Source organism: Streptomyces sp. NPDC051963 (assembly GCF_044593495.1).
Classification (GTDB): Bacteria; Actinomycetota; Actinomycetes; order Streptomycetales; family Streptomycetaceae; genus Streptomyces.
On the sequence record NZ_JBIUCC010000005.1, the window covers coordinates 324586 to 437611 of the forward strand.

At 71.2% G+C, this 113026-nt stretch carries 104 protein-coding genes and 2 pseudogenes (1 of these 106 cut by a window edge); 69 read left to right on the top strand and 37 right to left on the bottom strand.

Annotated elements, in window-relative coordinates; genetic code table 11:
* The 3 genes from ACIHFB_RS22200 to ACIHFB_RS22210 form a co-directional block, all read right to left on the bottom strand.
* On the bottom strand, positions 1-37 hold the start of the coding sequence (locus ACIHFB_RS22200) for a DEAD/DEAH box helicase (RefSeq protein WP_365272114.1). 1448 nt of this gene lie to the left of the window's left edge; 37 of the gene's 1485 nt are visible here — the first part of the coding sequence; its start codon is at positions 35-37; its stop codon lies beyond the left edge, outside the window.
* Positions 38-223: 186 nt separating this feature from the next.
* Positions 224-427 carry a cold-shock protein gene (locus ACIHFB_RS22205; protein WP_365272116.1) on the bottom strand — a complete coding sequence of 68 codons (204 nt, stop codon included), beginning with the start codon at positions 425-427 and terminating at the stop codon, positions 224-226.
* A gap of 329 nt (positions 428-756) precedes the next feature.
* Positions 757-1647, bottom strand: coding sequence for a DUF4394 domain-containing protein (locus ACIHFB_RS22210; RefSeq protein ID WP_400127679.1), 891 nt, complete (start codon positions 1645-1647; stop codon positions 757-759).
* A gap of 289 nt (positions 1648-1936) precedes the next feature.
* Here ACIHFB_RS22210 and ACIHFB_RS22215 point away from each other — a divergent pair, with 289 nt between their 5' ends.
* The 5 genes from ACIHFB_RS22215 (at position 1937) to ACIHFB_RS22235 (ending at position 5328) form a co-directional block, all read left to right on the top strand.
* Positions 1937-3136 carry a PucR family transcriptional regulator gene (locus ACIHFB_RS22215; RefSeq protein WP_400127680.1) on the top strand — a complete coding sequence of 400 codons (1200 nt, stop codon included), beginning with the start codon at positions 1937-1939 and terminating at the stop codon, positions 3134-3136.
* A 173-nt stretch (positions 3137-3309) separates the two neighbouring features.
* The gene (locus ACIHFB_RS22220; RefSeq protein WP_400127681.1) at positions 3310-3684 is read left to right on the top strand and encodes a sortase-dependent protein; all 375 of its coding nucleotides are present in this window, start codon (positions 3310-3312) and stop codon (positions 3682-3684) included.
* Positions 3681-4310 (top strand): class F sortase, encoded by a 630-nt coding sequence (locus tag ACIHFB_RS22225; RefSeq protein ID WP_400127682.1) that lies wholly within the window; start codon positions 3681-3683, stop codon positions 4308-4310. Before ACIHFB_RS22220 ends, ACIHFB_RS22225 begins: the two co-directional genes overlap by 4 nt.
* A 78-nt stretch (positions 4311-4388) precedes the next feature.
* Positions 4389-4880 (top strand): RNA polymerase sigma factor, encoded by a 492-nt coding sequence (locus ACIHFB_RS22230; RefSeq protein ID WP_365272130.1) that lies wholly within the window; start codon positions 4389-4391, stop codon positions 4878-4880.
* Complete coding sequence (locus ACIHFB_RS22235; protein WP_400127683.1) at positions 4864-5328, top strand: hypothetical protein; 465 nt, start codon at positions 4864-4866, stop codon at positions 5326-5328. The genes ACIHFB_RS22230 and ACIHFB_RS22235 overlap by 17 nt, the downstream gene beginning before the upstream one ends.
* A 19-nt stretch (positions 5329-5347) precedes the next feature.
* On the opposite strand, the gene ACIHFB_RS22240 is transcribed toward ACIHFB_RS22235, so the two are convergent.
* A complete protein-coding gene (locus tag ACIHFB_RS22240) occupies positions 5348-5899 on the bottom strand; it encodes a TerB family tellurite resistance protein (RefSeq protein WP_365272136.1) in 552 nt (183 codons plus the stop codon).
* A 592-nt stretch (positions 5900-6491) separates the two neighbouring features.
* Here ACIHFB_RS22240 and ACIHFB_RS22245 point away from each other — a divergent pair.
* Positions 6492-7724, top strand: coding sequence for an acyl-CoA dehydrogenase family protein (locus ACIHFB_RS22245; protein WP_365272139.1), 1233 nt, complete (start codon positions 6492-6494; stop codon positions 7722-7724).
* Between the two features lie 84 nt (positions 7725-7808).
* Here ACIHFB_RS22245 and ACIHFB_RS22250 read toward each other — a convergent pair whose 3' ends face one another.
* From ACIHFB_RS22250 to ACIHFB_RS22270, 5 genes are read right to left on the bottom strand one after another with little or no spacing between them, the layout of a single operon-like run.
* Positions 7809-8405 carry a GAF domain-containing protein gene (locus ACIHFB_RS22250; RefSeq protein WP_365272141.1) on the bottom strand — a complete coding sequence of 199 codons (597 nt, stop codon included), beginning with the start codon at positions 8403-8405 and terminating at the stop codon, positions 7809-7811.
* Between the two features lie 31 nt (positions 8406-8436).
* Positions 8437-9075, bottom strand: a complete 639-nt coding sequence (locus ACIHFB_RS22255) for an ATP/GTP-binding protein (protein WP_365272144.1) — start codon at positions 9073-9075, stop codon at positions 8437-8439.
* Positions 9053-9430, bottom strand: a complete 378-nt coding sequence (locus tag ACIHFB_RS22260; protein ID WP_365272147.1) for a DUF742 domain-containing protein — start codon at positions 9428-9430, stop codon at positions 9053-9055. The genes ACIHFB_RS22255 and ACIHFB_RS22260 overlap by 23 nt, the downstream gene beginning before the upstream one ends.
* A 2-nt stretch (positions 9431-9432) precedes the next feature.
* Positions 9433-9861: a roadblock/LC7 domain-containing protein gene (locus tag ACIHFB_RS22265; protein ID WP_365273389.1), complete on the bottom strand. Its 429-nt coding sequence runs from the start codon at positions 9859-9861 to the stop codon at positions 9433-9435.
* Between the two features lie 47 nt (positions 9862-9908).
* Positions 9909-11540, bottom strand: coding sequence for an ATP-binding protein (locus tag ACIHFB_RS22270; RefSeq protein WP_400127684.1), 1632 nt, complete (start codon positions 11538-11540; stop codon positions 9909-9911).
* A gap of 505 nt (positions 11541-12045) precedes the next feature.
* Between ACIHFB_RS22270 and ACIHFB_RS22275 the strand changes: the two genes are divergently transcribed.
* From ACIHFB_RS22275 to ACIHFB_RS22310, 8 genes are all read left to right on the top strand, one after another.
* On the top strand, positions 12046-12669 hold the full coding sequence (locus tag ACIHFB_RS22275) for an HAD family phosphatase (RefSeq protein WP_365272153.1): 624 nt from the start codon (positions 12046-12048) through the stop codon (positions 12667-12669).
* Entirely contained in the window at positions 12662-13678 is a 1017-nt protein-coding gene (locus tag ACIHFB_RS22280) for a LacI family DNA-binding transcriptional regulator (protein WP_365272156.1), read from the top strand. Before ACIHFB_RS22275 ends, ACIHFB_RS22280 begins: the two co-directional genes overlap by 8 nt.
* A 112-nt stretch (positions 13679-13790) precedes the next feature.
* Positions 13791-14696 carry a carbohydrate ABC transporter permease gene (locus ACIHFB_RS22285; protein WP_400127685.1) on the top strand — a complete coding sequence of 302 codons (906 nt, stop codon included), beginning with the start codon at positions 13791-13793 and terminating at the stop codon, positions 14694-14696.
* Positions 14693-15505, top strand: coding sequence for a carbohydrate ABC transporter permease (locus ACIHFB_RS22290; protein WP_365272162.1), 813 nt, complete (start codon positions 14693-14695; stop codon positions 15503-15505). The genes ACIHFB_RS22285 and ACIHFB_RS22290 overlap by 4 nt, the downstream gene beginning before the upstream one ends.
* A gap of 102 nt (positions 15506-15607) precedes the next feature.
* Complete coding sequence (locus tag ACIHFB_RS22295; protein WP_400127686.1) at positions 15608-16999, top strand: extracellular solute-binding protein; 1392 nt, start codon at positions 15608-15610, stop codon at positions 16997-16999.
* Positions 16996-17694, top strand: a complete 699-nt coding sequence (locus ACIHFB_RS22300) for a 2'-5' RNA ligase family protein (RefSeq protein ID WP_365272166.1) — start codon at positions 16996-16998, stop codon at positions 17692-17694. Before ACIHFB_RS22295 ends, ACIHFB_RS22300 begins: the two co-directional genes overlap by 4 nt.
* A gap of 319 nt (positions 17695-18013) precedes the next feature.
* Positions 18014-18709 (top strand): TetR family transcriptional regulator, encoded by a 696-nt coding sequence (locus ACIHFB_RS22305; protein WP_365272169.1) that lies wholly within the window; start codon positions 18014-18016, stop codon positions 18707-18709.
* Between the two features lie 89 nt (positions 18710-18798).
* Entirely contained in the window at positions 18799-19455 is a 657-nt protein-coding gene (locus ACIHFB_RS22310) for a TetR/AcrR family transcriptional regulator (RefSeq protein WP_400127687.1), read from the top strand.
* Positions 19456-19622: 167 nt separating this feature from the next.
* Here ACIHFB_RS22310 and ACIHFB_RS22315 read toward each other — a convergent pair whose 3' ends face one another.
* Positions 19623-20957 (bottom strand): hydrolytic protein, encoded by a 1335-nt coding sequence (locus ACIHFB_RS22315; RefSeq protein WP_365272175.1) that lies wholly within the window; start codon positions 20955-20957, stop codon positions 19623-19625.
* A 232-nt stretch (positions 20958-21189) separates the two neighbouring features.
* Between ACIHFB_RS22315 and ACIHFB_RS22320 the strand changes: the two genes are divergently transcribed.
* The 4 genes from ACIHFB_RS22320 (at position 21190) to ACIHFB_RS22335 (ending at position 28086) form a co-directional block, all read left to right on the top strand.
* On the top strand, positions 21190-21885 hold the full coding sequence (locus ACIHFB_RS22320) for a LuxR C-terminal-related transcriptional regulator (protein WP_365272178.1): 696 nt from the start codon (positions 21190-21192) through the stop codon (positions 21883-21885).
* A 146-nt stretch (positions 21886-22031) separates the two neighbouring features.
* Complete coding sequence (locus tag ACIHFB_RS22325; RefSeq protein ID WP_400127688.1) at positions 22032-25232, top strand: hypothetical protein; 3201 nt, start codon at positions 22032-22034, stop codon at positions 25230-25232.
* Positions 25229-25933: a DUF4255 domain-containing protein gene (locus ACIHFB_RS22330; RefSeq protein ID WP_365272184.1), complete on the top strand. Its 705-nt coding sequence runs from the start codon at positions 25229-25231 to the stop codon at positions 25931-25933. The genes ACIHFB_RS22325 and ACIHFB_RS22330 overlap by 4 nt, the downstream gene beginning before the upstream one ends.
* Positions 25934-26037: 104 nt before the next feature.
* Positions 26038-28086 carry an ATP-binding protein gene (locus tag ACIHFB_RS22335; RefSeq protein ID WP_365273391.1) on the top strand — a complete coding sequence of 683 codons (2049 nt, stop codon included), beginning with the start codon at positions 26038-26040 and terminating at the stop codon, positions 28084-28086.
* 13 nt (positions 28087-28099) lie between these two features.
* On the opposite strand, the gene ACIHFB_RS22340 is transcribed toward ACIHFB_RS22335, so the two are convergent.
* A complete protein-coding gene (locus ACIHFB_RS22340) occupies positions 28100-29638 on the bottom strand; it encodes a DUF4157 domain-containing protein (RefSeq protein ID WP_400127689.1) in 1539 nt (512 codons plus the stop codon).
* A gap of 376 nt (positions 29639-30014) precedes the next feature.
* Here ACIHFB_RS22340 and ACIHFB_RS22345 point away from each other — a divergent pair, with 376 nt between their 5' ends.
* From ACIHFB_RS22345 to ACIHFB_RS22405, 13 genes are all read left to right on the top strand, one after another.
* Complete coding sequence (locus ACIHFB_RS22345) at positions 30015-31577, top strand: phage tail sheath family protein (RefSeq protein WP_365272188.1); 1563 nt, start codon at positions 30015-30017, stop codon at positions 31575-31577.
* A 34-nt stretch (positions 31578-31611) separates the two neighbouring features.
* Complete coding sequence (locus ACIHFB_RS22350; protein WP_210585236.1) at positions 31612-32052, top strand: phage tail protein; 441 nt, start codon at positions 31612-31614, stop codon at positions 32050-32052.
* The gene (locus ACIHFB_RS22355; RefSeq protein WP_365272191.1) at positions 32049-32549 is read left to right on the top strand and encodes a hypothetical protein; all 501 of its coding nucleotides are present in this window, start codon (positions 32049-32051) and stop codon (positions 32547-32549) included. The genes ACIHFB_RS22350 and ACIHFB_RS22355 overlap by 4 nt, the downstream gene beginning before the upstream one ends.
* Positions 32546-32704, top strand: a complete 159-nt coding sequence (locus tag ACIHFB_RS22360) for a DUF6760 family protein (RefSeq protein ID WP_164992666.1) — start codon at positions 32546-32548, stop codon at positions 32702-32704. Before ACIHFB_RS22355 ends, ACIHFB_RS22360 begins: the two co-directional genes overlap by 4 nt.
* A 4-nt stretch (positions 32705-32708) precedes the next feature.
* Entirely contained in the window at positions 32709-35621 is a 2913-nt protein-coding gene (locus ACIHFB_RS22365; protein ID WP_400127690.1) for a hypothetical protein, read from the top strand.
* A gap of 29 nt (positions 35622-35650) precedes the next feature.
* Positions 35651-36076, top strand: a complete 426-nt coding sequence (locus tag ACIHFB_RS22370) for a phage tail protein (RefSeq protein ID WP_210585232.1) — start codon at positions 35651-35653, stop codon at positions 36074-36076.
* Positions 36077-36133: 57 nt separating this feature from the next.
* Positions 36134-36856, top strand: a complete 723-nt coding sequence (locus ACIHFB_RS22375) for a LysM peptidoglycan-binding domain-containing protein (protein WP_365272197.1) — start codon at positions 36134-36136, stop codon at positions 36854-36856.
* A complete protein-coding gene (locus ACIHFB_RS22380; RefSeq protein ID WP_365272200.1) occupies positions 36853-38679 on the top strand; it encodes a VgrG-related protein in 1827 nt (608 codons plus the stop codon). The genes ACIHFB_RS22375 and ACIHFB_RS22380 overlap by 4 nt, the downstream gene beginning before the upstream one ends.
* Before the next feature lie 62 nt (positions 38680-38741).
* Entirely contained in the window at positions 38742-39059 is a 318-nt protein-coding gene (locus ACIHFB_RS22385) for a PAAR domain-containing protein (protein ID WP_365272202.1), read from the top strand.
* Positions 39059-39481 carry a GPW/gp25 family protein gene (locus ACIHFB_RS22390; RefSeq protein WP_365272205.1) on the top strand — a complete coding sequence of 141 codons (423 nt, stop codon included), beginning with the start codon at positions 39059-39061 and terminating at the stop codon, positions 39479-39481. The genes ACIHFB_RS22385 and ACIHFB_RS22390 overlap by 1 nt, the downstream gene beginning before the upstream one ends.
* Positions 39481-41442, top strand: coding sequence for a putative baseplate assembly protein (locus ACIHFB_RS22395; protein WP_365272208.1), 1962 nt, complete (start codon positions 39481-39483; stop codon positions 41440-41442). The genes ACIHFB_RS22390 and ACIHFB_RS22395 overlap by 1 nt, the downstream gene beginning before the upstream one ends.
* Positions 41439-42002: a phage tail protein gene (locus ACIHFB_RS22400; RefSeq protein ID WP_400127691.1), complete on the top strand. Its 564-nt coding sequence runs from the start codon at positions 41439-41441 to the stop codon at positions 42000-42002. Before ACIHFB_RS22395 ends, ACIHFB_RS22400 begins: the two co-directional genes overlap by 4 nt.
* 4 nt (positions 42003-42006) lie before the next feature.
* Positions 42007-43533, top strand: a complete 1527-nt coding sequence (locus tag ACIHFB_RS22405) for an NADase-type glycan-binding domain-containing protein (RefSeq protein ID WP_400127692.1) — start codon at positions 42007-42009, stop codon at positions 43531-43533.
* 33 nt (positions 43534-43566) lie between these two features.
* On the opposite strand, the gene ACIHFB_RS22410 is transcribed toward ACIHFB_RS22405, so the two are convergent.
* From ACIHFB_RS22410 to ACIHFB_RS22435, 6 genes are all read right to left on the bottom strand, one after another.
* Complete coding sequence (locus ACIHFB_RS22410; RefSeq protein WP_365272221.1) at positions 43567-44271, bottom strand: DUF2637 domain-containing protein; 705 nt, start codon at positions 44269-44271, stop codon at positions 43567-43569.
* Between the two features lie 332 nt (positions 44272-44603).
* Positions 44604-45842: a cytochrome P450 gene (locus ACIHFB_RS22415; protein WP_400127693.1), complete on the bottom strand. Its 1239-nt coding sequence runs from the start codon at positions 45840-45842 to the stop codon at positions 44604-44606.
* Positions 45843-46018: 176 nt separating this feature from the next.
* Positions 46019-47107, bottom strand: coding sequence for an ABC transporter ATP-binding protein (locus tag ACIHFB_RS22420; protein ID WP_400127694.1), 1089 nt, complete (start codon positions 47105-47107; stop codon positions 46019-46021).
* Positions 47104-47955 (bottom strand): molybdate ABC transporter permease subunit, encoded by an 852-nt coding sequence (gene modB / locus ACIHFB_RS22425; RefSeq protein ID WP_365272229.1) that lies wholly within the window; start codon positions 47953-47955, stop codon positions 47104-47106. Before modB ends, ACIHFB_RS22420 begins: the two co-directional genes overlap by 4 nt.
* Positions 47952-48779, bottom strand: a complete 828-nt coding sequence (gene modA, locus ACIHFB_RS22430) for a molybdate ABC transporter substrate-binding protein (RefSeq protein WP_365273393.1) — start codon at positions 48777-48779, stop codon at positions 47952-47954. Before modA ends, modB begins: the two co-directional genes overlap by 4 nt.
* 46 nt (positions 48780-48825) lie before the next feature.
* Entirely contained in the window at positions 48826-49212 is a 387-nt protein-coding gene (locus tag ACIHFB_RS22435) for a TOBE domain-containing protein (RefSeq protein ID WP_365272232.1), read from the bottom strand.
* 138 nt (positions 49213-49350) lie between these two features.
* Between ACIHFB_RS22435 and ACIHFB_RS22440 the strand changes: the two genes are divergently transcribed.
* The 3 genes from ACIHFB_RS22440 to ACIHFB_RS22450 all read left to right on the top strand — a co-directional run bounded on the left by ACIHFB_RS22440 (position 49351) and on the right by ACIHFB_RS22450 (position 52036).
* Positions 49351-49878, top strand: a complete 528-nt coding sequence (locus ACIHFB_RS22440; protein ID WP_365272235.1) for a molybdopterin-dependent oxidoreductase — start codon at positions 49351-49353, stop codon at positions 49876-49878.
* A complete protein-coding gene (locus ACIHFB_RS22445; RefSeq protein WP_400127695.1) occupies positions 49835-50770 on the top strand; it encodes a LysR family transcriptional regulator in 936 nt (311 codons plus the stop codon). The genes ACIHFB_RS22440 and ACIHFB_RS22445 overlap by 44 nt, the downstream gene beginning before the upstream one ends.
* A 105-nt stretch (positions 50771-50875) precedes the next feature.
* Entirely contained in the window at positions 50876-52036 is a 1161-nt protein-coding gene (locus ACIHFB_RS22450; RefSeq protein ID WP_365272240.1) for an NAD-dependent formate dehydrogenase, read from the top strand.
* A 16-nt stretch (positions 52037-52052) separates the two neighbouring features.
* On the opposite strand, the gene ACIHFB_RS22455 is transcribed toward ACIHFB_RS22450, so the two are convergent.
* The 7 genes from ACIHFB_RS22455 to ACIHFB_RS22485 all read right to left on the bottom strand — a co-directional run bounded on the left by ACIHFB_RS22455 (position 52053) and on the right by ACIHFB_RS22485 (position 61428).
* Positions 52053-52445: a helix-turn-helix transcriptional regulator gene (locus ACIHFB_RS22455; protein WP_365272243.1), complete on the bottom strand. Its 393-nt coding sequence runs from the start codon at positions 52443-52445 to the stop codon at positions 52053-52055.
* A 217-nt stretch (positions 52446-52662) separates the two neighbouring features.
* Complete coding sequence (locus tag ACIHFB_RS22460; protein WP_365272246.1) at positions 52663-52884, bottom strand: hypothetical protein; 222 nt, start codon at positions 52882-52884, stop codon at positions 52663-52665.
* 107 nt (positions 52885-52991) lie between these two features.
* The gene (locus tag ACIHFB_RS22465; protein ID WP_400127696.1) at positions 52992-53813 is read right to left on the bottom strand and encodes a hypothetical protein; all 822 of its coding nucleotides are present in this window, start codon (positions 53811-53813) and stop codon (positions 52992-52994) included.
* An 89-nt stretch (positions 53814-53902) separates the two neighbouring features.
* A complete protein-coding gene (locus tag ACIHFB_RS22470; RefSeq protein WP_400127697.1) occupies positions 53903-55630 on the bottom strand; it encodes a sulfite reductase flavoprotein subunit alpha in 1728 nt (575 codons plus the stop codon).
* Entirely contained in the window at positions 55627-58347 is a 2721-nt protein-coding gene (locus tag ACIHFB_RS22475; RefSeq protein ID WP_400127698.1) for a glutamate synthase-related protein, read from the bottom strand. The genes ACIHFB_RS22470 and ACIHFB_RS22475 overlap by 4 nt, the downstream gene beginning before the upstream one ends.
* Positions 58348-61143 (bottom strand): glutamate synthase central domain-containing protein, encoded by a 2796-nt coding sequence (locus ACIHFB_RS22480; protein WP_400127699.1) that lies wholly within the window; start codon positions 61141-61143, stop codon positions 58348-58350.
* 120 nt (positions 61144-61263) lie between these two features.
* Positions 61264-61428: a hypothetical protein gene (locus ACIHFB_RS22485; RefSeq protein WP_400127883.1), complete on the bottom strand. Its 165-nt coding sequence runs from the start codon at positions 61426-61428 to the stop codon at positions 61264-61266.
* Here ACIHFB_RS22485 and ACIHFB_RS22490 point away from each other — a divergent pair.
* A pseudogene (locus tag ACIHFB_RS22490) lies at positions 61423-61806 on the top strand (LuxR C-terminal-related transcriptional regulator); the annotation flags it as partial. The gene ACIHFB_RS22485 and the pseudogene ACIHFB_RS22490 overlap by 6 nt on opposite strands.
* A gap of 48 nt (positions 61807-61854) precedes the next feature.
* On the opposite strand, the gene ACIHFB_RS22495 reads toward ACIHFB_RS22490, so the two are convergent.
* Both ACIHFB_RS22495 and ACIHFB_RS22500 read right to left on the bottom strand, forming a co-directional pair.
* Entirely contained in the window at positions 61855-63609 is a 1755-nt protein-coding gene (locus tag ACIHFB_RS22495) for a transglycosylase domain-containing protein (protein ID WP_400127700.1), read from the bottom strand.
* Between the two features lie 62 nt (positions 63610-63671).
* Entirely contained in the window at positions 63672-64736 is a 1065-nt protein-coding gene (locus tag ACIHFB_RS22500; protein WP_400127701.1) for a sigma factor-like helix-turn-helix DNA-binding protein, read from the bottom strand.
* Positions 64737-64917: 181 nt separating this feature from the next.
* Between ACIHFB_RS22500 and ACIHFB_RS22505 the strand changes: the two genes are divergently transcribed.
* The 4 genes from ACIHFB_RS22505 to ACIHFB_RS22520 all read left to right on the top strand — a co-directional run bounded on the left by ACIHFB_RS22505 (position 64918) and on the right by ACIHFB_RS22520 (position 67754).
* Positions 64918-65442 (top strand): SigE family RNA polymerase sigma factor, encoded by a 525-nt coding sequence (locus ACIHFB_RS22505; RefSeq protein WP_365272262.1) that lies wholly within the window; start codon positions 64918-64920, stop codon positions 65440-65442.
* Positions 65432-66115, top strand: coding sequence for a hypothetical protein (locus tag ACIHFB_RS22510; RefSeq protein WP_365272265.1), 684 nt, complete (start codon positions 65432-65434; stop codon positions 66113-66115). Before ACIHFB_RS22505 ends, ACIHFB_RS22510 begins: the two co-directional genes overlap by 11 nt.
* Positions 66116-66186: 71 nt before the next feature.
* Positions 66187-67263 carry a dihydrodipicolinate reductase gene (locus ACIHFB_RS22515; RefSeq protein ID WP_400127702.1) on the top strand — a complete coding sequence of 359 codons (1077 nt, stop codon included), beginning with the start codon at positions 66187-66189 and terminating at the stop codon, positions 67261-67263.
* A 2-nt stretch (positions 67264-67265) separates the two neighbouring features.
* Positions 67266-67754 carry a carboxymuconolactone decarboxylase family protein gene (locus ACIHFB_RS22520; RefSeq protein WP_400127704.1) on the top strand — a complete coding sequence of 163 codons (489 nt, stop codon included), beginning with the start codon at positions 67266-67268 and terminating at the stop codon, positions 67752-67754.
* 81 nt (positions 67755-67835) lie between these two features.
* Here ACIHFB_RS22520 and ACIHFB_RS22525 read toward each other — a convergent pair whose 3' ends face one another.
* Positions 67836-69476: a GMC oxidoreductase gene (locus tag ACIHFB_RS22525; RefSeq protein ID WP_400127705.1), complete on the bottom strand. Its 1641-nt coding sequence runs from the start codon at positions 69474-69476 to the stop codon at positions 67836-67838.
* A 315-nt stretch (positions 69477-69791) separates the two neighbouring features.
* Between ACIHFB_RS22525 and ACIHFB_RS22530 the strand changes: the two genes are divergently transcribed.
* The 3 genes from ACIHFB_RS22530 to ACIHFB_RS22540 all read left to right on the top strand — a co-directional run bounded on the left by ACIHFB_RS22530 (position 69792) and on the right by ACIHFB_RS22540 (position 72443).
* Positions 69792-70496, top strand: coding sequence for a DUF4232 domain-containing protein (locus ACIHFB_RS22530; protein WP_400127706.1), 705 nt, complete (start codon positions 69792-69794; stop codon positions 70494-70496).
* Positions 70497-70647: 151 nt separating this feature from the next.
* On the top strand, positions 70648-71787 hold the full coding sequence (locus tag ACIHFB_RS22535) for a histidine kinase (protein ID WP_365272277.1): 1140 nt from the start codon (positions 70648-70650) through the stop codon (positions 71785-71787).
* Positions 71784-72443: a response regulator transcription factor gene (locus ACIHFB_RS22540; protein ID WP_365272280.1), complete on the top strand. Its 660-nt coding sequence runs from the start codon at positions 71784-71786 to the stop codon at positions 72441-72443. The genes ACIHFB_RS22535 and ACIHFB_RS22540 overlap by 4 nt, the downstream gene beginning before the upstream one ends.
* A 27-nt stretch (positions 72444-72470) precedes the next feature.
* Here ACIHFB_RS22540 and ACIHFB_RS22545 read toward each other — a convergent pair whose 3' ends face one another.
* The gene (locus ACIHFB_RS22545) at positions 72471-73340 is read right to left on the bottom strand and encodes an alpha/beta fold hydrolase (protein WP_400127707.1); all 870 of its coding nucleotides are present in this window, start codon (positions 73338-73340) and stop codon (positions 72471-72473) included.
* A 346-nt stretch (positions 73341-73686) separates the two neighbouring features.
* Between ACIHFB_RS22545 and ACIHFB_RS22550 the strand changes: the two genes are divergently transcribed.
* The 4 genes from ACIHFB_RS22550 to ACIHFB_RS22565 all read left to right on the top strand — a co-directional run bounded on the left by ACIHFB_RS22550 (position 73687) and on the right by ACIHFB_RS22565 (position 79290).
* Positions 73687-75027 carry an extracellular solute-binding protein gene (locus ACIHFB_RS22550; RefSeq protein WP_365272285.1) on the top strand — a complete coding sequence of 447 codons (1341 nt, stop codon included), beginning with the start codon at positions 73687-73689 and terminating at the stop codon, positions 75025-75027.
* Positions 75028-75074: 47 nt separating this feature from the next.
* Entirely contained in the window at positions 75075-75926 is an 852-nt protein-coding gene (locus ACIHFB_RS22555; protein WP_365272287.1) for a sugar ABC transporter permease, read from the top strand.
* Positions 75923-76846 carry a carbohydrate ABC transporter permease gene (locus tag ACIHFB_RS22560; RefSeq protein WP_365272290.1) on the top strand — a complete coding sequence of 308 codons (924 nt, stop codon included), beginning with the start codon at positions 75923-75925 and terminating at the stop codon, positions 76844-76846. The genes ACIHFB_RS22555 and ACIHFB_RS22560 overlap by 4 nt, the downstream gene beginning before the upstream one ends.
* 89 nt (positions 76847-76935) lie before the next feature.
* Positions 76936-79290 (top strand): glycoside hydrolase family 3 N-terminal domain-containing protein, encoded by a 2355-nt coding sequence (locus ACIHFB_RS22565; protein ID WP_400127708.1) that lies wholly within the window; start codon positions 76936-76938, stop codon positions 79288-79290.
* Positions 79291-79394: 104 nt separating this feature from the next.
* On the opposite strand, the gene ACIHFB_RS22570 is transcribed toward ACIHFB_RS22565, so the two are convergent.
* Both ACIHFB_RS22570 and ACIHFB_RS22575 read right to left on the bottom strand, forming a co-directional pair.
* On the bottom strand, positions 79395-81530 hold the full coding sequence (locus ACIHFB_RS22570) for an RICIN domain-containing protein (RefSeq protein ID WP_400127709.1): 2136 nt from the start codon (positions 81528-81530) through the stop codon (positions 79395-79397).
* Between the two features lie 169 nt (positions 81531-81699).
* Positions 81700-82740: a LacI family DNA-binding transcriptional regulator gene (locus tag ACIHFB_RS22575; RefSeq protein ID WP_365272298.1), complete on the bottom strand. Its 1041-nt coding sequence runs from the start codon at positions 82738-82740 to the stop codon at positions 81700-81702.
* A 193-nt stretch (positions 82741-82933) separates the two neighbouring features.
* Between ACIHFB_RS22575 and ACIHFB_RS22580 the strand changes: the two genes are divergently transcribed.
* The 6 genes from ACIHFB_RS22580 (at position 82934) to ACIHFB_RS22605 (ending at position 88084) form a co-directional block, all read left to right on the top strand.
* On the top strand, positions 82934-84112 hold the full coding sequence (locus ACIHFB_RS22580) for a histidine kinase (RefSeq protein WP_365272301.1): 1179 nt from the start codon (positions 82934-82936) through the stop codon (positions 84110-84112).
* Positions 84109-84774: a response regulator transcription factor gene (locus ACIHFB_RS22585; RefSeq protein ID WP_365272304.1), complete on the top strand. Its 666-nt coding sequence runs from the start codon at positions 84109-84111 to the stop codon at positions 84772-84774. Before ACIHFB_RS22580 ends, ACIHFB_RS22585 begins: the two co-directional genes overlap by 4 nt.
* A gap of 75 nt (positions 84775-84849) precedes the next feature.
* Positions 84850-85779 carry an ATP-binding cassette domain-containing protein gene (locus tag ACIHFB_RS22590; protein WP_365272307.1) on the top strand — a complete coding sequence of 310 codons (930 nt, stop codon included), beginning with the start codon at positions 84850-84852 and terminating at the stop codon, positions 85777-85779.
* The gene (locus ACIHFB_RS22595) at positions 85776-86540 is read left to right on the top strand and encodes an ABC transporter permease (RefSeq protein ID WP_365272310.1); all 765 of its coding nucleotides are present in this window, start codon (positions 85776-85778) and stop codon (positions 86538-86540) included. The genes ACIHFB_RS22590 and ACIHFB_RS22595 overlap by 4 nt, the downstream gene beginning before the upstream one ends.
* A complete protein-coding gene (locus tag ACIHFB_RS22600; RefSeq protein WP_365272313.1) occupies positions 86533-87573 on the top strand; it encodes an alpha/beta hydrolase family protein in 1041 nt (346 codons plus the stop codon). Before ACIHFB_RS22595 ends, ACIHFB_RS22600 begins: the two co-directional genes overlap by 8 nt.
* 124 nt (positions 87574-87697) lie before the next feature.
* The gene (locus ACIHFB_RS22605) at positions 87698-88084 is read left to right on the top strand and encodes a hypothetical protein (RefSeq protein WP_365272316.1); all 387 of its coding nucleotides are present in this window, start codon (positions 87698-87700) and stop codon (positions 88082-88084) included.
* A gap of 33 nt (positions 88085-88117) precedes the next feature.
* On the opposite strand, the gene ACIHFB_RS22610 is transcribed toward ACIHFB_RS22605, so the two are convergent.
* Both ACIHFB_RS22610 and ACIHFB_RS22615 read right to left on the bottom strand, forming a co-directional pair.
* On the bottom strand, positions 88118-88882 hold the full coding sequence (locus ACIHFB_RS22610) for a polysaccharide deacetylase family protein (RefSeq protein ID WP_365272319.1): 765 nt from the start codon (positions 88880-88882) through the stop codon (positions 88118-88120).
* 143 nt (positions 88883-89025) lie between these two features.
* Positions 89026-89487: an Lrp/AsnC family transcriptional regulator gene (locus ACIHFB_RS22615; protein ID WP_365272322.1), complete on the bottom strand. Its 462-nt coding sequence runs from the start codon at positions 89485-89487 to the stop codon at positions 89026-89028.
* Between ACIHFB_RS22615 and ACIHFB_RS22620 the strand changes: the two are divergent.
* Positions 89426-89554: pseudogene (locus ACIHFB_RS22620) on the top strand (amidohydrolase); the annotation flags it as partial. The gene ACIHFB_RS22615 and the pseudogene ACIHFB_RS22620 sit on opposite strands and share 62 nt — an antisense overlap.
* A 2-nt stretch (positions 89555-89556) precedes the next feature.
* Here ACIHFB_RS22620 and ACIHFB_RS22625 read toward each other — a convergent pair.
* Both ACIHFB_RS22625 and ACIHFB_RS22630 read right to left on the bottom strand, forming a co-directional pair.
* The gene (locus ACIHFB_RS22625) at positions 89557-90036 is read right to left on the bottom strand and encodes a DUF5990 family protein (protein WP_400127710.1); all 480 of its coding nucleotides are present in this window, start codon (positions 90034-90036) and stop codon (positions 89557-89559) included.
* A 76-nt stretch (positions 90037-90112) separates the two neighbouring features.
* Complete coding sequence (locus ACIHFB_RS22630) at positions 90113-91006, bottom strand: phosphorothioated DNA-binding restriction endonuclease (protein ID WP_400127711.1); 894 nt, start codon at positions 91004-91006, stop codon at positions 90113-90115.
* Positions 91007-91108: 102 nt separating this feature from the next.
* Here ACIHFB_RS22630 and ACIHFB_RS22635 point away from each other — a divergent pair, with 102 nt between their 5' ends.
* The 14 genes from ACIHFB_RS22635 to ACIHFB_RS22700 all read left to right on the top strand — a co-directional run bounded on the left by ACIHFB_RS22635 (position 91109) and on the right by ACIHFB_RS22700 (position 108239).
* On the top strand, positions 91109-93799 hold the full coding sequence (locus tag ACIHFB_RS22635; protein WP_400127712.1) for an AAA family ATPase: 2691 nt from the start codon (positions 91109-91111) through the stop codon (positions 93797-93799).
* Positions 93800-93854: 55 nt separating this feature from the next.
* Positions 93855-94223, top strand: a complete 369-nt coding sequence (locus ACIHFB_RS22640; RefSeq protein WP_400127713.1) for a 6-pyruvoyl trahydropterin synthase family protein — start codon at positions 93855-93857, stop codon at positions 94221-94223.
* A gap of 345 nt (positions 94224-94568) precedes the next feature.
* On the top strand, positions 94569-96518 hold the full coding sequence (locus ACIHFB_RS22645; RefSeq protein ID WP_400127714.1) for a fatty acyl-AMP ligase: 1950 nt from the start codon (positions 94569-94571) through the stop codon (positions 96516-96518).
* Entirely contained in the window at positions 96515-98233 is a 1719-nt protein-coding gene (locus ACIHFB_RS22650) for an acyl-CoA dehydrogenase family protein (RefSeq protein WP_400127715.1), read from the top strand. The genes ACIHFB_RS22645 and ACIHFB_RS22650 overlap by 4 nt, the downstream gene beginning before the upstream one ends.
* A complete protein-coding gene (locus tag ACIHFB_RS22655) occupies positions 98230-100386 on the top strand; it encodes an acyl-CoA dehydrogenase (RefSeq protein WP_400127716.1) in 2157 nt (718 codons plus the stop codon). The genes ACIHFB_RS22650 and ACIHFB_RS22655 overlap by 4 nt, the downstream gene beginning before the upstream one ends.
* Before the next feature lie 38 nt (positions 100387-100424).
* Positions 100425-100739, top strand: coding sequence for an acyl carrier protein (locus ACIHFB_RS22660; protein WP_400127717.1), 315 nt, complete (start codon positions 100425-100427; stop codon positions 100737-100739).
* Positions 100736-101668: a 3-oxoacyl-[acyl-carrier-protein] synthase III C-terminal domain-containing protein gene (locus ACIHFB_RS22665; protein ID WP_365272345.1), complete on the top strand. Its 933-nt coding sequence runs from the start codon at positions 100736-100738 to the stop codon at positions 101666-101668. Before ACIHFB_RS22660 ends, ACIHFB_RS22665 begins: the two co-directional genes overlap by 4 nt.
* Before the next feature lie 15 nt (positions 101669-101683).
* Positions 101684-103081 carry an ATP-grasp domain-containing protein gene (locus ACIHFB_RS22670; protein ID WP_400127875.1) on the top strand — a complete coding sequence of 466 codons (1398 nt, stop codon included), beginning with the start codon at positions 101684-101686 and terminating at the stop codon, positions 103079-103081.
* On the top strand, positions 103078-104364 hold the full coding sequence (locus ACIHFB_RS22675) for a type III PLP-dependent enzyme (protein WP_400127719.1): 1287 nt from the start codon (positions 103078-103080) through the stop codon (positions 104362-104364). The genes ACIHFB_RS22670 and ACIHFB_RS22675 overlap by 4 nt, the downstream gene beginning before the upstream one ends.
* Positions 104365-104416: 52 nt before the next feature.
* On the top strand, positions 104417-104725 hold the full coding sequence (locus ACIHFB_RS22680; protein WP_365272350.1) for an acyl carrier protein: 309 nt from the start codon (positions 104417-104419) through the stop codon (positions 104723-104725).
* A gap of 6 nt (positions 104726-104731) precedes the next feature.
* Complete coding sequence (locus ACIHFB_RS22685; RefSeq protein ID WP_400127720.1) at positions 104732-105634, top strand: hypothetical protein; 903 nt, start codon at positions 104732-104734, stop codon at positions 105632-105634.
* On the top strand, positions 105631-106284 hold the full coding sequence (locus ACIHFB_RS22690) for a hypothetical protein (RefSeq protein WP_365272355.1): 654 nt from the start codon (positions 105631-105633) through the stop codon (positions 106282-106284). Before ACIHFB_RS22685 ends, ACIHFB_RS22690 begins: the two co-directional genes overlap by 4 nt.
* Positions 106281-107441 carry an acyl-CoA dehydrogenase family protein gene (locus tag ACIHFB_RS22695; protein WP_400127721.1) on the top strand — a complete coding sequence of 387 codons (1161 nt, stop codon included), beginning with the start codon at positions 106281-106283 and terminating at the stop codon, positions 107439-107441. Before ACIHFB_RS22690 ends, ACIHFB_RS22695 begins: the two co-directional genes overlap by 4 nt.
* A 102-nt stretch (positions 107442-107543) precedes the next feature.
* Complete coding sequence (locus ACIHFB_RS22700) at positions 107544-108239, top strand: 4'-phosphopantetheinyl transferase family protein (RefSeq protein ID WP_400127722.1); 696 nt, start codon at positions 107544-107546, stop codon at positions 108237-108239.
* Between the two features lie 117 nt (positions 108240-108356).
* Here the strand turns inward: ACIHFB_RS22700 and ACIHFB_RS22705 are convergent, their stop codons facing one another.
* Both ACIHFB_RS22705 and ACIHFB_RS22710 read right to left on the bottom strand, forming a co-directional pair.
* The gene (locus tag ACIHFB_RS22705; RefSeq protein ID WP_400127723.1) at positions 108357-109088 is read right to left on the bottom strand and encodes a cation transporter; all 732 of its coding nucleotides are present in this window, start codon (positions 109086-109088) and stop codon (positions 108357-108359) included.
* Positions 109088-109423, bottom strand: coding sequence for a metalloregulator ArsR/SmtB family transcription factor (locus ACIHFB_RS22710; protein WP_365272366.1), 336 nt, complete (start codon positions 109421-109423; stop codon positions 109088-109090). Before ACIHFB_RS22710 ends, ACIHFB_RS22705 begins: the two co-directional genes overlap by 1 nt.
* Positions 109424-109574: 151 nt before the next feature.
* Between ACIHFB_RS22710 and ACIHFB_RS22715 the strand changes: the two genes are divergently transcribed.
* Together ACIHFB_RS22715 and ACIHFB_RS22720 are read left to right on the top strand one after the other, a co-directional pair.
* Positions 109575-111014, top strand: coding sequence for an MFS transporter (locus tag ACIHFB_RS22715; protein ID WP_400127724.1), 1440 nt, complete (start codon positions 109575-109577; stop codon positions 111012-111014).
* Between the two features lie 128 nt (positions 111015-111142).
* Positions 111143-112003, top strand: a complete 861-nt coding sequence (locus tag ACIHFB_RS22720) for a helix-turn-helix transcriptional regulator (RefSeq protein WP_365272372.1) — start codon at positions 111143-111145, stop codon at positions 112001-112003.
* A gap of 61 nt (positions 112004-112064) precedes the next feature.
* Here the strand turns inward: ACIHFB_RS22720 and ACIHFB_RS22725 are convergent, their stop codons facing one another.
* Entirely contained in the window at positions 112065-113021 is a 957-nt protein-coding gene (locus tag ACIHFB_RS22725) for a ketoacyl-ACP synthase III family protein (protein WP_365272374.1), read from the bottom strand.
* Positions 113022-113026 lie beyond the last annotated feature (5 nt).

The window sequence follows — 113026 nt, forward strand, 5'->3', positions numbered from 1 at the left end:
ACACACGGTCGTTCGTACGCGTGCGGTTTCGATTCATGCGAAATCTTCCTTGACGTGGCACGCATCAAGGAATTCCCGCAGCGAATGACCAGCGCGGTGAATTGCGAGAACGAGCCTGAGTGAATTGTGAATGAGCTGTGCGAGTCCGCGCCCCGAAGTTCGGAACGCGAGCTGGGGCCCGCACCCCAAGGTGCGGGCCCCAGCTGCGAAGCAGGTGTCGGCGTCAGGCAGGAACGATGTTCTCGGCCGTCGGGCCCTTCTGGCCCTGCGCGATGTCGAAGGTCACCTTCTGGCCTTCCAGCAGCTCACGGAAGCCCTGGGTGGCGATGTTCGAGTAGTGGGCGAAGACGTCGGGGCCGCCGCCGTCCTGCGCGATGAAGCCGAAGCCCTTTTCCGCGTTGAACCACTTCACGGTGCCAGCAGCCATGTCATATCTCCTTAGGGGTGGTGCGTCGGAGCCCGCACTGTGCGGACTCCGTGTCGTCGCGATGATTACCCCGCCGGAAATACAACCGGTAAGACAAAGCGCCGCCGCCGCTGCGATGGAGCGGCGGCGGCGCTGAAGTTTTGGGAACCACAACTACAACTGGCTCGACGGTATCACGACGCGATCGGCCGTGCGCAGCACGTGATTTTTGTCCCTCTTGCTCGGGAGATGAAAATGGTCATCACACACCCAGGAATCCGGACCGACGCCGGACCGCAGAGCGGTCTGCCGGACAGGTGAGTGTCCGGCAGACCGCCCTGGGAGCCCGCTCAGCTTCCCGTGAGGGAGATGGCCAGGTCCGTGATGTTGATGGGGAACTTGGACGTGACGGCGTCGGACACGAGCGTGGCCTCGCCGGTGAAGATGTTGATGCTGTAGAGGGAGGGCCTGTTGGCGCCGGGGACGGTGAGCGCGGCGAAGACGGCGTTGCTGACCGTCTTGCCGCCCGACAGGGTGCTGAAGATGTCCATGCCCGCGTTGATCTGCGCGTCGATGCCGAGGCTGCCGGTCGCTGACAGCGTGCCGTTGTTGGCCGGGGACTGGATGACGACCTGGTCGCTGGTCGTGTTGATGTCGAACAGCGTGGTCGCGGTGGCCCCGTTGAGGTCGTTGTTCGTGTAGGCGGCGGCGGAGACGCCCTTGGTCGTGCCCTCGATCGGCGGGGTGGTGAGGTTCAGGTCCTGGATGGTCGTGTGGTCGTTGAGGTTGTGCCGCAGGTTCTGGCCGTTGTCGCTGATCACGCGCAGTCGGTCGGCGGCCGGGTTGAAGTCGACGCCGAAGTTCGTGCCGTTCAGCGTGTACTGGAGCTGGGACACCTTGGTGATCTGGACGTCCGTGGTGGCCGGCGGGGTCTTGATCGTGTAGATGCCGCCCTGGTTGCCGACGCCGTACATCAGCCCGTTCTGCACCCGGAAGTCGATGCCGATCAGAGCCGTGTCGCCACTGAGCCCGATGATGTCCCTGACCCAGTCGTTCACGTTCGGCCTGTCGGTGGTGAACGTGGCCATCTGGGTGCCGTCACCGGTGATCCCGAAGGCCCGCAGACTGGGGGTGGCGGCGGGGGCGGCCGAGCCGGCGCCGGGTGCGCTCACCAGGAGCGCCGCTGAAATGGACAGGACCGCGGCCGCCGCCGCGAGTCTCTTCCTGATTCCTGCATTCATCGCTGTTTCCCTCCCGTTTGATCGAACGCCAACGAATGTCATCGAATGCAATCGCAGGCGCAACGCGAATCTCTGCGAGTGCGAATTTCGAAGTGATGGCGGCTCCCATTTAGCCGCCTTCACGGCAGCTCCACAACCGGATCGGCCCACAACGCCCGCCTGGTCAGCGAACTTTGCGCACCGTGACAAATGCTCCGGTGAACCGACGCTCTTCGAATCACGCGAAGTGATAAACCGCGTCCGGATTTCGTCTGTCGAGCCGCTCACCTGCGATGAGAGGCTCCCGCCCATGGGGAGCCTTTTCGCCGAACTGGCCCGGCAGGCGTCGACCAACGCCCGCCGCGAGGTCGAGACGTATGCACGTGAGATTCCGGAGTTCCGTTTTCTGGATGCGAACCCGCGGGCCAGGTCCGAGACCATGGAGTACTCGGTGTGGCTCCGGCGCCGGACGATCGAACTGTCCCCGGACAACAGTGAGCTGTCCGCCGACGACCTCGGCTACATCGCGCGCATCGGCGAGGTCCGGGCCGGTGCCGGAATGTCCTCGGATTCACGGCAGCGGGTGCTGCGGCTGCACACCGCGCTCATGCTGCGCGACATCCACGAGGCGACCGAGAGCCGGCGCGGTGGCGATGTCGAGGAACTCATGCAGGTGATGACCTGGTTCGCCCCTCAGGGCGACCGCGGCATCGTCGCCTACCGTCAGGGGTTCGTGACGGTGCTGCGCCGCCGGCTGCCGTACGTCGAACAGGTCGCCCTGCTGGCCAGGTCGCTGCTGACCGGCGACCCCATGGCCACGGACCTCGCCCCCGCCCTCGACCTGGAACTCCCCGACTTCTGCGCCGTGACGGTGATCCGGGTCCCGGACCGCCCCGCCGGTGACCGCGAACTCGACGACGAGATCGAGACGTTGGTGAAGACCCACCGGGCGCCGGTCGTGTGGTGCCCGGCGGCCGGGACGCGGGGTGGTGAGCTGATCGCCGTGACTCCGTGTCCGGACGAGGAGTTACGACCGTCCCCCGCGCCCGTGGCGGATCTCGTCCGGGACTTCGCCGAGGCCCTCGGCCGCCCCTGCGCCGCGGGCACCGCCACCGCACCCCTCGCCGAACTCCCCGACGCCCTCGAACGGGCCCGCCGGATCAGCAGGGCGGCCCCTCTGGGGAAGCCGTCCCCCCGACTGCGGCCGCACACCATGGCGGACGTCTTCGTCGAACTCGCCGTCGCGGACGTGCCGTTCATCGACACCTGGCTCCACTCCGTGGCCCGACGCCTCACCCCCGGCCCGGACCTCGTCATCACCCTCGACGCCTACTACACCCACGACATGAACCGCGGCACAGCATCCGCCGCCCTCAACATCCACCCCCGCACCCTGGACTACCGCCTGCGCCGGGTGCGGGAACTCACCGGCATCGATCCGGGTTCGGCGCATGGCGTACGCACGCTCAGTGTGGTCGTCCGGCGGCGGTTGTCGGGGGCGTGGGGCTGAGGGGGTCGCGGCGCGTGGCGGCTGGTCTCTTGGGCTACGGAGCCTGGCGGTCGCCCCCTTCGGCGGCTTTGCCATCTCTTTACAACCCGGTCCGCTGCTCCCTCGTCTCTTCGCTCGATCCGTCACTCAGCCCGCCGGTTACACGGGCGGTCCGACGAAAGAGAGCGAATTTCATGCGCCGAACTGTCCTCAGCGTCCTGGCACTTGCGTGCACCGCCGTACTGGCGGGCACCGGGCCCGCGCTCGCCGACGAGACGTCCCCGGCCCCCAGGTCGGCGGCCCCGAGTGCCGCACCGACCCGGGACGCGAGGGAGAGCGCCGAGCCGACCCAGGCTCCGTCGCCCGTTCCCTCGGATCCTGGCACCGAGCCGACCAGGGCGCCGTCGGGTCAGGTCCCCGTCGTGCCCAGCGGTGCGCCCGACACCGGGGTGGCGGCGGAGGACTCGGGGCCCGGGGCCGGGGTGATCGGCGGCGGCACCGCCGCGGCGATCGGTCTGGGCGGCGCGGCGGTCTTCGTCGTGCGGCGCCGGCGGGCGACCGGGGTATGACCTCGCCGCTCTCCAGGCGCGCGTTCGCGACCGCGGCGGGTGTGCTGACCGCCTCGCTGGTCGCGGGCTGCGGTGGAGGCGAGACCGAGCCGAGCGAAGGGGCCAAGGGGGCCGAGGGGGCCGACCAGGGTGCCGGCAGTGCGCCTCGGTCCTCGTCCGCCCCCGCGAAGGCGGCGGGCCGCTCGGTTCCGGTTCGGCTGCGGATCCCGGTGATCGGCGTCGACACCCCGGTCATACGGCTCGGGCTGGCCGCGGACGGCACGGTGGAGGTGCCGCCGATCACCGCGGACGACCGGGCGGGCTGGTACGGGCACTCCCCGGTGCCGGGCGAGGTCGGCCCCTCGGTGCTCCTCGGCCATGTCACGGTCGGCGAGTACGGCGACGGAGTCTTCCGGCACCTCGACGAGCTGAACCGCGGCGACCGGATCGAGGCGCGCCTGGGGAACGGAACGAACGCGGAGTTCGCCGTGACCGCCGTACGGACCGTCGCCAAGGCCGACTTCCCGACGAACGACGTCTACGGCGACGTGGACCGCCCGGAGCTGCGGCTGATCACCTGCGGCGGCCCCAAGGACGGCACCGAGTACCGCGACAACGTGATCGTCTTCGCCGCGCTGAGCACCTGAGAAGGAACCGGGCCGACGGAACGTACGCCGGCGGCCCGGCATCTTCCCTACGACCCCCCCCCACGACGATGGAGCGCGTTGAAACCCTCCCGTGACCAGGCAGCATCCGAGCTGTTCGCGGCCCTGTACCCGCGGCTGGCCGGCTGGTGCCGCCGTCTCGTGGACGACGACGAGACGGCGCACGAGATCGCGTCGGAGGCGTTCGCCCGGCTGTGGGCCCGCTGGACGAAGGTGGAGGAGCCCCGCGGGTTCCTCTATGTCACGGCGGCCAACCTCGTCCGGGACCACTGGCGCAAGCTGGAACGCGAGCGCAGGGCCGTGCGCCGCGTCACCAACGAAGCGGCGGTCCGTCCCCACGAAGAACAGGCGGACCCGTCCGTACGGCTGCTGGTGCAGTCCCTGCCGGAACGGCTGCGCGTGCCGATCCTTCTCCACTACTACGCTGACATGCCGATCCGGGAGGTGTCCGCGCTGACCGGACGCAAGGAAGGAACCGTCAAGGCCGACCTGCACGCGGCCCGCGAACTGCTCCGCGTCCATCTGAGGAGAAGCCTTGACCACACGCCTTGACGAGGACCCGGAGTTCGGACCGGACGACCCCCTCGCGGTGATCCTCCGCCCCGCCGCCGAGCATCTCGCCCCGCCGCCGGGGCGCTACGAGTCGATCCGCCGCACCGCGTCCCGCCGCCGGCTGTTCCGCGCCGCGGCCGGGGCGGGCCTGACCTGCGCGGTCGCCGTCCTCATCGCGCTGCCGGTCCACCTCACGTCGTCCGAGACGCACGGGTCCCCGACGGCGCCCCTCGCACCGCCGCCGCCCACGAGCGGTCGTACGACACCCTCGCCCCCGCCGGCGTCACCCACTCCCGTCCCGTCGGCGATCCCCGAGAGCCTGCCTCCCACCCAGGCGCCCGGCACGGATGTGCCCCGGGACCCGAGCAGGACCGCGGTGGCCACACCGGGCTCCGTACGGGAGTCGGCGAACCGGGACGCCACGTCGGAGGCGAGCCCGCGGCGATAGGGGTGGCGCGGGGGTGGGCTCAGAGGCCGAACTCCTGGGGGGACAGGCCGAGTGCCGCGCACGCCTCGCGCAGGACCTGTTCCTCGGCCGGTGCGATGTATCCGTCCGCGCCCGCGACGACGAAGCCGGTCTGTACGACGGCCCTGGCCTCCGTCGGCTTCTTCGCGGCCTTGGCGATCTCCTGCATGGCCTCCGTCTTGCCCTGCTGGAAGTTGACCGCCATCTGGTCGACGTGCTTGTTGAACCGCGTCCGGAGCTGGTCCGGCGGGAAGTTCTGGAGGACGTCGTTGCTCATGATCAGCGACTCGACGTGCTGTCGCTCGGCCGGGTCGACATTTCCGTCGGCGGCGGCGACCAGGGCGCACATGGCCATGCTCGCGTCCCGGTAGGCGCCGCTCTTCAACTCGGTCTTGAGAGAGGTGAGCTGGTTCTTGAGCGTGCCCACCAGCTGTGCCTTCGATCCCCCGCGGGACCCCGCACCCGGCCGCCCGTGTCCGCCGGAGCCGCGCATCCCCTGCGACTGCTGCTGGAGACCCTTGGCCTGGTCCTTGATCCGATCCCACATCGCCATGCGTGCCACCTCGGCTTGAGCTCACGTCGTCCGGTCGCCCACAACCATGCCCGGGCGTCCTCCTGCCAACGACTCCCCACGCCCCGAAGTTCCAAGCACGGCATGTACATGGGCACCCTCGCTCCCTCCTTCCCTCCGTAACCAGTGAGGCGCAAGTGACTGGAGTTGCAGTTGTGACGGTTGATCGCTGCTGTGGATGTGGCTGATCTACAGCTGTCGAACGGAGTATCGATCCAACATGTGGGCCCCGTATCAGCCACACAGGAAGTGACTGATTGTCCATGTGCTCCCCCTTCGACCTGTCTGGCAATTGCCTGATGGGTGAGCGCATGTCCGTATCGGTTGAACCTTGTTCAATAGTGAACGGTTTCTCTCCGTAACATGCCTGGCCGGGATCAAGTACTGTTCCGTATCGCACAGTTGGCGCGGAATGCAAGGTACCGTTTTTCGGTCAACCCTCCATGGTGATCTTGGCTGGGATGGATCGATAAGTAGACACTCTTTTGGGCGGTCGGCCCTGGGGCGAGGAGCCACTGCCCGACGAATGACCGTCGGTTCCGCTCGGATCCGGCGGCAGCGTGCAGGAGGGTTTGTGGAACGCTACTTTTTCACCAGTGAGTGGCACGAGGACCTGCGACGAACGGTGCGCGAGTTTGCCGAGCGCGAAGTACGGCCCCGGATAGCGGAGATGGAGTCTTCGCGTGCGGTGGCACACGAGCTGTCCCGGCTCATCGCCCGGCAGGGCTGGATCGGCGTCACCATCGACAAGGTGCACGGCGGCATGGGCGCCGGGCACCTGGCCAAGACCATCATCATCGAGGAACTCGCCCGCGTCAGCGGCGCCATGGGAGCCATGGTGCAGGCCTCCCAGCTGGGCGTCGCCAAGATCATTCACTTCGGCGACGAACTGCAGAAGCGCACCTGGCTGCCGCGTATCGCCGCCGGCGACTGTCTGCCGACGATCGCGGTCACGGAACTGGAGTCGGGCGGCCATGTTCTGGGGATGAGCAGCACCGCCGTCCGCGACGGCGACGACTACATCCTGAACGGGCACAAGGTCTTCGTCGGCAACAGCCATGTCGGCGATGTGCACGGAGTGGTCGTCCGCACCGGCGAGGGGACCAAGGGACTGTCGGCCTTCCTCGTCGAGTCGGACCGCCCCGGCTTCTCGCTCGCCGAACACCAGCCGGCCATGGGCCTGCACGGCTTCAGTTTCGGCAAGCTGATCTTCGACAACCTCCGGATACCCGCGGCGAACCGGCTCGGCGCGGAGGGCCAGGGCCTGTCCGTCGCCTACTCCTCGAGCATCCTCTACGGCCGCCCCAACCTCACCGCCGTATCCCTCGGTATCCACCAGGCCGTCCTGGAGGAGACCACCGCGCTGTGCATCGAGCGCGAGCGGTACGGCGCACCACTCGGCGCACTCAACAGCATCAAGCTCAAGCTGGGCAGGATGAAGTCCCGGCTGATGACCGCCCGGTTGGCCGCGTACCACGCCGTGCACCTGCTCGACCGAGGGCTGGCGTGCGACGCGGAGCTGATGAACGCCAAGTTCCTCAACCACGAGTCAGCCGTCGAGTCGGCCACCGAGGCGATGGAGATCCATGCCGCGGCAGGCCTGTTCACGGACCGCCCTGTGGAGCGCTATCTGCGCGACGCCCACCACATCTACGCCCCTGCCGGCACCTCCGACATCCAGCTGCTGCGCCTGGGCGAGGTAGCCCTGGGCACCTCGAAGGGCCAGTGGTCCGAGCGCCTCGCCGACCTGGTCCGCACGGTCGGACCGCACTCCAGGGAAGGCCAGTTGCAGCCGGCCGTAGGCTGAACCGAACACAAGGGAGCCACGGGACACAACGAGGTGCCCGCGGCTCCCACATCCATGCCGGGTGCAGCGCCCCGAAGAACCGCCCTACCTGCGGACCTCCATCGCATGGAGCCGCTCTACCAACTCCTGGGCGAGCGACTTGATGGTCGCCAGCCCCTCCCGGCCCCACGGATGGGTGTCCGTGTCGACCACACAGATCGTCCCCAGTGCCATCCCGGTCTTCCAGTCGATCAGCGGCGCACCCATGTAGGAGCGGATGCCGATCTCGTCGACGACACGGTTGCCGGCGAACCGGGGATAGTCGCAGACGTCCTCGAGCACTAGCGCCTTCTTGCGCACGACGACATGCGGGCAGTACCCCTGGTCCCGCGTCATCGTGCGCCCGACCTCCTGCGGCGCCGTGTCCAGTTGGACGCCGGGCCGGCCGGCGGCGTAGAGCCCGGCGAAGTACTGGCGGTTCTCGTCGATGAAGTTGACCATCGAGAAGGGCGCGCCGGTGACCTGGGCCAGATTGCGCGCGAACTCGTCGAACTCCGGGATCGGAGTGTCCCCGATGCCCAACTCGCGCAGCCGGGCCACGCGGGCGGGCGCGTCCCGGTCCTCGGGCGTCAGGAGCAGGTGGCTGGTCGGGTCAAACGTCGACGAGGGAGTCGGGGGAGTGTAGGGAACCGGGGCTGACATGCAGGCTCCATTCGGCCGCGCTGAGCGTGGCTCAGCGCAACGGGTTGAGTTCCGCGGGCGGTGTGCCGGGATTCGAGGCGAGCAGGTGCTGTACGAGTGCGATCAGTACGCGGGTTGCGGAGTTGCACTGCCGTGCGTCGCACATCACGACGGGTATGTCCGGCTTGAGGGCGAGGGCGGCGCGAACCTCCTCGGACTCGTAGCGATAGCCGTTGTCGAACTCGTTGACGGCCACGATGAAGCCGATGCCGCGCCGTTCGAAGAAGTCGACGGCGGCGAAGCAGTGGTCCAGCCTGCGGGTGTCCGCGAGGACCACCGCGCCCAGCGCCCCGTTGGACAGCTCGTCCCACATGAACCAGAACCGTTCCTGCCCGGGCGTACCGAACAGATACAGCACATGGTCCTTGTCCAGGGCCAGCCGGCCGAAGTCCATCGCCACGGTGGTGGTCGTCTTGTCCTCGATGCCCACCAGGCTGTCCGTGCGGGCGCTGACCTGGGTCAGCAGTTCCTCCGTGGAGAGCGGCTCGATCTCGCTGACCGCTCCGACGAAGGTGGTCTTGCCGACCCCGAAGCCTCCCGCAATGAGGATCTTCAGGGCGGTGGGAAAGGGATCGGAGCCGCCATAGGGGTCAGAGCCGCTATAGGGGTCAGAGCCGCTTTCGAAGGCCATGCAGCACCGCCTCCAGGATGTTTCGGTCGGTCGGGGAGGCTGCCTCGACGGGACGCGGCGACCGCATGGCGAGCGCCTGGTGCGTCACGAGGTCGGACAGCAGGACTTTGGTGATGACGGCCGGCAGCCGCAGATGCGCGGCCACCTCGGCGACCGACACGGGTGCGTCGCACAGGGCGAGGACCTGGTCGTAGTCGGGGCCGAGGTAGGTCTGGGGTTGGACCCCGGTGGCGATGACGAGCGTGAGCAGGTCGAAATGGGCCGAGGGGCGGGTGCGGCCGTTGCTGACGGTGTACGGCCGGACTAAGCGTCCGGCCTCGTCATCGAGCCACGATCCGTCCTCGGCGTCGGACATCCTCAACGCCCCGTGTCCGGCGAGGCGCCGGACGCCTGCTGTCTGGCCGGGGTGGCGAGATACGGGCGCACGCTCTTGACCAGCATGGCCATCTCGTAGCCGAGGACGGCCGCATCGGCGTCCCGCTCGGCCAGCACGGCCAGACAGGCGCCCGAGCCCGCCGCGCAGACGAACAGCAGGGCGGTGTCCAACTCCACGACCACCTGCCGTACGTCCGCTCCCTGGGCGAACTGCACGCCCGCGCTGCGCGCCAGGGAGTGCAGACCGGACGCCAGGGCGGCCAGGTGTTCCGCTTCGGTCGGTGTGTCGAACCCGTCGAAGGCCTTCGCCAGTCCGTCGGAGGACAGCAGCAAAGCGCTGCGGGTGTAGGGGACCCTCTGGACGAGGCCGGCCAGAAGCCAGTCCAAGTTCTTCTGCTGGCCGGCATACATGTCGCTCACGGGGGGTTCTTCTCCTTGTGCGAAAACGGAGCCTGTGGTCATCGGGAGCCGTCGGGGCGCGACTCGTCGGGTTCGTTGGCGGCCAGGTTGACTCCGCGTCGGAACATGGCCATCAGTCCGGGATCGTGCTCCACCTCGTGGTCGTCGGCCCTGCGCGGGGCCGGACCGTTGCGGAGCTCCGGCACCAGGTGCTCCTGCGCCTGGCGCTGGGGCAGCGGCGGCCGCCCGTCCTGGGAGTCCGAGCCGAGCGCGGGGCCGCGGTCGTACGGCGACGGCGCTCCGGTGGCCCGCGCATGCTGCTGCACCTGGGCGTACGCCGACGGCGCGTGCTGCTGCGCCATGGGGCCGGGTGCGGGTGCGGGTGCGGCAGGTGGGGCGGCCTGGGCCTGTGCCTGGGCCGGCGGCAGCGGCTGCCGCAGGGCCGGCGGCGCCATCACGGGCCGGGCGGCGGGCGCCTGCCCGGCGTGCTGCGCACCGGCGATCGGCTGCTGCGCCGGCGGGACCGGACGCCCGGCCGGGGGCACCTGACCGGCCTGGTGGTGAGCGGCGGCGACCGGCTGGGGCGGTCTGTGCATCTCGGCGCCCGCCTGGACGGGTGCGTCGCCGCTCTCCTCGCCGAGCAGCCCGGGCGGGATGATCAGGACCGCCTGGATACCGCCGTAGATGTTGCTCTGGAGCCGGACCGCGATGCCGTGGCGGCGGGCCAGCGCCGAGACCACGTACAGACCGATACGGCCGTCGGCGAGCAGCTTGCTGAGGTCGATGTGGTCCGGCTCGGCGAGCAGCATGTTGATCCGCTGCTGCTCCTGAAGGGCCATGCCCAGACCGCGGTCCTCGACCTCGATGGCCAGCCCGGAGGTCACCCGCTGGGCGCGCAGCAGGACTTGGGCGTGGGGTTCGGAGAACATCGTGGCGTTCTCGACGAGTTCGGCCAGCAGGTGGATGACGTCGGCGACGGCGTGGCCGCGCAGCGTCCCCTCGATCGGCGGCACCAGCTTGACCCGGGAGTAGTGCTCGACCTCGGCGATCGAGGAACGCAGCACCTCGGTCAGGGTCACCGGGCGGGTCCACTGGCGGCGGGAGACCGAGCCGCCGAGCACGGCGACGTTCTCCGCGTGGCGGCGGATACGGGTGGCCAGGTGGTCGACGTGGAAGAGGCCCTTGAGCAGTTCCGGGTCCTCGACCTCGTTCTCCAGCTGGTCGAGCATGTTGATCGCGCGGTGCACCAGCGACTGGAGCCGCCGGGCGAGGTTGACGAAGACCTCGACCCGCTCCTCGCTGTCCGGCGCGGAGCTCCGGGGGAGCTGGGCCGACTGGGCCAGGACGGTCCGGGCCTGCCAGGTCCCGACCCTGATCTCGTAGGCGAGCCGGTCGATCGGGTCGGCCGGCGGCGCGGAGTGGGCGAACGGGATCTGCTCCAGCTGCTCGCCCCGCTCCAACTGCTGCATCAGGCCCTGGAGTTCGGCCTGGCCGTCGGCGACGGCGCGGCGCAGCGGGGCGTACTGCCGTGAGGTGTCCCGGGCCTGGGCGCGGCCGGCCCGTACGGCACCGGCCAGCACACCGCAGCCGAGGACGCCGCCGACGCCGAGCACGGTCCAGGTGGACGCGTCCGCGGTGCCGTCCTGGAGGAGCAGGACGGAGACGATCAGGGCGGCCGAGAGAACCGCCATGAGGGCCGCGGGAACGACGGCCAGTCGGACCGTTCGCGACAGTGTGGCCGAATCACTCGGCGTGTCCTGAGCCGGAGGCCTGGCATGCCTGTTCCGTGCCGAGCCCATGCCGGCCGCCCCGCCGGGCTCCGAACGCACTGCATAGGTCGGGGATTCGGGCATCGGAGTCCTCTCGATCAACCAGCTGGACATACGGCGCGCAGCGCGAAGTAGCCGTCAACTCGGGCGCAAGATTGGACAGTTAATAGGACAGCCACACTAGACCACCCCCCTCACGGTGGCGTAATCGGATCACCACAGAAACGGAATCCCGGACTGTCACAACGTTTTCTCGACACTCTCGACAAGATTCGGACACACTGCGTTGACGCGACGGCAGTTGACGGTGGCCGGAAAGTTGTGGTGCCGTCCGCCGCCCCGGTAAGCGGAATGCCCTTCCGGGCCGGCCCGTGGCGAGGCCGTCGTCCACCCCCGCGAGCGGCGAAAGCCGCTATCATCCCGGCCTGTGGAACGTTCCCAAAATGCCTCGCCGACCGTTGTCGTCTGGGACCTCGGCGGCGTCCTGGCGCCCTCGGGCCGGGCGCTGAGCGCCCTCGCCGAGGCCCTCGGCATACCCCGGTCCGAACTGGCCGACCCGTACTGGGCCCACCGGGACGCCTACGACCTGGGCGCGTCCCCGGACACGTACTGGCGCGGTGTCGCCGAGGCGCTGGGGCGCACGCTCGACGGGTCCTGGATCGAGCGCCTCGACCGGATCGACAGCGACTGCTGGGCGACCCTCGCCTCCGAGGCCGAGGCGCTGCTCGCGCGGCTGGCGGAGCGGGGAACGCCGCTGGGGGTCCTCTCCAACGCTCCGGGCTCGCTGGCACGGGCGGTCCGCCGGGCGCCGTGGAGCGCTCGCTTCGAGACCCTGGTCTTCTCGTCGGACGTCGGCCTGATGAAACCGGACCCGCTGGTCTACCGGGCCGCCGACGAACGGCTGGGCCGCTCACCTGCTCAGGTGGTGTTCTTCGACGACCGGCCGCAGAACGTCGCGGCGGCCCGCGCGCACGGCTGGCGCGCACATGTGTGGACCGGAGGCGAGGCGGCCGCGGCGGTGCTCGCCCAGGAGGGCGTGCTCGATGACTGACCGGCCGAGAAACCCGACGATCATCGACGTGGCCGAGCGGGCCGGGGTGTCCAAGTCGGTGGTGTCCCGTGTCGTCTCCGGGCGCGGCAGCGTCGGGGAGGCCACCCGGAAGCGGGTCCTGGCGGCCGCGCAGGAACTCGGCTACGTCGTCAACGCCTCCGCGCGGGCGATGGTGGCCCGTCGGACGTACACCTTCGGGGCGTTCGTGCGGGACGCCGCGACCCCCTTCTACGGCCATCTGCTCACCGCGTTGCAGGAGCGCGCCGCCTTCCACGGCTATCGGGTGGTCACCGCGACCGGGGCGGGCGGCTTCGACGTGACGGACGAGTACCGGGCCCTGGAGACCCTCGCGATGCTGCGGGTCGAGGCGCTGATCGTGTGCAGCGGGCTGCTGCCGAGCGAGCGGATCGTGCCCTTCGCCGCGCGGTTGCCGACCGTGGTGGCGGGGCGCCCGGAGACCCATCCGAGCATCACCAGCGTCTACTGCGACGAGGTCGAGGGCGGCGCCGCGGTGGCCGACCACCTCCTGGCGCTCGGGCACCGTGAGGTCGCGGTCGTGACCGTGCCGACGAGCCGTTCCGTGACGCTGGGGCCGCGTTCGGCGGCCATGGTGCGGCGGCTGCGGGAGCACGGGGCGCGGGTGCTGGAGATCGCCGAGCGACCCGGGGAGCCGGCCGGCGCGCTGGTGGCCGAGGTGCTGCGGCGTCCCGGGATCACCGCGGTGATGGCACCGAGCGACCGGATCGCCGTCGCCATCCTGGAGCAACTGCTGATGCGGGGTGTGGACGTGCCGGCAGACATCTCCGTCACCGGCTACGACGGCATCGGTGAGCTGACGACCTCACTGATCGGGCTGACGACCTGGCGCCAGCCGATCGGCCTGATCGGCAGCGGGGCCGTGGACGCGCTGGTGCAGCTGCTCGACGGCGAGCGGCCGCCGGACCACCACCGGGCGCTGCCGGGTTCGCTGGTGACCGGCCGCACGACGGCACCGCCGGCCGCCGTCTGACCGGCCTCCACCCACCCCGCCCCACCGCGAATCCGCCACCTGGCCGGATTTTGCCGAGAGTTCACCCAACCGGTGCTGCCTTCGTCCCATCGGGAATGGGAACGTTCCACACATGCTTGGGAACGTTCCACTTCGCATCGGCCGCCGCCTCCGCGGCCGACTGGCAGGGCCCCTCATGGTGCTGCCGTGCGTCGCACTGCTGCTCGTCTTCGCGTACTGGCCGGTCGTCCGCGGTGTCGTCCTGAGCCTGTACGACACCGATCTCCTCGGCGATCCGACCGTCTTCGTCGGCGCCGCCCACTACCTCGATCTGTTCACCAACCCCGACCTGCGCAGGGCCCTGTTCGCCACGGGTGTCATCGCCGGGCTCAGCGTGGTGCTCTCGGTGGGCGGCGCGCTCGCCGCGGCGCTGCCGCTGCGCAGGGCGGCGGCCAAGCCACGGGCCGTGGTGTCGGTGGTGCTGTCGATACCGTTCGCCTACTCCGCGGCGGCGTCTGCGGCCGTCTTCGCCGGTCTGTTCGCCCCGGCCGTCGGCACCCTCAACGAAGTACTGGCCCACCTCGGAGTCAACGGCCCGGAGTGGCTGCGCTCCCCGGGCTGGGCCGTCCTCGCGATCTCGGTCGCCACCGCCTGGTACGAGTTCGGCTTCGCCTTCCTCGTCCTGCTGGCCGCGCTGACCCAGCTCGACGAGTCGGTGATCGAGGCGGCCGCCCTCGACGGCGCCTCGGGGCTGCGGATGGCCCGGTCGGTGATCATCCCGATGCTCCGGCCGAGCCTGGTGTTCCTGCTGGTCACCCAGACCATCAGCGGGTTGCAGGTCTTCACCCAGGTGCAGGTGCTGACCCGCGGCGGGCCGGCCGGGTCCACGTCGACGCTCGTGTACGAGCTGTACAAACGGGCGTTCGGCGAGGCGCTGCCCCAGGTCGGCACGGCCTCCACGCTCGCCGTGGTGCTGCTGCTCCTCGTCCTCGCGATCACCGCGCTCCAGTTCCGGGCGCTGCGGAGGTGGGCCGCGTGAAACCCGCTTCCGTACTGCGGTGGTTGTGGCTCGGCGCGATCGTCGTGGTGGTCGCCTTCCCGGTGTACGTCACCGTCGTCACGGCGCTGCTGCCGCCGGCCGATGTCGTCGCGGGCCGGCTGGTGCCGGTGCCCGGCAGGCTGACGCTGGACAACGTGCGTGCGGCGCTGGACTCGGCGCCGCTCGGCCGCCAGTACGGCGTCAGCGTGGCCGTCACGGTGCTCCAGTCGGCGGCGCAACTGGTCACGGCCGCGCTGGCCGCGTACGCGCTGGTGTTCCCGCGCTGGCGCGGGCGGGGACTGGTGTTCGCGCTGGTGCTGGCCACGCTCGCGTTCCCGGGGGAGAGCGTCGTCATCCCCAACTTCGAGACGGTCAACGGGATGGGGCTGCGGGACACGCTGGCCGGGATCGTCGTGCCGTATCTGGCCGCCGGGTACGCGGTCTTCCTGCTCCGGCAGGCGTTCCTCGCCCTGCCCCGGGAGGTGTGGGAGGCGGCCCGCCTCGACGGGTGCGGGGAGATGCGGACGCTGCTCCACGTCGTCCTGCCCATGGCCCGGCCGCAGGTGATCACGGCGGGGATGTGGTGCGCGCTGTCCGCGTGGAACGGGTACTTCTGGCCGCTGCTCATCACCGATTCGCCATCTCGGCGGACTGTGCAGGTGGGGCTGGCCCAACTCGTCGTCGATCAGGCGACATCGCCGGCCGTGATCTACGCCGGAACCCTTGTCGTGCTGCTGCCGACGCTGCTGCTGGTGCTGTTCGGGCAGCGGTTCCTCGTGCGAGGGCTGGCGGCTCGGGTGAGTGCGTAAACGCTTCGTCGCGCGGCCGGCCGCGGATTCACCGTGGCTGATCGCGCGGTTCCCCGCGCCCGTTGAGGGGCGCTTCACCTCCCCGGAAAGGAAACAGTCCCCATGTCCTCACCGCCCAGACGTCCGCACCTCACGACCGCCTGTCTGCTGACCGTCACCGCTCTCACCCTCACCGCCTGCGGAGGTTCCGGGACCGGGACGGCCTCCGGTGCCGCTCCCGGGCCCTCGGCCCTCGCATCGGCCAAGGGGGAGGTGACCGTCACGCTCTGGCACGGGCTCGGTGGTCCCGCCGGTGAGGCCCTGGAGAAGGAGATCGACGCGTTCAACGCGGCCAACAGCGGGAAGATCGCCGTCAAGGCCTCCTTCCAGGGCAGCTACGCCGACGCCATCGCCAAGTACACCTCGGCCGTGCGCAACGGCGGTACGCCGTCCGTCATGCTCACCAACGACATCACCACCGGCTATCTGCGCGACGCCAAGCAGACCGTCTCCGCCGAGGCCATGGCGGCCGCCAATCCGAAGGACCTCGACCTCGACAAGCTCCGCCCGGCGGCCCGCAGTTACTACACGGCCGACGGGAAGCTGCTCGCCGTGCCGATCAACACGTCGATGCCGCTGCTGTACGTCAACGACAAGCTGCTGGCGAAGGCGGGCGTGGACCGGTCGACGCTCGGCACGCTGAGCGGAGTCGCCGCCGCCGCGCGCCGGATCCATGCCGCGGTCCCCTCCGTCAAGGGCATCGACCAGCCCTTCGACGCCTGGTGGTTCGAGCAGCTCACGGCGGCGGCCGGGGCGCCGTACTGCACACCCGACAACGGCCGCGAGGGCGACGGTGCCACCGCGCTGTCCCTGACCGGCGACGCGCAGCGCCGCGCGATCGGGACCATGGCCAAGCTCTACACCGACGGGGTCGCCCTCGACACCGGGCTCGACGGCAACGCGGCGCTGACCGCGTTCGCGGCCGGCAAGACCGCCATGATGTTCAACTCCAGCGGCTCCATCGGCGGCCTGAACGAGGCGGGCATGAAGGGGTACAGCGCGCTGCCGTATCCGCTGTCGGGGCCGAAGTCCTCCGCCGGTGCCGCGATCGGCGGGGCCGCGATGTGGGTGGACCAGGCCGGGCACAGCGCGGCCGAGCAGGTGGCGAGCTGGAAGCTGATCAGCTACCTGGCCTCGGCCGAGGCGCAGGAGCGGTTCGCCAGGGCCTCCGGGTACGCGCCGATCAACACGGACGTCGACGACTCGGCGACCTGGCAGGCGTTCCTCGCGCAGAACAAGTCGTACGCCGTGCTCGCCGAGCAGTTCGCCGACACCCCGGCGGCGACCGCCACCGCCGGCTGTCTCAGCGGGGCCATGCAGGGCGTGCGGGACGTGGTCGTGCCGCAGATGCAGAAGGCGTTCAGCGGCAGGATCCCGCTGGACAGCGCCCTGAAGGCGGCCGAGAAGGCGGCGACGGAGAAGATCCAGGACTACCGGAAGCAGGCAGGACAGTGACAGAGACCACCCAGCCGGCCGGGCTGACCGACCTCGACATCGAGGTCAGGGCGACGGCACGTTTCGACCGGGCCCAGGGGGACCCGTACCGCTACGGCGTCTACCTCCGCCCCGACCCCGTGACCTGCGCCGCGGTGACCGCCGTGACGGCCCAGGTGCGGGCCCAGTACGGGTTCGTCTCGTCCGGCGCGTTCCCGCCGCACGCGACCCTGGTGGGCAGCCGCCACATTCCGGTCCCCGAGGCGGAGATCGTCGCCGCGGTGACCGCGGGACTGGCCGGGGCCACCCCCTTCACCGTGTACAACGCCGGAGTACGGCGGCAGGGCATCGGCCTGGTCTACGACGTCGCCCACCTCGCCGACGGCACCACGCCGAACACGGCGTTCACGGAACTGGCCGCCCTCGTCGACGAGGCCGTGGTCCCCTTGGAGACCCCGGCCCCGAACCCCGCGGACCACAGTTTCGACGCGGCCCGCTTCCTGCCGCATCTGTCGCTGGTCTCGCACGACATGTACGTACGCCCCGACCTCTACGAAGAGGTCGTGGAGTACGTCGACGCACTCCCCGTCCCCTACTCGCCCAGCTTTCCCGGCGACACCGTCACCCTCTACCGCACCCGCAGCGACGACTGGACGGGCCGCTGGTGGCAGACCCTGACCTGGGAACACGTGCACACGTGGCGGCTGTCTGGCTGAGCGGTCGTAGTCGGACGGGACGGGTCGACACCCGCGGTCGAGCGGTCGGCCGCGGGTGTCGCGGGGTGAGGGGATCGCCGTGCCGCGGCTTGCGGGTGACGCCTCACTCTCTGCCGCACCCCGCAGCGATGACCGGGCGGGCGCGTGGTGGCAGTCCTTGGCCTGGGAACACATGCACACCTGGCGGCTGCCTCGCCGATCGGCCGTCATCTCGCGGGGCGAGGGGACCGTGGTGCCCTCCGAGGGCGCGGCGGTCGGATGGTGCCGTCGGCCTAGAATGGATGTGCTCCTCGTCCAGCCCTGACCCCTTGAGGTTTCCGTGGCCAAGCCCGTCGTCCGCGAGCCGTTGCGCCGCAATTCGCGGGCCAATCGGGCGCGCATCCTGGCCACGGCCCGCCGGGAGCTCGGGCGGAACCCTGACATCACGTTGGAGGAGCTGGCGCGCGCCGCGGGTGTCGTACGGCGCACTCTGTTCGGCCACTTCCCGGGGCGCGAGGCGTTGTTGGAGGCCCTCGCCGAGGAGGCCGCCGAAGCGCTGCGGCGTGCGTTGCCGGAGGGTGCGGAACTCGACGGGCAGAAGGCGGAGCAGGAAGCGGAGAAGGAAGCAGAGCAGGACAGCCCCGAGGAGGCGCTCGCCCGGCTCGTGTACTCGCTGTGGCCCGTGGGTGACCGGTACCGACTGCTCCTTTCGCTGACCCAGCGCGACCTGGGCGCCGAGCGCGTGGCCGAGGTTCTGGCGCCGGCCCGTGAGCGGGTCACGGCGATCCTGGAGCGCGGGCAGCGGGACGGTGTCTTCCATGCGCAGCTGCCGGCCGCCGTGCTCAGTGCCGGGCTGGAGGCGATGACGGTCGCGTTGCTGGAGTCGGTCAACACCGGTGCGCTGGAGGACGACGGGTCCAGGGCCGCCACCGTCACGCTCATCGCGGCCGGTGTGTCCGAGGAGCGGGCGCAGGCCGTGGTCGAGGCGGTCGCGGCGACGCTGGTCGTGGTCGAGGAGCCCGCGGACGACGACTGAGCCGCCGTATCCGGTAGTTTCTTGCTCGTCTATGTGCAAATATCGCGGTGATGCCTCTCCCTCCGTTTCCTCCGCGATGAGGTGCCGACGTGAGCAGCCCGACCTCCCCGCCCCCCGTACGACGGCGGCGTGCGACACGTGCCACCCGTGCCCGCATCCTCGACGCGGCCCTGCGGGAGCTGGCCCGCAACCCTGACAGCAGCCTCGGTGACATCGCCGAGGCCGCGGGCGTGGCGCGGCGCACCGTCTATACGCACTTCGCCGGCCGGGCGGCGCTGGTGGAGGGGATCGCCGAGGACGCCGCGGAGGCGATTCGCCTCGCGACCGCCGTCCTGGGCAGGCCGGACTCCGGTCCCGTGAGCGCCCTGGCCCGCTTCGTCCTCACCCTCTGGCCGGTCGGCGACTGCTACCGCACGCTGATCGGTCTCGTCCCCCAGGACCTCTGCGCCGACCAGGTGGGCGAACTCCTCGCCCCGGCCCGGGAGACGGCCCTCGCCATCCTCGCCGAGGGACAGCGCCAGGGCGTGTTCCACACCGTCGTACCGCCCGGCCCGCTGAGCGCCGCCATCGAGGCCCACCTGCTGGCACTCCTCGCCACCGTCAACTCCGGGATCTGGAGCGACGACGGGACGAGTGCCGCCACCGCCGCGCTGATCGCCGCCGGGGTCGACGATGCCACCGCCGCCGCCACGGTCCGCCGGCTGCGCGGGACCGAGCGGCAGCACACCGTCGTCAAGGGCGTGTGAACTCCACTGGGCGAACGAACAACCCCCAGGTGCATGACCTGGGGGTTCGTATGGGGGGAAGGTGCCGTTTTCAGACCCTGGTTATCGATTTCCGGCCGAACAAGATCTGACGCTTTACAGATAGCGTCAATATCGATCGACAATGTCCCAGAATCGGAAGGACCGGTTCATTGCGTGGTACGGCTGAGCACACCGCTCACGTTCAGGACCTCGTGGCACCCCTGCGCCTGACGACCCGTGGCCGGTGTCCCAGGCTTTGCGCAGGTCACGTTGATGGTCACGGTGTCGTTCTCAGCGATCTCGATGGGGGTCACCCAGTGGTAGTCCTGGTTCCGGAAGGTCTCCAGCGCGATGGTGGTGATCTTGCGGTCCCCGAACGAGATCGTCAACACACCCTCGTCGCCCTGGAAGTTGGCGACGACGATGTCCGTGACCCCGAACACACTGTCCTTGGGCACCTTGTAGGTACCGGTCTTCGTCTCCCCGGCGGACGTCTGCACATCGATGGTCTGCGACTGCTGGCCGCCGCCGGCCGCGGTGCCACCGCCCGTCGACGTGCCCCCGCCGTCCGATCCGGCCGGTGCGCCCGACTCCTGGCCGCCACCGCCGGGTTGGCCGCTCGAACCGGCGCCCGTACCGCCGCCCGGGGTCTGCTCCCCGGCGGGCGTGGGACGCGGCTGGACCGCTTCCTCGGCCGCCTCCTTGGCGGCGCTCTTCACCACCGGACGCACCAGTGCGAACCACGCGATCAGCAGCGCGAGCAGTGCCGCGAGCAGAATCAGCAGCCACTTGGGGAAGATCGGGATCTGGACGAACTCCGCGTCCAGGGGCGGCCGGACGGCGGGCTCGTCACGCCGGGCCTCCTCGTCGCGGTCGCCCTTCTCGGCGGTGTCCACGGTGAACGGCCACACCACCGGCGCGCCGAACCACACCGGCTTGGCCGTGCGGACGCGCAGCCCGACCTCGGTCGACTCGCCGGGCTCCAGCTTCGGTTCGGCCGGGTTGAAGGCGAACCCCAGCTCCTCGCCCGCCTGTCCGGGGGTGAAGCCCACCTGCACCGGAGTGTTGCCCTGGTTGCGCACCGCCAGCTTGTAGCGGCCGCGCAGCCAGCCGCGGCGCCGACGCGGGGCCAGCTCGGTCTGCAGCTCGTGGAACGCCTCGATGTGCACCGTGGTTTCGAGGACCCGCACCGACTCGGGGTGCTCGGTCGGCAGGACCCGTACACCGAGGGGCATCTCACCGGCCCGGATGTCCGGGGAGCGCGGCGGCGACAGACGGACCGTCACCGTTTCGGAGGTGCCGGGATACAGAGAGACCCGGGCGGGCTCCACGGTGGTCCAGGGGGCGCAGTCCCCGACGACTTCCAGGTTGTACGCCTCGACGATGTCACTGTCGTTGCGGACGGTCAGGGTGGTCGTGGCGATGTCACCGGGCGCCACCGTCACGGCCGGGATGTCGAGGCCGGGCGCACCGGGGCCGGAAGAGGCTGCAGAAGGCGTCACGCCACCACGGTAGGAGCGTGCCCGAAGGTGCCACGAGAAGCGCGAGGGCAATATCCGGGCAGTGACGCTGCCCGGCAAGCCCATGTCAACTCCCCTGTAACGGAGCGTCGTTAATGTGGCCGGTGGTCTCCCGCGCGCCGCCTCCGGCAACGGTCCTGCACCTGCCTACCCTCCCCCCACCGATTCAGAAATAGGTACCCCCATGTCCTGCGCCGAGGAGAATGGCCCTGATATGACCGCCGTCACACCGCGTGAGCCCGTCCGGTCCGGCTCCGCTCACTGGGCTTCTCGATCCGACCGCACGAGCAGGGTGACCGTCGCCGTCTACGCCGCCGATCCGATCCTGCGCCTCGGTGTCGTCCAGCAGTTGCGCCAGCGCCCCGAGGTCGACCTGGTCGACGACGCCGACGCGGAGCGGGCCGAGGTGTCGCTGGTGGTCGTTGACAACGTTGACGACGACGTGGCCGCCCTGCTCCAGCGGCTGCGGCACAACACGGCCACTCGTACCGGACTTGTGGTGGGCACCCTCGGATCGGGCGCGCTGCAACGCGTCATCGAGTGCGGCGTGGCGGCGGTGCTGCGGCGCGCCGAGGCCGACCAGGACCAACTCCTCCACCTCGTGCTGGCGATAGCCAACGGCGAGGGCGTGCTGCCCGGCGATCTGCTCGGCAAGCTGCTCAGCCACGTGGGCAGCAGCCTCCAGCGCTCGGCCCTCGACCCCGGCGGTCTGTCCCTGTCCACGCTGACCACGCGCGAGGCGGACATGCTGCGTCTGGTCTCGGAGGGCCTGGACACCGCGGAGATAGCACGCAAGACCGCATACTCCGAACGGACCGTGAAGAACGTGCTGCACGAGATCATCACGCGCCTGCAACTGCGCAACCGGGCCCACGCGGTCGGCTACGCGCTGCGCAACGGACTGATCTGACGACGGCTCGGGAACCCCGCGCTGCCCGAAAGCGCACCCCGCGTTTCCCCCGGGTACGTCCCCGCCGCCCTGCCGCGCCGCCCCCGGCCGGTACAGGCTGGCGAGGGCACAACCAGATGCTGCACCAGAATACGAGGGGGACCGTGATGGGATCCGCTGGCCTCGACGGGCGGTACCGCCTGGGGAGACTCGGCGCGTCGCTGCTGCTGTTGATCCCGTTGATGGCGGTGACGGCGGCCTCCTCACCGGGCAGCGCCGAGCCCCGGGCGAAGGCGGTCGCCGCCGACGCCGCGGAGACCCGGGTCGCGTACGCCGGTACCCGGCACCGCAGTCTCGGCAAGGTCGACACCACCACCTCCAGCACGCCGCTGTTCGGGGACGGCCCGGCCCACTACGACACCCAGCCGTCCGCCCTCGGCGACCAGATGGTCTTCGCGAGCCGCCGCGACGAGAAGAACCCGCAGATCTATCTGCGGGCCGCCGACGGTTCGGTACGCAAGCTCACCACCGGCATGGACGCGGCGCACCCCCAACTGACGCCGGACGGCCGGTCCGTGCTGTTCGACTCGGCCGCGGCGAACGGTCTGGGCGGCGGGACGCAGCGCGACCTGTGGCAGGTGCGCACCGACGGCACCGGCCTGACGCAGCTCACCGACACCTCCGCGAACGAGGAGGACCCGACGGTCTCCCCGGACGGGCAGCGGATCGCGTACTCCAGCGACAGCGACACGACGGCCGGCGCGCAGATCTACGTACGGCCCCTGGCGGGCGGCACGGAGACCCGGATCAGCGATCCCGCGAACGGCGCGGCCACCGAGCCGGCCTGGAACCCGGTGAACGACGACGTGAACCGGAACTGGGTCGTGTACACCGCCACCACCACCGTCGACGGGAAGGCCCAGCCCCGGCTGCGGATCACCGACGGGACCAGTGACGAGCCGCTGTTCGCGGACGCCTACGCGAACTGGCGTGCCCACGGAGCGGCGTGGAAGCCCGACGGGAACGGGGTGGTGTTCCTGAGCCCCGAGATCACCTGCACCTGCGAGGGCGACTACGACCATGTGTTCACCTCGACCGCGCACTCCAACGTGGAACCCGGCCTGGTGCTCAACGAGAACCGTGAGGTCCTCTCGCCGACCTGGCTCGGCCCGCTGAACGGCGGCGGCGTCGTGGTGGAGCGCACCTCCGCGGCGGCCCCCGACGAGACGCACTCCGGCGCGAACGTGGTGACGCTCCAGGACGTCCGGATGGACGGGTCCGACCCGCGTGATCTGGGTCGGACGATCCTCGACGAGGACCCGGCGGCCGACACCAACACCGATCCCGCCAAGGACCCGCTGTTCCAGCCCGCGACCGGGTTCGACCCGTGGACCGAGCGGCAGAACTACACGCCCGACGGCCGCCGGATCGTCGTCACCCGCTTCGAGACCGTCGACGGTCAGCGGATCGAGCGGATCTGGATGGCGGACGCCGACGGCACCAACGCGACGCCCATGCCGCTCGCGGGACGCGCCGCGACGGACTGGGACACCGACCCGACGTTCTCTCCTGACGGCAAGTTCCTCGCCTTCACCCGGACTTCGCCGGGCGGCGTCGGTGAGGCCGCCGGGCCCAGCCGCATCCTCATCGCGGACGCGGCGACCGGTGCGATCACCGGTGAGGTCACCCCGCCGGCCGGACAGCTCCAGGGTCAGGACGCCCAGCCCACCTGGTCCTCCGACGGCACCACGCTGGCCTTCACCCGCAACATGGAGATCGACGGGGGCGGCGGCAACAAGCACATCTGGACCGTGCCCGTGAACAACCTGGCCCAGCAGACCGACCTGAGCGCCACCGACTGCCCGGGCAGCTGCGAGGTCATCGACGACAGCCCGGCGTTCTCGCCGGACGGGCTCAGCATCGCCTTCAACCGCAAGAACGGCGGCGGCGCGGTCGACCAGCAGAACGGCCTGCTTCTGACGTCCCTTTCGGGCGACGGCTGCCGGGTGCTGCTGCCCGCCTCCGTCCTCGATCTCCCCGGCGCCTGCGGCCGGGCGCTGCCGGACACCTCGGCCACCGGTCCGTTCCAGCCGCGGGACGCCGCCTGGACGGCCGACGGCAAGGGCCTGGTGTTCAGTTCACGTGCCGACGTCGCGGTCAACAGCCCGGAGAAGCTGAGCGCTCTGGACATCGCGTCCGGCGAGATCACCCCGCTCACCACCGGCCTCGCGGGCCGGCAGAAGGAGCCGGCGGTCCAGCAGTCCGTGGATCTTGCCCTCCAGGCGCCCGGCACCACGCCCGAAGTCACCGTCGGCGACTCCACCACGGTCACGGTCAACGTCGTGAACAACGGTCCCGCCGCCTCTCCCGGCACCACGCTGACCATCGCCCCGCCGGCCGGTGTGCAGATCACCGGGATCACCTGGCCCGGCGGCAGCTGCGATGCCGCCTCCCTCCAGTGCAACGTCGGCGTCGTGGAGCCCGGCACGACCGTTCCGGTGGACGTCACCCTCACCGGGGTCACCCCCGGCGACGCGCCGATCGACTGGTCCGTCACCGGTACGGTCCTGGATCCCGAGCCCAGCGACAACGCGGGCCGGACCGTGGTGCCGGTCGTCGAGGAGGAGACGCCGCCTCCGCCGAGCCCGAGCCCGACGCCTCCCAGCCCCACTCCCACCCCGATTCCGACGCCCACCGTGCCCCCCGAGCCGGAGGAGCCCGAGGCCGGACCCGGCGTGCGTGTCTCGGCCCAGCCGAACCCCGGCTACGTCGGCGGGCGCGTCGTGGTGACGTACACCGTGCGCAACGGCCGCAACGCGCTGGCGACCGGGCTGCGGCTGAAGGTCGGCCTGCCCACCGGCATCCCGAACAGCGGGCCGCCGGCGGGCTGCGACACCTCCTGGGTGTGTGCGCTGCCCGACCTCAGGCCGGGGGCGAGCACGGTCGTACGCGTGGTCCTCAGCCCCAAGAAGGCGACGACGGGCCAGGCGGTCGGCATCCTCACCACCACCGGGACCGACGCCAACAGGAACGACAACACCGCCCGGGAGCGGCTGCGGATCCTCCAGCCGCGGATCATCGCGGTGCCGGAGATCGGCAAGCCCGGCTTCGTCACCTCCGTGCGCGGCAAGGACTTCCCGCCCGGCGTGCCGGTCCGGTTCAAGTGGAACCCGGGGATCACCGCGGCGGCCGCGCCGACCGTCCCGCTGCGGGACGGCACGTTCATCGGCCAGCTGCTCATCCTCGCCAAGGACCAGACCGGACCGCGCACCATCACGGCAAGCGGTCCCGGGTTCTCCCCGGTGAAGACCGACTTCCTGGTGGTCAGCGGAAGCGTGCAGCCGCCGGACGAGGTGACCCGCCGGTGATCCACGAGGTCGACGAGGGGCTGCGCCGGCTGCTCGGCGAGTCCGGGCTGGAGGCATCGGGCGTCGAGGTCGCCTTCGACGCCCCCACCCGGGACTGGGCGGCACGCCGCAGTGCCCCGACGGTCTGCGTCTTCCTGTACGACATCCGCGAGGACGCCACCCGGCGGGGCAGCGGCGCCGGGGAGGTGTACGACGAGGACGGGTTCCTGGTGGCGCGGCGCTCCCCGCCGCGCTGGTTCTGGCTGTCGTACATGGTCACGGCGTGGACGAGCCGCCCGCAGGACGAGCACCGGCTGCTCTCGCAGGTGCTCGCCACCCTGGTGGCCACCGACACGCTGCCGGCGCCACTGCTCACCGGGACGCTCGCCGAACTCGGCCTGACCGTGGGGCTGGACGCCGGCGGGTCCGCGCTCGACGCGCCGGCCGCCTCCGACGTCTGGTCGGCGCTCGGCGGCGAGTTGAAGGCATCGCTCGGACTCCGCGTACGGGCGCCACTCGCCGGCCTGACCAAGGCCGCCGCACCGCCGGTCACCGAGGGCCTCGTCGTACGCTCCGCCGCCGCCCGCGTCGGCGAGGAACCGACGCCGGGCCGCCGCCTGCGCTACAAGGAGACCACCGACCCGGGTCGCGACGGCTTCGCCGGCCCACGCGAACGGGGCCCCGCCCCGGCCCGCCGCCGCCGGGGTGACCGCCAGCCGTGACCCACACCACCGAACCATCCACCACCGAACCGTCCACCACCGCCCACGCCTCCCCCCGACCTGCCGTCGAATCCGGCGTTCAACTCTCCCCCGATGTCCTCCCCATGGGCGTGGACCACCTGTGGGTGCGGCTGGGTGTGGTGGAGGAGCGGGTGCGGTATGCGGTGGGGGTGCGTCGGGTCGGGGATCCGGATCCTGACGACCCGTACCGGGGGCAGTACCTCACTCCCGAGGCGGCCGTGCGGATCCTGGAGGAGCCGGGCGGTCTGGACGTGCCCGGCGGTGAGCCCTGGTGTCCGCCGGAGGGGTCCGTGCTCGACGGGCTTGCGCGGCGGTTCGGGCTGTCGTCGCTGGACCTGGATCTGCTGCTGGTCGCCGTCGCGCCGGATCTGGACGCGCGGTTCGAGCGGCTCTACGGCTATCTCAACGATGACTTGACGCGCCGTCGGCCCACGGTCGGGCTCGCGCTGGAGCTGTGCGGGCTCGCCGGTGCGGCGGACGCGCGGTTCCGGCTGGCCCCCGGGGCGCCGTTGGTCGAGGGCGGTCTGGTGCGGGTCACCGAGCCGGAACGGCCGCCGCTGTCCCGCGTGTTGGTGGTCCCGGACCGGGTCACCGGGCACCTGCTGGGCAGCGCGCAGCCCGACGCCCGGCTCGCCGGTCTGCTCGGCGAGGTCCGGGACGATCCGACCGCCGACGTGGCCGAGGTCGGACGGGCGGCGGCCGCGGCCGGGACCGGCGGCGGACTCGTCCACCTGCGCAGCAGGGGCGGCGACGCCGAGGGACTGGCCGCCACCGCCCTGCACTCGGCCGGGCTGCGCACGCTCGTCCTGGACGCGGCGGCACTCGCCCGGCGCTCGGGCGAGGTGCCGGAGCTTGCCCGGACCACTGCCCGCGAAGCCCTCCTCACCGGTGCCGGGGTCGTCCTCGGCCCGCTGGAGGCGCTGCCCGCGGAACCCGCCGAACGCGCCCGTACCCTACGGGCGTTGTGCACGGAGCTACGGGGAATCCCCCTGTTCACGCACGGAACGACCGGCTGGGACCCGGTGTGGGCGGCCGACACCCCCGTCGTCCTGACCGTGTCGGCGCCCTCTCCCGAGCGGCAGGCCGCGCGCTGGCGGCACGCCCTCGAACGGTCCGCGGGTGACGTCGCCATGACCGGCGACGCGGACGCGCTCGCCGAAGCGGTCGCCGCGCACCGCCTGGACGCCGGGCAGTTGAGCCGCGCCGCCGACGTGGCGGTACGCACCGCCGCCATCGAGGGCCGCCCGGTCGTCCCCGACGATCTGCGGGCCGCCGTACGGGCGCAGAACGGCGCGGGCCTCGACCGGCTGGCCCGCCGGGTGGAACCGGGCGTCGGCTGGGACGACCTGGTGCTTCCGCCGACCACCCATCGCCGACTGCGCGAACTCGCCCTGCGCGCCCGCCATCGCGAGCAGGTGCTCGGGCAGTGGGGGATGCGGCCCGGCGGCGGCCGCGGACGCGGAGTGATCGCGCTGTTCGCCGGTGAGTCGGGCACCGGGAAGACCATGTCCGCGGAGGTCGTCGCGGCGGACCTCGGCATGGACCTGTATGTGGTGGATCTGTCCACAGTTGTGGACAAATACGTCGGCGAGACCGAGAAGAACCTGGAGCGGATCTTCACCGAGGCGTCCGCCGTCAACGCGGTACTGCTCTTCGACGAGGCCGACGCGATCTTCGGCAAGCGCTCGGAGGTGAAGGACGCCCACGACCGGCACGCCAACATCGAGTCGGCGTACCTGCTCCAGCGCATGGAGTCGTTCGACGGCATCGCGGTGCTGACGACCAACCTGCGGGCCAACCTGGACGAGGCGTTCACCCGCCGCCTCGACGTCGTCGCGGACTTCCCCGTGCCCGACGCAGGCCACCGCCTCGCCCTGTGGGACCGCTGCCTGGGCGACCGGCTGCCTCGCGCCGACGATCTGGACCTCGCCTTCTGCGCCGACCGCTTCGAACTCGCCGGCGGCTCCATCCGCGCCTGCGCGGTCACCGCGGCCTACCTCGCCGCGGAGTCCGGTCGGCCGCTCACCATGCCGCAGGTGGTCACGGCGGTCGCGCAGGAGTACCGCAAGCTCGGACGCCTGGTCCTGGAGGGCGAGTTCGGCCCGTATCTGGCGGACGCCGTGCGCGCGTGAGGCGCCGGGCCCGTCAGAGGGCGGCGGTCTTGAGGATGTGGGTGGCGATCACCTGGAACTTCTGCAACTGGGCCGCGATCTCGGTGGCGTAGTCCGGTGCGTCGACGGTGACGGGATAGTCGTTGCCCTTGGCCCGGTAGTGCGCGGTGATCTGCTGGTTCCCGGCGAACTTCAGCTCGACGCCCGTCGGCCACTCCCGGGTCATCAGCAGCGGCCCGTACGGTTCGAACCACCGGGGGAGCACCAGCGAGGTGAACCCGCCCGGGCCGGGAGGGATCCGGTCGGACGGTACGTCGGACTCGTACGACCCCAGGTGCGGGCCCTTGGTGAGGACATCGTCGCCCGGCCTGCCCACGATCGCCATCGCCGTGTTCTGGGTCCGGCCCTCGAGCAGGGAGCGGTACTGGGCCACCGTGGCCTCGTGGGACTCCGCGAGGAGCTCGCCCTTCCTGTCGTTCACCTTCGCCCGCACCAGCATCTGGATCAGGCTCTGTTCGCCCCCCGCGGCTTCGTGGATCGCGGCGAGCTCCTTCTCGTCCAGGGCTACGCCGGAGACATCCGTGGCCATCTCGTCGAGGATCATGTCCTCGTCCACGGGCCGCTCCATGGCCACACTGAAGCTGCCCCGGTCGCGTGCCGTGAGCGACTCGTTCACCACGTCCCGGATGCCCGCGGCGGTGCCGCCCGTACGCGCGTCGAGCACGTTCACCGCGAGTGCGGTGCTGTCGCCCTCGTCGTTCGAACCGATGAAGGCCCTCCCTTGCTGGGACATGGTCCTGCGCCCCAGGATTCCGCTGCTGTTGATGGAGTGGACCAGGTCGATCATCGACGCGATGCGCTCGACCTCGATGACGAGATCCTCGGCGTCCTTCGCCTGGAGGGGCGCGTCGGCACCCAGCCTCGGCGCGAGGCTCAGCACCAACCGGCCGGTGTCGGTGAGGAGATGGTCGAGATCGGCGTCCGCGACGAGGCGGGCCGGATCGGCCACTTCCGCGCCGGAGACGAGAACCACCCGCTGGACCGCGGTCGGCTCGGCGACGGCGGCGGGGTGTCCCGGGTCGGCGGTGTGCGTCGGAGTGGGCCCGGCCATCACCCGGCGGGCGTTGGCCTCGGCCTCGCGCTCGAAGCGGTCGCCGGGATCACTGACCTGTAGCCCCTGGCCGTTGTCGGTGCCGGCGACCGGCCCCCGGCGCTGCTGGATCACATGGGTGAGCTCATGGGCGATGGTGTGCTTGTCCGCCGCGCTGCGGCCGAGGACGACATGGCTGCCCGAGGTGTACGCCCGCGCCCCCACCGCGTCGGCCGAGGCCTCCGCCCGGGGACCCGTGTGCAGCTTCACATCGTGGAACGACTCGCCCAACCGGGCTTCCATCTCCGTCCGGAGCGCGGGCTGGATCGGCCGGCCGGGCGAGCCCAGGACGTCGTGCACCGCCGAGCGCTGCACCGGCTGCTCCGGCCTGCCGTGACCGCAGTCGGCCCCGTGCACATGCCGCTCCTCCTCCACCATGCGCGCCACCACCGCATTGCCCACGGCACGTTGCAGAGCCGGCATCCCGGCAGGGGACAGGGCGCCCGTGACCGGGCGCGGAGCGGCGGTCGACGTCGTGCGTGCCTGGTGGGGCGTACGGCCTCGCCGATCTGCCCTTTCCGGTTGTTCATGGGCACGCATGCGCAGTCCTCTCTACGGCCGATGGCGACCACGCGGATCACCGCGACCCCACCAGCCGACCGCACGGGCCCGCGGGACGTCCAGGGCCGCGCGGCCAGTGCGGGGGCAGAGTCAGGTGACGTCCGGACGGTCAGCGTGGGGAGTCCGGAAAGGCAGCGGCCTTGCCCCCGACCAGGTCCCCGTGGCCCTGCCGTCCGTCGGGCCCGCCGCGCAGACTCGGCCTGGACACAGGTGACCGCAAGGACGCTAAGGAGCGAGCATGCCGACGTACCTCACCCCGGGCGTGTACGTGGAGGAGGTGCAGTCCGGTGCCCGACCGATCGAAGGGGTCGGCACGGCCGTCGCCGCGTTCGTAGGGTTCGCCGAGCGCGGATCCTTCCACGCGCCGACGCTGGTCACCAGCTGGGACCAGTACACCCAGGAGTTCGGTGGCTTCACCGAGGGCACCTACCTGCCCCACGCGGTCTACGGATACTTCGCCAACGGCGGCGGCGCCGCGTACGTGGTCCGCATCGGCGGCGCGGCCGAGGACGCCTCCGCCCCGTCGGTGAACGGCGGCCGGAGCAAGCAGGGCGCCAGGGCCGTGGAGCCGGTGGAGCTGGGCGGCTTCCTGGTCGCCGCCAAGCCGGGCACCTCCGGGGTGTCGGTGGAGGTCGCCGACGCGAACGGCGACAACCCGCCCGAGGACCGCTTCAAGCTCCTCGTCCGCAAGGGCGAAGAGGTGGTGGAGACCTACGAGGCCTCCACCCGCAAGAACGTCAAGGGCTACCTGGTCAACCAGGCCCGCGCCTCCAAGCTGATCGAGGTCACCGAGCAGCGCGGCGCCACCCAGACCCGGCCCGCCGCGGGGACCGTCGCACTGCCCGACGCCCCGGCCGCGCCCGCCACGAACGGCGCCGGCGAAGTGGCCCGCCTCGACGCCTCCGAGTACGTCGGCGACTCCGCGGCCCGCACCGGGTTCGGCGGTCTGGAGTCCATCGACGAGATCACCATGGTCGCGGTGCCGGACCTGATGAGCGCCTACCAGCGCGGCGACATCGACGCCGAAGGCGTCCGCACCGTGCAGCTCGCCGTGATCTCGCACTGCGAGCAGATGGGCGACCGCGTGGCCGTCCTGGACGCCCCGCCCGGGCTCAACGCCCAGCAGGTGCGCACCTGGCGCAATGACGAGGCCGGCTACGACTCCCGGTACGCCACCCTCTACTACCCGTGGGTGCGGGTCTTCGACCCGGCCGCCGGGCACAACACCACCGTCCCGCCGAGCGGTCACGTCGCCGGTGTGTGGGCGCGCAGCGACGCCGAGCGCGGTGTGCACAAGGCGCCCGCCAACGAGGTGATCCGCGGTGCGGTGGACCTGGAGATCCGGCTCAGCAAGGGCGAGCAGGACCTGCTGAACCCGATCGGCGTGAACTGTGTACGGGCCTTCCCCGGCCGGGGCATCCGGATCTGGGGTGCCCGCACCCTCTCCTCCGACCCGGCCTGGCGCTACCTGAACGTGCGCCGCCTGTTCAACTACCTGGAGGAGTCCATCCTCCTGGGCACCCAGTGGGTGGTCTTCGAGCCGAACGACGACCGGCTGTGGGCGAGCATCCGGCGCAACGTCACGGCGTTCCTCCAGGAGGAATGGCGCCGGGGCGCGCTGTTCGGCCGCACCGCCGAAGAGGCGTTCTACGTGAAGTGCGACCGCGACAACAACCCGCAGGAGTCCATCGACCAGGGCCGGGTCGTCTGCGAGATCGGTGTCTCGCCGGTCAAGCCCGCCGAGTTCGTGGTGTTCCGGCTGGCCCAGTTCTCCGACAGCACCAGCCTCATCGACGAGTGACCTCCGGGTCCTCAAGGAAAGGTGACAGACAGTCATGGCAACGGGCGATGCTCTTTCCACCCACGTCTTCGGCGTGCAGCTCGGCGGCTACCTGGTCGAGTCGATCCAGGAGATCAGCGGGCTGACCGTCGAGGAGGAGGTCGTCGAGGTCAAGCAGGTCAGCGACCAGGGCAAGCAGATCATCCGCAAGCAGCCCGGCGCGCGCCAGGCCGGTGAGATCACGATCACCCGGGGACTCGACCAGAGCAGCGAGTTCACCAAGTGGATCAAGGAGACGCTGAACAACGGCGCCGTCAACACCGCGCGGCAGAACCTCACGATCGAGATCAAGGACTCCGAGGGCAACACGGTCCGCCGTATCCAGCTGATGCAGGGCTGGGCCTCCAAGTGGGAGGGCCCGTCCCTGAAGGCGGGCGAGTCGTCTCCGGCCACCGAGTCCGTCACGATCACGTTCGAGGAGATCGTCGTCGAATGAGGCGCCGTACGGTCACGGCGGGCAACCTGGAGGAGATCCTCCAGGCGACGGCGCCCGCCCAGGCGCCGGAGCAGGCGGCGGCCATTCCGGCCGCCGCCCCCGCCCCCGCACAGCGGGAGGACCACGGTCTGCGCACCGAGTTCGAGTTCGAGCTGCCGCGCGGATACGTGGACGAGGCGGGCACGGTGCACCGGCACGGCACGATGCGCCTGGCCACCGCCCGTGACGAACTGCGACCCCAGATCGATCTGCGGGTCAAGGAGAACCCGGCGTACCTGAGCGTGGTGCTGCTGAGCCAGGTGATCACCCGGCTCGGCAACATCACCGATGTGCACGCCGGGATCGTGGAGCGGATGTACGCCACCGACGTCGCGTTCCTCCAGGACTTCTACCGCCGCGTCAACAGCGAGGGCCACACGCGCGCCGCGGTGACCTGTCCGCACTGCGAGGGCGGCTTCGAGGTCGACCTCTCGGGTGGGCGCCTGGGGGAATCGTGACGTACGCCCTTCCCCGGCTCCGGGAGGAGATCGCGTACATCGCCTACCACTTCCACTGGCAACGCGAGGAGATCCTCGATCTGACCCACGGCGAACGCCAGCAGTGGGTGGCCGAGATCGCCCGTATCAACACCCGCGTGAACGAAGGCGGTTGAGCACATGGCATGGCGGGACAGGCTGCGCCGCCGGGCCACCGGAGCGGACACCGCGGGCCCGGACACCTCGGCGTCCGACGCCCCGAGTCCCGCCGTGCCCGACGCCCCTGCTCCTTCCGTGCCCGGCGACTGGGACGGCGGCTGGCGCCGTACCGCGCCGCCGACCCTCACCGTCGCCCGCACCCCGCTGGGCGTCAGCGACGGCCTCGCCTTCCGTTCCGGCCTCGCCGCCTGGCAGAACCCGTCCTTCGACAACGGCCTCGGCCACGCCCTGCTGCCCACCGCTCCGCCCGGCCTGGTCCGCGGCGTCACCCGCCCGGCCACCCCGCAGCCCACCCGCACCGGCGGCGGTCCGCTGCTGCTCCGGGCCTTGCGGCCGGAGGGGGCGGATGGGGCGGAGGGGCCGCTGGGCGGTGCGCCGGACACGGGCAGTACGGACAGCTCGGGGCGGCCGTCGGGTGCGGCAACTCCCGTTGCGCGCCGGGTGCGGCCGGGGGCTCGGCCGTCCGGATCGGGTTCGTCCGGGGCGACGACGTCCGGCTCGGTGTCATCGTCGGGTTCATCGGGTTCATCGGGTTCATCGGGTACGACGGGTTCCGCTCCGGGTTCCAGTACGACGACGTCCGGCTCGGCGCGCTCCGGTACGGGGTCTTCTCGTGGCGGCTCCAGCGGTGCGGGTGCGGGCACGGTCGGCGCAGGCTCCGGGTCTGGGGCCGGTTCCGGGCCTGCGATCCAGCGTTCCGCCGACAACAGCGGCGCGGGGCAAGGCCCTTCGGCCGATGCTCCCCGGACGCGTGGCATCACGTCCGCGGATTCCCCCGCCGTGCTCTCCTCACTCTCCTCGTCGCCTCCCCCTGTCCAGCGGGCCGTGGAGCCGGGCGTGGCCCCGGTCGTGATGCCCGACGACACGGGCCGACCCTCCGCCCCTCGGGACATTCCGCTGGTACGACGGGTCGCGGTGGTCCCGGGTGCAGTCGCCGACGGGGCCGTGGACCGGTCCGTCCCGGCGACGCGGCCCAGCGCGCCGGCGTCGAATCCCGGGAGCGCATCCCGGTCTCCGGCCGGTTCAGTGAGTCGTACGCCTTCCGGACCGGCCGTCCAGCGCAGCGCTACGGAGGCGACGGGATCACGGTCGGAGATACCCGTCCAACTCCGGGCGGTCGGGCCCCGGCTGACCGTCGCACGGCATCGGGCCGGACCCGTGCGTCGCGTTACCGCCCTGCGGCCTGCCGTCACCGCGGCGCCCGTGATCGCTGAAGCCTCCAGCCCTCCTTCCGCACCGGCACCCTCGACCACCCCCGTTCAGCGTGCCGCCACCCGCACGGGAAGCCGCGCGCCGCTGGGTGCCCCGCTGACTGAACTGCCCTCCACGGCAACACCGTTGGCGAAGGACGCACCTGTTTCGCAGCCCGGTCCGGCCCTTCCCGTCGTCCAGCGCCAGGCGGACGGCACGGGCGCGTCCGACGGTGGCGTGCGGGGAACGGCTCCGAACGGACCCGCCCCGCACCGGACTTCCGACTCGGGCCGTTCCGGGGCACGCGCGCGTGGCGGCCTGGGTGCGCCGCTGCCCGCGCTGCCGCCGACGGCCGACCTGCCGGGTTCCACCGCGTCCGGCGCCCGCGTTTCGCGCCAGGCTCCGGGCCCGGACATCCAGCGCGCTCCGGCGCAGCCCGGGACGGATCGCGAACGGACGCCCACCGAGGCCGCCGCACCGGCCGCGCCCCTGCTGGGGGCGGTCGACGTCCAGCGCAGTCTCGCGGACCACTCCTCCACCCAAGGCAGCAGCACGGCGCCTGGTCCCACGGACCACGGAAACGGGCCCGCCACACCGCTGGTGACCCCGTCCCCGTTCCCGTCCACCTCCGGAGGGCCGGGGCCCGGTGGCCAACAGCCCCAAGACGTCGCCGGCCCGGGACCGGGCCCGGTCGTCGTCGCCCGTGCCCTGGCCGAGACCGCAAGAACCGGCACCCCGGCCGCGACCGGCGACCCCCGGCCCACGACCGGAACCACCGCCGGAGTCCGGCCCCTGACCAAGGGCACCGGAGACACACGGCCCCGCACCGCGACGCGCTCCGGAGCCCTCTCCACCTCGCCGGCACCCCGTACCCTCCAACTGCTCCCCGCGCGCCCGCTCACCCTGAACACCCGGGCCCCGGAAGGGGTTTCACAGCCCGCAGCCTCCCGGACCGGTGGCCGTCCCGTGGTGGCGGCGCGCTGGCCCGGGACACCGACTGCACCTGACGGCGACCCCGCGGTACCCACCCGGACGTCCGCGCGGGTGACGCCGGGACCGTCCGCCGGCGCCACGGCGACGCCGCAGGTCCAACGTGCCGCGACGGCGCACGGACCGCGGAACTCGGGCGCAGGGCGGACCGGTTCCCCGGGCGTCGTCCAGCGCGTCCCGGTGGTCAAGCCTGCGCCGCCGTACGGGACATCCGGTACGGCGACTGCCTCACCTGCGGCCGTACCCGGGCGATCCCTGCCGGTGACCGCCCCGCAGGCGCCGCCGCTCGCCGACCGCCCGTCGGCCACGTCGGCACCGGCACCGGTGGGGCCCGTCCCCGTGGTCCGGCCCCGGACCGTTGCGCCGGGCGGCGGAAGCGGCGGCCCGGCGACCCCGGTCCAGCGCGAGATCTCCAAGGCGGACGAAGCCGTACGCAAGAGGGACACGGCCAAGCGGGACGCCGTACCCAAGGGGGTACCGGTCAAAGCGGTGCCGGCGGGCAGTCGGTCACGGACGGAGTCCACCGGCGCCAAGTCCGCCGCCTCCGGCAAGCGCGACGAGACACCGCAGGACCCGGGCCTCGACCTGGACGACCTGGCGCGCCGCCTGCTCGACCCGATGGCCCGCCTGCTGCGCACCGAGCTCCGGCGCGGCAGGGAACGTACAGGCCGCCCCTACGACGGACGCCGCTGAGGGCCCGGCACGGAACGGATGACGGACGAATGACGGACAACATCTTTGCGACGAGCGTGTTCTTCCGGCTCGCGATCGGCGGCAACGACCTGGGCGCCTTCCATACCTGCTCCGGCATGGGCGCCGAGGTGGAGATGGAGAGCTACCAGGAGGGCGGCAACAACGGTTTCACGTGGAACCTGCCCGGCCGCGTCACCTGGTCGAACATCACGCTCACCCGGCCGGTCACCAAGGACACGGCGAAGATCGGCCGTTGGCTCGACGAGACGCTGAAGCGGGTGGAGCCCAAGGACGGCGAGATCGTGGCGTTGAAACCGGATCTGACCAAGATCATCAGCTGGCAGGTGTTCGGGATCGTCCCGGTGCGCTGGCAGGGCCCGTCCTTCGACCCCAGCAGTTCGCAGGCCGCGGTGGAGACCCTGGAGATCGCCCATGAGGGGCTGCGCCCTTCCTGACCCGGCCTCATGAACCGTCCGCCGCCCATGTGATCGTCCCGGAAAGGAAGTCCCGGCATGTCCCCAGCGTCCCGCACCAGTCGGGCCAGGGCCCAGCTGACCCTGAAGGAGCCCCCCGCCTCGGTCGGCGCCAAGCCCGGAGGGACGCTCGCGCGGATCAACCTCCAGTTCAACCCCTCCACCCTGGAACTGAGCAAGACCACCGAGTGGCGGCGCACCCCGTCCCGGATGGCGGCGGAGTCGGCACTGCCCGAGTTCGTCGGCAGCGGCCCGCGCACGCTGAGCCTGGAGGTGTTCCTCGACGCCACCGCCAAACACGACAACTCCGTGGAGCAGGCGGTCGAGAAGCTGATGAAGGCCTGCGTGCCCACCAAGGCCAGCCTGGGCCGTAAGAAGCCGGCCAGCCCCTGGGTGCGGTTCGAGTGGGGCACCGCGCGGACCACGTCGTTCGACGGGGTGCTCTCCAGCCTGTCCGTGTCGTACACGCTCTTCGACGTGGACGGCAAGCCGCTACGGGCCACCTGCCAGCTGTCCATCGAGGAGGCCAGCGTCGGCCCGGCGGGCCAGAACCCGACGTCCGGCTCGCGCACCGCCCGCAGTACGCACACCGTCGTGGCGGGCGACAGCCTGGCCCTGCTGGCCTGGCAGGAGTACGGCGACGCGACGGCCTGGCGGGTCATCGCGGAGGCCAATGACATCGACGACCCGATGGCGCTCGTGCCCGGCACCGATCTGGTGGTTCCGGCTTTGGGCGACGCGGGCGCGGAGGAGGAGCAGTGAGTCCAGCCGGGGAGAGGGACGGCCGGTCGTTCGCGGCGGACCCCGTCGTGGAGGCGCCCGGCGAACTGCCGCCGACCTGGGCCGCCCAGTTGGTGAGCTGTGTGGTCGACGAGAACGTGGGCCTGCCCGACGCGGCGGTGCTCACCTTCCGCGACCCCGATCACGAGTTCCTGAAGAAGACCGGCATCACCATCGGCACCCCGCTGAAGGTGTCGGTCGTGACCGTCACCGGGACGGCGCGCGAGCGGCTGTTCAACGGTGAGGTGACCGCCCTGGAGGTGGACCGGGACCGCACGGGCTCCTTCACGGTGGTGCGCGCCTATTCCAAGGCGCACCGCCTCCAGCGGGGCCGGAAGGTGGTGGCGTACCGGAACATGACGGCGTCGGCGATCGTCCGCAAGGTGGCCGCCGGGGCCGGGCTGACCTGCGGCACCGTGCAGGCCGCGCCGGTCACCTACAAGCAGCTCTCGCAGGCGAACGTCTCCGACTGGGACTTCCTCCAGTTCCTGGCCGCCGAGAGCGGCGCGCAGGTGCGCGTCGACGACAAGGGGCTGCTCCAGTTCACCAAGCCGACGAAGGCGTCCGGCGCGCCCGCGCCGTCGACCTCCGCCGCCAAGAACCCGCTGGTGCTGGAGTACGGGCGGAACCTGCTGGCGTTGCGGGCCTCGCTGTCGGCCTCGGACGGTGCCTCGCAGGTGGAGGTGCGCGGCTGGGACGTCACCACGAAGCGGCCGCTGGTGGCCAAGAAGCCGTCGGTGAAGAGCGACACGGTCGTGCCGGGTCTGAGCCCCGCCCTCGCCGCCAAGTTCGGCAAGTCGTCGAAGCTGACCGTCACCGACACCCCGTACCGCACCCAGGCCGAGACGAAGGCGGTCGCCGACGCGGTGGCCGACCAGGTCAGCGCGGGTTTCGGGGAGCTGGAGGTGCTGGCGGAGGGCAACCCCCTGCTGCGGGCGGGCAAGGCCGTGGCGCTCGGCAACGTCGGGCCGGCGTTCTCCGGCAAGTACACGGCGACGGCCGTGCAGCACGTCCTGGAACCGCACGGCGGATTCCGTACGACGGTGTGGGTGAGCGCCAGCCCGGACCGCTCCCTGACCGGCCTGGTCACCGGCGCCAACGCGCCGTCCCGCGGTCCGCGCATGCCGGGTCTGGCGATCGGTGTGGTGACGGACGTACGCGAGCCGGCCGGCGCGGAGAACGGCTCGGTGAAGCTGAAGTTCCCCTGGCTGGACGACACTTACACCACCGACTGGGTGCGCACCGTGCAGTGGGGCGGCAAGGGCGGCGGAGGCGTGGTGAGCCCCGAGGTCAACGACGAGGTCCTGGTCGGCTTCGAACAGGGCCTGCTGGACAGCCCGTACGTCATCGGCGGGCTCTACAACGGCGTCGACAAGCCCTCGCCGCACGACGTGCCGCTGATCGACAAGACCAGCGGGAAGGTCAACCGCCGCTCCATCGTGTCGCGTTCGGGGCACCGGATGGAGCTGCTGGACGCGCGGACCAAGTCCGGCCTCAGGCTCGTGACCGCGGACGAACTCCTCGAAGTCTTCCTCGACGACCGGATGAACCGGATCGAGGTGACGGTGTACAGCGGGAAGGGCCGGGCCCGCACCGCCCGCACCTCCGTCGTGCTCGACAACAAGGGCATCACGCTGGACGCGAAGCTGGGCAACGTGACCGTGAAGGGCAAGCAGGTGGACATCAACGCCACGAACGGGGTGAACATCGACGGCCGTACGGTGCGCGTCACCGGCAAGACGGACGTCACCGTCGACGGCGGTCTCCTCGGCGTCCTCAAGGCCCGACTCATCAAGATCAACTGATCCCGTCCGCCGTCCGACCTCTGCCGTCCGCCCTCCCCTCCCGATTCCGAAAGGAGCACCGCATGCCGGCCGCAGCCCGTACCGGTGACCCCACCAACCACGGCGGTCGGGTCACCACCCCGCCGCCCCCCGCCGCCCGGTCGGTGGCCACCGTGCTGATCGGCGGCCGGCCGGCCGCCGTCGTGGGCAGCCTGGTCGTCTGCCCGATCCCGCCCCACGCGGCCCTGGGACCGACCAACGTGATCATGCCCAACCCGGGCGCGCTGGCCGGGGGCCAGGTACTCATCGGCGGCTTGCCGGCCGCGCGTCAGCGCGACCAGACCACGTGCGGCGCGATGGTCATCACGGGTGCGATGAACGTGCTGATCGGAGGGGTGTGATGAGCGAGCGGTTCATCGGGCGTGGGTGGGCGTTTCCGATGCGGGTCGGGCCCACCGGCGGGATCGCCATGGTCGAGCGGGAGCGGGAGATCGAGGAGGCGATCCGGCTGGTCCTCGGTACCGCGCCCGGCGAGCGGCCGATGCGCCCGGAGTTCGGGTGCGGCATCCACGACTACGTCTTCGCCCCGGGCGACGGCGCCACCGCCGGACGTATCGCACAGCAGGTGCGTGAGGCTCTGGAGCGGTGGGAGCCGCGGATCGCGGTGGACGACGTGGTGGTCGCCTTCGACGCCATCGAGGACGGCACCCTCTACATCGACGTGCACTACACCGTGCGCTCCACCAACGACCGGCGCAACCTGGTCTTTCCCTTCTACACGATCCCCTCCGAGGAGGGGGCCGAGGAATTGGTCGCGGACTGATGGCCCTGCCCTCCCCCAACCTGGACGACCGACGGTTCCAGCAACTCGTCGACGAGGCGAAGCGGTACGTGCAGCAGCGCGCCCCGGAGTGGACCGACCACAACGTCTCCGACCCGGGCGTCACGCTGATCGAGACGTTCGCCTACCTCGTGGACCAGCTGCTGTACCGGCTGAACCGGGTCCCGGACAAGAACTACACCGCCTTCCTCGACCTGTTGGGCATCCGTCTGTTCCCGCCGGCCGCGGCCCTCGCCGACGTCGACTTCTGGCTGTCGGCGCCGCAGCCCGACACGGTGACGCTGACCCCGGGCACCGAGGTGACCACCGCGGGCGGTGAGAACGACGACGCCGTGGTGTTCACGACCACCGACGAACTGCGCATCGTGCCCAGCGAGTTGATGCGTCTGGTGACCGCCCCCCGGACCGGTACGCAGACCGACATGACCGGCACGCTCGCCGAGGGCCACGACATCCCCTGCTTCCAGGCGGCACCGGAGCCGGGCGACGCGCTGCTGTTCGGCCTGCCCACGGCGGTACCCCGCTGCATCGTCGCGGTGACCCTGGACAGCCGGGTGGAGGGCGTAGGCGTGGACCCGCGCCAGCCCCCGCTCGTGTGGGAGGCGTGGGACGGCGGCGGCTGGCAGCTGTGCGAGACCGGCACGGACACCACCGGCGGTCTGAATCGGCCCGGCGAGGTCATCGTGCACGTCACGGCCGGACACACCGCGTCGGTGATCGGCGGGACCCGGGCCGGCTGGCTGCGCTGCCGCGTCACCGAACCGGAGCCGGGCCAGCCGTTCTACTCGGAGTCCCCGACGGTGCGTGAGGCATCGGTGTTCACCGTGGGCGGCACCATGTCCGTCGAGCACGCCGAGACCGTGACCGATGTGCCGCTCGGCACCTCGGAGGGCGTCGCGGGGCAGACGTTCCGGCTCGGCCGCCCACCGGTCCTCCTCGACCGCGAGCCTCCCGTGGTGGAGGTGTCCTCGCCCGAAGGCTGGCAACGCTGGGACGTGGTCGACCACTTCGGCCGCTCCGGCCCCGCCGACCGGCACGTCCGCGTCGACGCCACCACCGGCGAGTTCGGCTTCCCCCCGGTACTGCGCGAACCGGACGGCACACTGCGCCAGTGCGGCGCCGTGCCGCCCAAGGGCACCCAGATACGGGTCGCCCGCTACCGCACCGGCGGCGGCCCCGCGGGCAACGTCGCCCGTGGCGCGATCAACGTGCTGCGCAGCTCCGTTCCGTACATCGCACAGGTCACCAACCGGGAGGCGGCGCGCGGCGGTGTCGCCGGTGAGACGGTGGAGAACGCCAAGCTGCGGGCGCCGGAGGTGCTGCGCATGCAGGAGCGCGCGGTGACCGCCGAGGACTACGAGATCATCAGCCGCCAGGCCGCGCCCTCGGTCCGCCGGGTCCGCTGTCTGCCCGCCGCGGACACTCCGGGTGCGGTACGGGTCCTGGTGGTGCCGGACGCGGTGGCCGACGAGGGCGACGACCGGCTCCGCTTCGAGCAGCTCATCCCCTCCGACCAGGTGCTCGAAGCGATCACCGCGAGCCTCGACGAGCGACGCCTGATCGGCACCCGCCTCGTCGTGGAGCCGCCGGTGTACCAGGGCGTCACCGTCGTGGCCCGCCTCGCGGCGGCACCGGCCGACACCGACCGGGTCCGCGACGCCGCCCTCGACGCGCTGTTCCGCCACCTCAACCCACTGCACGGCGGCCCGGACGGCACCGGCTGGCCCTTCGGGCGCCCGGTCCAGTACGGCGAGGTCTTCGGCATCCTCCAGAACGCCACCGGCAACGCCCTGGTGGAGGAGATCCTCCTGTTCCCCGCCGACCCGATCACCGGCCGCCGCGGCGCCCCCTCGGACCGCATCGACGTGGCCGCGGGCGCGCTGGTCTTCTCCTACCAGCACCAGGTGGTCGTGACGGCACTCGAGCCGGAGGGCCGGGGATGAGCCGTGCCGCCGTGCCCGGGCTGCCGAGCAGGTATCCGATCGGTGGGCAACTGCCCGCCCTGTACGCCGACGACGACTTCGCGCAGCGGTTCACCGCCGGCCTCGACACCGTCCTCGCCCCGGTGTTCGCGACCCTCGACAACCTGCCCGCCTACCTCGACCCCCGGGTGACCCCGACCGACTTCCTGGCCTGGCTGGCGTCCTGGGTGGGCGCCGCCGACGACCAGGGGTGGCCGGTGGAGCTGCGCCGCGAGGCGGTCGTCCGCGCGGTGGAGCTGCACCGGTGGCGCGGCACCAAGCGCGGACTGGTCGAGGCCCTGCAACTCGCGCTCGGCGTGCACGTCGAGATGACCGGCGAAGGCGGCGCGTGGTGGTCTAACACCGCCGGTGCCGAACTGCCGCCGGAGCCCGCCGCCGAGATCCTGGTCCGGGTGTGGCCGGGCCGCGAGGCGCAGGTGGACGCGGACAGGGTCCGCGAGATCGTACGGGCCATGTGCCCGGTGCACACGGCGTTTCGGGTGGAGGTCCTGCCCGGCCCGCCCACCGACGAAGGGAGGTGACGTCATGCGCGCGTGTCCCGCGTGCGGGGCGTCCAACGGCTCCACGGACGACTTCTGCGGCAACTGCGGCGCGTACTTGGGCTGGTCGGACTCCACACCGGCCCCGAGCACGCCCGCGCCCACGACACCGGAGCCGCCGGCCCCGACCACACCCCCGCCCCCGGCAGCGGAGCCCGGGTCCACTGAGCGCCCCCGCACCCCGTCGCTGCGCACCCGCCTGACCGGCCTCGGCCGCAGCGAGCCGAGGAGGCAGTCCACGGACTCACCCTCCGCCGACACCGACGACCCGGACGACCCCAACTCCCCGCCCCCGCCCCCGGCTCACGCCCCGACCCCCGGCGAGACGACCGCTGACTCCAGCGCCGAGACCACGGGCGTACCGACCGGCGACTCAACGACCGGCGACGCTGCGGCCGGGACCACCGGCGACTCCACAACGGGTGACGCCACGGGCGGGACCACCGGCGACTCCAACCACGCGTCCGCCCCTGGAACGGCAGCCACGACCGCCGCCGACGCCACCAGCGCGTCCACCGGCGACAACGCAGCCGCGCCACCCACCACGCCTCCCGCGCCGCCCAGCACACCCCCTGAGCGGCCGACCACGCCCCCCGCGTCCACACCCACCGCACCCCGAGCCCCCAGCACCCCACCCGTCCCGCCAGTCGCACCAGCTGCACCCACTCCCCCCACCCCAGAGATACCGCGCCCCCGATCCCCGATCACCCCCACCCCCGACGCATCGCCGCCGGAGGCGATCGTGCCGGTGCGGCCCGCGAAGGCGGTGGCCCCACGGCCCGTCGTGCGACCGGTGGAGGTGACGGACGAGGGGACGGGGTTCCCCTGTCCCGCGTGCGGTACGGCCAACCAGCCGGGGCGTCGGTTCTGTCGGCGGTGTGCGGCCGAGTTGAGGCCCGCCGCGAAGGCCGCCCCGCTGCCGTGGTGGCGGACGGTGTGGCCGTTCCGGCGCCGGGTGCGGGCGAGTTCGGGTGGGATGACGCGGTTCCTGGTGATCCTGCTCGTCGTGCTGGCGCTGTGCGCGGGCGGCTTCCTGCTGCTGCCGGCCGGACGCGCGCTGATCGAGGACACCCGGGACAAGCTGGGCAAGGCCAAGCCGATCACACCGATGGACATCGCGGCGAGCGCGTCGGTGCCGGGTCACCCGGCGAAGAACACCATGGACGGGCTGAGCAACCGCTACTGGGGCGCGCCCGGGCCGGGCGCCTCGGTGACGTACACCTTCAAGAAGCCGTTCCGGCTGGTCGACGTGATCATCACCAACGGCGCGTCCAAGGAGCCGCAGGAGTACGCCCTCCAGGCACGCGCGCTTCAGGTGGACCTGGAGGTGACGGCGGAGGACGGCACCACGCAGAAGAAGGAGCTCACCCTCAGCGACAAACCGGGCGACCAGACGATCGCCACCGGGTACAGCGATGTGCGGAAGGTACGTCTGGTGCTGCGCTCGGCCGTCGGTCTGACGCCCGGCCGTCATCTGGCCCTGGCGGAGGTGGAGTTCTTCCAGCGAAGCTGACTCGGCGTCGCCGGCTCGGCGTGGCCTGCTCGGCTACGGCCGTGTCTGCTTGGGCCCGTTCACGGTGTCGGCGGCATGCTTCGGTCCCCGGTTCGAGAACTGGCCGACGAGTTCACGGAAACACACCAGGGCGGTGATCGGTGGAATCCCGACGATCACCATCGCGAGAAGAGAATGCGGTGACTGGCCGATGCACAGCGCTACCGCCGTGCTGGAGGAGATCAGCATCACGGCCCAGGACCGCCGAGCGGTCCGGCGCTGAACGGATGCCCGCAAGATCGATAAACCCGCCACCAGCCACGGTCCGTACACCGTCAGCGGCCACCATTGCGCCAAGTTCTCGGACACCACCAGCAGTGCAATGGTGCGCAGTTGGTCGTACGAATAAGAAATGGACCAGTACAGCATCGTCACCGCGCACATGGTGATCATGGCCACCAGGATCGTGACCGTGACGACCCGCGGGTTTCTGGTGAAGAGCTGGACTCCCGGCCGGGGCCGCCTGCGATTCACCGGGCGGCGCGGGCGCCTGTGGCTGTCCAGCGGGGGCGGGACGGGGTCCACCACGCTGGGCGGCGTCGTGTTCAGCATCTGCGCCAGCTCTTGGTCCAGATCCCAGCCGCCCGACGAGATCATCGGGTCTGGGATATGCCACATGTGCTGGGCGTTGAGCGGCTGAGTGTCGTCAGGGCCCTGGTTGACCGCATACAGCAGGTTGTCGTCCTGAAGCCTGTCCATTGATCACTCCCTCCCGCGGCTCAGGACGCTTCATCCAGAGTGCGAGCCTCGGACTGGAGTGTGGATCGTGGTGGCGGTGTCAAGCCCGTCCAGCGTAGCCCGCAGATATTCACTTTTGATACTGCTGATCGCTTCGAGGAAGTCCTCAAACAGGTCCGAACAGTGCGGGTGAGCCTCTTCTGCATGCCTTTCCTCCCAAGTCACGTCCACCTAACGAGCATCCGAGGGAGCAAGGCATCGGGCATTCGGGGGAATATTGGCCTGCGGTGATTATTTTATGCATCGGATTAAGATGCCCAGCCGCTGAAATTCTGACCATGAATTACGCGGTACTACCAGGTCACCGGCAGTTCGTAGACGCCGTAGACGATGCCGTCGTCCTTGAACGGGATCTTGTCCAGGTCGGCGGCCGCGCGCAGGGTGGGGATGCGGCGGAAGAGTGTGCCGTAGACGATCTGGAGTTCCAGCCGGGCCAGTTGCTGGCCGAGGCACTGGTGGATGCCGAAGCCGAAGGCCATGTGGTGGCGGGCGTCCCGGTGGACGTCGAGCCGCTCGGGGTCGGGGAAGACGCCGGCCTCCCAGTTGCCGGTGGCGCCCGGGATGATGACGCCCTCGCCGGCCCGGACGAGCCGGCCGTCGATCTCCAGGTCCTCCAGGGCGAGGCGGCGCTGGCCGTTGTGGACGACGGTCAGATACCGCAGCATCTCCTCCGCCGCGCTCGCGAGGACCTTCGGGTCGTCGGTGTCACGGACGACGGCGAGCTGGTCGGGGTGTTCGAGGAACGCGAGGACGCCCAGGGCGATCATGTTGGCGCTGGTCTCGTGCCCGGCGCCGAGCAGCAGGACACCCAGCATGGTGGCTTCGTGGCGGGTGAGGTCACCGGCCCGCATCCGGGCGGCCAGCTCGGAGAGCAGGTCCTCGGCGGGGTCGGCGAGTTTCGCGTCGAGCTGGGCGTCGAGGTACTGAAAGAGCGCGCCGCTGGCGGCCCGTACCTCTTCGGCCGTCACATCGCGGCGGAGCCCCACCTTGCTGTTGCGCTGGAAGAAGTCGTGGTCGGCGTAGGGAACGCCGAGCAGTTCGCAGATCACCAGCGAGGGCAGCGGCAGCGCGAGCGCCTCCACCAGGTCGACCGGTTTCGGGCCCGCCAGCATGGTGTCGATGAGGTCGTCGGTCATCCGCTGGATGGCGGGCCGCATGGCCTCGATGCGCTTGTAGGCGAACGGGGCGGTGACCATCCGGCGGATGCGCGCATGGTCGGGGTCGTCCATGTTGAGGAAGGACGGCGGGGTCTTGGCGGCCGTCTCCCGGAACGCCTCGTTCAGATAGGGGAAGCCCGGGCGGGTGGTGTCGACGCTGAGGCGCCGGTCGCCGTAGAGGGCCTTCTGGTCGGCGTAGCGGGTGACGAGCCAGTGCGTGCTGCCGTCCCACAACCGCACCTTGGAGACCGGCTTCTCGGCGTGCAGTTTCAGCATCTGAGGCGGCGGTGCGAAGGGGCAGCCGGCCGCCCGGGGCATCGGAAAGCCGGGAACGGCCTCGTCCACCGTCTCGGTCTCGACCAGGGCGTCGGTCATGGCACTCCTCGGGGTGGGGGGAACGGAGTCGTGACCATGCAAACGCACCAACCTGACAAGTTCCGGTCGCCGGCCTGACGCGAGCCGGATTGGCCGGATCATGCGGTCCGCGGCATCGGTGGCGGCGACCGTGGTGAGGTCGGCGGGGTCCTCAGTGGTGGCGATACGTACGGATCTCAGACGGGGTAGGCATGCGTCTGCGTGGCCTTCACCGTCGCCCAGACCTCCGCGCCCGGGTGCAGGTCGAGTTCGGCGGCGGCGACCGTGGTGAGGTCGGCGGCCAGGGGGAGTTCGCCGGTGAGGTCGGCGCGGATCTGGTCGCCGTGGGTTTCCAGGCCCGCGACCTCGCAGTGCCAGAGGTTGCGGGCGCTGGCGCCCTGGGGGCGGTCGCGGTAGAGGGTGACGGCGCTCGGCGGGAACGCCACGAAGACCGGGCCGGCCAGGTCCTCGGTGGTGGTGATGGGCGGGCCCGCGTCGAGGCGGACGGTGTGGCCCTCGGCCTCGCCCCGGTAGAGGTTCAGCCCGACCAGCTGGGCGATGTAGTCGGTACGGGGGTGCCGGGCGATGTCCGACGGGGTGCCCTCCTGGACGACCTTGCCGTGCTCGACGACGACCAGCCGGTCGGCCAGCACCATGGCGTCCAGCGGGTCGTGTGTGACGAGCACGGCGACGGCCTCGAACTCGGCGAGGTGGCGGCGGAGTTGGGCGCGGACCTCCAGGCGGGTACGGGCGTCCAGTGCCGCCAGTGGTTCGTCGAGCAGCAGCAGGCGTGGGTTGGTGGCCAGCGCGCGGGCCAGGGCGACGCGCTGGGCCTGGCCGCCGGACAGCTTGCGGGGCTTGGCGCCGGCGTGCTCCGCGAGACCCAGCCGGCCGAGCCACTCGGCGGCCTGGGCCCGAGCCTCCGCCTTGGTCGCACCGTGACAGCGCGGTCCGAAGGCCACGTTGTCCAGGGCGGTCAGATGCGGGAACAGCAGATAGTCCTGGAAGACGACACCGACCGGGCGGGACTCGGGCGGCGTATCCTCCAGCGCCGCGCCGTCCAGCCGCAGCCGGCCGCCGCCGAGCGGTGTCAGGCCGGCGAGGGCGCGCAGGGCGGTGGTCTTGCCGGCGCCGTTCGGGCCGAGCAGGGCGACGACTTCACCGGGCGCGACGGTCAGAGCCACGTCGAGACGGAAGGCGCCGCGCTCCACGACGAGGTGGGCGTCGAGGCCCTCCTCGGAGAGGACGGCGCGGACTTCGTGGGCGGAGTCGTGGGGCTCGGTCATCCTGCTGTCATCCAACGGTCGCGCAGGCCGGCCAGCACCGCGATGGACACGGCCAGCAGGACCAGACTGAGGGCGATGGCCGCCTCCGGGTCGCTCTGGAGGGCCAGGTACACGGCCAGCGGCATGGTCTGGGTACGGCCCGGGAAGTTGCCGGCGAAGGTGATCGTCGCGCCGAACTCACCGAGCGCGCGGGCCCAGGCCAGGACGGCCCCCGCCGCGATGCCCGGCGCGATCAGCGGCAGCGTGACCCGGCGGAACGCGGTGAAGCGGGAGGCGCCGAGCGTGGCCGCCGCCTCCTCGAACCGCGGGTCGGCGGCCCGCAGGGTGCCCTCCACGCTGATGACGAGGAACGGCATCGCGACGAACGCCTCGGCGACCACGACCCCCGTCGTGGTGAACGGCAGCGTGATCCCGAACCAGGAGTCCAGCCACTTCCCGACGATGCCGTTGCGGCCGAGCGCCATCAGCAGCGCCACACCGCCGACCACCGGCGGCAGGACGAGCGGCAGGGTGACCAGGGCCCGGACGAGGCCGCGCCCGGGGAACTCGACCCGGGCCAGCAGCCAGGCCAACGGCACCCCGATGACCAGGCTCACTGCGGTGGCGGCGGTGGCGCAGACCAGGGACAGCTGGAGCGCCTGCCACACCTCGGTGCTGGTCAGCAGCTCGGGCAGACTGCGCCAGGGAGCCCGTACGAGCAGGGCGATCAGCGGCACGATCAGAAAGGCCAGGCCGATCAGTGCGGGCACCAGCAGAGGCAGCGGCGCGCCGCGGCCCCGGACGCGCCGACGCCGCGGCCCACCCAGGAGGGTGTCGGTCGCGGCGTCGGGCTTGTCGGTCGGGGTCACGGCTTGAGGAACCCGGCCTCGCTCAGGACCTGCTGGCCCTCGGCGGACTGCACGAGTGCGATGAACGCCTTGGCGGCGTCGGCGTTCTGCGCGTCCTTGAGCCGGACGATCGGGTAGTCGTTGATGGCGTCGGTCGACTCGGGGAAGTCCACGCCCTCCACCTTGTCACCCGCCGCGTGCACATCGGTCTTGTAGACGACGGCGGCGTCGGCCTCCTTCAGCTCGACCTTCGTCAGGGCGGCCTTGACGTCCTGCTCGTAGGAGACGGGGGTCAGCTTCAGCTTGCCGGCGTCCAGCGCCTTCTGGGCGGCGGCGCCACAGGGCACCTCCTTGTCGCACAGCACGACCTTCAGGCTCGGGTCGGTGAGGTCCTTCAGGGAGGAGATCTTGTCGGGGTTGCCCGGCAGAGTCGCGATCTCCAGCTGGTTGCGGACGAAGGTGGCGGGCGTGCCCGAGGCGTCGCCCGCGTCCGTCACGATCGCCATCGTCTTGGGGCTGGCGGACGCGAACACGTCCGCCGGGGCGCCGCCGGTGATGCTCGCGGCGAGCGAGTCGCTGCCGCCGAAGCTGAAGGTGACCTTCGTGCCCGGGTGCTCCTTCTCGAACTCCTTGCCCAGGGTCGTGAAGCTCTCCTTGAGGGAGGCGGCGGCGAACACGGTCACCGTGCCGGACAGCTGGTCCGACGAGGAGGCCGAGGCGGAGGAGTCCGACTTCGTCGACGAGGAGTCGTCGGACGACGAGCAGGCGCTCAGGGCGAGCAGGGCGGCGGCGCCTGCACCGGCCACTTGCAGGGTCCGGCGGGTCCGGCGCGCGGTACGGGTCATCACGGGTCCACTCCCTCTGGTCTCGCGAACGCTCGCGAGGACTCGTCTACGGTCTCTCGACGACCACGTTGGTCGACTTGACCACGGCAACCGCCGGAACACCGGGCTCCAGCTTCAGTTCCTCAGCCGACTCGCGGCTGACCAGCGCCACCACCCGGAACGGTCCGGCCTGGATCTCCACCTGCGCCGACACATCCCCGAGGATCACGTCGGTGACGATGCCGGAGAGGCGGTTGCGGGCCGAGGAGCCGGTGGACTCCCGTTCCGCACGGTGCATCCGCCGGGCGTAGGCCGCGAGGGCCGGCCCGGGGATGATCCGACGGCCCAGCTCATCGCGTTCGGCGGTGAGCCTCCCGCCGTCGACCAGCCGCCTCACGGTGTCGGCGCTGACCCCGAGTAATGCGGCCGCGTCCCCGATCCGGTAGGTGTGCATGCGCTGATGATACTGCCGCAGATGCGAGGGGAAAGTCTTCTGTCGCTTCGCATGAGCCGCAACTGAGATCGACGTGGATGGCATGTGCGTTTGTACGGGAGGCGAGTCCGGGTACGGTCATCCGGGAGGTGGTGGTCCGTGAGTCGATCCCGCACAGTCACCAGTACGGCCGCCGGTCCGGTGGCGGAACTCGTCCTCACCGGCGATCTGACCCGTCCGTCCCGGCTGACGGTGCCCGACCTGCTCGGCTGGCCGCAGCACCGGGCCGAGGTCAGCTTCGAGTGCGCCACCAGCGGCATTCAGCACCACCGCTTCACCGGCCCCCTGCTGCACGACGTCCTCGCTGACGCCCGCCCCGGCTTCGACCCCGTCCGCCGCAAGGACCGGCTGCGCTTCCTGATCGCGGTCTCCGGCACGGACGGCCACCACGCCCTGCTGTCCTGGGCGGAGATCGACCCCGACTTCGGCCGCGCCCCCGTCCTCCTCGCCGTCACCATCGACGACACCCCCCTGGACCGGGCCGGCCCTCAGCTCGTCCTGCCCCAGGACCGCTGCGGTGCCCGCCACATCAGCGGCATCAACGTGATACGCGTGGACGGGAGTTACGCCTGGGAGGCCACGCATGCAACTGCGCCAGCTGGAATACCTGGTCGCTCTCGCCCGTGAGCGGCACTTCGTCCGTGCGGCGGCTGCCTGCTATGTCTCGCAGCCCTCGCTGTCCGCGGCGATCCGCCGCCTGGAACACGAGCTGAACGTGCCGATCGTGCGGCGGGGGAGGCGGTACGAGGGACTGACCCCGGAGGGCGAGGTGGTCCTGGCGTGGGCGCATCGCATCCTCGCGGAGCGTGACGCCCTCCGTCAGGAGCTGTCCGCCCTGGGCGACGGCCTCGCGGGCACGCTCCGGCTCGGTGTGGTCCCCACCGCGCTGCCCGCCGCCTCCCTGCTGACGACACCGTTCTGCGACCGCCATCCGAGCGCCCGGGTGAGCATCGAGTCGCTGTCCTCGGCCGCCATCACCCACGGACTGGCCGAGTTCGAGCTGGACGCGGCGATGACGTATCTCGACGACGACTCCCTGCGCGGGGTGCGCCGACTGCCTCTCTACGAGGAGCGGTACATGCTGCTGACGCCGGTCGCCGGCCCTCTCGGTGACGCCACCACGGCGAGCTGGTCGAAGGCCGCCGCGCTTCCGCTGTGTCTGCTCAACTCCCGTATGCGCAACCGGCGCATCATCGACGAGTGCTTCGCGGCCGACGGCGCCACCGCTGCTCCCGCGATCGAGTCGGACACCGTGGCCGGCCTGTACGCGCACCTCCCGGGCGGCCGCTGGTCCAGCGTGATCTCGCACGCGTGGCTGCACATGTTCGGCGTACCGGAAGGGATGCGGGTCGTACCGCTGGAGGGGCCCGCGCACGGACCGAGGGTGGGTCTGGTGACCGGCCCCGACGATCCGCCCTCCGTCCTGGCCGGTGCGCTCCTGGCGGTGGCGCGGGAGGCGGGCGTACGAGAGGCGCTGGACGCGTTGCTGCGGACGTATCTCGAGGCCGGCCACCACTGATAGCCGTGCGCTATACGGGCATAGCGAAGTTCGCTTTGACCAGCGGAGTTTCCGGCGAGGATCGTGAAGTGCACCTTCCGTAACCGGAATTGAGGAGCCGCGACCATGGCAAAGGTGCTCTGCGTCCTGTACGACGACCCCACCGACGGATACCCGACCACGTACGCCCGTGACGACCTCCCCGCGATCGACCACTACCCCGGCGGCCAGACCACCCCGACCCCGTCCGCCGTCGACTTCACGCCGGGCCACCTCCTCGGCAGCGTCTCCGGCGAGCTGGGCCTGCGCCGCTTCCTGGAGGCCGCCGGGCACACGCTCGTCGTCACCTCGGACAAGGACGGCGACTCATCCGTCTTCGACCGGGAGCTGTCCGACGCGGACGTGGTGATCTCGCAGCCGTTCTGGCCGGCGTATCTGACGCCGGAGCGCCTCGACGCCGCGAAGAACCTCAAGCTGGCGATCACGGCCGGCATCGGCTCCGACCACGTCGACCTGGACGCGGCCATCGCGCACGGCGTGACGGTGGCGGAGGTGACGTACTGCAACAGCATCAGCGTCGCCGAGCACGTGGTGATGATGACGCTGTCGCTGGTCCGCAACTACCTGCCCTCCCACCAGGTGGTGCTGGACGGGGGCTGGAACATCGCGGACTGTGTGGCCCGCTCGTACGACGTCGAGGGCATGCACGTCGGAACGGTGGCCGCCGGACGCATCGGCCTCGCGGTCCTGCGCCGCCTCGCACCCTTCGACGTGAAGCTGCACTACACCGACCGCCACCGCCTGCCCGAGGACATCGAACGCGAGCTGGACCTGACCTTCCATCCGACGGCCGCCGACATGGTGCCGCACTGCGACGTCGTCACGATCAACGCGCCGCTGCACCCGGAGACCGAAGGGCTCTTCGGCGACAAGCTGCTGGGGGAGATGAAGCGCGGGGCGTATCTCATCAACACCGCACGGGCGAAGATCGCCGACCGGGACGCCGTCGACCGGGCCCTGCGCAGCGGCCGGCTGGCGGGCTACGCGGGCGACGTCTGGTACCCGCAGCCGGCCCCGCCCGACCACCCGTGGCGCACCATGCCGCACCACGGCATGACGCCGCACATCTCCGGCTCCTCCCTCTCCGCCCAGGCCCGCTACGCGGCCGGTACCCGCGAGATCCTCGAGTCCTGGCTGGCGGGCACCCCGATCCGTGACGAGTACCTGATCGTGGACGGCGGCGCACTGGCGGGAACGGGGGCGCATTCGTACTCGGTCACCAAGTGAGCCGGACAGGCCCCGCTCAGGCCCGGTCGATGTGCACGTTCGTCGACTTCACCCGGGCGGTGGCCTCCACCCCGACCTCCAGCCCCAGCTCCTCCACGGCCTCCCGTGTCAGCAGCGAGACCAGTCGGTGCGGGCCGGCCTGGATCTCCACCTGGGCCGCGACATCACCGAGCTTCACGGCCGTGACGATGCCGGGGAAGGCATTGCGGACCGAGGTGTACGACACGTCCTCCTCGCCGCCGCCCTTGGCCAGCTCCACGGAGAAGGCGGCCAGGTCCTTGCCGTCGATGAGGCGCCGCCCGCCCTCGTCCCGATGGGTGGCCACCCGGCCGGCGTCGGCCCAGCGCCGTGCGGTGTCGGGACTCACGCCGAGGAGTCGTGCGGCCTGGCCGATTGTGTAGGACTGCATGGGGTCAAGATAGGTCCCGGTGTGCCCGGGGCTATGCCGCACCCGTGCCGGAGACGTGTCCATGCGTGTCCTCGAACACGGAGGTCTCGTCATCCCCGAAGTCCGGGGCCTGGAAGGGGTCGGTCGTCGGCGGCGGCAACGCTGTGGCGACAGAGCGCGGTGCCCCTTCCAGGGCGGAGAACAGCGAGGTCAGATCGATGAGAGGGTCTTCCTTTCGTTACAGCTTGGTCATCTTGGAGTACGGGCTCAGGATCCGCTGCTGCGTCGAGCCGAAGTCCACGAGTGCCGCGACTCCGTCCTCGATGCCGACGACCCGGCCGAGACCGTAGATGTCGTGCGTGACCTGGTCGCCTACGGCAAAGTGCTTGAGAGCCGGTGCGACGGGGGCCTTGAAGGGGCTGGTAGGCAAGTGACGCTTAGGTGCGGCAGGCTTTGTCATTGCCCCCAGTATGCGCCAGCGGATGTCCCGTTGGCTGCGGCCGTCCACACTTCGATTGTTCGGCACTGACCGTGAGGGCACCATCACCGGTCGGTCGGCCCGGCAGGTTAGGCGTCGGGGAGTGACGCCGCGAGGTGTTCCCACGCCGCGTGGACGTCCTCCCCGACCATCCCGAACTGGGTGATGACCGCGACGCAGCGCCCGTCCTCGTCGTCGAGTTCCAGCGCCGAGGTCGGGCCGTGGGCGGCCGTGGAGCGGACGAGGTGGCAGGCCCGGACGCCGGCGAGGTCGATCTCCACCGAGCTCTCCGCGATCGCCGCGAACACCCGCCCACCGACGGTCCGGTCGGTGACGTGCACCCGGCCGCAGCACGCCTGCATGGCCGACGGGGCGAACACCGCGACGCCGACCGGCAGTCCGACGGAGCACACATGGTCGAGTACGGACGCTATGACGTCGACGTCGATCGGCCGGTGCTCGCCGAGGTAGCGGTCGAACGCCAGGCGCCGGGCCGCCCCGCCGTCCGCGAGGACCGCGTCGAGCTGCGCGAGCTGGTCGCCGTTCTCCCACGCGGGCACCTCGGGCGCCGGGGACGGACCGGCGACCGACGCCCCCGCCTCGACGGTACGGGCGAGCCCGACCAGCAGCCGGTCCCCCTCGGAGAGGAGCCGCCCCTGGTGCACGGTCCGGCCGTCCGCGTCGAACAGGTGCAGGGCGACAGCGCCGGTGCCCTCGTCCCGCGTCACCACGGCCGAGGCGACACCGTCACCGTCGATGCGCAGCGCGATCGAGCCCGGGTGGACGGCGAAGGCGTCGCCGCGCAGGCTCGGCACCGCGTAACTGCCGGCCTGGTCGATCCGGGCGACCGGCCCTCCGGTGACGGCCTGGACGTACTGGAAGAGCGTCAGGCACCGGGCCAGTTCGGGCATGCGCGAGTCGATCAACCGCACACGGCTGTTCCGCCTGCCGCAGCAGCCCTCGAACGCACAGGAGCCATGGGGATCGTGGTCCGTCATGCTCAGTACACGTCCCGTACGTAGCGCTTCGCCCGTCGCAGATCCGCGAGGTACTCCGCCGCGTCGTCGTCACCGCGTCCGCGCTGCTCGGCGATGACACCCAGCAGTGCCGCCTCGACGTCCTTCGCCATGCGGGAGGCGTCACCGCACACGTACAGGTGCGCGCCGTCCTCCAGCCACCCGTACAGCTCGCGCGACCGCTCCCGCATCCGCGTCTGCACATAGACCTTCTCGGCCTGGTCGCGCGAGAACGCGAGGTCGAGTTCGGTGAGTACGCCGCGTTTGCGCAGCTCGGTCAGCTCGTCCTCGTACACGAAGTCCGTCTCGCGGTGCCGGTCGCCGAAGAACAGCCAGTTGCGCCCGGAGGCGCCCCGCGCGGCGCGCTCGTGCAGGAAGCCGCGGAAGGGTGCGATGCCCGTGCCGGGGCCGATCATGACCATCGGGGCGTCGTCGTCGGACGGGACGCCGAAGGAGGCGTTCGGCTGCACATAGACGCCGACGGTCGTGTCCTCGCCGGTCCGGTCCGCCAGATACGTCGACGCGACGCCCCCGTGCCTGCCGTACCGCACGGACGCGACGGTGAGGTGGACGCGGTCCGGGTGGGCGAGCGGGCTCGACGAGATCGAGTACTGCCGTGCCTGCAACGGGCGGAGCAGCGGCAGCAGTTCGGCCAGGCCCGGTGCGGCCGACCAGGCGTCCCGGAGCAGGTCGAGCACGTCCCGGCCCCAGAGCCAGGAGTCGAGGTCGGAGCGGTCGCCGTGCGCGACGACCGAGGCGAGTTCGCTCGACGGCGCCCGCTCGACGAGGTCGGCGATCAGCTCCTTCGACGGGGTGCGGATCTCACGTTCCGTGCGCAGCAGTTCGGCGGCCTCCTCGTCACCGCTCGTCCCGAGGTGTGTGAGGAGCGCGGCGACGAGCGTCTCGTCGTTCAGCGGTACGACGGCCAGCGCGTCGCCGGCCTCGTAGGTGATGCCGCTGTCGCCGAGGTCGAACTCGTAGTGGCGGATCTCCTTCGCGCTGTCCGGGGAGGAGAGAAGCCGGTTCACCGCGAGCCGGGACCGGTACGGGTTGCGCTTGTTCCAGGGGGAGCGGGGGGCCGGGGCTGATACGGCTGACCCGCCTGCTGCGGGTACCGGGGAAGCCCCGGTCTCCGCGACGAGACGCTCCAGCACCGCCGCCGTCCAAGCCGTCGCGGGCTCCTCGAAGTCCACGTCGCAGTCGACGCGTTCGTGCAAGCGGCCCGCCCCGAGCTGCTCCAGCCGGGTGTCGATGAGCTTCGCGGCCTGGCAGAAGTCGTCGTACCCCCGGTCGCCGAGCCCGAGGACCGCGTACCGCAGGCTCTCCAGCCGGGGTGTCGTGTCGGACTGGAGCGCCTCCCAGAACAGCCCGGCGTTGTCGGGCATCTCGCCCTCGCCGTAGGTCGAGGTGACGACGAGGACGTGGGACATCGCGGCGAGCCCCTCGGGCGTGACGTCGTCGAGGGCGGTGGCGGTGGAGCCGAGACCGTGTGAGCGGGCCCCGGCGACGAGTTCGCCGGCGAGGAACTCGGCGGTCCCGGTCTGTGTGCCGAACAGGACGTCGACCGTCGTCACGGGCGCGTCGGCCGTCGCGGTGTCCCGGCGTCCGGCCGCCGCGATGCCGGCGATGAACCCGGCGAGCCAGGCCTCCTGTTGCGCGGAGAACGGCGCGTCGGCCGGGATCAGGGACCCGGTCGGGGGCATGAGGGTCATGCGGTCACCGTCTCGGTCGGGGCGTGCGGGACGCGGCGGCCCGCGATGTCAGCGATGTCGGCGAGCGCCGCGTTCGCGAGCAGCTCGTCGAACCGGGCGGCGCGCACGCGGCCGGCGTTCTTCGTGGTCTGGTGGGCGATCCAGCCGTAGGTGCCGGGGGCGTCCACGCTGAGGTTGTTGCGCTGCCGGAGCGCGCTCTTGTAGTCGTCTAGGCGCTTGATCGCGATGAGCGTGGCGAGTTCGCCGTCGTCGAACCGTTCCAGCGTGCCGCGCAGATACTTCACGACCCGCTGCTTGACGAAGAAGTCCTCGGTGAGGACGAGGTTGCGGACGGCTTCGGCGACGCGCGGGTCGTCCGGGCCGGTCGCGCCCGGCACCCGCTTCAGCGCCAGGTCCTGCGCGGCGCCGAGCACCGTGTAGGACGACAGCAGCGAGAACATGTCGTCGCTGCCCTGGTCGCCGAAGGCCGGGGCCCGGCCGCCGAGCACGGTGCGGCGGTCGCGGTAGTCGACCTTGAAGGAGTGGAGCTTGTCCGTCGCGATCGAGGTCGCCAGCTCGTCGAGGAGTTCGGTGCGGGTGGCCGCGGCGAGGATCTCGGTGGCGTCCTGGTACAGCAGCAGGGCTCGGGGCATCCCGCAGTACACGTGCCGCCGTTCGCTCGCCCAGTCCTCCAGCAGCCGGGCCGCGAGCGGGGATCCGGTGGCCTCCAGGTGCCAGTGCAGCAGCAGCCGTACGGCCTCCTCGTGGAAGGCGCCGTGCCCGGTGTCCGTCACCGGGAACACGAGCAGCGAGTCGGCGCTCACCCGGCCGCCCAGCTCGCCCGAGGGGTCGTACTGGTACAGGAACCCGCCGCTCATGCCGTTGCCGAGACCCTTGCCGAAGCCGCCGAGGTTCAGCACGGTCCCGCCGGTCATGTACTCGCAGCCGAAGTCCCCGAGCCCCTCGACGACCGCGGTCGCACCGGAGTTGCGCACCGCGAACCGGTCACCGGCCTCGCCCTGCACGAACGTACGGCCGCCGGTCGCGCCGAACAGCGCGAAGTTCCCGACGAGCACGTTGCCGCCGGGTTCAGGGCTGCCGCCGCCCGGGGCGCGGACGACGATCCGGCCGCCGCTCTGGCTCTTGCCGACGCCGTCGTTGGCGGTGCCGGTGTGTTCGAGGGTGATGCCGTCGTTGCAGAAGACGCCGTACGACTGTCCGGCCGATCCGGTGGTGCGGATGCGGACGGCGTCGTCGACGAGGCGGCGGCGGCCGCGGTCGTCGGTGGTGAACGCCGGGCCCTCGACGGGGAGTTGGTGATTGAGCAGCCGTTCGACGTCGATGGAGAGCTGACCGCCCACCGACTTGTCGCTGTTGCCGAGGCGAATGCCCTCGATGGCGAGGCCCGGCTCGCGTCCGTCGACCAGCGCCGCCCGCACCCGCTCGATGAGCGCGTCGTCCGTGGTGAAGTCCTTCTCCAGGTACTCCGGATTCGCTACGACCTTCTCCGGCACGCGCGCGAGGAGGCGCCGGACGTCGAGCCGCCCCACGCTCGCCGGGTGGTCGAGGAGTTGCAGCAGATCCGTACGTCCGCGCGCCTCGCGCAGGGAGCGCAGACCGAGGCGGGCGAGGATCTGGCGGACGTCGTGCGCGATGTTGAGCAGGTACTGCGCCAGCGCGCGCGGATCGCCCTCGAAGGCCTCGGGGTTGGTGGTGAGTCCGGCGGGGCACTTGACGTTGCAGTTCTTCGCCATGACGCAGCCGAGCATCATCAGCGCGGTGGTACCGAACTCGAAGCTGTCGCCGCCGAGCAGCGCCGAGGTGACGACGTCGCCGCCGGTCTGGTGGGCGCCGGAGCAGCGCAGGACGACCTTCTGCCGCAGCCCGTTCGCGACGAGCGCCTGGTGCACCTCGGCGACGCCGATCTCCGCCGAACGGCCCGCGTACTTCAGGCTCGTGACGGCGGCGGCGCCCGTACCGCCGGTGTTCCCGGCGACGTTGATGACGTCCGCGCCGGCCTTGGCGACACCGACCGCGATGGTGCCGATGCCCTCCGAGGACACCAGCTTGACGATCACCCGGACCCGCGCGGCCTTGCAGTCGTGGATGAGCTGGGCCAGGTCCTCGATGGAGTACGTGTCGTGGTGCGGGGGCGGGGAGATCAGCTCGATGCCCGGCGTCCCACCGCGTGCCGCCGCGATGTCGACCGTCACTTTCGGCGCGGGCAGCTGACCGCCCTCGCCCGGCTTCGCGCCCTGCCCGATCTTGATCTCCAGCTCCTCCAGCATCGGGTCGGCGAGATAGCCCGCCCAGATGCCGAACCGGCCGGACGCGAACTGCTTGATCCGGGAGCCGCGGATGGTGCCGTACCGGGTGTGGTGCTCGCCGCCCTCACCACTGTTCGACATGGCGCCGACCATGTTCGTGCCGTGCGCGACGGCCTCGTGTGCGGTCGCCACCAGCGCGCCGTGACTCATCGCGCCGGAGGCGAGGGCGCGGGTGATCTCGTGGGCGGGCTGGACGTCGGCGAGTCGGACGCTGTCGGGGGCGTTGCTCAGGAGGGCGAGGAGGCGGGCGGCGGTGCCGGTGGCGGAGACCTCGATGCCGTCGGCGTTCACGGCGAGGGTCTGGACGTCCCCCAGGCGCGCGAGTCCTTCGGCGAGGGCGGTGTGTCGGTCGGTGTCGTCCCCGGTGAGGCGCAGCCGGAAGGTCGACTCGTCCACGACCGACGCGACCACTCACCGAACCGTGACGCTCGCGTTGCCGGTCGTCGAGAACCGGCCCAGCTCACGGGCGAAGTCCTCCGCCGTACGCAGCCCGGTGACATCCGCGGGCAGCGCGAGCACATCACGCAGGGCGGCCGGCCGCCGCGACCGCTCCTCATGTGTCGTCCGCAGAAAGGCGCGGTACCCGGGCGTGATCCGGAACGCGTCGATCTCGGCGTCGCTGAGGGCGTCGTATCCGGTGTTCCGGTACGCGGCGTCGGTGATGCCGAACGCGTCGTCGAGCTGCCCGAGGGTGAGCAGGCGCAGCGCGTCGGGGTCGTCGGGGCGCCCGAACTCGGGCCGTTCCTCGGTCATGTCGCCGAACCCGCGCACGGCCGTCACCCCGAACGAGTGCCCCGCCCCGTCGGACCGTTCCTTGAACAGCCCGAGCAGCGGAATCTGCTGCTCGGTCTCCACGGCACGGGCCCGCTCGTGCCATTCGGTCGCGGCCTGCGCGATACGCGCGAACCCGACGCCCCCGACCGGCGCCTCCATGTGCGGGAAGGCCCGCGCGAAGATGTCGTCGCGCGTGTCGAGGTAGTTGGGCTCGAAGAAGGCGCCGCCGATGTAACTCTCGGCGGTACACAGTCCGACCCGCCCCATGGTCTTGGCGAGGGCCTTCTCGGCCGCCTTCCGGAACCGCGCCAACGCCCGGTCGGTCCCGGTGACCTCACCCGCGGGCGCGGGTGCGCTCGGGTGCTTCTCCTCGGCGCGCAGGCGCGCACTGAGGCTGTAGACCGCCGAGGCGCCGAAGCCGAGCGCGGTGGCGACGTGATGCGACGACGGCAGCTGCCCGCTCTCCGCCACGATCGAGACGCGCAGCCGCAGCCCGGTCTCGATGAGCCGCTGGTTCACGGCCGCGACGGAGAGGACGACGGGCAGCGGAGCGCGCGTGGAGGAGATCGCCCGGTCGGTGAGGACCGCGATGCCGCCCCCTTCCGCGGCGAACCGCTCGACGTCGTCGCAGAGCCGCTCCAGTGCCGCCCGGAGCGCGTCGGCGTTGGCGGTCTCGTCCCCGCCCACCGGCTCGTAGAGCATGTCGAACCGCTCCAGCGGAACGATCCGCTGGTCCCGCAGCCGCACCATGTCGAGGTGCCCCAACACGGGTGAGGAGACGACGAGTTGCCGCCCGCCGACGCTCCCCGTGCCATCGGGCTTGGGCCCGAGCGCGACCCGCATGCTCATGCCGTCGGCCTCGCGGATGCTGTCCAGCGGCGGGTTCGTCACCTGGGCGAAGCGCTGCGAGAAGTACTTCGCCATGCCGCCCTCGGTGTCGCTGAGCGCGTTGATGGCGTTGCCGTAGCCCATCGCCGAGATCCGCTCGGACCCGTTGGCGAGCATCGGGTCGAGCATGAACCGGAAGCTCTCCTGGTTCAGTGCGTATGCCACGTACCGCCCGGCGAGGGTGAGGTCGCCGTCGTAGCCGAGGGTGGTCGTGCCGCGGTAGTAGTCGGGGGCGGGCAGGTCGTCGAGGTTCACCCGGGCCGCGTCGAGGAGTTCGCTGTACGGGCGGCGTGCGGCGAGGGCGTCGAGCACCTCGCGGGTGCGCATCCGGCTGCCGGTGCGGTGGTCGACGACGAGCATGCCGCCGGCCTCGATACGGCCCCGGTGCACGACCTCGTCGTCGGGGAACGCGACCTGCCCGGCCTCCGACGCCACCATGAGGTACTCGGCGGTCTCGACGGTACGCAACGGGCGCAGGCCGAGCCGGTCGAGGCGGGCGCCGATGACGTCCCCGTCGCTGAAGATGACGGCGGCGGGCCCGTCGTTCTTCTCCTCGTAGAGGGAGAAGTACTCCAGCATGTCCCGGACGGCGACGGGCAGGGTGCGGTCGTTCTCCCAGGCGGGCGGCATGAGCGACACGACGGCCTCGACGAGGTCCAGTCCGTCGTCGAACACCCGGCTCTGGAGGGTCTGGTCGAGGCGGCTGGAGTCGGACTGCCCCGGCGGGCGGACGATGCTCCGGGTGCGGGCCCGCGCGAGCGCCTCGTCGGAGAGCCGGTTCTTGCGGTCGGTGTTGAGCTCGCCGTTGTGCGCCATGAGACGGAAGGGCTGCGCCATGGTGGGGTGCGGCTCGGTGTTGGTGGAGAACCGGGTGTGGAAGTACAGCGACCGGACGGAGTGGCGTGGATCGCCGAGATCGCGGAAGTACCCGACGATCTCCCCGGAGTTCAGCCGCCCCTTGAGCACCTGCGTGCGCGCGCTCAGCGACAGCGGGTACAGCCCGGCGTACGCCTCGTCGGCGTAGGCCACGGCCTCGACGGCGAGCAGCGCGCGGTTGGCGGCGGCGTCGACAGCGGCCCGCTCCCAGCCCTCCGGCGCCCGGAACACCCACTGCACGATGGGCAGTTGGCACTCCTCGGCGGCGGGCCGCGCGACGGAGTGATCCACGGGTACGTCACGCACGAGCAGCGTCTCGAAACCCTGCTCGGCGATACAGCGCCCGACCAGCTCCACGGCCCCGCCCCGCCGCACGGCGTCGGTCGGTACGAAGCAGTTGGCGACGCCGAAGTGTCCGGCGCGCAGTTCCTCGCCGGTGATCGCGCCGAAGAACTCCACCGACAGGTCGACGCTCACCCCCGCGCCGTCGCCGACGCCCTCGGCGGAGGCGCCGCCCCGGTGCGGGATGGCGCACAGCGCCTCGTCGCCCTTGCGGATGACGTCGTGGCTCGGTGTCCCGTCGAGGCGGGCGAGGAAGCCGACGCCGCAGTCGCTGTGGTCGCGGGCGGGGTCGTACAGGCCAACGGCGGTAGAGGTGGGGCGGTTCAAGTGCGGGTCCTCTGAGCGGTTCCGGCAGCGGTCCGGCCAGGCTGCGTCGGTGAAGCGCTCGCCGCGGGCGACCGGTGTGACGGCCGGGGCCCTGAGTGGTGCGAGTAGATATAGTAAGGCTTACCTAACTTCTACTGCAAGTGTGCGACCTGCACTTATCTGCTCGCCGTGCAGGGCGAAGGCACGCACGATACCGGCCGTCGCCGAGACGCGGGACGCCGCGCGGATGACCAGGTAGCCGACCATTCCGCCAAGGGTGTTGGCGATGAGGTCGTTGACGTCCACCGGGCCTTGCGTGACGGCGCCTGCGGCTTCCTCCTCAAGGACTCCGGCCCCGCGCTGCTTGTCGAGGCGATCAGGGCGGCGGCCTCCGGAGACGCCCTGGTCAGCCCGTCCATCACGCTGCGCCTCCTGCGCGGGCTGTCCGGCGCCGCCTCGCCCGGATCCCGCGAACCCCGGCCCACCGAACTGTCGGCACGCGAGACGGACGTCGTACGGCTCGTGGCCAAGGGCTCCACCAACGCGGAGATCGCCGCCCGACTGTCCATCTCGGTGGGCACGGTGAAGACCCACCTCAGTAACGTGCAGACCAAGCTCGCCGCCCGAAACCGCGTCGAGATCGCCGCCTGGGCCTGGGAGAGCGGCCTCGTCGACCAGCGCTGACAAGGCGAAGACCGGTACGGCAGAGGTCCTCGCCGCCTGCCCGCGGGACTATCCCGCCCCCGTGGTGGCCAGCCGCCAGATCTCGGCCACGGTCTCCTCCGCGGTGTCGACCGGCGCCGGATCGTTCGGCAGCTGAGCGGGCACGGTCGTGTTCTTCTTCTCGCCGGGCCGGTCGGCGAAGAGTGCGACCGTCAGGGCGAGCCGGGAGTCCAGCGCGGTGGACCACACGGTCCGGCGGGTGGTCCCGCCGCCCGCGCCGGCCGTGAAGAAGGCCTGCGCGGCGGTCCGGGCCGTGGGGGCCGTCGGCGGCACCTCCTTCTTGTACATCCTCGCGTCGTCGTACGCCTCGTATGCCCCGGCCCTCTTGGACTGCTCCGCGCTCTTGTACATCTGGGCGTTCACCATGAACGCAGCCCCTTCGTCCAGCGCGCGTTGTGTCTCGGGGCGTGCGGAGTAGACCTGGCGCCCGTCCCGGGTGATCTTCGTGACCGTGTACGGGGCCGCGTACACACCGCTTGCCGCCACGGTCGCGTACGCCGAGGTCAGCTTCAGCGGGGTGGGCGCGGCGGTCTTCGGCAGGTCGGCCAGCGGGGCGCCGAACAGGACCTTGCCGAAGGGCTCCAGCGCCGTACCCGCCTCCACCGCGCCGCGCATCGCGTCGTTGAACGGCTGCCGGGCGTAGTCCGACCCCCCGTACAGCAGCCGCACCGCCCCGTCCCCGGGCTCGATCGCCACGACGGCGGTGTGCAGCCGGGTGCCCTTGCGGCCCTTGAGGTCCTTCACCAGTTCGGTGGTGGCGTCCTGGAGCGCCAGGTCGAAGGTGGTGTGCACGGTGTAGCCGCCGCGCGCCAACTGGTCCTCGGTGATGCCGAGCCGGTCGGCGGCCTCCTTCGCGGCCGCGTCGATCATGTACTGCCGTTGTCCCTCGGTCGTACCCGGCGGATAGAAACGGAACGCCGGAAAGGCGGCCTCGGCGCGCTGCTTCGCCGTGATGCTGCCGCTCGCCGCCATCGCGTCGAGCACCCACTCCCAGCGGTCCTTGAGCTTCGCGGTCACCTTGGGGTCGGAGCCCGCCTTCTCGTAGTACGAGGGGATGTTGACGATCGATGCCAGCGCGGCGCCCTGGGAGACGGTCAGGTTCCGGGTGTCCACGCCGAAGTAGTTGCGCGCGGCCGCCTGGATGCCGGCGGAACCCCGGCCGAAGTACACCGTGTTGAGATAGCCCGCCAGGATCTCGTCCTTGGAGCGGGTGCGGTCGAGCTTGATGGCGATCAGCGCCTCGCGTGCCTTGCGCGACAGCGACTGCTCCGGGCTCAGCAGCGCGTTCTTCACGTACTGCTGGGTGATGGTGGAGCCGCCCTGCCGCTCACCGCCGGTCAGCGAGGCCAGCACCGCGCGGGCGATGGCGCGCGGTGAGACCCCGTCGTCCGTGCGGAAGGAACGGTTCTCGGCCGCGATCAACGCGTCCTGCACATACCGCGGGACTTGCGAGAGGGACACCTCCTGGCGGTCGACGGGTCCGCGTCGGCCCAGGTAGGAGCCCTGGTCGTCGATGAAGACCGTGCTCTGCGTGACGGTCTCCGGGTGCGGCTCGGGGATGCCCGTCAGCTGGTACGCGACGACCGCGGCCGTGCACAGCACCGCGATCAGTCCCAGGAAGGCGCCGACCAGCCAGCGCAGCAGACGGCCCCGGTTACGGCGGAGACGCAGCGGGATGCGCAGGTGGAGGCGGTGCGCGCCCGCCGCGCGTTGCGAACCCCGGGCCGGGGCGGGCGGTTCCCGACCGGCAGATGATTCGTGCACGGGAGGCCTTTCAGTGGTGGCGGGCGCCACCGGTGGGGGGTGATTCCTGGGCATCGGGCGCTTCACCCGTCGGCGCCGGACCGTGCGACGACCTTGCCGGCCGCGTCGTACACCGTGACCGTCGGACCGCCGCCCTCGCCGTAGCTCGCCTTCAGTTCCGCCACCGACATCGGTGCCCGCGCGTACCAGACGCCCCAGCCCGGGCTGCCCGCCAGCGTGAGGACACTGCCGGTGATCCTGCTGTCGTCGACGGTGACCTCGACCAGGGCCGGGTCGGCGGAGAGGCCGTGGTAGACGCCCGACAGGAAGTACGCGCTGTCCACCGGCTCCGGCTGAGCGGTCACACCGGGTTTCCCGCCCCCGGCGCCGTCCTCGGTCAGGCCGCGGAACCGGTTGGGCAGTTGCGGTGTCGACCAGTGCCTGCCGTCGGCGGTCAGCCAGACCTGCACCCCCGGCACGGCGTCCACCCGCTCGCCGGGCGCGACGATCCGGACGGGGCTCGACGCCATGCCGACGACCGTGGCGCCCGACTCGTCCGCGCCGCCGTCGCCCATGATCCGGTCGGTCGCGAACACGGCCGCGGGGGCGAGCAGCAGGGTGCAGACGGCCGCGACCGCGGCGGCACGGCGGCGGCGCAGGGTCCGGCCCCGCTGCTGCATCGCACCGAGCGGTGCGGCGGACGGGACGACGCCGTCGGCTGCCTCGGCGAAGAGCCCGCGCAGTCGCTCCGCGTCGCCCCCGCAGCGAGCCAGTCCGCGCCGGGCCCGGCTTCTGACCGCGCAGGCCGAGCAGCCGAGCAGCTGCGCGGTCTCCGTCTCGCTCAGGCCCTCCCAGTGCAGCATCACGAGCACCGCCCGCTGTCGTGCGGACAGGGCCCTCAACTCCTCGTGGGGCGGGGTCCTGCGGCGGCGTGCCCGGCGCAGATGCTCCTTGACGAGGGACCGCCGTACATAGAAGTCCACGTCGTCCCGCGGTATCCGGCGCCACCGCGCACACACCCCCACCAGCGCCTTCCGCAGCAGTTCCGGCGCCTCGCGGGGGTCGCCGGCGAGCAGGTGCGCGGTGGTGACCAGCCGGGGCCAGCCCGTCTGCGCGTATGCGGCGAAGTCATCGTGGGGGTGCGGCACTTCGGTGGTCCTCCGGTACGGCTGCGGGTGGGGGCGGACATACGAGAGCTGACCGATGGATCCCGGAACTCGAGTTCATCGTCTTTCCTGTGGGGTGTGTTTCGATGTACGCGACCTATGGGACCTGTACGCACCGCTGGGGTGCCCGGGTTGCACGGGAATCCAAAACTCCGGTGAGGGCATGACCGAGGACGAGTTCGACGCTTTCTACGCGGCCACGTTTCCCCGTCTGACCGGCCAGCTCTCCGCGTTCACCGGGGACCGCGAGGAGGCGCAGGAAGTGGTCCAGGAAGCGTTCGTACGGGCCTGGGACCGGCGCGGGAGCTTTCTCGCGGACGAGGCGCCCGAGGCGTGGATACGCACGGTGGCCATGCGCCTGGCGGTCAGCCGCTGGCGCCGGGCCAAGCGCTGGCTGGAACTGGTGCGCCGTACTCCGCCACCCGAGTTCACACCGGGACCCGGCCCCGATCGCACGGCGCTCGTCGCCGCGCTGCGCCAACTGCCCAAGGCGCAGCGGATGGCGATCGTCCTGCACCATCTGTGTGACTTGACCGTCGAGCAGGTAGCCTCCGAGACCGGTGCGCCCGTGGGGACGGTCAAGGCCCGGTTGTCCCGGGGTCGGGCGGCGCTGGCGAAGCATCTGGCGGTCGACGAAGAGGCCGAGGCGCACGGTCCGGTCCGAAAGGAGAGCGGCCGTGTCGGATGAACCCTCCACGCAACGCTCCGCCGAACTCTCCACCGCACTGCGCGAGTTCGCCACCGAGCACGAGACTCCTGCGGTCCTCACCGGCGCCGAGGTCCGCGGCCGTGCCGTGCGCCGGGCACGCCGCCGCAGGGCAGGCACCCTGGCCGCGGGTGCGGCGGCCCTCGCGCTGGTGGCCCTCGCACTGAACCTGGACTCCTCGGAGGAGGGGACCCAGAGCCGGCTTCCGGCCGCCACGCCCGCCGTCCCGTCGCCCCCTTCACCCCCTGTCACCTCCGGTGCGGAGTCACCCGCCCGGCCCGTCGCCGGCACGATCGACATCTCGCGGCGCACCCTGACCGTCGGGTCCCGGGTCATGCCGATCACCTCGGGCCTCGCCGACAGCCGCAGGTTCGCGGGGCCGTTGAGCGTGTTCAAGCGGTACGACATGAAGGCGCTGGCCGTCGCCGACCCGACCGCCGGAGCCCGCGAGAGCGCGGAGATCTCGCTCGCCGTCGAACTGCGCGACGCCAACGACGAGCCGGTCTTCGTCGGCCTCCCCCTCGCCTACGGCAAGGTCGACACCACGTACGGCACCAAGGGCGGCTGGATCGGCCTGGACCAGGCCGACGCGAAGTGGCTCTACACCAGCATGAAGATCGGCAGCCTCCTCTCGGTCACCGACTCGGGGTCCTGAACCCGGCGCCGGGACCGGATTCCTCGTGCACGGCTATGGGAAGTTTTGGGGTGCATCGTTACCCTCCGGCCATGATTCCCACGGTGGTTTGGGGCACAGGCAACGTCGGGCGTGCGGCCATCCGGGCCGTCACGGCGCACCCGCTGCTCAGCCTGGTGGCCGTGCTGGTGTCCAGTCCCGCCAAGGTCGGCAAGGACGCGGGCGAACTCGGCGGACTCGACCGGCGCCTCGGGGTGACGGCGACGGACGACGTGGACGGGGTTCTCTCCCGGGCCCCCCGCGCGGTCGTGTACGCGGCGTCCGGTGACGTGCGCCCGGACGGCGCCATCGAGGACATCGGCCGGGCGGTCCGGGCCGGCGCGGTGGTCGTCACACCGTCCGTGTACGGCATGTACGACTGCACGAACGCGCCGCCCGAGATCCGCGACGTACTGCTCGAATCCGTCCGGGCCGGGGGCGGTTCGCTGTTCGTGTCGGGTGTGGACCCGGGTTGGGCCAACGACGTGCTCCCGCTGCTGGTCAGCGGGCTGGGCTCCGACATCGACGCCGTCCGCTGCCAGGAGGTCTTCGACTACTCGACCTACGACCAGGAGGAAGCCGTTCGCCACCTGATCGGTATGGGGCATCCGCTGGACTACCAGCCGCTGATGATCGCCGAGGGCATTCCGACGATGATCTGGGGTGGACAGCTGCGGATGATGGCACGGGCCCTGGGCGCCGAACTGGACCGCATCGAGGAGACCTTGGAACGTCGTCCGCTCGAAACGTCCGTCGTCACCGCCACGATGGGGGAGTTCGCGGCCGGTACCCAGGGAGCGGTGCGCTTCGAGGTGCAGGGCATCGTGGCGGGTGAGCCCCGCATCGTCATCGAGCACATCACCCGCATTCACGCCGGCTGCGCCCCGGACTGGCCGGTACCGCCCGACGGCGGGGCGGGCGCGCATCGCGTGATCATCGAAGGGCGCCCCCGCATAGAGGTCACGGTCGAGGCCACGGACGAGGGAGAGAACAGGGCCGCCGGCGGCAACGCCACGGCGGTCGGCCGGCTGGTGAACGCGATCGACTGGCTCGTCGAGGCCGAACCGGGTCTCTACGACGCACTCGACGTCCCGCTGCGCCCCGCGGTGGGCAGACTGGGAAAGAAGTGATCATGCAGGTCGACATTCCCCAGGGCGCCGAGCCCATCCCGTACGTCTGGGCCGACCTGGTACCCAGGATCGGCCAGGCCGCCAGCAACTTCTCCCTGGCCGTCTATGAGTACTCGACCCTCGGACTGCGCGAGTTCGAGGCCGCCCGGCTGCGCATCGCCCAGATCAACGGGTGTCTGTTCTGCCTCGACTGGCGCACCGAACGCGACGGGGAGAAGGTCGAGGCGGGCTTCCTCGACGCGGTCACCCAGTGGCGTACGACGGACACCTTCGACGAACGGACCCGGCTCGCCGCCGAGTACGCGGAGCGCTACGCGGTCGACCACCACAACCTCGACGACGAGTTCTGGGACCGGATGAAGGCGCACTACAGCCAGGCGGAGATCGTGGAGTTGAGCATGAGCATCGGCTCCTGGCTGGCGTTCGGCCGGCTCAACCATGTGCTGGGTCTCGACAGCGTCTGCGTGCTGCCCTCGGCCCAGGGTTCGTGAGGCGTTCAGGGTTGCGGGCCGGGGCACTTCGGCCACGGCCCACAGGTGTCCGTACGGCGCCCGCACGGGAGGCGGGAACGGTCAGAGGTCCTCGGCGATGATCTTCTCGATGTTGCGCTCGGCGAGCGCGGTGATGGTCACGAAGGGATTGACGGTGGTGTTGCCGGGAATCAGCGCACCGTCCATCACATACAGCCCCGAATGGCCGCGCAGGCGGCCGTAGTTGTCAGTGGCCTTGTCGAGGACCGCACCACCGAGCGGGTGGTACGTGAGATGGTCGCCCCAGATCTTGTAGGCGCCGAAGAGGTCCGTGCGGTAGATGGTGCCCTCGGTGGCGTTGATCTTGTCGAAGATCGTTTTCGCCATGGTGATCGACGGCTGCTTCCACGCGGTCTGCCAGTCCAGTTCCACCTTCCCCGCCGCCGCGTTCCAGGTGAACCGGCCGCGGTGGGGGTTGTTGGTGATCGACAGATAGAACGACGCCCACGTCTCGATGCCGGTCGGCAGCGGCGCCACCTCGGCGAACGCGCCGCCCGCGGTCCAGTTGTCGATGCCCGCCGTCGGGATGGACGACTGGAGCGCACCGGTCGGGTCCCACAGGTGGTTGGCCCGGCCGCACATGACGTTGCCGTTCTCGCCCCACCCCGTACCGATCTCGTTGTTGAGGCCGGGCAGCGCACCCGTCGCCTTCAGCCGGACCAGCAGCTTGCTGGTGCCGACGCTGCCCGCGGCGAAGAACACCCGCCCGGCCAGTACGGTCTTGGTGGCGGTGACGGCCCCGCTCGTGTCGAGCTGCTCCATGGTCACGGAGTAGCCGCCGGTGGCGGGCGTCACCGAAGTGACCCTGTGCAGCGGTGAGATGGTGACCCGGCCGGTCGCGCGGGCCTGCGCGAGGTAGGTCTTCGGCAAGGACTTCTTGCCGTGGTTGTTGCCGTAGAGGATCTCGCCGGCCAGGGCCGATCTGGTCGCCGCTCCCGTTGCCTCCCGTTTCATGTAGTCCCAGTCGTAGACGTTGGGCACGAACAGGAAGGGGAAGCCGGACCGTCCCGCGTGTTTGCGGCCGACGCGCGCGTACTGATAGCACTCCGTCGTCTCGAACCAGGCCGGGTCGATCGTGCTGACGCCGAGGGTGCTGTTGGCCCGCGGGTAGTACACGTCGTACATCTCGTCGGCGTCGACCGACGGAAGCACTCCGGAGAAACGGGAGCGCTGCGGTGTCACCGCCATACCGCCGTTGACCAGGGAGCCGCCCCCGACGCCCCGCCCCTGGTACACCACGATGCCGCCCATCTCCTCGGCGTCCAGGATGCCCGTGTACCGCGGTACGTCCTTGTCGAGCGGGAAGCCGAGGAAGTTGCTCAGCGGCTGTTTGGTCCGGGTGCGGAGCCAGAACGACCGGTGGTCGGGCGTGGTGGTGTTGGCGAAGACCTTGCCGTCCGTTCCCGGGGTGTCCCAGGCCATGCCCATCTCCACCATGTGCACGTCCACGCCGGCCTGCGCGAGCCGCAGTGCGGTGACGGAACCCCCGTATCCGCTGCCTATCACGAGTGCGGCGACCTGTGCGCCGGGTTCGATCAGGGCGGCCTCACGGGGGAGCGCGGAGGCGCCCGGGATGTCGAATGCGCCCAGAGCCGAGGCGCCAAGAATAGAACTAGTTCCTCCAATGAATCGACGTCGGGACAGACTTCTCCCTTGCAGCATACGGTCGGGTTTGGCGTCCATGTAGATCTCCTTCCTGTTTTCCAATCGGAACGAGTTCTACTAAGGAGCGTGAAATAAGTCATGAGAAACCTACGGGTAACATGAGCGTTACTTCCGGGTTTTCGGCATCAGGAATCCACGATTGACCCACCGCCCCCTTCGGCAACAATTCAAACCGGTGAATCAGATCCCGCTGTGTCACAGGCGCGTGACGGCAGCGTCTTGGACGTGAGACGGCATGAACCCGCGGTCATGAGCGGTCGTCTTGGTGATCGTCAACGCGCGGTACCGATCAACCGGTGCCCCGCAACCGTCACCTTGGAAGGGGAATCCCCCATGAACCGTCGTCTGCGCACCGCCCTCTCCGTCACCGCCGTGTTCGGCGCGGGCCTGCTGATGACCGCGTGCGGGGGCGGTGACAAGTCGTCGGCGTCGGACTCCTCGGGGGCGACCGCCCAGGCGAGCACGACGGCGCCCAGCGGGGGCGAAGGTGGCGACAAGAACATCGCAAGCACCGGTTCCGGCACGTCGACGTCCTCCGGTACGCCGAAGTCCTCAGGCGGCGGGGCCGCGGGAAGCGACTCGTCGGACAAGTCCGGTACGGACACCGGCGACACGGCCGGGGACAAGAGCGGCTACGGACAGACCTGCGGCACCAACGACATCTCCTGGAGCGTGAGTTCCGAGACCCAGGCGGGCGGCTACTACCTGATCAAGGCCAAGGCCAAGTCCGGCATCACCTGCGTCCTGCCCGCCGCGCTGCCGGTCGTGGCCTTCGGATCGGACGGCACGGCCGCCGAGCCCTCGGAGCAGTCCGCGGGCCAGGACATCACGCTGCACGACTCAGTCACCGCCTACGCCGGTGTGAACCCCAAGACCACCAAGGAGAACGGCGGCAAGGAGCTGGACAGCCTCATCGTCTCCGTCTCCGACGCCGACCCGAACCCGGTGTCCCTGAACGTCGGTTCGTTCCTCGTCGACAAGCCGATCGTCACCAGCTGGCACACCTCCGCCGCCGATGCCGTTCCCTTCGCGAACTGAGGTGCACCGAGCCCGGCGTGCCGGCGGTCTCCTCTATCATGTTCGGCGCACAGGGCGAGCGCGCACGCCGGGAACCGTCCGGTCACCCGAGCCGACCGCCCCTTCCGGTCGGTCGCGGCGCCCCGGCCGCTGCCGTAGGGGAGGAGTCGCGATGAGGCCGGCCTGGCAGCGGTTGGACGTCACGGTCCGGGATCTGCCGCTGGGGCTGCTGATCTTCGTCGGGGCGCTCATCCCGTCGTTCGAGAATCACGGGACGGACCTGGGCGGCGTGCCGGCCCGCCCTTTCGACGCGCTGGCCGTTCTGGCCGTCGCGCTCCAGTGCCTCCCGCTCGCCGTGCGCCGGCGGTGGCCCGCCGTCTGTCTCACGCTGGTGTCGCTCGGCTTCGCCGCCGACCAGCTCCGCGGCTACCACTCGTTCGCCGGCACCGCGGTGGCCGTCGCGCTGATGAGCGCAGGGGCTCATCTGGAGCGGCACCGGCGCGCCACCGTGCTGGTCCTCTCCGTGGCGTACGTGCCGCTGGCGGTCGCGCTCCACCGGCTCGGTTCGGGCGCCGAGTCGCCGGCCGAGTTCGTGCTGTACTACCTGGCGCTGGCCCTCCCATGGGGCATGGGCGCCTGGCTGCGCTACACCCGCGCTCTGGAGGCCGAGCGCCGCCGCCGGGTCGCCGAGGACACCCGCGCCGCCGAACGCACCCGGATCGCCCGCGAGTTGCACGACGTGGTGACCCACCACGTGACCGCGATGGTCGTACAGGCCGAGGCGGCGCGTTATCTGACGGCCGCGCCCGACCGCCTCGATCAGGCGCTGACCGCGGTGACCGACACCGGACGGGAGGCCATCACCGACCTGCGGCACCTGCTGGATCTGCTCAACCCCGACCACGGTGTCGAGGCCGGGACGCCGACGGCCGGCGGGCTGCGCACGCTCGTTGAGCAGACCCGCCGGGCCGGGCAGCCGGTGGAGTTCACGGAGGAGGGCACCCCGGAGATGTCGACCGGCAGTGCCGGCCTGGTGGCCTACCGGGTCGTGCAGGAAGCCCTGACGAACGCCCTCAAGTACGCTCACGGCAGCCGGACCTCGGTGCAAGTGCAGCACGGCGCAAGGGAGATCACCGTGGAGGTCAGCACGGACGGCTCCGGCTCCCGGACCGCGTCCCCGGGCGGGAGCGGACGGGGCCTGGCCGGTCTGCACGAACGGGTCGACGTGCTGGGCGGCGACTTCAGCGCGGGTGCGCTGACGGACGGCGGCTTCGTCGTCCGGGCCCGGATACCTGCCGGGAGCCCGGCGTGAGCGAGCCGCTGAGGGTCCTCGTCTGCGACGATCAGGTGCTGATCCGCACCGGACTGGTGACGATCATCGACGCCCAGCCCGACCTGGAGGTGGCGGGCGAGTGCGGGGACGGACGGGCCGCTGTCGAACTCGCCGCCCGAGTCCACCCGGACGTCGTGGTGATGGACGTACGCATGCCCGTGCTGGACGGCATCGAGGCCACCCGCCGACTGGCCGGCGCCGGGGTGCCGCATCCGGCCAAGGTGCTCGTGGTGACCACGTTCAACCTGGACGAGTACGTCTACGAGGCGCTGCGCGCGGGAGCGAGCGGGTTTCTGCTCAAGGACGCACCGCCGGCCCAACTGCTCCACGGCATCCGCACCGTGGGCGCGGGCGCGGCCCTGCTGGACCCCGAAGTGACCCGGCAGCTCGTGGGCAAGTACGCCGCCCGCATCCGGCCCGCCGAGAGCACCCCGCGCGACGTTCCGCTGACCCCGCGCGAGCGGGAGGTCCTGCACCTGATCGCGGAGGGCCTGTCCAACAGCGAGATCGCCGCGGCCCTGGTGATCAGCCATGAGACCGTCAAGACCTTCGTCTCCCGCATCCTCGCCAAACTCGATCTCCGCGACCGCGTCCAGGCCGTCGTCTACGCCTACCGCCACGGCCTGGTGACCTGACCCGCCACACGAACTCCCGTGAGGGGCCTACTGCTTGTCCGCCGCCTGCGAGGTGACGCGCTCGATCGCCCGGACGGCGACCTCGGGCTGATCGACGTAGATGTAGTGCCCGCTCTTCTGGGCGGTGCTCAGCCGGCTGCGGCTGGAGACCGCGAGCCACTGGCGCTGGCCCTCGGTCCACGCCCGCTCCAGGCCCGGCCCGTAGTCGGGCACCTGCGCGAGGTACTGCTGCCCGTGTTGGATCACCTCCACCGGGATGTCCCCGGCGGAACGGACCTTCCCGTCCGGAACCATGAGCAGCTCCGGCTTCCCGCCCTTCAGGATCGCGAGGGTCTGCTCCCGCAGTTCGACCGCCGGGCCGGTGGCGGACCGGGGGATCCCCTTGTTGAGATCGGCGCTCTGCGTCGGCGAGGTGGCGTCCATCAGGACCAGCCCCTTGACCTTGTCCTGGTGGTCGGGGGCGTACCGGGCGGCGATCAGCCCGCCCAGCGAATGCCCGGCCAGGACGACCGGACCGTCCCCGGCGGCACGTTCGATCACCGCGGTCAGCACCTCTCCGGTGCTCTTCAACGTCTGGGGCCCATCGGGCTGATCGCTGGCGCCTTCGCCGAGCCGGTCGTAGGAACAGACCCGGTTCTTCTTGCTCAGAGTCGCCTGTATCCCGGCCATCTTCTCCAGCCCGTCGCCGCCCCCGGCCACGAGGACGACGACCGGCGTGCCGTCCGCCGCGTCGCCGGAACAGGACACGTTCACCGACCGGCCGTCGACCGCGATCTTCTTGGTGCCGGTGAGCAAGTCCGCGTCGGCCTTCGTCGATTCCTCGCAGCCGACGAGCCCCAGGCCGGAGACGGCGCAGGCCAGTGTGACGACGGCAGCGGGCAGCCTGCCATTGATCATGATTGCTCCCGGTAAGAGAAGTGCACGAGGAAAGAGGGGAATCCGTACCGAAGGGATGGATTCCGGGTCCACGGCCGGAGCGCCGCGGCCGAATCAAAAGCTACGGATCAGACGGCACGGAAGCGTCACCCCGGAGTGGACACCTGCGCGTAGCTCGCACGGGGGAGCCGGACCGGCGAAAGTATTTCGTAACCGGGGCATTTCCCGTCCTTGTCCCGCCCGTGAATTCCGTGTCAGTGTCCCGGCCAGCAGGCAGGCCGTCGGAAGCGAGGCATCCGAAAGCCTTTCGTACGGGTCTCCGATCTGCCTGGCCACCGACGGCATGTGGAAAGAAGAGGGGCAGACCATGCGGAGAATCCCGGTGGACGGAACTCGCGGAAATCTCGGCAGTCCGAGAGTTCGACGCGTCGTCGCGTCCGCCATCACCCTGACGGCGGCCATGGGCCTTGCCGCGTGCGGGACTTCGGGACCGTCCGGATCGTCCGGGGGTACGTCCGCGAAGGGCCTCACGATGTGGGCGCTGAACGACCAGACGATCCTCAAGGAGTCCGTCGACGCCTACAACAAGGACCACCCCGACGAGCAGATCACCCTGCGGCTGTTCGCGAACGACGACTACAAGCAGAAGCTGCGCGTCGCCTTCGGTGCGAACCAGGCCCCGGACATCTTCTTCAGCTGGGGCGGCGGTGCCCTCGACGACTACGTCAAGGCCGGCAAGGTCGACGATCTGACGGCGGCCGACGCGAACACGGACCGGTTCACCCCGAGCGTGATGCAGAGCGCCACCTTCGACGGCAAGGTCTACGGCGTGCCCGCCAACGGCCTCGCTCCGGTCGTCCTCTACTACAACAAGAAGGTGCTGTCCGACGCGGGCGTCGAGCCGCCGAAGACGTACACCGACCTGCTGGCCGCCGTGAAGAAGCTGAAGGGCGAGGGCGTCACGCCGCTCTCCCTCGCGGCGAACTCCAAGTGGCCGACCCTGATGTACCTGGAGTACCTGCTCGATCGGCAGGGCGGCGCCGAGGTGTTCTCGAAGATCGCCTCCGGTGACACATCGGCGTGGAAGGACCCGTCGGTCACCAAGGCCAACCAGTACCTCCAGGACCTGGCCAAGGCCGGGGCCTTCGGGGACAACGCCTCCTCCGTCAACTACGACCAGGGCGCCTCCACGGCCCTGCTCTACACGGGCAAGGCGGCGATGGAGGTCATGGGCACCTGGGAGTACGCCAACATCGCCAAGGCCGACCCCGACTTCCTGGAGAAGGACCTCGGCTACACCGCCTTCCCGTCGCTGTCCGGCGGCGCCGGCGACCCGGACGGCATCGTCGGCAACCCCTCGAACTTCCTGTCGCTGAACGCCTCGACCAAGCACAGGTCCGCGGCCCTCACCTACTTCAAGGACTACGTCCTGAACGCCTCCCAGATCGACGCCTATCTCGCCGCCGGCAGCGTGCCGCCGGTCAAGGGCCTGGAGTCGAAGCTGGCGGCGGTGAAGTCGTCGTCCGACAAGGCGTGGCTGACCTTCGTCTACGACCTGGTGGAGAAGTCGCCGAGCTTCCAGCTCTCCTGGGACCAGGCACTGCCGTCCGACCAGGCGGACCCGCTGCTGACCAACACCGACAAGTCGTTCCTGGGCCAGATCCCGCCCGCGGACTTCGGGACGAACATGAGCAAGGCGGGGTCGTGACGATCACCGCCACCCCTGCGCGCCGGAGAGGAGGCAGCGGCCTCCTCATGGCCGCCCCGGCCCTGATCCTCTTCGGCCTGTTCGGTCTCGTCCCCCTGGTCGGTGTGGCGGCGCTCAGCGTCGCCCGCTGGGACGGCCTGGGCTCCGTCAGCTGGGCGGGCCTCACCAACTGGACGTCCGTCCTGACCGACGGCGCCACCTGGCAGTCGCTGTGGCTCACCGTCAAGGTCATGGTGGTCAGCTGGCTGGTGCAGACACCGATAGCCCTGGCGCTCGGCCTGTTCCAGGCGCCCAGGGGGAAGCTGCGCGCACTGTTCGCCGTGCTGTTCTTCCTGCCGCTGCTGCTGTCGGCCGTGGCGATCGGCCTGACCTGGCAGGCGCTGCTCGACCCGTCCTTCGGCATCGGCGCCACCCCCGGTATGCACTGGTTCGCCAAGCCGCTGCTCGGCTCGCCCGAACTCGCCCTGTACACGGTGATCTTCGTGATCGCCTGGCAGTTCGTGCCGTTCCACGCCCTGCTCTACCAAGCGGGGATACGGCAGATCCCGACCGCCCTGTACGAGGCCGCCGCCCTCGACGGCGCCGGGCCCGTGACCCGCTTCCTGCACATCACGCTGCCGCAGCTGAAGTACACGCTGGTCACGTCGAGCACACTCATGCTGGTCGGCTCGCTGACCTACTTCGACCTGATCTTCGTCCTGTCCGGCGGCACCGGCGGCCCCGGCACCGCCACCCGCGTCCTGCCCCTCTCCATGTACATCACCGGTTTCCAGGCCCACGACATGGGCCGGGCCAGCGCGGTGGCCACCCTCCTCGTGGTCCTCGGCCTCGGCCTGTCGCTGCTGACCACCCGCCTGTCCGGCTTCACCCGGATGGACAGCCGGCAGGAGGGCATGTGAGCACCACCGTGACCAAGACCCGTACCGCCACCGGGCGGCGGGAGACCGTCCCCACCCGGAGGGCGGTGACACCGGGGCCCGTCCGCCGGAACCCCGTACCGGGGATCCTCCGCCGCACCCTCACCACTGGCGCCGCGCTCCTCTGGACGGCGATCGTCGTCGTCCCCATCTACTGGCTCGTCGTCACCAGCCTCCGCAGCCAGGCCGACTTCACCGCCGACAGCCCGCTCGCCCTGCCCGGCCATCCGACGCTGGACAGCTACCGGGCCGTCCTGGACGGCGACTTCACCACCTACCTCCTCAACAGCGTCGTCGTCACCGCGGGCACGGTCGTCATCGCCGTCGCCGTCGCGTTGATGGCCGCGTTCTCGATCGTCCGCAACGCCGGCAGCCGCTTCTCCCGGATGTCGTTCCGGCTGTTCCTGCTGGGTCTGGCGATCCCGTTGCAGGCCGTGATCATCCCTGTGTACCTGCTGATCATCCGGATGCATCTCTACGACAGCCTGCTCGCGATCGTGCTGCCCTCGGCGGCGTTCGCGCTGCCGATCACCGTGATGATCCTGGTGAGCTTCCTGCGGGACGTGCCCCGTTCGCTGTTCGAGGCGATGATCGTCGACGGCGCCGGCGACTGGCGCATGCTCTGGTCGCTCGCCGCGCCACTGGCCCGCCCGGCGCTGATGACGGTCGCCGTCTACGACGGACTCCAGGTCTGGAACGGCTTCCTCTTCCCGCTGATCCTCACCCAGAGCGGCGACAAGGCCGTACTGCCCCTGGCACTGACCCTGTTCCGCGGCCAGTTCGGCATCAACGTCCCGGCCACCATGGCCGCCGTGGTGCTCTCCACCCTGCCGATGCTGGCCCTGTTCATCCTGGCCCGCCGTCAGCTCGTCGCCGGTCTCACCGCCGGTTTCTCCAAGTAGCCCCCACCACCGGGCAGTTCGCACCGTCACACGGCCGGGCCATGCGCCCGGCCCCGTCGGCGTGCCCGCGCAACACCGAGGAGTCGTGAATGACGACCACCATGCCCGACCACGGAGGCATCCCCCAGGAGGAGAGCGACCGCCCCTGGGCCGACCCCGCCCTGTCCGTCGCCGAACGCGTCGAAGCGCTGCTCTCCCGGCTCACCCTGCCGGAGAAGGTCGCGCAACTCAGCAGCACCTGGGAGGACATCGAGGCCGACGGTCCCGAAGTTGCCCCGGGCAGCAACCACTTCGGCCGCGTCGGCGACCTCGACGAGACCGCCCGGCACGGTCTGGGCCAGCTCACCAGGCCCTACGGCACCCTGCCCCGGCCCGCCCTGGAGCACGCCCGCCTCCTTGCCGGGCACCAACAACAGGTGGTGGCGCAGAGCAGGTTCGGCATCCCGGCCATGGCTCACGACGAGTGCCTCACCGGCTTCACCGCCTACGGCGCCACCATCTACCCCACCTCGCTCGCCATGGCGGCCACCTTCGACCCCGCCCTGATCCGCAGGGTGGGCGAGGCCATCGGCTCCGACATGGCCGAGGCGGGCGTCCACCAGGGGCTCGCCCCGGTCGTCGACGTGATCCGCGACTACCGCTGGGGCCGCTGCGAGGAGACCTACGGCGAGGACCCGTACCTGGTCGGAGAGATGGGCGAGGCGTACGTCACCGGCCTTCAGAGCGCCGGGGTGTACGCCACCCTCAAGCACTTCGCCGGATACTCCGCCTCCATGGGCGGCCGCAACCACGCCCCCGTGCACGCCGGCCCGCGCGAACTCCACGACGTCATCCTGCCGCCCTTCGAGCGGCTCGTCTCCGCGGGTGTGCGGTCGGTCATGAACTCGTACGCCGAGATCGACGGCGAGGCGCCCGCCGCGAGCCGCCGCCTGCTGACCGAAGTCCTGCGCGAGCAATGGGGTTTCGAGGGCACCGTCGTCTCCGACTACTGGTCCCTGCCCTTCCTGGTCAACTCCCACCGGGTGGCCGCCGACCTGCCCGACGCCGGGGCCCTCGCCCTGCATGCCGGCCTGGACGTCGAACTGCCCGACCAGCGCGGCTACGGCGACGCCCTCGTGAACGCCGTCGAACAGGGCGCGGTGGACGAAGACCTGATCGACCGGGCGGTCCGCCGGGTGCTGCGGCAGAAAACCGAACTCGGGCTCCTCGACAGGGACTTCGACCCGCGGCCCCCCGCCCTGCTCGCGGGCGAACTCGACCTGGACAAGCCGGCGAACCGCGCGCTCGCCCTCACAGTGGCCCGGTCGAGCGCCGTCCTGCTGTCCAACGACGGCACCCTGCCACTCTCGCCCGGCGGCCGGATCGCGCTGATCGGCCCGTGCGCCGACGACGTACGCACCATGTTCGGCTGCTACAGCTTCCCCAACCACGTTCTCGCCGAGCGCGACGACCTCGGCAACGGGGTCGAGGCGGTCTCCCTGCGGACCGCACTGACCGAGGAACTCCCGTCTGTGGACTGGGAGTTCGTGCAGGGCTGCCCGATCCGGGAAGAGGACGGCTCCAGCATCCCGGCCGCGGTGGCGGCCTCGACCGCCGCCGACCTCACCGTCCTCGTCGTCGGCGACAAGGCGGGCATGTTCGGCATCGGCACCTCGGGGGAGGGCTGCGACGTCGAGGACCTGCGGCTGCCGGGCGTCCAGGAGGAGCTGGTCGAGGCGGTCCTGGCGACCGGGAAGCCCGTCGTGCTGATCGTCAGCAGCGGCCGGCCCTACGCCGTGGGCCGGTTCGCGTCCGCCGCCGCGGCCATGGTGCAGGTCTTCCTGCCGGGCGAGGAGGGCGGCCATGCGCTGGCGGGGCTCCTGTCCGGCAGGGCCGACTTCAGCGGCAAGCTGCCCGTGCAGATCCCCGCCTCGCCGGGCGGACAGCCCTACACCTATCTGCACCCGCCGCTCGGTGACCGGCAGAGCTTCCTCTCCAACCTCGACCCGACCCCCGCGTTCCCCTTCGGGCACGGGCTGTCCTACACGACGTTCGAGGTCGACCGGCTGACCGTGGACCGGGAACAGGTGGGCACGGACGGGGAGTTCACGGTCCGCGTGCGGGTGCGGAACACAGGGACGGTGGCCGGCGCCGAGACCGTCCAGCTGTACGCCGTCGACCCGGTCGCCCAGGTCACACGGCCCGTGCGCGCCCTGCTCGGCTTCGCCAAGGTGGCACTCGCCCCCGGCGAGCGGGCCACGGTCGGCTTCCACGTCCACACCGACCGCCTGGCCTTCACCGGCCTGGCCGGCCGCCGCATCGTAGAACCGGGCGAGATCCTGCTGGAGGCGGGCTCCTCCAGCCTGGACACTCCGGTGGGGGCCACGATCCGGCTGGTGGGGGAGGAGCGGGACGCGACGGTGCTACGGCATCACGGGGTGCCGGTGACTGTCGAGCAGGACTGACGGGTACACAGGGGCGCGGGGCTGTGTCTGATATGCGGCTCCGCCGCGTGGGCGCGACCAGCCACAACGCACCCGCAGCCGACACACAGCCCCCCGCGGAGCGCCTAGCTCCGACTCCACTGCTGGGTCGCGTTTCCCAACCCGGTCCACAGCTGAACCTTCGAACCGTTGCCCGTCCCCCAGTTGGTCACATCGATGGCCAGCCCGTTGGAGCGGTTGGCGATGGTGCCGTCCACGCGGAAGGACCACTTCTGGCTGGACTTTCCGTTGCAGGCCCAGAGGATGAGCGTCGTGCCCGCGGTCGTGCCGTCGCCGTTCGCGGCCAGGCAGGAGCCGGAGACGCGGAGTTCGCCCGCCGTGGTCCGGGTGATCGTCTGGTTGGCGTTGCCCGAGCAGTCGTAGATCTGGACCTGGACGCCCGTCTGGCCGTTCGGGACGTCGAGGCAGCGGCCGGAGTGGGTGCCCTTCAGGGTGAACGTCGAGGCGGTGGGGAGCGGGTCCTGGACGAGCTGCCAGTCCTGTGAGCCGTCGTTGGCCGACGCCGCCACGGTGACGGAGCCGCCCGCCGTCGAACCGGTCATGTAGAGGCCGGTGTTGAGGACCGAGCGGAGCTTGTAGTAGCCGCTGGTCGACGACGCGACCTGGGTCCACTGCTTGTCGGTGGCTCCGTCGTCGACCCACTGGGCCAGCTTCTGCCCGGCCGTCGCGGTGCCGGTCCAGATGGCGACCGAGCGGCCACCGGCCTTGTTGAGCAGGGTCACGTTGCCGCCCTTGGGCGTGAGGTGCCAGCGCTGGGTGTCGGCGGTGGCGTTGGCCGCGCCCAGGACGAGGTCGGGGGTGTTGCCGGTGTAGCTCGCGTCCTGCGTCTTCCCCGACGCGGTGCTGAGGACCTGGCCGGTCAGCCGGTTGACGAGGCGGTAGTAGGCGCCGTCGGAGCGGCCGAGGTCGACCTCGGCGTACTTCACGGGGCCGGTGCTGCCGCCGCTCCAGGCCGCCTGGAGGATGAGGACGCGTCCCGTGCCGTCGACGTGCTGGAGCATGCGGCTGTACCCGCTGGGCATCGTCGTCCTGTACTGCTTCCAGGTGCCGGTGCTCAGCCCGGACTCGTTCACCCAGACGTCGCCGCTGCCGGAGGCGTTGTAGACGATCCGCCCGTCCGGCATCGGGAGCAGGACCGGGCTGCCGCCAGTGGACAGGGTGGCGCCGCCGGAGGGCACGGGCAGTGAGGTGATCGCGGCGTCCGTGGCCGAGAAGAACTTCGTCGGGTCGTCGGACATCCGGTAGCGGACGTTCGTACCGCCGCCCCAGTACTCGTACGTCAGAAGCCACTTGCCGTCGGTCGTCGGGGCGATGGTCGTCATGCCCGGACGGCCGCCGCCGATCTCCGTCTTTCCGCCGCCCATGCTCACCGTGGCGCCCGGGACGTCGACGACCGGGGCGCTCCAGGAGCTGCTGCCGTCCCAGGTGCGGTGGAGGAGGACCTGGCCGCCGGAGTCGGTCGCGGTGTCGTTGGCCGGGTCGAGGGTCGGGGCGCCGGTACCGGTGTTGTAGCCGGTGAAGTCACTCTCGTCGGAGTAGTAGGCGATGAGCCTGCCGTTGTGGGCGAGCAGGTGCGGCTCCCAGATGGGATCGACCTGGGCGTGGGTGTTGGCCGCCGAGACCCGGCCGACGTTGCCCGCGCTGCCGCCCTGCCAGCCGCCGGCCGCGATGATGTTCTTGAAGCTCCAGGACGCGCCGTCATCCGTGCTGGCGTACAGCGCGAGCGCCACGTCCCTGCGGTCGCCGTCACCGCTGGGCGTCCAGTTGGGATTGGCGGCCTTCTGTTCCTTGTAGTAGAGGTCGTCGCCCGAGACGATGCTCGCGAGCAGCAGGGTGCCGGCGCTCAGACTTCCGACGTTCTGCGGGAGCACATAGAGATACGGGTTGGTCCAGTTGCTCGTGTACTTCGCGTACGCGGGGTCGCCGGACAGATAGGCGGGGGCCTTGACGTCGGCCAGCTTCGACCATGTCGTGCCGGCGTCGTCGCTCTTGTGGATGGGCAGCGTCTGCCCCACCGGAGCGGCCTGGCTGTTCTCGAACGTCGCCACGATCCGCCCGCTCGGCAGCTGGGCGGACTTCGGGTAGAGCACGCAGGGATTCTTGTTGCAGGCGGCGGGGTTTTCCGCCGTATACAGATTCGCCGGGGTCGGCTGATACGCCGACGCGCTCGTCGCGGAGGCGATGGCGAATGCCACGCCCATTCCGAGGGCCGTCGCCGAAGCGAAAGCCTTTCGCGCCCAGGATCTTTTCAACGGCGTTCCTTTCAACGGGCGTTCCTTTACCAAGGAGGCGCGGGGCAGGAGGCCAGTATTCGCAGGCGACATCGCGCTGTCACCGGCACGTTGCGAAAGGATTTCGCGGAGTTACGGGCTACGGGGTATTGACGCGACCGCGCAGGGACGTCGAGGTCCGCAGGACGAGTTCCGTGGCCAGCTCGATGCGCGGCGCCGCGGGCGGCCGGCCCTCGGCGAGGTCCATCAGCACCCGGGTCGCCTCGCGCCCCAGCTCCTCGAAGGGCTGGCGGACCGCGCTGAGCGGCGGACAGGCCATGGCCGCCACGAGCGTGTCGTCGAAGGACATGACCGACAGGTCGTCGGGTACGGAGAGACCGAGTTGCCGGGCGGCCTCCAGCACGCCGAGCGCCTGCGCGTCGCTGGCCGCGAAGACGGCCGTGGGCGGATCGCCGGCCCGCAGGATCTGCCGGCTCGCGACGAGCGCCTCGGTGTAGTCGAAGTCGGTCGAGCGGACGATCGCCGGGTCGTAGCCGACACCGGCCTCCTCCAACGCGGCCCGGTACCCGTGCACGCGCGCCGCCCCAGCCAGGGAGTGCGAGCGGCCCGCGACCATGCCGATCCGGGTGTGGCCGAGGGCCAGCAGGTGCTGAACCGCCTCCCGGGCACCGCTCCAGTTCGTCACCCCGATGCTGGGAATGCCCTCCGACGGTGCGCTCAGCGGGTCGATCAGCACCACCGGCAGTCCCTGCTCGACGATCCGCCGCTGGTCCTCCTCGGCCAGCATGGAGATCACGATCACGATCCCCGCAGCGCCGAGCGACACACACTCCTCCAGCCAACCGGAGATCGACCGCCGGCTCGTCGTCCCGGTGACCACGTCGAGCCCGAACTCTCCGGCCGCGTCCACGATTCCCCGGGCGACCTCCAGGGTGTACGGGCCGGACAGGTCACGGAAGACGACGACGATCTGCCGCGGTGTCGAAGGGCCCGGCTCCCACGGGCGGACGTACCCGTGCCGTGTCAGCAGTTCCTCGACGCGGTCCCTGGTCGCCGTGCCCACGTCCCGGCGCCGGTGCACCACCTTGGACACGGTGCTGAGCGAGACCCCCGCCTCGGCGGCGATGCTCGTGAGCAGCCCGTGCTGCGCTTCCTGCCGGTCCTTGTTGCGACCTGTCACCCGATGTCCGTTCCGTACGCCGAACACTGATACGCCGGACCGCACCGCGTACCTGGCCGGAAACTCCGCCGCAAGGTAACGGGGGCGGCCATGAGCGGGCAAGACCGCTGCGCACTGTTCTGTGACGCCGCTCCGACGTCCCTACTCCCGTCGTCGTACACGCGTGCCGCGCCCGGCTCATATCGTGAGGTTCGTGACCTCCTCTGATATCCGGTTCGGGCGCATCCCCTGGCCATTGCCGCCGCCGCTCGCGGATGTCGCGATCGCCGCGGTCGTCGCGCTGTTCGCGGGCTCGGACCTGGCGGTCAACGTCCCCCCGTACCGGCAGGCGGACTGGCTGACCTGGCTGCTGTTCGCCGTGTCGATCGCCGCGCTGCTGGTGCGCAGCCGGTGGCCGGTGGCGGTCGCGGCGGTCACCGGGGCGGCGGACGCGGGCTGGGCGCTGTACGGACACATCGGGGAACTGCTGAACCTGCCGGTGATGGTGGCCCTGTACGCGGTCGCCGTGCAGGGTGAGCGACGCCGGACCGTCCGTACGGCCGTGATCGCCGCACTCGCCTCCGGGATCGTCTCCCTGATCGCCGGCATCGACGTGGCGCAGCCGCAGGGCGCCCCTCTGCTGGAGATGCTGTGGCCGCTCGTACCGCTGCTGCTGGGTGAAGTGGTCCGCGGGCGCAGGGAGTTGATGGCGGAGTACGCGGCACGGGCCGAGCGCGCCGAGGCCGACCGGGAGCGGGACGCGCTGCGCCGGGTGGAGCAGGAGCGCGTGCGCATCGCACGCGAACTGCACGATGTCGTGGCGCACACCGTCTCCGCCATGACCGTGCAGGCCGGGCTCGCGCTCGACGCGCTGGACGCGAAACCGCAGGTGGCGCGGGAGGCGATGCGGCAGGTGCGGATGTCGGGCAAGGAAGCCGTGCGGGAACTGCGCACGACCGTCGGCGTGCTGCGGCAGGGGCAGGGTGAGGCGGGCATCGAACCGGCGCCCCGGCTGGGTGAGTTGCCCGATCTGGCCGAGCGGGTGCGGACGACGGGACTGCGGGTCACCCTGCGCGTGGACACGGGCGGCCGGGAGGTGCCGCAGTCGGTGGAGCTGGCGGTGTACCGCATCGTCCAGGAGGCGCTGACGAACGTGATGAAGCACGCGGACGCCCGGCATGTGGCGGTGTCGGTGGGCGCGGAGGGGGACTGCGTGACCGTGGAGGTCATTGATGACGGGACCGTCGAAGCGGAGATCGGGGAAGGCGGCTTCGGGCTGATCGGCATGCGCGAGCGGGCCCTCGCCGTGGGCGGCACCTTCGGGGCCGGGCGGGCCGCGGGCGGTGGCTGGCGGGTGTGTGCCTCCCTGCCCACGGACGGGGGTGCGGTGTGATCAGGGTGGTGCTGGCCGACGACCAGACGGTGGTGCGTGCGGGCTTCCGTGCGCTGCTCGACCTGACCGACGACCTCGCCGTGGTCGCCGAGGCCGCCGACGGGCTCCAGGCCGTGGAACTGACCCGGACGACCAGGCCGGACGTGGTGCTGATGGACATCCGCATGCCCCGGGCCGACGGACTGGAGGCCACCCGCCGCATCGTCGCCGACCGTGCTCTGGACGCCGTACGGGTACTGGTTCTGACCACGTACGAGGCGGACGAGTACGTCTTCGAGGCGTTGCGCGCTGGGGCCGCCGGTTTTCTGCTGAAGGACATCGAGCCGGACGACCTGCGTGCCGCGATCCGCACGGTCGCGGCGGGGCAGAGCCTGCTCGCGCCCGCCGTCACCCGCCGGGTGATCGAGGAGTTCGCCCGGCTGAGGACCCCCGAGACGCAGGCGCGGCAGCGGTTGGCGCCGCTGACCGACCGGGAGCGTGAGGTGCTCGCACTGGTCGGCCGGGGCCTGTCGAACGACGAGATCGGCAACCGGCTGATCATGTCGCCGTTGACCGCGAAGACGCACGTCAGCCGGGCCATGACCAAGCTCGGGGCGCGGGACAGGGCACAGCTGGTGGTGCTCGCGTACGAGACCGGCCTGGTGCGGGCCGGGGAGGGCTGACCTACTCCGCCGGGAGTAGTGGCCGACTCCCGACGGCAGATGTCCGTGGTGCCCCCGCTCCGTAGCGTCGACGACATGATCGAAGCACGCGAACTCACCAAGAAGTACGGCGACCGGACCGCCGTCGACGACCTGTCCTTCACCGTCCGCCCGGGCCTGGTCACCGGCTTCCTCGGTCCGAACGGTGCGGGCAAGTCGACCACCATGCGCATGGCCCTCGGCCTCGACGCACCGACCACCGGGGCCGTCACCGTGAACGGCCGACGGTACGACCGGCTGGACGCGCCCCTGCGGGAAGTCGGCTCGCTGCTCGACGCGGGGTCCGTGCACGGCGGCCGAACGGTCCGTCGGCACCTGCTGGGGCTGGCCCGGTCCAACGCCGTCCCGGCCCCGCGGGTGGACGAGGTGCTGGGCATGGTCGGCCTGGAACAGGCCGCTGACCAGCGGGCGAAGAGACTGTCCCTCGGCATGGGGCAACGGCTGGGCATCGCGGCCGCGTTGCTCGGCGATCCCGGTGTTCTGATCCTCGACGAGCCGGTCAACGGGCTGGACACCGAGGGCATCCGCTGGATCCGGGATCTGCTCGGGTCCCTTGCCGCGGAAGGCAGGACCGTGTTCCTGTCCAGCCACCTGATGAGCGAGATGGAGCTGACCGCCGACCGGCTGATCGTCATCGGGCGGGGACGGCTGCTGGCCGACACCGACATGCGGGACTTCATCGAGACCAACTCGCAGGGCGCCACCCTGCTGCGCATCCCCGACCCGGAGGCCGGACGGATGCGCGCCGTGTTGGCGGCACGCGGGGCGGACGTACGGCTGGACGCGCGCGGCGGCTGGCGGGTGACCGGACTGCCCGCGGCCGACATCGGCGAGCTGGCCCGCGAGAACGGGGTCGCCGTGCACCAACTCACCCCGGTCTTCTCCTCGTTGGAGGAGGTCTACACGGCGATGACACGGACCTCGGAGGAGTACCGGGGCAGGGAGACGAAGGAGCTGGTCCGATGAGTACGGCGGTAGGCGGGCCGCCAGGCTTCCGGGAGGGACTGGCCTTCGAATGGACGAAGTTCGCGAGCCTGCGCTCCACGGTGTGGACGACGGCCGCCGTCGCCCTGGTGACCGTGGTGGGCGCGGTCTTCGTGGGCCTGACCGGCAGCCTGCAACCGGACGACACGGTGCTCGGCGGCAGCCTCACCACGACCGTGCCCTCACTGATGATCGCGGGAGTGGTCGGGGCGCTGACCGTGTGCGGCGAGTACTCCAGCGGCACCATCGGGTCGACCCTCACCGCCGTCCCGCGGCGCGGCCGGGTCCTGCTGGCGAAGGCCGCACTGCTGACGGGCCTGTTGTACGGCGTCGGGCTCGCCGCCTGCACGGTGGCGTACGTCCTCGGCGACGCGATCCTGGACGACACGTACGCCCAAGGGGAGGCCCTGCCCGCGCTGTTCGGCATCGCCGCTCTCTTCTCCATCGTCGGCGTGCTCGGGCTGGCGATCGGCGCGCTGCTGCGGCATGCGGCCGGCGCGGTCACCGCGGTGACCGGTGTGCTGCTGCTGCCGTCGCTGTTCGGTCCGCTCTTCGGTGACCTGGAACGCTGGATCGCCGGAGCCACCCCGACTGCCGCGCTCCAGAAGCTGACCCAGACCTCCGACGCGAGCCCGGAGACCGTAGGCAGCCTGGGCGCCTGGCCCTCACTGCTGCTGGTCGCCGTCTGCACGGCTGTCGCGCTGCTCGTGGCGGTGGGCGTGTTCAGGAGGCGTGATGCCTGACCGCTGGAGGAACCTGGCGCTGGTGCTGCTCGCCCTGGCGAGTACGGCGGCCCTGCTCGTCCCGGCGTTACCCGGTGCGTACGCCCGCGACGCCGCCCGGGTCGTGCGCGAACACCGGGCGAGCGAGCGGATCGTCGACCTCACCGTCCGCTCGCCCGCACTGGGCCGCGACGCCCAGGTGCGGCTGCTGACCCCGGAGGGCTGGCAGCGGCGCGGGCCGCACGACCGCTGGCCGGTGCTGTACCTGTTCGCAGGCGGCGACGGAAACCACAGGACCTGGACCGAGGAGTACAAGGTCCAGCAGAAGCCCGAACTCCGGGACACCCTCGTCGTCATGCCCGAGATGCCGCTGTTCGGCTTCTACACCGACTGGTTCAACCAGGGGCGGGGCGGCCCACCCGCCGTGGAGGGCTTCCACCTGCGCGAGGTGCTTCCGCTGCTGGAGCGTGACTACGGCGCAGGAGATCGTCGTGCGGCCGCGGGGGAGTCGCAGGGCGGATTCGGCGCCGTCTCCTATGCCGCACGCCATCCCGGGCTCTTCCCTGCCGTGGCGAGCTACAGCGGGTTCGTGCACCCGCTTCAGCATCCGCGGGCCGTGCGCGCCGGAACCGCCTACCTCGGCCTCGACTGGCGGGCGATCTGGGGCGATCCGGTCACCCACCGCACCAACTGGCAGGCGCACGACCCCTATTACCAGGCCGAAAGCCTACGCGGCACCCGCGTCCACCTGTCGTCCGGCGATGGCAGGCTAGGCGCCCTCGACCCTCCCGGCACCGAGCCGGACCCGCACATCCCGGGTCTGGAGGATCCGACCCGTCCCTTCCCCGCCGACGTGTACTCACCGACCGAGGCCGTCATGAACGAGGAGTCCCAGACCCTCGCCACCCGCCTGAAGCAGACGGGCGTCCGGGTGACCACGCACTTCTACCCGGGCACCCACTCACCCGCGTACTGGAGGGAGGAGCTCGACCGCACACTGCCGATGTTGCTGCGGGGCCTCGGGAGCGGCGGGCGCGTGGCGCCCGAGGAGTAGATACGGACGGTCGGGTGATCTTTCCCGCGGCGCAGAGGGCCGGATGCCGGAGGGGCCTCGCCCGGGAACCGTGTCATCCGTCCACAACCCCCGAGACGGAGCGGTCGGCGGGCAAGATGGCCTCATGACAAAGCTGCCCGCACGGTCGGCCCGTCGTGGCCCCTCTGGTTCGGTCCTGTCGTTGTGGTCTCAGGACTCCGTGTTGTCGATCGGCTCGGTGGGATCGGTGCTGTCCGTGGGGTCCGTCGGTTCGGCCTTGTCGGTCGGATCGATCGGAAGTGCCCTCTCGGTCGGCTCGATCGGGTCCTCGCTGTCGCTGATCTCAGCCGGGTCATGGCTGAGTACGGGGTCGCTGCTCTCCGCGCAGTCGCGGTGGTCGGTGCTGTCCTGGCGTTCGTCCCGTGGCTTCCTGGCCGCGGGAGCGGTGGGGGCAGCGACCGGAGGCGCCCTGCTGTTGGCCCAGATGCTGTGCAGGGCCGAAGGCGGCGGTCTTCGCGGGACCAGAGGTTGAGCCGGTTCTCCTGCCGCCCGGCAGGGCAGGGGCTCAGCGCACCGGGAAGCCGAAGGAGTAGCCCTGCTCCTTGAGCCGGGGGAGGATCCGGCGCAGGGCCTCGACGGTCTGGGCGCGGTCGCCGCCCGCGTCGTGGAAGAGGAGCGTCGGCCCGCCCGGCAACTCCCGCTCGACGGTGGCGACGATGGCGTCCGCGCCCGGCTGCTCGAAGTCCTTGGTGTCCACGTTCCAGCCCAGCGGGCGCATGCCGCGGGAGGCGGCGAGTGTGCGGCTGTACGGGGTGAAGGCACCGCCGGGCGCCCGGTAGTACATCGGACGTACGCCCCCGGACGCCTCGGTGATCATGCGTTCGGCGTCGAGGATCTGCTGCGACTGGTAGGCCTCGGACTGCTTGTCCATGGTGGTGTCGTGCGACACCGAGTGGTCGCACAGCCGGTGCCCGGCGGCGACCACCTTCTTCACGAGGTCCGGGTGGGCCTGCGCCTGCGTCCCCACCATGCAGAACGTGGCCTTCACCCCGTACTCCCGCAGCACGTCGAGCACTTGGGGGGTCCATACGGGGTCGGGGCCGTCGTCGATGGTGATGTTGACGCCGCGCGCCCCCGCGTCCGAGGCGTGCGCGATGGTCACCGCGACGCGCTTGACCTCACTGCCCGGCGTGGCCGCCTTGGACGACGAGCTGCCCACGGCACCGGCCTGCGCGGTCCACACCGAGGCGCCGGTGGCGAGCAACGTCACCCCGAGCGCCGCGCCGAGCACCTTGCCGTACCAGCCCTGCCCGCCACCGTGCCGCGCCATGTCCGCCCCGCTTTCCCGCAGTTCCTCGCCGATTCCTTGGTCAACTCGCGACCATCTGGCAGGACGAGGAACGGCGCCCGGCGGATGCGTCCGTTACCGATCAAGGACAATCCCGGGGTGGTTCGCGGACAACCGGGCGGGCGTCAGACAGCGCGGGGCAGCCTGTTGCGTTTGTAGGTCATCAGGATCGGTGTGACCTCAAGGGAGTTGACGTGCTCCAGACCGGCCGGCGAGTCGGCCATCAGGCCGTAGAGCGCGTCGAGATCGGTGGTGGCCACGACGGCCAGGAGGTTCGCCGGGCCGGTGGTCGCGACGACGGACTGCACCTGGGGGTGGGCGGCGAGGGCGTGCGCGGTCCGGTCCATGGCACCTGGGGCGACCGTGATCCACAGCAACGCCTCGGTGGTGATCCCGAGCAGGGCGAGGTCCACATCGGCGGTCGGCAGGACGGCGCCGTCGATGAGGCGAAGGGTGCGTTTGCGGGCGGACAGCGGGGAGATGTCGGCGTGTTCGGCGAGGTCGGCGTAGGTGGCGCGGCCGTTCGCGATCCGGCCCGGTCTGCGCGCCGACCTCGTTCTCGTCGACGGCGATCCGACCACCGACATCACGGCCACCCGCAACATCCGCGCCGTCTGGTGCGCCGGCCGCAGGACGACCAGTCGGCGGTGCTGACGTCACAGCCCGCCCTGGCCGACGGGCTCCGCGGTCCAGGCGATGTGCGGAGGCCGGACTCGTGCGCACCGGGGAGTGCCGTCGTCGTCGGTCAGACCCAGGCGTCCCACCAGCAGGCCGTCGCGTGCGGCGGCGGCGAGTGTGTCCTCGGGGACGGCGTCGAGCATCAGCTTGGCGCGGCGGAACATGGCGAAGCGGCCCGAGTCGTCGACCGTGCACCACGACAGATAGATGAACCGGTGGCCCAACCGGTTCTGCACATACGGACCTTGCACCTCGACACCGGCCGGCGAGGCCATCACGGTGCACTCCAGCGTCCACGTCGCGGACGCGCCGTCCCCAGGCTGTGGATCGAGCAGTTCGGCCGGACGGTCACGGCGCTGCACCGCGACATGGATGCCGGAGTACACGGGGACGCTGCCGCCGGGCCGGGCCGGACAGGTGCGGCCGGGCAGGTCGACGGCGTCTATACGGATGCGCATACGGCCATCATGCGCTGCCCGCATGTCCGCCGGGCGCTCGGCCGGGGGCGCCGGGGGTGTAAGCGGGCCGGATCCGTCACGCGACGGTGGCCGGCCGTGGTGTGCCGTGGAAGACCTGGCCGGTGTGCCAGGTGAGGTGGTCGGCTGCGACAGGGGGCAGGCCCGGCTGTGGTCCGACCAGCGGGCGTCCCGCGAGCGCGATGACCTGCTCGCGGGCGACGGGGCTGTGGCCGACGAAGCGCTGTGAGACCAGGACGCGGTGGCCGTCGTCGAGGCCGAGGACTCCCTTGTCGAAGAGCTTGTGGTGCAGCGAGCACAGGCACAGTCCGTTGTCGACGCCGTCCGGGCCGCCGAAGGCCCACCAGCGCACATGCGCGGCCTCCAGGCCGACCGGAACCGTGCCGATCCTGCCGTCGTAGCCGCAGAAGGCGCACCGGTACTCGTAGGCGGTCAGTACCAGCTCGCGCATACGCCGGTCCCGCTGCCTGCGCGCGGTTGAGAGGTGCTCGGGCTGGGATGGCTCCAGTTCCAGGCCGACGGCTTCGCACAACTCGCCGTGGAGCGAGGGTGGGAAGTGCAGGTCGAGGAGCAACCGGGCCATCCGGCCCAGCAGTTCGGGTTCGCTGCGCAGAGCGGTCCGCAGTTCCGGCGCCAGTCGGCCGATGGCACCGGTCTCCCGGAGATCTCGCACCCCGCTCCCGGGACTGCCGTGTCCGCGGTCGGTGCGCACTTCCCACACACCGTCGCTGACCAGATGGTGGAACGGGTACGCGGGCGTCGTCCGGTGGGGCGGGCCGTACTCGGTCAGCAGACGCCGCAGGTCCTCCTCCACCGCGCTGTACCGCAGGTCGCCGTCGGTGTCCTCCTGGAACCTGCCGAGCGCGTACAGCAGGAGCAGCGGCTTGTGCGGAGCGCGTGTGCCGCTCCTGGTCCACTGCCTCAGTTGCGAGAGGCGCTCGAGCCAGTCCATGCCGGGCGATCGTAGTGATGTCTCCCCGGATGATCTACCTTGGGCACCAAGTGACGCTGTGTGCAAGGAAGTTCCGTATCGGACGACTGGACGGGGGCTGCGGTGCGGACCGGGTTTGTCGACCGTGTTGAGCACATGAACGAGCTTCGCTCGCTGCGGGTGGACGTGACCGAAGGGCGCGGGGGCCGGGCGGTCGTGGTCGACGGTGTCTCGGGCATGGGGAAGTCGGCGCTGCTGCGGGCGTTCGAGGCAGAGGCCGCGGACGCTGACGTGCCGGGTGCCTGCCGGGTTCTGTCCGCGCGGTGTCAGCCGTCGATCGGGTCGGGGCTGCACTACGGAGCGATCGTCGAGCTTCTTCTGCAACTGGCCGGAGACCAGGAGGTCAAGCAACCCGGCCGCGTCCGCAGGTTCTTGAGCCTGACCGGTCAGGGCGTCGTCCGCTCCGCGCCGGAAGTGCTGTCCGCGATGGTGCCGGGGCTGGGCGCGCTGTTCACCCTGGGCAAGCAGGTCGCCGAGGCTTCGCTCGTCTCGGGATCGATGCCCTTCGACAGCCTGCTGCCGTTTCAGCAGGGTGCCGCGGTGCAGATCGTGGACGTCCTGTTGGACCTCGTACGGCAGGGCCCGCCCACGGTCGTGCTCATCGACGACATCCAGCACGCTGATCCCAGCAGCCTGTTGGTCCTCGACCGGCTGCTGCGGCGACTGCCGGGCGAACGGCTCGGCGTGGTGCTCAGCCACACGACGGACGGAGCCTACGCGGACGGCCCGGGATCGGCGGTCGAGGACCTCCTGCACGACTGGGCGAAGGGCGGGCTCCTGCGACGGCGGGTGCTCGGCGGCCTGCCGCAGGACGCGGTCGCCGAGCTGGTGCGCGCCCGGCATCCGGACGCTCCGTCGACCCTCCCGGAGCAGCTGAGCCGGCTCACCGCCGGCCACGCCGTGTTCGTGACGCTCTGCCTGGAGGAGTGGCGTCCGGGCGCCGGACCCGGACTTGAGCTGCCCCGCAGCCTCTCGCGCGTGGTCGAGGACCGTCTCCGGCTGCTCACCGAGCCGGACCGCGAGCTGCTCATGATCGGGGCGGTCCAGGGCGAGACCTTCCTGTCGCGGACGGTCGCCGAGGTAAAGGGAGCACAGCACGACCACGTGATGGAGCGGCTGCGTCTCATCGCCGCCCAGCACCGGCTGATCCTGCCGACGGAACCTCCTGACTGGGCGCGATGGGACGCGTCCGACTGCTACCGGTTCGAGCACGACGCCTTACGAGGTGTGGTGTACGAGCAGCAGACCTTGCAGCAGATGAGGTCCCGGCACGCCCGTATCGCGGCGGCCCTCACCTCGGGCCCCGTGGACGAGATGCCGCTGGAACGCCGACTGGAGATCGCCCGTCACCTCCGTAGTGGTGGTGCCGAGTGTCTGCTCGCCTCGGCCGAGGCGCACTACGGGCTGGCCCGGGACGCCGCGATGGAAGGTCTGTCCTTCGCCGAGGCGGAGCGCCACTGCGAAGAAGTGATCAAGGCGGTCCATGATCTGCCGGAGCACGAGGAGCACCGGGACCGATGGCTCGTCCAGGCCGTGGAGCTGCTGCTGTCGCTGACCGAGGTGCGCTGGCGCGGCCAGCACCGGCCGGCCGGCGGACCCGACATAGACTCCCTCGCCGCCGAGGCCGAAGCCGCGGCGAGGCGCTGCGGCACCCCGGAACCGGCGATCCGTACGACGCTCCTGCGCGGCAAGACGCTGCTTGCGACCCAGGGCCTGGTGCCGTCGCTGGACAAGCTGCGTACGGCGGTCGAGCTGGCCGAGCAGCACGGCGATCCCGTCCCGCTCTTCGTCGCCCGGGTCGAGTACGGGCGGCAGATCTCCAAGCGACGGCTGGCCGACGGTCTGGCCCAGCTCCAGGAGGCGGAGCGCATGTATGCCTCCGACCCTCGCCTCGGCGGCACGGGTGATCCGGTCCTCCAGCACGCGCGCAACCTGGGAGAGATGCAGCTCGGCATCACCCTGTTCGACAGCGGACACCTCAGTGAGGCGCTGGCCCGGCTGAGCCGCTGCGTTCAGCGACTGCGCGACGAACCGCTGAAGGCCGAGCTGCCCATAGCGCTCAACTACCTGGCACAGGTGCGGGCGGGCCTCGGCTCCTACGACGACGCCGAGGACGTTCTGCGGGAGGCTCTCGATTTCGAGGCCGGCCGCGGCGGCGACAGTGGCTGGCACGCCTACAACGCCGCCCTGCTCGCTCACCTTCTCGTTCAGCGACCGGCGGGGCACGGCCAGGCCCTGGAGCTGATCGCCGACGCCTGGGCGGAGACCGAACGGACCTGGCTGGCCAACCTCGTCCCCATCGTTCGCAATCTGTACGCCGAGATTCTGCTGCTCGCCGCCGACGGACCCGGTGAACTCCTCGACCAGGCCGACCGGTTGGCGACCGCCACCTGCGTGGAGACGCGGCGCAGTGGCATGATCCGCAGCGAGATCGCCGCCCACTCCCTGCGCGGCCGCATCCTGCTCCGCCAAGGCGACACGGCCGCCGCCCAGGACCAGGCCCGCCAGGCCGTTCGCATCCTGGACGAGGTCGGAGCCATGCCCGCCCTCCGCACGGAGGAGGTCCTGTACCACTCCGCCGTCGTACAGGCCGCCGGAGGAATGCGGGAGGAGGCACGGACACTGCTGGAACGAGCCCGGCACGAGGTCGCCCGCAAGGCGGACCTCGTCACCGAGGAGTCTCAGCGTGATCGCTTCCTCACCCAGGTCTCCCTCAACAAGGCCATCCGCGAGGGCGACGGGATCGACCGGTGAGCTGGGCCGACGACCGAGCGGGCGCCGAGACGGCGGGTGGCAGACTGGGACCGTCATGCTGAGGATCACCAAGGAGTTCCACTTCTCGGCCAGCCACGTGCTCGACCGGCTCCCGAGCTGGCACCAGTGTGCCCGCATGCACGGCCACAACTACGTCGTCGTGCTGGAGCTTGCCGCCTCTCGCGAGGCCCTCACCGACGCGGGATTCGTTCGTGACTACCGCGACCTCGACGCCTTCAGGAAGTGGGTGGACGAGACCCTCGACCACCGTCACCTCAATGAGGCGAGGGGGGGGATCTCACCTTCGGCGGAGAATCTCGCCGTTTGGATCTTCGACCTCTGGACCGGGCGTATTCCGGAGCTGACGGCGGTCAGGGTCTCCGAGACACCCAAGACCTGGGCCGAGTACCGGCCATCGCGCTGAACGTCTCGTCTCCGACCTCTCTGATCACCCGGACGACAACGACAACTCCCGTCCGGCGACCGGCTGTCGGAGCTGCCCGCTTCGATGAACGGCCGCCGCCTCGTCGTACGGCCGATGTGGTCTGAGGCCCAACTCACCTACAAGTCTTGACAATTACTCGTCCGGCGGCGCCGGGGTGCCCTTTAGGGTGGGGCGATGGCCCGCCCTGTCGTGCCCGCTCGGACGGCATCGGTGCAGGCCATGGCGCGCACCTGGTGGTTACGGAACGTATCGCTCCTCGGTGACGCTCAGTTGTTAATCGTCTCGCCGCTGGAGAATCGTTCCGTCGATGGAGGCTGACACCGTATGCACGAGCACAAGACCTTCGTCGAACTCATGTGTGCCAGGGCGGCCGGGCACGGTGACCGGATCGCCCTGATCTTCAGCGTGGATCCGCTCCGCGCCGAGGCCGACGAGGCCCTGACATACGGGGAACTCGACCGGGCCGCCCGTCGGGTCGCCGCGCTGTTGCAGGATCGGTTCGCCGTCGGTGACCGTCTGCTGGTACTGCATCCCTCCGGGCCGGGGTTCGCACGGTCCTTCCTGGGCTGTCTGTACGCGGGCATGGTCCCGGTACCCGCGCCGCCGCCCGACGGCCGTCAGCGGCGGCAGGGCGACCGGCTCGCCGCGATCGCCCGGGACGCGGGGGCGGCCGGTGCCCTGGCCGACGGCACGGACCTGGAAGGGCTCGTGTCCTGGGCCAAGGAGCAGGAGCTGGGGGGTGTGACCGTGCTTGCACCCCACGCCGCCGGAGCCGCCGCCGAAGACTCCGCCGAGAACGAGCTGCCCGCGGCGAGTCGTTGGCGGCCGCCACCGGCCGACCCGCACGCTCTGGCCTTCCTCCAGTACACCTCGGGGTCCACCGACGACCCCAAGGGCGTCATGGTCGACCATGCCAACCTGCTGGCCAACGCCGAGATCCTCGCGGCGATCTCCGGCATGAGCGCCGACGGCCCGGTGGGCGGCTGGCTGCCGCTGTACCACGACTTCGGGCTGATCGGGCTGTTGCTCACGCCGCTCGTCCTGGGCGGTCGCAGCGTGCTGATGCCGCCGACGGCCTTCCTCAAGCGCCCGCACACGTGGCTGACGCTGATCGACCGGCACGACATCGACTTCTCTCCCGCTCCGAACTTCGCCTACGACCTCTGCATCCAGCGGATCGCCGACGAGCAGTTGGCCCGGCTGGACCTCTCGCGCTGGCGGTGCGCGGTGAACGGCGCCGAGCCCGTCCAGGCCGCCACCGTCGAGGCGTTCACCCGGCGGTTCGCCGCCGCCGGGCTGCGCCCCGAGGCGATGCTCCCCGGCTACGGCATGGCCGAGACCACCCTGGTCGTCTCCGGCGACCGGCCTGCCCGCCGCGCCGTGATCACCGAGGTGGACGCCGCCGCGTTCGAGCGCGGCGAACTGCTGCCCCCGGCCCCCGGCACGCCCGTTCACCGCATCGTCAGCAGCGGCCCCGCCGAGCACCTCGACGTCCGGATCATCGACACCGACGCGGGCCGGACGCTGCCGGACGGCCGGGTCGGCGAGATCTGGGTGCGCGGCCCGAACGTCGCCCGCGGCTACTGGGGACGGCCCACTGAGACCCGGCGCGTCTTCGACGCCGTCACGCCCGACGGGGAGAGCGGCTTCCTGCGCACCGGGGATCTGGGGATCCTGCACGAGGGCGAGTTGTACGTCACGGGCCGCACCAAGGAGCTGATCATCGTCCGCGGCCGCAACCTCTACCCGCAGGACCTGGAGGCGGCGACGCGCGAGGCCCACCCGGCGCTGGAACGCGGCGTCGGCGCGGCCTTCTCGGTCCCGGTGCCCGAGGAGGAGGTCGTGCTCGTCCGAGAGTGCAGGGTCGACCCGATCTCGCCGGTCGCGCCGGACGAGCTGGCCCGCGTCGCCGCGAGTGTCCGCGACCGCCTCACCCGGGATGCCGGGGTGCCCGCCCACAACATCGTGCTCGTGCCTCCCGGCACGGTGGCGCGGACCACCAGCGGCAAGATCCAGCGCCGGCTGCTGCGCCGACGGTTTCTCGACGGCGAGCTTCCGATCCTGCACGCGGAACTGTCGCCGGCCGTGCGTGCCCGGCTGGGCGAGGGGGTGGGTGGTGAGGTGCGGGCCGAGGTGGGTGGCGCGGCGGGTGGTGACGTGTGTGCCGGGCCAGGCGACGCGGCCAGCGTTGACGTGAACGACCGTATCGGCAACGCACCCAGCGGCGACCTGCGCACCCGAATAGCCGACGCCGCGGGCGGTGACGCCCCATGACGGTGACCGACCTGCTGATCGACACCGGCCGGGTCGACCTCGACGGGTTCGACCGGGCGCTCGGGGATCCCGCCGACCCCGCGTCACCCCTCTCCTACGCCCGCAGCGCCGAGCTGGACCGTGCCGAGCAGTTCCCCGGCGACATCTGCCGGGAACTCGACCGGATGGGGCTGCCGCGCATGTACGTGCCGGCCGAGTTCGGCGGGGCGTTGGCCCGCTACGACGAACTCGTCGCGGCGCTGCGGGCGGTGGCGCGGCGTGATCTGACGGTCGCGATCGGGCACGGCAAGACGTTCCTCGGGGGCGTCTGCATGTGGCTGGCGGGCGGTCCGGAGCAGGCGCGTGAGCTCGGCGCCGACATCGTCGCCGGGGCGCCGGTGTCGTGGGGCCTGACCGAGCGGGGCCATGGCAGTGACCTGCTGGCCGGCGAGATGACCGCCACGCCGGAGCCCGGCGGCGGCTTCCGCGTGCACGGCGAGAAATGGCTGATCAACAACGCCACGCGCGGCACACTGCTCTGCCTTCTCGTGCGCACGCGGACGGAGGGCGGGCCGCGCGGCTTCAGCCTGCTGCTGGCCGACAAACGGCGGCTCCCGGCGGACCGCTGGCGGCCCCTGCCCAAGGTGCCCACGCACGGCATCCGGGGCGCCGACATCAGCGGGATCGCGCTGGACGACTGCCCGTTCCCGGCCGGTGCGCTGATCGGCGAGCAGGGCGCCGGGCTGGAGATCGTGCTCAAGGCGTTGCAGCTCACCCGGACCGCCTGCACGGCCCTGTCGCTCGGCGCCGCCGACCAGGCGGTGCGGCTGGCCGAGGAGTTCGCGGAGCAACGCGCGCTCTACGGCCGTCGGCTGATCGAGTTGCCGCACGTACGCCGCGTGCTCGGGGAGGCGTACGCGGCGCTCTACGCCGCCGAGATCGTGAGCGTGCTGGCGGCCCGCAGCGTGCACACCCTGCCGCAGGAGATGACCGTCATCTCCGCGGTGGCCAAGTCGTACGTCCCGACCCGCGTCGACGAACTGATCGCCGCCTGCGGCGAACTGCTGGGCGCCCGCGCCTTCCTCACCGAGGTCCACGAGCACGGCGCGTTCCAGAAACTGGAACGCGACCACCGGGTGGTCGGCATCTTCGACGGGAGCACCTTCGTCAACCAGCACGTCCTGATCAACCACTTCCCGGTGCTGGTCCGCGGTCATCAGGAAGGCACCGCCGACGAGGAGGCCGTCGGCCGTGCCGCCGCCCTGTCGGCCCCGCCACCTCCGGCCCGCCTCGACCGGCTGAGCCTGCTGGCGCGCGGCGGGTGCAGTTTCACGCAGGGCCTGCACACCGCGAGCGGTGAACTGCGGGCGCTGGCGTCCGCGGGAGAGGCGCCCGCACGCGTGGCCGAGCTCTCCGACGAGCTCACCGACGCCTGCGACCGGCTCCACCGCGAGCTGGCGCCGATCCCGCCCGCCTCCCAGGACGTACAGCCGGAGGCCTTCGCGTTGGCGCGCCGCTACGAGGACTGCTTCGCGGGTGCGGCCGCCCTGAGGGTGTGGCTGCACAACCGCACGCCCGGCGAGGACCCGCTGTGGCTGGAGGCGGTTCTCACGTACGTGCTGCGGTCGCTGCGTCCGCCGGGACGGCCGACCGACGGCGAGGTGTTCGACCGGCTCTTCGACGCTCGTACGGCCGGTCGTCCCGCCGCTCCTCCGACCTCGGTGGTCACCTCGTGATCGACAAGAGCGGACCGCGCGACGCCCGCACGGGTATCGGACGACCGGACGTCGACGCCCCTGCGGCCGCCGCCATTGACGACGCCGCGGCCGATCCCGTCGACGCTCCCGCGGCCACCTCTGTCGACGCCCCTGCGGCCGCTTCTGTCGACCACCTCGTCGCCGCCTCCGTCGACGACCGTGCGGCCGCCGCCATTGACGACGCCGCGGCCGATCCCGTCGACGCTCCCGCGGCCGCTTCTGTCGACGCCCCTGCGGCCGCTTCTGTCGACCACCTCGTCGCCGCCTCCGTCGACGACCGTGCGGCCGCCGCCATTGACGACGCCGCGGCCGATCCCGTCGACGCTCCCGCGGCCACCTCCATCGACCACCCCGCCACCGCCGCCATCGACCACCCCACGACCGTCGCCGTCCACGCCCCCGCGACCACCGCCATCGACGCCCCCGCGACCACCGCCATCGACGACCTCGAACGCCGCTTCGGCGACCCCTGGGACCCGGGCAACCCCACCGGCCACGCCGCCGTGCTCGCGGCCGACGAGGCGGGCGAGATGCTCGTCGCGGGCGAACGGCTGCTGGACGACTACGGGTTGAACGCCGAGTTCGTCCCGCCGGAGCTGGGCGGGCGGCTGACCCGGCTCGACCAGCTCATCGAGGTGATGCGGGTGGTCTTCCGCCGGGACCCCTGTCTGGGCCTCGGATACGGAGCGAGCAGTCTCATCCCCGCGGTCAACGTCTGGGCCGCGGGCGACGAGCGGCAGCGGCGGAGGATGGCCGAGGTGCTGCTGGCGGGTGGCCGAGCCGTCTCCGGCTATCACGAGCTGGCGCACGGCAACGACTTCGCGCGGGCCGAGTTCTCGGCGCTGCCGGGCGACGACGGGCGGTTGCGGCTCAACGGGCGCAAGGAAGTGATCGCCAATGCCGAGCGCGCCGAGGCGATGGTGCTCTTCGCGCGCACGTCGGCCGCTCCGGGCAGCCGGAGCCACTCACAACTGTTCGTGGAGAAGGCGGACTTGCCCGCAGGCGCTCCGGTCCACCTGCCGCGCTTCCTCAGCGCGGGGATGCGCGGGGTCCAGCTCGGCGGGCTGGAGTTCCGGGACTGCCCGATACCGGCGGAGGCGGTGCTGGGGGCGCCCGGGCTCGGCATGGAGACGGCGCTGCGCTCCTTCCAGGTCACCCGTACCGCGCTGCCGGCGATGACCGCGGGCATCCTGGAGACCGGCCTCGAGGTCGCCGCCCGGTTCGCGGACGAACGCGTCCTGTACGGGCGGTCGCTGGCCGGGATGCCGTACATCCGCTCGATCCTCGCCGACGCCTTCACCGACCTGCTGATCTGCGACTGCCTGGCCACCGTGACCGCGCGCTCGGTGCATCTGCTCCCCGGCGAGAGCAGCCTGTACGCGTCGGCCGCCAAGTACTTCGTGGCCACCCTCCTCATGGACGCCATGGACGCGCTGTCGAGGGTGCTGGGCGCTCAGTTCTACATCCGCGACGGCGGCTACGGGATCTTCCAGAAGCACCTGCGCGACCTCGCGCCGGCGGGCTTCGGCCACACCGCGCGCGTGGCCTGCCTCAGCACGGTGCTGCCGCAGCTCCCCCGGCTGGCCCGCAAGGGGTGGCTGGACGACGCCCAGCCGCCCGCCGGGGTGTTCCGTCTCGGCGGGGACCTGCCGCCGCTGCCCTTCGAGCGGCTGTCGGTCAGCTCGGGCGGGCGGGACAGCCTCAGCGCCTCGCTCGCGGCGGCCCTCGGCTCCTCCGAGCTGGACGGTGAGCTGCGCCGCTTGGCGCTCGTCATCGCGGCCGAACAGGACGACGTACGACGCGAATGCGCCGCACTGACCCCCGGGGACCTCTCCGTCGCCGCCCGGCCGGAGGCGCTGCGGCTGGCGGCGCGGTACGCCGCGGTGCTCGCGGCGATCGCCTGCGTGAACATCTGGCTCCACACCCACGAGCGGCACGACGCGTTCCTCGGCGATCCTCGCTGGGCCGTCGCGGCCCTGCGCCGGATCGCCGAACGGGTGGGCCGCGATCCCGGGCAGCGGCCCCGGCACGTCACCGAAATGCTGTCGGCGGAGGTCCTTTCCCGCCACCGCGACCGCCGCGGGTTCGGCCTGTCGAACCGGCGCCTGCCCGCACAGCGCCGCCGCCATTGATGACAAGGAGCGCCGCCATTGATGACAAGGAGAATGCGATGAACACCCCCGAATCGGCCCCGACAGCCCCGTCGGCTCCGTCGGCCCCGTCGGACACCGAACTGCGGAGCTGGCTGCGCGCCCAGGTCGCCCACTACGCCCAACTCGACGCCGTCGCCATCGACACCGACGTCGAGCTGACGACGTACGGCCTCGACTCGGTCTACGCGCTGGTCCTCTGCGGCGACATCGAGGACCACCTCGGGCTGGCCCTGGAGCCGACCGTGGCCTGGGACCACCCGACGATAGACGCCCTGGCGCGGCATCTGGAGGAGACGCTCGTCCAGGCGTCCCCGTCGGGGGAGGTCCGATGACGTCGCTGGAGGAGGTGGCGGCCTACCTGCCGTCGGAGCGAATACCCATCGGCGAGCTGCGCGACGAACTGGGCCTCAGCGCCGCGGAGATGAAGGTGTACCGGCGCTTCTACGGCCTGGCGGAGGTCTGCCGTGAGCCTGAAGGCACGCTCACCGACCTGCTGTTGGCCGCCGCGGGCAAGCTCGACGGGCTGCGCGGCCGAGAGGAGCGGGTGCGGTACGTCGTCCAGGCGCGGACCATGCCGGTGGTCGTCCCCCATCCGGTCAACCCCGTGCACGAGGTGCGTGACGCGCTCGGGCTCGGGCACGCCACGGCGTTCGCGGTGACCCACCACGCCTGCGCCTCGGGGCTGCTGGCGGTGGACCTGGTCGGCAAGCTGCTGGCGAGCGACGGCGATCCGGACGCGCTGGCGTTGGTCCTCGCCGGCGAGAAGACCTTCACCCTGGCCGCACAGACGGTGCCGGGCACGGCGGCCAACAGCGAGGGCGCGGCCGCGGTGCTCGTCGGGACCCGCGACGAACGGGACCGGATGCTGAGCTACGCCGCCCGCACCCACGGCCGCTTCTACGAATGCCTGTCGCTCGACGACGAACTGGCCGGCGAATACCAGCAGATCTACACCGAGGCGCTGGCCGAGGTCATGCTGGCGGCGGTCGCGAAGGCCGGCCTGGGACTGGACGACGTCGCCGTGGTCCTCCCGCACAACGTCAACCGGCTGTCGTGGGCGCGGCTCGCCAGGCATCTCGGACTCCCGCTGGAGCGCGTCTTCCTGGACAACGTGCCGGTCACCGGGCACTGCTTCTGCGCGGATCCCTTCATCAACTACCGGACGGCCCTCGATCTCGGCCGGCTGCGCCCGGGGGACCGCTATCTGCTCGCCACGGTCGGTCTCGGCTCGACCTTCTCGGCGATGCTCTTCGAGCACTGAAGGGGCGTGGGCGTGATGACCGGGAGTTTCACCGGCCGCCTGAAGGCGGCCTTGACCGGGACCTCCGACGCGGAGCTGGTGTTCCTCGGCAACTTCGAGGTCGAGGACCAGTGGGCCCGCGGCGAGACCGGGCTGCCGAGGCTGTCGTTCGGCTCGGGCAGCGTCATCGTCAACCGGATGGACGAGTTCGCACTGCTGCTCGCGGGCAAGGGCGACCACGTCGTGCTGAAGGGCGAACCCGACGCCGACCATCTGAGCCATCTGGAGGAACTCGGCTTCGATCTGCCGGGGTTGCTCGTGGTGGAGCGCCAGGACCCGGGCAGCACCGTCACCCAGGACGCGCTGGAGGACCGGCCGGTGCTGCGCGAGCTGGGCAGGATCGGTGCGCGCGGTGGCGTCGTCTGCGCGCACGGGGTCAGCGAGTCGGAGGAGCGGCTGGCCGAGCGGGCCGGGATCCCGCTGGCCGCCCCGCCGGCGGCGATCTGCAAGGCGGTCAACAGCAAGATCTACAGCCGGCGGCTGGCCGGCGAACTGGGCATCCGGCAGACCCGCGGCTGGACCTGCGCGAGCCTGGCCGAGCTCGACGCGGCGGTCGAGGCCGCCCGCGCGCTGCTCGCCGACGGCCGCCGGGTCGTCCTCAAGGACGCCTTCGGCGTCTCGGGCAAGGGCATCGAGGTGGTCGCGGAAGAACGCCGCCTGGACCGGCTGCACCGCATGATCAGCAGCCGGGCGCGGAAGGCCGGGGACGACCGGGTCGGCCTCGTGGTGGAGGAGTGGGTGGCCAAGCGCGCCGACCTCAACTACCAGTTCACCGTGGGCCGGGACGGCCGTGTGCACGTCGACTTCGTCAAGGAGGCCCTCACCGAGGGCGGGGTGCACCTGGGCCACCGCATCCCGGCGCGGCTCACCGAGCGGCAGACGGCCGAACTGGCCGAAGTATCCCGGCAGTTGGGCGGTCGGTTGGCCGGCGACGGCTACTTCGGGGTCGTCGGCGTCGATGCGATGGTCGATCCCGACGGCGGCCTCTACCCGGTCGTCGAGATCAACGCGCGCCACAACATGTCCACGTACCAGGCATCGATCCAGGAGGCCTTCATCGGGGCCGGGCGCACGGCGCTGGTGCGCAGGTACCCCATGCGGCTGGGCGCGCCGCTGCCGTTCGGCTCGCTCCACCGCGCCATGTCGGACCTGCTGTTCGACCCGGCCCGGGGCACCGGGCTGCTGATCAACAACTACGCCACCGTCAACGCGGCCGCGTCCCTCCCGGAACGGGACCCGGGGGCGGATTTCGAGGGGCGTCTCTACGGCGTCGTAGTCGCCGAATCGGCGGATCGGCTGGCGGCACTGGACGACCAGGCCGGCCGCAGGCTCGCCGCCGTCGCGGAGAGCACCCGGGGAGAGGGGCGAGGATGACACGCGAGTTCCAGGTGCAGGGCGTGCCGGTGTCCGAGCTGGTCCGGCGGTACGGCACCCCGCTGTTCGTCTATGACGGAGCCGTGCTGCGGGACCGGTTCCACGGGCTGCGCGACCGCCTGCACCCGGCCATGGAGATCTTCTACTCGCTCAAGGCCAACCCGAACATCTCGGTCTGCGCGCTGCTCCACTCGTTCGGCGCGCGGGCCGAGGTCTCGTCACTCGTGGAACTGACGACCGCCCGCCGCGCCGGTGTGCCTCCGGAACAGGTGATCTTCCTCGGCCCGGGCAAGAGCCGGCAGGAGCTGGCCGCCTGTCTGGACACCGGGATCCACGCCGTCGTCTGCGAGTCCCTCGCCGAGGTGGCCCTGGTGGACGGGCTGGCCCGGGAGAGGGGCGTGCGGGCGCCGGTCGCGCTGCGCGTCAACCCGCGCTTCGCGGTCAAGCGCTCCGGTCTTGCGATGGGCGGCAAACCGCGCCAGTTCGGCATCGACGAGGAGGAGTTGTTCGCCCGGACCGACCTGGTGAAGCGGTTCCCCGACGTCGACCTGATGGGGGTGCAGGTGTACATGGGCACCCGGATCCTCCATGAGAACGTCATCGTCGAGAACACCACCCGCATCCTCGATCTGGCCGAGCGGCTGTCGGCCGCGCTGAACATCGAGTTGCGGACGGTCGACGTGGGCGGCGGTCTGGGCGTCGCCTACTTCGACGGCGAGAAGGACCTGGACGCCAAGGTGCTGACCGACGGGCTCAACCCCGTCATCGAGGACTTCACGGCCCGGCACCCCGGCACCAGGCTGATCATGGAACTGGGCCGCTACCTCACCGCCGAGGCCGGCACCTATGTGATGGGCGTCCGCTACACCAAGACCTCGATGGGGGAGCGTTTCGCGGTCGCCGACGGCGGCACCCACCACCACATGGCGGCCGTCGGCATCGGTTCGTTCGTCAAGCGCAACTTCCCGATGTCGGTGCTCAACCGGCTCGACGAGCCGCCGACCGACGAGTGGAACGTCACCGGGCCGCTCTGCACCCCGGGCGACACGATCGGCAAGAAGGTCCCGCTGCCGCCCGTACAGCCCGGCGACCTGATCGGCGTACACCGATCCGGGGCCTACGGCCCGACCGCCTCGCCGGGGCTGTTCCTCAGCCATGGCTACCCGGCCGAGGTGCTGGTCCACGAGGGGCGGTGCCACCTGGTCCGGGAACGGGACAGCCCCGACGACCTCCTGCGGCGGCAGCGACTCTACGACCCGACCGCGCACGACGTTTCCCGCTGAACCACTACGAAGACGCTTCCCGCTGAACCACTACGAACACGAGAGGTGAACGATGGAGCACACCACACCGGACGCCGGCACCGCCGACCTGTACGGCCGGGCCGTCGCCACGATCGCCGGCTCGCTCGCCAAGTCGATGCAGGTCGACGCCGACACCATCGGTGAGAACAGCCGGTTGTTCGACGAACTCGGCCTGGACTCCACGACCGTGCTCGAACTGCTGATGACGATCGAGGAGGAGCTCGAGATGGAGTTCGACACCGACGTCCTCGAGCAGCACCACTTCAACACCGTGGGGACGCTGGCCGACTTCGTCCAGGAGCAGGCAGAAGAGCAGGCCGCCGAGCAGGCAGGGGCCTGACCGCCGATGTATCTCACCACGTCTCCCGGCGCGGTCGGCGCGCCGGCGCCTGCCCGGCGGGCGCCGCTGCGCCTGTCGTGGCTGGTCGGCCGGACCTTCTCCGGTGGCAGGCCCTTCCTGCCCGATCCGGTGACGCCGAGCCTGGCCCAGATGCAGACCGACCTCGTGCGCCCGTACCCGGTGGAGTTCCGCCCGGAGCTTCTGGAGCGGGGCGAGCGCAACACCTTCGTCGAGATGACCCAGGAACTGCTCGCCGATCTGCCCCCGTTGGAGGAGCCCCTGGACCTGGTGCTCGTCGCCCACACCGTGCCGGACGCCGATCCGCGCCGCTCCGCGTCCTGCCATCTGGCCGATGTGCTGCCCGGCGACCCGCTGGCCTTCAACCTCTCGGACCAGGGGACCGCCGCCGGGTTCACGGCCCTGCGTCTGGTCTCGGAGTACGCGGCCGCCGACGCCTTCCGGCACGTCCTGGTCGTCCTGCTCGACCAGCGGACCTTCCTGTACGACACCACGGGGGCGCGTGACGTACCGCGGCAGGACTGCGCGGTGGCGCTGCTCTTCGGCCCCGAGGGCCGCGCGGGCCAACCGGTGACGCGGCAACTCGCCGACGTCGCGCCGGACGAGGTCCGCACGACACTCGACGCGGTGCTGAACGAGCCGGCCGGCGCCGGTGCCGGCGGGCCCGTCACGCTCATCACCGGCCAGGGCCTCGACGCCGAACGGTTCGGGCCGGGACTCGACGTGCGTCCCGCGCCGCCGGGCCGTCCCTGCACCGGCCCCTGGGCGGCCCTCGCCGATGTGCTCCCCGAGTTCACGGGGGCCGGGCCCCGCCGCATGGTCGTCGCCGAGTACGACCGCGCGCTGCGGTACCTGTGCACGACCACCCTGGATCTTGAGGAGGGGACATGACCGGCCGTACGGCCGCCACCGACGCATGGATCCGGTACCGGCGGACCGCCCGCCACGACGGCCTCGTCCCGGCGCTGACCCTGCTGTACGAGACCGTCTGCGACGGCGTGCCGCCGCGCGGCCCGGGCGGGCACGTGGTGGCGCCCGCCGGCGTCGCCGGTGCGGACGCCGGGGACGTCGTGACGACCATGACGGTGGAGGACGGCACCGTCGTCGCGTTGCGAAGCCGCCCCGAACCACCGAGCGCGTCCACGACTCCTCGGGCGGCATGGGCGCTGGGCGTGACCTGTCTGCGCTTCGGCCTCTCGGAGCGGCTGCTCGACGCCGTGCTCGCCCACCTCGGCGGCCGTACCGTCGGCGACGCGAAGCTGCTCCACCAGCAGATGGTCAAGGGCGGTGTCGCGGAGGCGGTGATCGAGCAGTTGGAGATCGCGACCATGCTGGCCGGCGCCACGCCGGGCGACCTCGACGACGGCGTCCTGGCCGGCCTGAACGCCCAGATCACCGAGACCGACCGGATGCTGCTTCGGCTGCTCGGCGGTGTGAGCTTCCTGGCGGACGGGCCGGGCCAGGTCGCCCGGGTGTCCGAGCTGATCGCCGACGTCTACTTCGGCCCGGCCCGCGCCGCGGAACACGGGGGAGCGGCATGATCGAGCTGGACGACAGGACACTGGCGATCCGGCGCCAGGCCCGCGCGTGGGCGCAGGAACTCAAGCCCCTCGCCCTGGAGCTCGACCAGGACCCGGACGCGATCCACCGCCATCTGGACGTGGCGATCGTGTCGTACCTGACCAGGATGACGGTGCCGCCCGAGTTCAATCCCGACCCGGTGGTCATCGACGGGCATCCCTTCTACGGCACCGGGACCCTGGAGCGGGTCGTCTTCGCCGAGGAGGTGGCGGTCGGCGACGCCGGCATGCTGCTGGCGGCGCCGGGGCCGGTGATGTCGGGCGTGCTGGTCGATGCCATGGGCGACGAGCAGCAGAAGAAGTGGTTCTACGGCCGGATCATGGAGAAGCCCACCTGGACCTTCTTCGCGCTGACCGAGCCGGACCGCGGCTCGGACGCGGCGGCGATGGAGACCACACTCACCCCGGACGGCGACCACCACTTCGTGCTCCGCGGAACCAAGCGCTACATCGGCAACGCGGCCCGCGCCGACCTGGGCATCGTCTTCGCCCGCACCCGTCCGGGGCCGCTCGGCGTCACCGCGGTCCTCACCGAGACCTCGGCCGCCGGGTTCACCGCCGAGCCCCTGGAGACCATCGGGCTGCGCGGCCTGCGCATCACCGCCGTCACCCTCGACGACGTACGCGTGCCCGCCGACCAGGTGCTCGGCAGGCATCTGCGCGCCACCCAGCGGGGCATGTGGAGCGCGGTGCAGGGACTGAACCGCCTCCGCCCCGGCGTCGCCGCGTTCGGCCTCGGCATCGCACGGGCCGCGTACGAGTACGTCCTGGACAACCGGCGCACCCTGACCGCGGCCGAACGTCACCGCCTCGACCGTCTCGGCCTCCGCCTGACGCAACTCCGCCAGCTCATCTGGCGATCGGCGATCGCCGTGGACGACAACGAGCCCGCCGCCGGCCCCCTGGCCTCTGCGGCGAAGGCCCGCGCCTCGCACCTCGCCGAGGAGGCGACCCTCGAAGCGCTCGGCTACTTCGGCCCCGGCGCCCGCCTCGACCATCCCCTCCTCGACAAACTCGCCCGGGACGCCCGCGGCGTGGAGTTCATGGAGGGAACCGCCAACATCCAGAAGCTCAACCTGTTCACCGGCCTGGTCCAGGGAAGTCTCCGCCGTGATTGACGGCGGCCTCGCGCCGGCGGGACCGGGGGCGGCGGTCAGCTTCGTCGGCTGCGTGGGTCGGGCTGCGCCCACATGAGAGGGATCGGGACGGACGGGTCCGACATGGACGAGCCGAGGGTGGACGTCTGGACGGTGCCGCTTGACGGGTCGTCGGCCACGGTGGCGACGATGTCCCGGATTCTGTCGGGGCGTGAGGCCGAGCGCGGCGCCCGCTGTCGTTTCGAGACCGACCGCAGGCGTTTCATCGTCGCGCATGGAGCATTGCGGCTGATCCTGGCCGGCTACCTCGATGTTCCTCCCGAGGAACTGCGCCTGGAGCGGGGACGTCACGGCAAACCACGGATCGCGGGCAGCTCCGATCTGCGGTTCAACCTCTCCCATTCCGGTGAGCTCAGTGTGGTGGCGGTGACCCGGCACGACGAGGTCGGGGTCGATGTGGACCGGCTGCGGCCCGGCCTGCCGGTCGAGCCGTTCGTCAAGCGCTTCTTCCCCGCGTCCGACGCCCGTTTCGTCACTGCGGCCGCCGAGCCCACGGAACGCGCCGAACGTTTCCTGCGCCTCTGGACCCGCAAGGAGGCCGTGGTCAAGGCCGCCGGCGCACGCCTCACCCAGGGCCTGTCCCTGACGGTTTTCACCGACGCCGGCACCGTCCGCGATCCGTCCGGGCAGATCCACGGCGCCTGGTCAGTACGCGATCTCCCGATGCCGGACGGCTACCTGGCCGCGCTGGCCGTCGCGGGGCCGGCGACCCCCAGGATCTCGGTCAGACATGCCGATCCCGATCCGGGAAGCGCGTAGCCCGAGCGTCTCGACGGCAGCAAGGAGGCTTGCCAGTCATCACCTCTCCTCATCACGTCCTCACATCCGGTGGCGCTTCCGAAGGCAACCGTGGGTGAACCGTCCGCTGCCGGGCCGTCAGCCGCAGCAGTCGCAGCCGGGACGGCAACCGCACGCATCCTCCTCGGTGTCGTCCGACGGCACCGCCGATGCGGCGGGCGAGGCGCAGCAGCCCTCGCCCCGCCAGGCATCGCGGCCTTCCTTGACGGCGATCGCGGCGATCACGAGGGCGGCGACGGGGTCGGCCCACGACCAGCCGAGGGTGGCGTTGAGGACCAGGCCGGCCAGGAGTACGGCGGAGAGGTAGGTGCACAGCAGGGTCTGCTTGGAGTCGGCCACCGCGGAGGCGGAGCCGAGTTCGCGGCCGGCGCGGCGCTGGGCCGCCGACAGGAACGGCATCACGGCCAGCGACAGGGCGGCGATCACGATGCCGGGGACGGAGCGTTCCGCCTCTCCGGTGCCGCCGAGGGCACGGACGGCGTCGATGCCGACGTACGCGGCCAGGGCGAAGAACGAGAGGGCGATGATCCGCAGGGTCGTCTTCTCGCGCGCTTCGAGTACGGCGCGGTCGGCGGCGGAGAACTGCCAGGCGACCGCGGCGGCGGAGGAGACCTCGATGACGGAGTCCAGACCGAAGCCGATCAGCGCGGTGGAGGACGCGAGGGTCCCGGCGGTGAGCGCGACGGCCGCCTCGACGACGTTGTAGGCGATGGTCGCGGCGACCAGCAGGCGTATCCGGCGGGTGAGCGCGTCGCGCCGGGCGGGGGACGGGCCGAGGGATATCGAGATCCCGGATGTCTCGGCGGCCATCAGCAGCAGCCCTTCTCCGCGGCGTCGACGCAGGTCCGGTCCGCTTCGACCGCGATCACGGCGGTGCGCAGATCGTCCAGGGCGTGGCCGAGGCGTTCGTCGGCCAGTTCGTATCGCGTACGGCGTCCGTCCGGCACGGTGACGACGAGGCCGCAGTCCCGAAGGCACGCCAGGTGGTTCGAGAGTCGCGTGCGGGAGACGCCGAGCGCGTCGGCGAGGTCCGCCGGGTAGGCGGGGGCCTCACGGAGCGCGAGCAGGATGCGGCAGCGGATGGGGTCGGCGAGCGCGCGACCGAAACGGACCAGGACCTCGATGTCGGGGGCGAGAGTCAGCACCCCCTCACCGTACAGATAATCCTGAATTCAGGAAACCGTGGATTGTCGCCGGGCGATGACCGACGAGGGTGGCACTGCCAGTGACAGTCTCCGCAGGAGTGCCGTCAAGGGGGATCTGGCTGGCCGGAGCCGTGCACCGGAGTCTGGGGGCATGACCACCGCTGATACCACCACGAGTTCCCCAGTCGAGCAGCCGGGCGCCGTACGGATGACCGGACGTCAGGTCGCCGCCCTGGTGGTGCTCCTGGCTTCGCAGTTCATGATGGCCGCCGACTTCTCCGTGCTGAACGTCGCGCTGCCCGAGGTCGGCACCGCCCTCGGGTTCTCCACCGGCAACCTCCAGTGGATCACCACCACGTTCGCCCTGTGTGCCGCCGGATGCACCCTGGTCTTCGGGCGCGTGGGCGACTATGTGGGGCGTCGGCGCATCTTCACCGTCGGCATGGCCGTCCTCGCCGTCTCGTCGCTCGTCGGAGGCATCGCGGAGTCCTCGACGATGCTGCTGGTCGCCCGTACCCTCCAGGGCCTGGCCACCGCCGCCGTCACGCCCGCCGCGCTCGCCCTGCTCACCACCGCCTTCACCGAGCCCACCCTGCGCACCCGGGCGCTCGGCCTGAACAGCGTGATGATGAGCGCCGGCTTCAGCGTCGGCGCCATCCTCGGCGGTGTCCTCACGGACGTGTTCTCCTGGCGCTGGGCGTTCTTCATCAACATCCCCGTCGCCATCGCGGCGATCCTGGTCGTGCCGCTCGTCGTCGACGAGAGCAGGGCCGAGCAGCGCACCCGGATCGACCTGCCCGGTGCCGTGCTCATCACCCTCGGCCTGTTCGCCGGGATCTACGGCGTGACCCGCGTCGGCGAGGAGGGCTTCGACCTGGTCGCGGGCGTCGCCCTGATCGCCGCCGCCGTGCTGCTGGGCGTCTTCTGGGCCGTGGAGAGCCGCACCACCGACGCCCTGGTGCCGGTGCGGGTCCTGAAGAAGCCCGACATCGCGTTCGGCAACCTGGCCGCCCTGTTCATCTTCGGCGGCGAGACCGCGTTGATCTTCTTCACCGGGCTGTACGTCCAGGACGTGCTCGGTCTGTCGTCCCTCGTCGCAGGTCTGGTGCTGCTCGGCATCGGCCTGGGCCAGATCATCGCCGGCACGGTCGGCCCGCGCATCCTCCAGCACATCCAGCCGCGCACCATGCTCGGGGTCTCCCTGCTCCTCCAGGGCGCGTTCATGCTGCCCGCGCTGTGGGCGACCGCGGACTCGAGCTGGCTGGTCCCGCTGATCGCCACCCAGTTCGTGAACGCCTTCTTCTCCATGACGGCGGCGCTGTCCTTCATGGTCATCGCCACCTCCTCCGTCGACTCCGACATGCAGGGCATGGCGACCGGCATGGCCACCCAGAGCCAGCAGATCGGCATCGCCATCGGCATCCCGCTGATCAGCGCGGTGTTCGCGGCCGTCATCGGGCACGGCACGGTGACCGCCGCCGAGGAACTGAGCGGCATCCACACGGCGATCGGCGTCGCGGGCGGCTGCCAGGTGGTGGTCGGCCTGCTGCTGTGGGCGGCGCTGCGCCGCAGGACGGCCCTGTCCGGCTGAGGACCGGGCAGCGGCCCCACGCGGCCGGGAAGGCGGATCCCCCGTACCGCCGTCCCGGCCGCGTGGCATCGGTCACGCCGCCCCGGGGTGGCATTGCCGATGCCGTACAGGACTTCATAATCGGAAGGATGGAGCACATCGTGAACACGGACCTGGGCAGCTATCTGCGGCAGATGCGCGAGCGGGTGCGGCCGGAGCAGATGGGCCTGCGATCCAGCGGCTCCCGGCGGGTCCCGGGCCTGCGGCGCGAGGAAGTCGCCGCGCTCGCCGGTGTGAGCCAGACCTACTACACACGGCTGGAGCAGTCGCAGACCGCGCACGCGTCGCCGCAGGTCCTGCTCTCCATCGCCCGGGCCCTGCGACTGAGCCCCGACGAGCGGGACTACCTGCTCAAGATCGGTACGCCGGTCCAGAACCCGCAGGAGCCCGCACCCAGCGGGGACCAGGTCAGCCCGTACACGAGGATGCTGGTGAAGTCCCTCGGGAACGTGGCGGCCGCCGTGCTGAACTACCGCTGCGACATCCTCAGTTGGAACTCCCTCTACCACCGGCTGTTCGCGCCGCACCTCGACTTCGACGCACCCGAACGTCCCGAACAGCGCCCGAACATCATCAAGATGAACTTCCTCGACGACAACGTCCGCTCGCTGTACGCCGACTGGGCTACGGAATCCGAGTCGAACGTGACGTATCTGCGGTTCATCTCCGGAAACCACCGGCACGATCCGCAGCTGGCCGAGCTGATCGGTGAACTGACCATCCAGAGTGAGGAGTTCGCCGAACTGTGGTGCCGTCAGCGGGTGTCGAACTGCATCGAGGGCACCAAGCTCTTCGACCATCCGGTCGTCGGCGAACTGGAGTTGATGTACCAGTCGGGGGATCTCCAGGACGGCAACATCCTGAAGTTCTACCACGCTGAGCCGGACTCCCCGCATGAGGCGGCGTTGCAGCTGCTGACGGTGGACCTGGACTCGGTGCACCACCGCTGAACTGCGAAAAGACGGCACCCCGGCCCTCATGGACCGGGGTGCCGTCGGCTGCCGGGGCGGGTCAGGTCCGTCGGATCGCCGTGACTCCCCAGGTGAAGCCCGACCCGGCCGTCGCCACGATCACCAGGTCGCCGGAGCCGATCCGGTCCTCCCGCTCCAGCTCCTCCAGGGCCAGCAGCGGGTCGGCGCCGCCCAGATGGCCGTCGCGTTCGTACTGGAAGACGCTGCGGGAGGCGTCGACCCCCAGCGTGGCCAGATAGGTGCGGTGGGTGTCCTGGTTGCCGTGCGTGACGAGGAAGTAGGCCACGTCGGCCACCTCCTTGCCGATGTCCGTGAGGACTCTGTGCGTCAGGGTGGTGAAGTTGTCCAGGAAGGCCTCGCCGAGGCCGTCCAGCTTCTCGCCGCGCTCGACCTTGATCTCGCCGTTCTTGATCTCGCCGTAGTAGGCGTCCACCCACTGCGGGTCGGTGTGGTGGGCGCCGCCCAGCACCTCGTACCGGATGTCCGGGGTGTCCGCGGTGAGCAGTACGGCGGCCGCGCCGTCCGCGAAGTTGAACAGCTCGATGTAGCCGGTGCCGTACTCCACGAGCTCGCTGAGCCGGTCCGCGATGACCACCAGGGCGTACTTGTGCGTGCCCGCCCGCACCTGGTCGTCGGCGAGCTTGACGGCCACCATGCCGGCGTTGCAGAAGTTGGAGACTTCGTAGCAGTGCGCCTGCGTGATCCCCAGCTCCGCCGCGATCTTGGCCGCGGGCGACCAGAACGGCGTACCCCATTCGCTGGAGCCCGCGTAGAGGACGAGACCGATCTCGTCCAGCGGCACAGGGCTGCGGTCCAGCAGCCTGGCCGCGGCGTCCCGGCCCAGGCCCCAGGCGGTCTCGCCCTCGGCCAGCACCGAGAACTTCCCCGACGGCAGGACCTGCCCGAGTTTCTCCGGGCCGTACCCCGACTCCTGGCTGACCTCGTCGACGCTGCGTTTGCCACTGGGCATGGCCAGGGCGTAGTCGGCTATTCCCACGGGTT

Excerpts from the sequence above, each read along its gene's own strand:
- ACIHFB_RS22205 (WP_365272116.1), bottom strand. The coding sequence starts at position 427 with ATGGCTGCTGGCACCGTGAAGTGGTTCAACGCGGAAAAGGGCTTCGGC.
- ACIHFB_RS22210 (WP_400127679.1), bottom strand. The coding sequence starts at position 1,647 with ATGAATGCAGGAATCAGGAAGAGACTCGCGGCGGCGGCCGCGGTCCTG.
- ACIHFB_RS22215 (WP_400127680.1), top strand. The coding sequence starts at position 1,937 with ATGGGGAGCCTTTTCGCCGAACTGGCCCGGCAGGCGTCGACCAACGCC.
- ACIHFB_RS22220 (WP_400127681.1), top strand. The coding sequence starts at position 3,310 with ATGCGCCGAACTGTCCTCAGCGTCCTGGCACTTGCGTGCACCGCCGTA.
- ACIHFB_RS22225 (WP_400127682.1), top strand. The coding sequence starts at position 3,681 with ATGACCTCGCCGCTCTCCAGGCGCGCGTTCGCGACCGCGGCGGGTGTG.
- ACIHFB_RS22240 (WP_365272136.1), bottom strand. The coding sequence starts at position 5,899 with ATGGCGATGTGGGATCGGATCAAGGACCAGGCCAAGGGTCTCCAGCAG.
- ACIHFB_RS22250 (WP_365272141.1), bottom strand. The coding sequence starts at position 8,405 with ATGTCAGCCCCGGTTCCCTACACTCCCCCGACTCCCTCGTCGACGTTT.
- ACIHFB_RS22255 (WP_365272144.1), bottom strand. The coding sequence starts at position 9,075 with ATGGCCTTCGAAAGCGGCTCTGACCCCTATAGCGGCTCTGACCCCTAT.
- ACIHFB_RS22260 (WP_365272147.1), bottom strand. The coding sequence starts at position 9,430 with ATGTCCGACGCCGAGGACGGATCGTGGCTCGATGACGAGGCCGGACGC.
- ACIHFB_RS22265 (WP_365273389.1), bottom strand. The coding sequence starts at position 9,861 with ATGTATGCCGGCCAGCAGAAGAACTTGGACTGGCTTCTGGCCGGCCTC.
- ACIHFB_RS22270 (WP_400127684.1), bottom strand. The coding sequence starts at position 11,540 with ATGGCGGTTCTCTCGGCCGCCCTGATCGTCTCCGTCCTGCTCCTCCAG.
- ACIHFB_RS22280 (WP_365272156.1), top strand. The coding sequence starts at position 12,662 with ATGACTGACCGGCCGAGAAACCCGACGATCATCGACGTGGCCGAGCGG.
- ACIHFB_RS22285 (WP_400127685.1), top strand. The coding sequence starts at position 13,791 with ATGCTTGGGAACGTTCCACTTCGCATCGGCCGCCGCCTCCGCGGCCGA.
- ACIHFB_RS22295 (WP_400127686.1), top strand. The coding sequence starts at position 15,608 with ATGTCCTCACCGCCCAGACGTCCGCACCTCACGACCGCCTGTCTGCTG.
- ACIHFB_RS22320 (WP_365272178.1), top strand. The coding sequence starts at position 21,190 with ATGACCGCCGTCACACCGCGTGAGCCCGTCCGGTCCGGCTCCGCTCAC.
- ACIHFB_RS22325 (WP_400127688.1), top strand. The coding sequence starts at position 22,032 with ATGGGATCCGCTGGCCTCGACGGGCGGTACCGCCTGGGGAGACTCGGC.
- ACIHFB_RS22335 (WP_365273391.1), top strand. The coding sequence starts at position 26,038 with ATGGGCGTGGACCACCTGTGGGTGCGGCTGGGTGTGGTGGAGGAGCGG.
- ACIHFB_RS22340 (WP_400127689.1), bottom strand. The coding sequence starts at position 29,638 with ATGCCGGCTCTGCAACGTGCCGTGGGCAATGCGGTGGTGGCGCGCATG.
- ACIHFB_RS22345 (WP_365272188.1), top strand. The coding sequence starts at position 30,015 with ATGCCGACGTACCTCACCCCGGGCGTGTACGTGGAGGAGGTGCAGTCC.
- ACIHFB_RS22350 (WP_210585236.1), top strand. The coding sequence starts at position 31,612 with ATGGCAACGGGCGATGCTCTTTCCACCCACGTCTTCGGCGTGCAGCTC.
- ACIHFB_RS22355 (WP_365272191.1), top strand. The coding sequence starts at position 32,049 with ATGAGGCGCCGTACGGTCACGGCGGGCAACCTGGAGGAGATCCTCCAG.
- ACIHFB_RS22365 (WP_400127690.1), top strand. The coding sequence starts at position 32,709 with ATGGCATGGCGGGACAGGCTGCGCCGCCGGGCCACCGGAGCGGACACC.
- ACIHFB_RS22370 (WP_210585232.1), top strand. The coding sequence starts at position 35,651 with ATGACGGACAACATCTTTGCGACGAGCGTGTTCTTCCGGCTCGCGATC.
- ACIHFB_RS22375 (WP_365272197.1), top strand. The coding sequence starts at position 36,134 with ATGTCCCCAGCGTCCCGCACCAGTCGGGCCAGGGCCCAGCTGACCCTG.
- ACIHFB_RS22385 (WP_365272202.1), top strand. The coding sequence starts at position 38,742 with ATGCCGGCCGCAGCCCGTACCGGTGACCCCACCAACCACGGCGGTCGG.
- ACIHFB_RS22390 (WP_365272205.1), top strand. The coding sequence starts at position 39,059 with ATGAGCGAGCGGTTCATCGGGCGTGGGTGGGCGTTTCCGATGCGGGTC.
- ACIHFB_RS22395 (WP_365272208.1), top strand. The coding sequence starts at position 39,481 with ATGGCCCTGCCCTCCCCCAACCTGGACGACCGACGGTTCCAGCAACTC.
- ACIHFB_RS22400 (WP_400127691.1), top strand. The coding sequence starts at position 41,439 with ATGAGCCGTGCCGCCGTGCCCGGGCTGCCGAGCAGGTATCCGATCGGT.
- ACIHFB_RS22405 (WP_400127692.1), top strand. The coding sequence starts at position 42,007 with ATGCGCGCGTGTCCCGCGTGCGGGGCGTCCAACGGCTCCACGGACGAC.
- ACIHFB_RS22410 (WP_365272221.1), bottom strand. The coding sequence starts at position 44,271 with ATGGACAGGCTTCAGGACGACAACCTGCTGTATGCGGTCAACCAGGGC.
- ACIHFB_RS22415 (WP_400127693.1), bottom strand. The coding sequence starts at position 45,842 with ATGACCGACGCCCTGGTCGAGACCGAGACGGTGGACGAGGCCGTTCCC.
- ACIHFB_RS22420 (WP_400127694.1), bottom strand. The coding sequence starts at position 47,107 with ATGACCGAGCCCCACGACTCCGCCCACGAAGTCCGCGCCGTCCTCTCC.
- modA (WP_365273393.1), bottom strand. The coding sequence starts at position 48,779 with ATGACCCGTACCGCGCGCCGGACCCGCCGGACCCTGCAAGTGGCCGGT.
- ACIHFB_RS22435 (WP_365272232.1), bottom strand. The coding sequence starts at position 49,212 with ATGCACACCTACCGGATCGGGGACGCGGCCGCATTACTCGGGGTCAGC.
- ACIHFB_RS22445 (WP_400127695.1), top strand. The coding sequence starts at position 49,835 with ATGCAACTGCGCCAGCTGGAATACCTGGTCGCTCTCGCCCGTGAGCGG.
- ACIHFB_RS22450 (WP_365272240.1), top strand. The coding sequence starts at position 50,876 with ATGGCAAAGGTGCTCTGCGTCCTGTACGACGACCCCACCGACGGATAC.
- ACIHFB_RS22455 (WP_365272243.1), bottom strand. The coding sequence starts at position 52,445 with ATGCAGTCCTACACAATCGGCCAGGCCGCACGACTCCTCGGCGTGAGT.
- ACIHFB_RS22460 (WP_365272246.1), bottom strand. The coding sequence starts at position 52,884 with ATGACAAAGCCTGCCGCACCTAAGCGTCACTTGCCTACCAGCCCCTTC.
- ACIHFB_RS22465 (WP_400127696.1), bottom strand. The coding sequence starts at position 53,813 with ATGCCCGAACTGGCCCGGTGCCTGACGCTCTTCCAGTACGTCCAGGCC.
- ACIHFB_RS22470 (WP_400127697.1), bottom strand. The coding sequence starts at position 55,630 with ATGACCCTCATGCCCCCGACCGGGTCCCTGATCCCGGCCGACGCGCCG.
- ACIHFB_RS22505 (WP_365272262.1), top strand. The coding sequence starts at position 64,918 with ATGACCGAGGACGAGTTCGACGCTTTCTACGCGGCCACGTTTCCCCGT.
- ACIHFB_RS22515 (WP_400127702.1), top strand. The coding sequence starts at position 66,187 with ATGATTCCCACGGTGGTTTGGGGCACAGGCAACGTCGGGCGTGCGGCC.
- ACIHFB_RS22520 (WP_400127704.1), top strand. The coding sequence starts at position 67,266 with ATGCAGGTCGACATTCCCCAGGGCGCCGAGCCCATCCCGTACGTCTGG.
- ACIHFB_RS22525 (WP_400127705.1), bottom strand. The coding sequence starts at position 69,476 with ATGGACGCCAAACCCGACCGTATGCTGCAAGGGAGAAGTCTGTCCCGA.
- ACIHFB_RS22530 (WP_400127706.1), top strand. The coding sequence starts at position 69,792 with ATGAACCGTCGTCTGCGCACCGCCCTCTCCGTCACCGCCGTGTTCGGC.
- ACIHFB_RS22535 (WP_365272277.1), top strand. The coding sequence starts at position 70,648 with ATGAGGCCGGCCTGGCAGCGGTTGGACGTCACGGTCCGGGATCTGCCG.
- ACIHFB_RS22545 (WP_400127707.1), bottom strand. The coding sequence starts at position 73,340 with ATGATCAATGGCAGGCTGCCCGCTGCCGTCGTCACACTGGCCTGCGCC.
- ACIHFB_RS22550 (WP_365272285.1), top strand. The coding sequence starts at position 73,687 with ATGCGGAGAATCCCGGTGGACGGAACTCGCGGAAATCTCGGCAGTCCG.
- ACIHFB_RS22555 (WP_365272287.1), top strand. The coding sequence starts at position 75,075 with ATGGCCGCCCCGGCCCTGATCCTCTTCGGCCTGTTCGGTCTCGTCCCC.
- ACIHFB_RS22565 (WP_400127708.1), top strand. The coding sequence starts at position 76,936 with ATGACGACCACCATGCCCGACCACGGAGGCATCCCCCAGGAGGAGAGC.
- ACIHFB_RS22570 (WP_400127709.1), bottom strand. The coding sequence starts at position 81,530 with ATGGGCGTGGCATTCGCCATCGCCTCCGCGACGAGCGCGTCGGCGTAT.
- ACIHFB_RS22590 (WP_365272307.1), top strand. The coding sequence starts at position 84,850 with ATGATCGAAGCACGCGAACTCACCAAGAAGTACGGCGACCGGACCGCC.
- ACIHFB_RS22595 (WP_365272310.1), top strand. The coding sequence starts at position 85,776 with ATGAGTACGGCGGTAGGCGGGCCGCCAGGCTTCCGGGAGGGACTGGCC.
- ACIHFB_RS22600 (WP_365272313.1), top strand. The coding sequence starts at position 86,533 with ATGCCTGACCGCTGGAGGAACCTGGCGCTGGTGCTGCTCGCCCTGGCG.
- ACIHFB_RS22605 (WP_365272316.1), top strand. The coding sequence starts at position 87,698 with ATGACAAAGCTGCCCGCACGGTCGGCCCGTCGTGGCCCCTCTGGTTCG.
- ACIHFB_RS22610 (WP_365272319.1), bottom strand. The coding sequence starts at position 88,882 with ATGGCGCGGCACGGTGGCGGGCAGGGCTGGTACGGCAAGGTGCTCGGC.
- ACIHFB_RS22615 (WP_365272322.1), bottom strand. The coding sequence starts at position 89,487 with ATGTCGGTGGTCGGATCGCCGTCGACGAGAACGAGGTCGGCGCGCAGA.
- ACIHFB_RS22625 (WP_400127710.1), bottom strand. The coding sequence starts at position 90,036 with ATGCGCATCCGTATAGACGCCGTCGACCTGCCCGGCCGCACCTGTCCG.
- ACIHFB_RS22630 (WP_400127711.1), bottom strand. The coding sequence starts at position 91,006 with ATGGACTGGCTCGAGCGCCTCTCGCAACTGAGGCAGTGGACCAGGAGC.
- ACIHFB_RS22640 (WP_400127713.1), top strand. The coding sequence starts at position 93,855 with ATGCTGAGGATCACCAAGGAGTTCCACTTCTCGGCCAGCCACGTGCTC.
- ACIHFB_RS22645 (WP_400127714.1), top strand. The coding sequence starts at position 94,569 with ATGCACGAGCACAAGACCTTCGTCGAACTCATGTGTGCCAGGGCGGCC.
- ACIHFB_RS22650 (WP_400127715.1), top strand. The coding sequence starts at position 96,515 with ATGACGGTGACCGACCTGCTGATCGACACCGGCCGGGTCGACCTCGAC.
- ACIHFB_RS22660 (WP_400127717.1), top strand. The coding sequence starts at position 100,425 with ATGAACACCCCCGAATCGGCCCCGACAGCCCCGTCGGCTCCGTCGGCC.
- ACIHFB_RS22665 (WP_365272345.1), top strand. The coding sequence starts at position 100,736 with ATGACGTCGCTGGAGGAGGTGGCGGCCTACCTGCCGTCGGAGCGAATA.
- ACIHFB_RS22670 (WP_400127875.1), top strand. The coding sequence starts at position 101,684 with ATGACCGGGAGTTTCACCGGCCGCCTGAAGGCGGCCTTGACCGGGACC.
- ACIHFB_RS22675 (WP_400127719.1), top strand. The coding sequence starts at position 103,078 with ATGACACGCGAGTTCCAGGTGCAGGGCGTGCCGGTGTCCGAGCTGGTC.
- ACIHFB_RS22680 (WP_365272350.1), top strand. The coding sequence starts at position 104,417 with ATGGAGCACACCACACCGGACGCCGGCACCGCCGACCTGTACGGCCGG.
- ACIHFB_RS22685 (WP_400127720.1), top strand. The coding sequence starts at position 104,732 with ATGTATCTCACCACGTCTCCCGGCGCGGTCGGCGCGCCGGCGCCTGCC.
- ACIHFB_RS22690 (WP_365272355.1), top strand. The coding sequence starts at position 105,631 with ATGACCGGCCGTACGGCCGCCACCGACGCATGGATCCGGTACCGGCGG.
- ACIHFB_RS22695 (WP_400127721.1), top strand. The coding sequence starts at position 106,281 with ATGATCGAGCTGGACGACAGGACACTGGCGATCCGGCGCCAGGCCCGC.
- ACIHFB_RS22700 (WP_400127722.1), top strand. The coding sequence starts at position 107,544 with ATGGACGAGCCGAGGGTGGACGTCTGGACGGTGCCGCTTGACGGGTCG.
- ACIHFB_RS22705 (WP_400127723.1), bottom strand. The coding sequence starts at position 109,088 with ATGGCCGCCGAGACATCCGGGATCTCGATATCCCTCGGCCCGTCCCCC.
- ACIHFB_RS22715 (WP_400127724.1), top strand. The coding sequence starts at position 109,575 with ATGACCACCGCTGATACCACCACGAGTTCCCCAGTCGAGCAGCCGGGC.
- ACIHFB_RS22720 (WP_365272372.1), top strand. The coding sequence starts at position 111,143 with ATGGAGCACATCGTGAACACGGACCTGGGCAGCTATCTGCGGCAGATG.